This window comes from Microcoleus sp. AT8-A3, assembly GCF_036705675.1.
In the GTDB taxonomy this organism is placed as follows: domain Bacteria; phylum Cyanobacteriota; class Cyanobacteriia; order Cyanobacteriales; family Microcoleaceae; genus Microcoleus.
This window is the reverse complement of sequence record NZ_JAUBVD010000002.1, coordinates 1-115,343: the sequence shown is the minus strand read 5'-3', so window position 1 is coordinate 115,343 and position 115,343 is coordinate 1. Positions and strand designations below refer to the sequence as shown.

The window sequence follows — 115,343 nt, the reverse complement described above, 5'->3', positions numbered from 1 at the left end:
TAGCCCAAGCATAGCGCTGCGGATCTTTTTTCAGCAGATATTCCACAACTTCCCGACGCTTCCCATTTTTAGCATTTTTGACAACCCGCTTCATTTCCGCATCCTGATCTCTGGGTGAAGCACCGCGTTTAATTGCCTCATTAAACCAACGCTCACCCTCTAAAAATTGACCCCGCTCAAAACAAATAGCTCCCATCAAAGTGTAAGGATGATGACTCTGAGGCTGATACTCAATAGCTTTTAGCGCACATTTTTCGGTATCATCTAGTTTATTAATATCTCGAAAAGCACCGCCCCTAGTTGTTAGCAAAGCGGACTTGAGCTTATTTTCTTTAATTTTGTCTAAGTCCAGATTTTCTGTCAGGTTCAATGCACTTCTCGGTTGCTCTGCCTTCCGCCAATGACTGCTGGCATTAGCCAAGTTCCATTTATTTCCAGTGCCTTTGTACTGCTGTTCATAAAAAAGTGCTTCGATTTTGTGGTAACCTGTAAAAATCTTGCCAGAGAACAGTCTCTGCCCTTGATATCGGCGTTCTTCCTGCCACCCATAATAGCTATAGCTGGGTTGAGATGCTTCAATTTTATTCTCCTCAAGCCAAGCAACATCTGTTGGTTCCAGTCGCTCTCCTTTATCCAGTTTTTGCAGAATTACGTATAACGGACTAGAAGGTGTCTTATCTTTATAGTTCGAGACATCATACTTAGACTTCAGAGCAGCAAATTCCTTTTCTTGGGCAAAAGTAATTACGTCTTCATATCCATTCTGTTTTAGCCAATCAATATCAGCCTCACTTAAATGCTCTCCCGATTGGATTTTGGATTTCAGACTAGCAGCATATTTGTCTTGGGCAAAAGTAATTACATCATCACGTCCATTCTGTTTCACCCAATCAAAATCAGCCTCACTCAACGGCTCTCCAGATTGAATTTTGGACTTGAGACTAGCAGCATATTTGTCAAGCGCCAGAGTAATTGTCTCGGTCAGTTTACGCTTTTTCAGAAAGTTAATATCCTGCTCACCTAGCGGATTGTCTAAATCAATTTTCTTGAGAACTTTATACAGATGGCTAGAGAGCGATGAATCCTCATAAGTAGTAGCTTTATACTTAACTTTCAGTTCAGCAAAGTGTCGTTTCTGTTCAATCTCCAAAACAATGCTAAGCGTTTCGCTAAGTTGATGCTCTTCTAGCCAGTTAAGTTCTGACTCGCTCAACTGCCGATCTGCCTCAAGATTTTTCAGGATGGGATACAACGGACTTGATACAGATGTTTCTGGGTATTCACTAGCTTTGTACTTATCCTTGAGTTGGGCAAACTTAGCTTCCCGTACAGCTTTTTGTTGCCAAAAAATTTCTAGAGTATCAACCAGTTGGTTATTGAACAGCCAGTTAGCCTCTACATCACTTAATATTTCTCGTGCATCCAGTTGCTTGAGAATTTGATACAAGGGGCTATCAAGTGAACAATCTGGGTATTCAGTTGCTTGGTACTTAGCCTTTAGTGCAGCAAATCGCGCCATCTCTTGAACGATAGCAACTGTTTCAGTAAGCCCCTGTTGTTGCAGGTATTTAACTTCTAAGTCAGTTAGCTGATTTTCTGAGTCAAGTTTCCAAAGGATAGGATACAAAGGACTGGATAGCCGTAAATCGCGATGTCTGGCTACTTTGAACTTAGACTTGAGTTGAGAAAAATTAGCATCTAGTTTTGTTCGTTCTTCAGCCTTATGTAGTGGCTCTTGCTCGATAGCTTTTATTGTTTCCAAAAGCTCTTGGTTTAGTAACCAATCCCACTCGAAGTCGGTAATTGCACATTCTAAATCAGCTTTTCGCAGAATGAGATACAGAAGACTACAAGGAGATGAATCTTCATATTTTGTTGCTTGATACTTGGACTTAAGCGCTGCAAAATGTTGCACCTGGACTTCAAAAGGATCGTTGCTCATGATGAATCCCCCGATTTATACTTCTAGTCGCTACACAACCATCTCCCAGCATTCCGCGATCGCCCGCAGTCAAAACCCAAACTTTTTTAACTGAAAACTCATCCAGATGGTAATATTATTTTAACAGTTCGGTTTCACCAACTACAGCTACAAACCTCAGTATTTTCACTGAAATTTATAATAATTAATACTTAAAGCCTCGTTTCTTATTCCATCAAATCATCAGCCATCGGTTCACCGGGATAAAAGCGAGAAAATAGCAGTTCTCAACTCCATGAAATACAGATATGCGGTAGGGAAACAGCACGGCGCTGTGTCCTGAAATGTGCTGTCTATTGAATGTACGGCAGACTATTGAGAATCTCTACAGCAATCCTATTTTAGTTGTGAACTAATTTTTCAAAGTAAACTATCCATTAAATCCATAACGCGGATAGCTTCATCTGACAAAGATAGAGATTCTTGTTGATTGAGGTGATGCTCCAAAACTCCTTTGAGCGCAATCAATTTCAGGCTATTTTCTGCTAAAGTCTCAGAAATAGCTTGCGCTCCCGGCAAATAGCCGATCGCCCCCAAGTCCATCAAAGCCGATCGCCTCAACTGCAAATTATCCCCATTCAAAGCACTTACCAACCGCTCTCCGTACACCCGCTCACCAGTTAACTGATACATCGCCCGCGCCGCAGCGTACTGCACCCGCTCCACAGAATGTTCTAAAAAAGGTGAAATTAGCGGTATTGCTTCTGTCGCTTGCAGGGTTCCCAAAGCTTCAATTACCGAGTCGTAAGGTTGCACGAGGTGCGATTTTCCTGGCACTCGCACAGCAACAGCTACGCCCCCATCCAATAGCTTCATTAGCGGCTCAATAGAATCGCGATAGCCCAGCATTTCTAGAGCTTGAGCCGCCGCTTCCCGCACGTAATAATCAGCGCATTCCAAACAGCGAATCAGGGCCGGTAAGGCTTGTTTGTCGCCCAATTTACCCAGAGCCCGCGCCGCATTTCGCAATAGGGAATAGTCGCCAATTTTTGTTTGTTCTGACTCTTCTTCCAATGCGGCAATTAAAGCTGCAATAGCTGCCGGTTCCTTGACTCGAAATCTGCCCACCCACCAAGCAGCATAATACCGGAGACTGTAATCTTGGGAGTGCAAATTTGCGATCGCCTGTTCAACAGTTAAAGACTCGCCCTCAGCTACACCCGCCGGCGGTGAGTCGGATTCGTAATAATTCATAGTCATTAGTTATTAGTTATTAGTTATTAGTTATTCGGCTCTTGAAATGGCTGCTATCCAGAAAAAACCTGCAAGGGTTAGGGAAACTGGCCGATTAAAATCGCTACTAAGGATCGCGAATTAAATAACTTACAATTTTAATTGTTATTGTGGGATGGGCGTCCCACAAACTTGTGGAAGTTATTTAATTCTCATTCCTAAACAGACAAAACCCGCCTGGGCGGGTTACATTAACTCTTAGTCCGCTTCGAGTGGACTAAAGTTTGTCTAGGAGCGATTTTCATCGCCCCTTCTAGCTTGTGTCGGAGCGATTTTCATCGCCCCTGCAACCAAACTATTGGTGATCGTGGGATGATTCATGGGATGATTCTGCACCCGCGTTTAAAGGATGAATGCTGACAATTTTCCCGCCCATGCGAGTAATCCGCTGCATTTCTTGATTCATCCGATTGTAAGGCACAGTGATAAATGTACTCGCGCTCGATCGAATCGAATAATCCACATTATCTGTTTCATCGCTTTGGCGCAAGCCGACAACTTCATACCGAAAGCAGCGACTAGCCGAAGCTGTATTGCCACTTTTTCCAGCTACAATTTGACCCAACATAAGCTTCTTGGTAATTGGTAATTGGTCAGTAGTCCTTAGTCCTTAGTCCTTAGTCCTTAGTCCTTAGTCTCTAGTTCAGAATTTACGCAGAACCTAATTATGTAGGTTTCCGTGCACCTCGCACCTTACGCAGAAACTAATTATCTAATGACTAATGACTGATGACTAACAACTAAATTGGAGTAATGCTGGCGATTTTCGCGCCCATGCGTTGAAATTTCTGCATTTGCGAGGACAACTCCTCAACAGGTACGATGAAAGCCTTGCTGCTGCGGCGCACGCTGGGATATCCGCCCGTGCGAATGCCCGAAACTTCCACGCGCACCAGCCGCCCTTCTTTGCCGTAAGCTGCCGCACCGCCGAAAGTGCTGGCGGGAGTTACGTTTCTGGCGGAAGGCCGATATGCCCAACCTTCGTTACCGCCAGAAGGCCCAACTACAGCCGTAGCGGTGTTAGTGCCGAGTTCGACAGCTAAGCGAGAGATATTGCCTTCTAGCTGAGATGTATCGCTGTTTGCATAGCCCCGATACAACCGGAACATCCGGGTAAAACCGACGGTTTTTTGACCGCGCTGGGTGTTAAAGCCGCGGTAGTAAGGGACGATACTTTCGCCAAAGTTTTCTTGATACTCTACTGAATCGATGTAAGAATCAATATCAGCGTCGTAGCCTTTTGTTTGGTACAAATCTAAGTGCTCAATTACTTCAGATTCGTCGTAGGTAGCGCGACCGAGCAAGTGTTTGTAGTTTAGTTCGATCGTCCGAGTTTGGAAGCTGTTGTAGAAAAACTTGGTTTTGTACAGTTCTGACTTAGCTACAGCGCGTACAAATTCTCGTACACTCAAACTGCCGTCTCGCAGCAAAGACTCGGAACTTGTAAGTCGCTCGGATTTCATTAAATAGTCGTTGCCGAGCACCTGACGGTAAACGGCACGAATCACCGTTTCAACGTCGTCTTTGGTGTAGTTCGGGCGCAATTCTACCTTCGGCGCATCGCTCAATGCGGATGTGCCCAGTCTGGACGCTGCTGTTGTAATCGCCACCAGATTTTCTCCTAAATTATTAATGACAAAAGTTTTATGCTTCGTTGCACTTGAAATTTTTAGGACTAAGGATAATATGCCTCAAAGTAGGGTGTGCACTGCACACCTTACCTATACATATAAAATTGAATAATTTTTTAGCCTTAGTCCTAATTTGCTAAAGACGTTTCACAAAAACGTCAATACACAAACTTTAAGCTGTGGTAATACTTACCACTTTGCCGCCACGTTTGTTGATTTGCTGCAAGCGGCTCGAAAGTTGCTCGTAAGGCACGAGATATTCGGTAGTAGTCCGCCGCACTTGGGGCAGAAAATTACCCGCACCTTGCATTGCGGTGACTCGGTAGAGTTGGTCGCGAGAACCGCCGGATGTGCCGCCAAGGGCTTTTCCGGTGGAGGCCGTGTATATCGGCGAAGCCATATTTCTCGCTACTTCCCAAGTCAGCCGGGCTTGGGTTTGGTTTTGCGATCGATCGCTGGAAGCAAAACCCCGGTACAGTTGAAACATCCGGTTAAAACCGACGGTTTTTTGACCTCTTTGAGTCGCGAAACCGCGATAGTAAGGCACTACACTTTCGCCAAAATTTTCTTCATACTCAACGGAGTCAATGTAAGAATTAATTTCAGCTTCGTAGCCTTCTGCATTGTACAAATCAACGTGGAAAGCAATTTCCGACTCGTCGTAAGGAGCGCGGCCCAACAAATGCTTATAATTAAGCTCAATTAACCGCGTTTGCGAGTTCGGATAAAAAAACTTTTTCCGATAGGTTTCGGAATGTGCAATTGACCGCACAAAATCTTTCACTGAAATCTGCCCTTGCAGCAGCAGAGATTCAGCACTGGTAAGTCGTTCGCTCGACATTAAATACTCGTTGCCTAAAACTTGGCTGTAAGCAGCGCGAATTACTGCTTTCGCATCCTCTTGCGTCCAGTGGGGGCGCAGTTCTACCCGTCCCGCTTCTTCAAATGCTTTTATTCCCAACCGTTCTGCAGCTGCTAGTCCCGCCATCTTCGCTTCTTCCTTTTTTGCTGTAAAAATTGAAAACTGCTTAAAAAAGTATTTGCAAAACTAGGCTTGGATCGCAGATGCCCGGAATTGTAAACAACCGCTAACACTTAAGCTAACAGCAGCTTACAATCCCGGGCATCACGCAAATCTAGCTCAGAGCGTTGATTGCGTAGTCGATGTAGGAATTCGCTTCAGTTGCAGCGTCGCCACTGAGACCGTGGTTGCCTTTGATGTACTTGAGAGCTTCAACGTACCAGCTAGGAGACAATTCAAATGTCCGGTTGATTTCGTCAACACCTGCAATCAGGTACTCGTCCATCGGACCTGTGCCACCTGCAACTAAGCAGTATGTTACCATCCGCAGGTAGTAGCCGATGTCGCGAGAACACTTGGCTTTACCTGTTGGGGTAGAAGCGTAGTTCGGGCCTTGCATTTGTTGCGTGTACGGGAATTTGTTGTACACAGCTTGAGCTGCACCGTCGATCAAACGCTGAGAGTTGGCGGTCAACGCTTTGGCTGCTTCCAAACCTGCTGCTGCTTGGCGGAAACGGCCGAAGGCGACTTGCAGTTCAGTGCTGCTCAGGAAACGGCCTTGAGAATCGGCTGCGGTTACTGCTTCAGTCAAAGGGGTTTTCATTGTTCTGGTTTCTCCCTAATGTTGTGTTGTTTTTGTACAAAAATGATTGTTTGCAAAAATGCGATGCTCGCTTCTTTACAAGAAAGGTTCGCTTGGCTATTTTTAGCCGACTGCACTAGCTGCGCGGTCGAAGTAGCTGCCGATTTCAGACATTAGCGAGCTACAATCACCACGGGTAACACCGTTGGGGTCGTTAGCGATCGCAATTGCTGCTTCCTTCATTTTTTGCACACCGGCTGCAACTGAGCCACCGGGAACTCCCAGAGCTTGGTATGTTTCACGCAGACCGTTCAAGCAGCGGTCGTCCAAAACGCTGGCGTCGCCTGCAAATGTTGCATAGGTGACGTAGCGCAAGATGATTTCCATATCGCGCAAGCAAGCTGCCATGCGGCGGTTGGTGTACGCATTGCCACCAGGAGCGATCAGTTGTGGCTGTTCGGCGAACAGGGTGCGAGCTGCATTGGCTACGATGCTGGATGCGTTGCCGGTGATGCGGTTTACTGCGTCAATCCGCTTGTTAGCGTCGGAAACCATGCTGCTGAGAGCATCGAGTTGACCCTGAGCTAGAAATTCGCCCCGAGCGTCAGATTGGGAAACCACTTTTGTAAATGCGTCAAACATGAAAGAACTCTCCTACTTGAGTTAATTGAGTTTGGTTGCGGTATAAAACCGTTAAGTTAAATTTGTTCAGGCTACGAGTGCCTGCAAGGGTTGAAATTTGATGCCAGCTAATCTGCTGGTCCGATCGAGTTTTCCCTTTCCGCTACCTGCACTATTGTTACATCGTAACGGACGTTTAAGAAACCTTAGAAATTTTAACATCTTTTATGAGATGCGACAAACCTTGTCAATCAGTGTTTTTGTTAACTTTGGCCTGTCGTTTCAACCCTCTGATAATCTTTATACAACGCCCGCCCATCTTTGTTTATTACAAATTATTACAGAAAGTTATCTCTCTAAGAAGGGAAATGTCTGGGTGGAGAAGTGCAGGCTAATCTCCTTCCTGCGATAGATGCGGGGTTGCACAACCCAACGCACAGTTTGCTTCCCTCGCCCCAGCAGTCGCGGTTGAACCGCCCCGAACCCTCTCGTGGGCCGATCGCCTTTGTTAGCTTTCTGTGGAAAAGCGGGATTGTTAAGAAGTGTTAAGTAAATTAAAGTTTTGGTAATAGAAGGCTGGGGGAACAGGGAAAAAACCAAAAATTCTGCCCAATGTCAGGAGGCCTGCAAAATTCGGTGTGGGAAAAATCCCCAAGATTGTGAAGCCCCTCGCCAGAGCCTCAGCTTTTGCCGGAAATATCACCATTTGAAGAGTAAACTCAGCCGTTGGGCATTGGGTAAAAGCCGAAGAAATTGCTAATTTTTAGTAGTAAGGTGGATAGGTGCTATCAGATACATTTAACCCGGTAAATCCAGGATTGCGCCTCGATATACTGTGTATGGCAGATCGGGCATCGCTTTTAGCGATCCCTAATAGGGAGGTATCTCTCAAAGCTTTCAACAAAATATTGAAAGCGCTATTCAATGCGTTACGTTTTTGGGGGCTGAGCCGTTACGCTTACTACGAAACTTTTTCGCTTAGTCCGATGCTTCGGCGCTGGTTTTAAACGGTAGCCTATCCTATTACATACTGCCAATGTCTACCGCTATCTTCTAAGAGTTTACAAGAATTCGTTTACTATACGAAAACAGCCGTAGGTCTACAAACGGCGCGATCGAGCCACCAGACGCATTGAAGTTAAAAGCTTTTTGCTTCCCCGGCATCGAAGCGCCCAAAACGAGTAGCAAGTTAAACAGTTTTTTATTCAGAACTCAAAACTCTCTCTCTGTAATCAGCCAGATGGATCGGCTGTAGCTGTCCGGCCGCAACCACCTTTATCCCCCATGCTCGATCGTAATTTATGTCTTCAAATTCTCCCTCTTCTTGGCACACCGTAGCAATTGACCAAACTCTCCAGCAGCTAAGCAGCAACAAAGACGCTGGCTTGAGCAGCAAACAGGTGTCAGAACGCTTGCAGCAATACGGCCCCAACGAACTCGAAGAAACAGGAGGCCGCAGTCCGTGGTCGATTTTTGTCGATCAGTTCACCAACATCATGTTGTTGATGCTGATGGGTGTGGCCGTGATTTCGGGTTTTTTGGACATCAGGTCGAATACTTTTCCCAAAGATGCGATCGCCATTTTTGCGATCGTCATACTCAACGGCATTCTCGGCTATTTCCAAGAGCAAAGTGCTGAAAAAGCCCTCGCAGCCCTCAAAAACCTCGCTTCCCCCCTAGTCAGAGTCCTGCGGGACGGCAAAACTTCGGAAATAGCCGCCAAGGAACTCGTACCCGGAGACGTAATGCTGTTGGAGGCTGGGGTAAAAATAGCAGCAGACGCACGCTTGATCGAAACATCAAATCTGCAAGTCAGAGAATCTGCTTTGACAGGAGAAGCCCTAGCAGTAACCAAGCAAGCCGATCTAGAACTTCCAGAAGATGCTTCCTTGGGCGATCGACTCAACCTGATTTTTCAGGGCACAGAAGTTGTTCAGGGACGAGCAAAGGCGATCGTCACCAACACCGGAATGAAAACTGAACTGGGCAAAATTGCCACCATGCTTCAGTCAGTAGAAACCGAACCGACTCCCCTGCAACAGCGGATGAGCCAGTTAGGAAATGTTCTAGTCTCCGGTGCCCTAACCTTAGTCGCAATTGTCGTCATCGGCGGCATGATTACCTTCCAAAACGGCGGCATCGGGTTCGATACCAGCAGGTTTGAAGAGTTGTTAGAAGTTTCTCTAAGCATGGCTGTGGCTGTGGTTCCCGAAGGACTCGCAGCAGTCGTGACAGTTACTCTGGCACTCGGAACTAGGCGGATGGTGAAGCGAAACGCCCTGATTCGCAAACTCCCTGCGGTAGAAACTTTGGGTTCGGTAACTACCATTTGTTCTGACAAAACAGGTACTCTGACTCAAAATAAAATGGTAGTTCAGCTAGTGTCTACGGGCGACTGCACTGTCGCCGTCGCAGGGGATGGCTATGCCCCGATCGGAGATTTTACCGATCGCCTGACAGCGGCCAAAATTAATAATTTAGAGGAATATCCAGAACTCGAATCTTTATTAATTGCCTGTGCAGTTTGCAACGACGCAGTATTGCAACAAGAAAAACAAGAATGGCAGATTTTAGGCGACCCCACAGAAGGAGCTCTGCTTTGTGTAGCGGGAAAAGCAGGCATTTATAAGGAAAAACAGTCTCAATTGCTGCCGCGGACGGCGGAATTTCCTTTTTCTTCCGAACGCAAGCGGATGAGCGTGATTTGCGAAGTGCCCGGCCGATCAGGACATTCGGGATTTCCCGCAGAAACAGGACAGCAGTCGAATTATTTGATGCTGACCAAAGGTTCTCCAGAGTTGACTTTGGAGCGCTGCAAAGGCATTATAGTCGGCGATCGAGTACAACCTTTAACCCAGGAAATGCGCGATCGCATCCTCGTCGAAAACAACAACATGGCAAGCGGCGGTTTGCGAGTCCTCGGGTTTGCGTACAAACTCTGGGAAAGCCTGCCGCCCGAAGGTTCTGAGGAAATTAGCGAACAAGACATGATTTGGCTGGGACTCGTCAGTATGCTGGACGCCCCGCGGCCGGAAGTGCGGGAAGCTGTGGTTAAGTGCCGCAATGCTGGCATTCGGGTGGTGATGATTACAGGAGACCACCAGTTGACTGCAAAAGCCATCGCCTACGATTTAGGTATTGCAACAGAGGGCGATCGAGTTCTCACCGGTCAAGAATTAGAAAAGCTCAGCCAAGAAGAACTCAAACAGCAAGTCGAACAGGTTAGCGTTTACGCCCGCGTCTCCCCAGAACACAAATTGCGGATTGTCCAAGCTTTGCAAAGTTGGGGCAAATTTGTCGCCATGACCGGCGACGGCGTTAACGACGCCCCCGCCTTGAAACAAGCCGATATCGGCATCGCCATGGGGATTACCGGCACCGATGTCAGCAAAGAAGCTAGCGATATGGTGCTCCTCGACGACAACTTCGCAACTATTGTCGCCGCCGCTGAAGAAGGGCGAGTGGTTTATAGCAATATTCGCCGCTTTATTAAATACATTTTGGGCAGCAACATCGGCGAAGTTTTGACAATTGCGGCCGCACCTTTAATGGGTTTGGGAGGAGTGCCGCTGACGCCGCTGCAAATTTTGTGGATGAACTTAGTAACAGACGGCGTTCCCGCTTTGGCTTTGGCGGTGGAACCGGGGGAACCGAACGTGATGAAAAGGCCTCCTTTCAGTCCGCGAGAAAGTATTTTTGCGCGGGGTTTGGGTTCTTACATGATTCGGATCGGGATTATTTTTGCAATTTTGACGATCGCAATGATGTCCTGGGCTTACGGATATACTCACTCTCCCGGACACGGCAATCCAGATGCTTGGAAAACAATGGTGTTTACAACTCTTTGTTTGGCACAAATGGGTCACGCGATCGCAATTCGGTCTAACACTCAGCTAACTATCGAGTTAAATCCCTTGACTAATATTTTTGTTTGGGGAGCTGTGATTGTTACTACTGCTTTGCAATTAATGCTGATTTATGTTCCGCCACTGAGAGCATTTTTCGGCACTCACTATTTGTCGCCTTTTGAATTGCTAGTTTGCTTCGGTTTCAGCGCTCTGATGTTTGTCTGGATTGAAATGGAAAAACTGTTTGTGCGCTTTTACAACAAATCTAGGAAATAGTGTTAACGGCTGACGGATAGTGAGCTAAGTTTGATTATTAGCTAGAGCGCTCGATTGGGTACTAAGCTGTTGGGCATTTAAAAGAGGATAGTAGGGTGCGGATCGTACATAAGTATTTCCCATATCCCGCCAGTGTTCGCGGATGACGCACCCTACCTCTATCGTTATTGGTTTAAATGTGTAACAGCTTATTTTCAAGAAGATCCGCCAGGGTTGAAACCCCTGGCTCACAGCGAAAGTCATTGCTACGAAAACTAAATAGATTGTGTCACAATTAAACATTTATTAGTTCGTTATAATGTCATTACGAATGCAACGTTCGGCGAAAATCGCCATCGTAAAGGCTCACGGCTACCAACCCTTAATGTTCGCCCTACGATGACTGTATTACAATTACCAATTACCGATTACCAATTATCGATTACCAATTACTAATATTATGTATTTGAAAACGCTGCACCTACGGCAGTTTCGGAACTACTTCGATCAAAAGGTAGCGTTTGACGCTCCCAAAACAATTTTAGTAGGAAATAACGCTCAAGGAAAATCTAACTTATTAGAAGCGGTAGAGTTGCTTTCTACACTAAAAAGCCACCGGGTAGGGCGCGATCGCGATTTAATACTCGACTCAAAGCCGATCGGGCAAATTGATGCTACACTCGAACGTCAAACCGGAGCGATCGACTTAGCTTTAACTCTTCGCTCAGGGGCGCGTCGGACACTGAAGCTCAACGGTGAACCGCTGCGCCGCCATTTAGACTTTTTGAGCGTCTTAAATGTAGTGCAATTTTCTTGTTTGGATTTGGACTTAGTGCGGGGCGGGCCCGAAGGAAGGCGTAATTGGATCGATCGCCTAGTCATCCAGTTAGAACCGATTTACGCTCACATTTTGCAGCAGTACAACCAAATTTTGCGCCAGCGAAACGCTCTGTTGAAACGTTCTAAAGAAATCAGGAAAGCGGAATTTTCCGACAGTTTTGACAAGATGCGATTTATTGCACCCGAAAGTCCCGAACCAGAAAATACAGAAGACTTACCAATTCCCAATTCCCAATTCCCCATTCCCAGTTCAGAATTAGCTTTGTGGGACGCGCAGTTGGCGACAGCGGGCGCTCGCGTTATCCGCAGGCGCGATCGAATTTTGGAGCGTTTGATGCCTTTAGCTCGAAATTGGCACCGTTCAATTAGCGGTTCAGCAGAAGTTTTAGATGTGAAATACGATGCTAATATTGAAGTAAGTTCAGAATTTATCGCTAAAGACAATCTCGAAGGAGTGCGGCAAGCATTTTTAGAGAAAATTCAAAAAAGGGCGATCGCAGAACAGTTTCAAGGAACCACTTTAGTCGGCCCCCACCGCGACGACATTACATTTACCATTAACAATACCCCAGCTCGTCAATACGCATCCCAAGGTCAGCAGCGAACTCTGGTATTAGCATTAAAATTAGCCGAACTGCAGCTTATTGAAGAAGTCGTCGGCGAAGCGCCTTTACTGTTGCTCGACGACGTACTTGCAGAACTCGATCTGAGTCGCCAAAATCAACTTTTAGAAACAATTCAAGAACGATTTCAAACTCTGATTACTACAACTCACCTAGGCGCTTTTGATGCTCAGTGGCTGCGACAAACCCAAATTCTCTCCGTCGTTGCCGGACAAATCAATCGATTTTAGATTTTAGATTTTAGATTTTAGATTGACAAATTTTCTGTTTCATGGTATGAGAACAAAAAAAAGTAGAAAGTGGCATTATTACCTCAATTCGAGATAGGATAAAGGTTAATTTTGATTACCGCTTTCGCTTCCATTTTTGTAAACCTTGTCAACGACCCAGGTCTAAAGACACTGGGCTTCTAGCCTAAGACTTAAACCACAGTTGACCAGACTAAGTACCTCGCGTACTACGTTAACGGTAAGAGTTTAAAGACCTACCAAGGGATGCGAAGCTAGTTCCTTGCTCTAGAAATTTAGGATTAAACAGACTTATTGGGTTAAATCAGTGTCCTAGATATAGTACCGGCCGTTAACTTTGTCGAAGCTAACATTACCCCGAAAGGGAGGCTCATAAAAGAGCGAACATTATGCGTACAGGGTTGCGAAGTTTGAGATGGTAATTGTCCCATCGAAAGTACACTACAAAAGTACACCGAATCTAGCAATCCCAAGGCGGTAATGGAAAGATTCACGCCGGTTTCAACCGCCGAGTCGTTTCCCTCTCAGCACTCTTCGTGACTGAGTTTCCCACTTACCGAATTTTTTATGAAGCATTACATTTCCCGTCTGTTAGCCCTGGTATTAGTTGTTGTCATCGGCGTAGCGGGCTGTACCAATGTTCCCGCCACTCTGAGTGGAGATTATGGCCAAGACACATTAGCATTAGTGAACAGCTTGAGAACAGCGCTCACTTTGCCAGAGGGCACGCCGGAAAAAGCAGCCGCTCAAGCCAAGGCTCGCACGAGTATCAACGATTTTTTTGCTGAATACCGCCGCGATCCCGCTCTTACCAAGCTGGCCTCTTTCACGACAATGCGGACGGCATTAAACTCTTTGGCCGGACATTACAGTTCCTATCCAAACCGTCCCGTTCCTGAAAAATTGAAAAAGCGTCTTGAGTCAGAATTTCAGCAAGTAGAAGCTGCTCTTAACAGAGGAGCTTAATCTCAAAATTTAGGATCAAGGATAAATTTCACTAATTCATCTTTCATCCTTGATATTTGAGTGTTAACAATTTTTAGTAGAAATATCAACTGCTTTTAGCGCCCACTGTATTCAGGCGCTTTTTTATGCAGCAGTTAGGGAAAAAATACTGCAAAACCGTTTAATCGCGGAGTCTTGTCTTACCCGATCGCCCTTATTGAATTTAAATAGCCGCCAGATAGAATTTGCACTGTGCGATCGACTTGTGCCATAACTAAGTCAACAGAAAAAAGTAGAAAATTTGTAGCTGCTTGTGGAGCGCGATCGCAAAAATGCGATAGCCACCCAATTTAAACCAGAAAACCCCATTCAATTCTCCCATGAAAATTGCACCAACTCGCATCGCGAATTTTCAACACCAGCGACGCTTTTTAAGTGCGGTAACTGCTGTTTTAACCAGTAGCATCATCAGCCAGCTTGTTTGGCCGTTTATCGGAAATCAACCAGCTTTTGCCCAAACATCAGCCTATTGCCAATTATCCCCAGAACAGGTCAATCAAAAAGAAGACTTGCGCCGCGCCGCGCTGTCGGGAAAACGGGAATCTCAGCAAGCATATTTTGCTGTTTTGAACAAACACGCGCGGGAAATAGCAGAATGCCGTAAAAAAACTTGGCCCGAAACCCAAGCAGTTTGGCTGCGTTTGTATCCCTGCGATGTCAGACCCGGAGAACTCGATCGAGTATTAGACAAAGTTGTGAATAAAGGCTACAACCAAGTCTATGTCGAAGTGTTTTACGATGGTCAAGTGCTTCTCCCAGTTGCAGACAATCCTACGGCTTGGCCTTCTGTTGTGAGAAATCGCGGTTACGAGAAATACGACTTGTTAGAAAGGGCGATCGCCAAAGGCAAACAACGAGGTTTAAAAGTATACGCCTGGTTATTTACCATGAACTTTGGCTATAGCTATGCTCAGCGTCCAGACAGACAGCAAACCCTCGCTATCAACGGTAAAAATCAGACAAGTTTAATAGTAAGCGAAGACGCAGCAATTAATCAGGATTTCGGAGAAGTTCCGGGCAATCAAGCCTTTATCGATCCGTACAACCCACAAGCACGGCAAGACTATACTTTGTTAGTAAATCAAATAGTCAAGCGCAAGCCCCAAGGAATGTTATTCGACTACATTCGCTATCTAAGGGGCATCGGGCCCGCTTCAGTTGCTACCAAAGTTCAAGACTTGTGGATTTACGGCCCAGCATCGCAGCAAGTTCTTTTGCAGCGGGCTAGCAATCAGCAAGGGCGAGATTTAATTCAGCGATATTTGACTAAGGGATTTATCAATCCTAATGACGTTCAAGCAGTAGTCAAACAGTATCCAACTGAGCGAGAACCTCTTTGGCAGGGTCGAATTCCGCAGGCGATGTCAGTAGCAACTCCACCTTCTAGAAGCCAGAATGCCGCATCAAGATCGGCCTCAACAAATCCCGCCCCTAACAAGCCAAACCCTGCAACTCCCACACCAAAACCGACACCGCGGCTTCCCGATACCGGCACTCTGCAAAAAGACCTGTGGAAACTGAGTGTTGCTCACGCCGTTCAAGGGATTTTAGATTTTTTTGGACTAGCTATTCAGCCAGCTCAAAGGATGGGAATTCCTGTAGGAGCAGTGTTTTTTCCTACTGCAAATCAAGCGATAAATCAAGGGGGATATGATTCGAGATTGCAGCCTTGGGACAGCTTTCCGGCTGCCGTAGAATTCCACGCCATGTCTTACGGAAATTGCGGGGATGTAAGCTGCATTGTCCCACAAGTGCAGCGGACTGTAAGTTTAGCGCCTCCGGGAGCAAAAATCATTCCTGCCATTGCTGGAGATTGGGGAAAACCTCTCAAAAATCGACCGTCTTTGGAGATTCAAATGGCGGCAATTCGCTCGGCGACTCCGCAAATTAATGCGGTAAGTCATTTTGCTTTTGGGTGGCAAGAACCGGAGGATGAAAGGGCGCGGCAAACTTGCCGATTGTAGATATATTCCTGGACGAAAAGGGTGTCATCATCTTGTTTTATGGTTGCGGAGCCTAAAAGCGTAGATTTTGGATCAATAAACCGGGTTTTTCTATCGGAATCGGCTGCGAACCACGATTGATTTGCCTAAAAAAACCCGGTTTTTGCCTCAGTATTGATTGAGTGCGATCGACCTTTTGCAAAAAAAATAATTTACCCAACTTTTAAGCTAGCTGAACAATCAGGCATAATGAGATTGTTCAAAAATTGCTGGAAATGCAAGCGGGACAAAAACAGCGAATTGCCGATCGCAAATCCCAATGAACAGACATCTGGGCCAAATTAACTTACTCAGAATTTCATCTGCGTTCATTTGCGTTCATCTGCGGTTAAAAATCCAAATTCTGCTAAACTTATTAATAACCATAAAAGCCTTGCTTAATCATAATGCAAAAAGTACAAGCAAGAGATATCAACCTCCGCTATCTAATCGATAACTTCGGTTTACAGCGAGTTCGCAACAGCGAATTTTTCCGAGAATGGCAAGAAAACTTACCCGAAGTAACCGACTCAGAAAAACAATTGCTCGATCGCGTCCAAGACATATACTTCAACTTGGTAGACAACCCGCCTGTATTGGAAAATGCAGTCAAGCTAACAATCATCAGCCCCATTTTGTTTATTGCCGGTCTGTATGAGTCTCCTTTTCAAGTCAAAGCCGAAAAGTCGATCGCAATTCAAGAGGAAGACGAAGGCAGAATCATCGAAGGCAGAATAGATATTTTAATTATGAAAGCAAACTTGTGGGTGACAGTAATAGAATCCAAACAACTTTCGTTTTCAACAGACGAAGCACTCGCACAACTCCTGACATATATGCTCGCCGAGCCCGATCCAGAAACTCCTACTTTTGGGATGATTTCCACAGGTGCTAACTTCTCTTTTGTCAAGTTAGTCAGAGGGGAAACTCCCCAGTATGCCTTATCTCCCGAATTTGTAATCCGCAATCCCGGCAATGAATTGTACCGCGTTTTGCTGATTTTAAAACGCCTGAGTCAACTGCCAGACTAGCAATAAAAGCCATTTTGAGTTATCTTTCAAAACAGACAATCTCTAATATCTCAAATTTCAAACTAATGTGAGCATGGTAAATTACTGGATAGTCGGCGCTGTGGCAATAGCTTCTGTCTGCTGGGCAGAAATAATACGAGACTTTTATCACGTCGTGTCCCATTATTGGGCACCGCTGCAAAAGCTGCACACTTGGCATCACCGCGTTTTCCGCCCGAATTTGACCCCCGTCAGCGAGACAATTTACAAGCAAGCACACTGGCGTCACGACGTGCCCGAAGGTGCGGCGATGATGGTTTTAGGCTTGTTGCTGTGGGTTGTAGCTTATTTTGGGCTGCCGGAATATCACTGGGGTGCAGCAGCCGGTTGTATTTATACTTTAGGCTTTTTGTTGAGCGCGATCGCCCGCGGGTGCGGCATCAAAGGTGCAGACGAATTAACCGACATCACCCACCAACCGGGAGACTTCCTGACTCCCCCTGGCAAGTGGTTAGTTAATAAACCTTATCACTGGCGGCATCACTTCGACAATCAAAATGCTTACTATTGCGGTACTTTCACCTTAATAGATAAACTTATGGGTACAGCACTTTCTCTCAAAGGCAAAACTGTAGCCGTCACCGGTGCATCGGGAACTTTAGGACGTTTGCTACTCAAACACCTGCACAAAGCTGGTGCAAAAGTGATCGCCCTCTCATCGGGAAATGAGGAAATTACTTTGGATGTAGACGGCGAAAATTTACCTGTAAAAACCGTAACTTGGCAAGCTGGCCAAGAGGCAGACTTAGCCCTATTGTTAGAAAAAATCGATATTCTCGTCATTAATCACGGGATTAACGTACAGCGAGAAAGAACAGGAGAGGCGATCGCAAACTCATACGAAATTAACACTTTTTCCGCGTGGCGGCTGATGGAACTCTTTTTCTTAACAGTCCGCACTAACGAAAACATCGCTTGCAAAGAAGTCTGGATCAACACTTCCGAAGCAGAAGTAATTCCCGCTGTCAGTCCCCTGTACGAACTCAGCAAGCGCGCCCTGGGAGATTTAGTCACCCTGCGCCGGCTAGACGCACCCTGCATCGTTCGCAAACTGATTTTAGGGCCGTTTAAAAGCAACTTAAACCCGATCGGCATCATGTCTCCCGACTGGGTAGCGCAGCAAGTTGTCAAACAAGCTAAAGCTGATGCCCGCAATATCATCGTGACAATTAATCCTTTGACTTTTATCGTTTTTCCAGTCAAAGAGTTTTTTGTTTCCCTCTACTTCCAAATTTTCAGCCGGAAAGCGATTTCAGAGATTAAAGCAGTGGCGACATCGGAAAAATCTAGCGTTGAATCTAAGATTAATTGACAAAAAAGAAACCCGGTTTTTTAGATAAACCGGGTTTCTAACTTGGTTCTAACTTGGGATGTAATACCAAATTCGGCTTTAATACCCCTTTTATTCTTTAGTCGCTCTCTGCCGTGACCAAAGTTTGTGTAGGATAGCTTTTAACCGCTGAGTCTTATTTAATTACTAACCTCAGCCATTTCAATCACGCGGCCATCGTAATCCTTGACCAAAAAATTCAGCGGCTTTTCCCGGCGAATTTTATAACTAATGCCGCGAGTTTGTACCCTCATCAATAGCTGATCCAAACAATCGCGATCGAAACAAACGTGACGCGGACGATTTTTTTCCCCTGCACCGGCCCCGCTAATAATGTGCAGTTGGGTATTTTTCATCAACTGATACCACAAACCATCGGGACTCCCCATCGTTTGAGAGCTCGCTGCCCTCCCGACATTCGGCGACAAATACAGCGGATCAATACCTGTTGTGCCCAAAGTTTGCTCGTAATTGTAGTAGTAGTGCAGTGGCACTTCTGCTACGGGCAGGTTTAGCATACCTTCATAGAACTCCCTCGCTTGTCCGAGATCCGATACCATCACCGTGTGTACCTTCGGAGCACTGGTGAGAAACATCCACATCGCCCCCGCATAGGCGGCCAGCAGCATCACCATAATCCCTTGAGTCGAAAACAAGCTGTCAAGGGGCAGGAACGGCAAAAAAGAGCTCAAGTACAAAGGCCGAAGTCCAAAAGCAATAAAACTAACTGCTAGAGTCATGAATTATAAGAAAGGTAAACAACGAAATTTATCAAGATTGCAGTCGCGATCGCCCGCGAGACTTAAACTATTAGCTTAGCCATCTATGTTAGCAAAAACTAGCGGTTAGGCCCTACCCGATGAAAGTCTTTGTCTATGGCACTCTCAAACCCGGGGAGTGCAACTACCTCCGCTACTGCGAAGGAAAAGTTGTGGATGCTTGCCCCGCGATCGCCCGCGGTCAACTTTTTGCGCTGCCGATCGGCTATCCTGCGATGATGGCCGGAGATGGCACAGTCTGCGGTTTTCTCCTCTGTTTCGCAAATTCGGCTATTTTGGACGATTTAGACCGATTGGAAGACTATCATCCGCTGCGGGAACCGACACAAAACGAATATCAACGGCAGGAAATTGAAATCTTCGATCGACACCTCAAACCTTTAGGCACGGCTTGGGCTTACTTCATGTTACCCGATCGCGTCCGTTCCCTAGGAGGCATCTGGCTGCCCCACGGCAGGTGGGAAAATCGGTTTTTCACCAAATAAAGTGGTTAATGCCGATGAGCTTAGGAAATAGCCCTTGCAGTGCGATTCGGCGGCTCGAACCTGTAACCGTAACCCCGAATTGTTTTAATAAACTGCGACGCATTAGCATCAACTTGAATCATTTTCTTGCGAATCTGACCGATATGTACGCTAACAACGTTCTCTTCTCCTGTGTCGTTGCAGTTCCACCCCCAGATTTTTTCGATTAGCTGTTGGCGACTCCAAGATTGATTGGAATGACTAGCCAAAAAATACAAAATATTAAATTCCAAGGCTGTTAACTTGATAGTGCGATCGTTGAGTGTTGCTTCCCGACGCGCTGAATCGATCGCGAACTGATCGAATACAATACGTGATGAAGTGACAGGCCTCATCCGTCTCAACACAACTTCTATACGAATTGCCAACTCCGCCAAACCAAAGGGTTTGCAGATATAGTCATCAGCACCTGCAGACAGGACTTTAATTTTATCACCTTCGTCTGTGCGGCTGCTTAGCATAATCACAAAAACATTAGTACGGCGCTGCATTTCCTGGCAGAGGTGATAGCCTGTAGTATCCGGCAAATTCCAATCAAGAACGACTAGCAGTGGCTTTAATTTCTCAAACAATGTTAAAGCCGTCTCGCCATCTGCTGCCGAATCTACTTGATATTTCTGATTTAAAAAGCGATGAACTAGAGTGCGGATGGATGAGTCACTCGATTTTAGATTTTAGATTTTAGATTTTAGAATTGAAGCATTGAAGCATTGACTTGCGCGAGATAAATACGTTCGGCAAGTTTCATCGAATACAGGTTTTTTATTTCTGGACTGATGAATCCGGGGGCTTGTATCCTGGATGCTTTCGGTCATCATCCACAACGAGAATCTTGGGAGTAGTATCAGTAGTCATCACCAAAAAGTTTCTTTCTTTTGTCAATTTCAACCGGGCAATTAAAGAACAGCTTTAGTGAAGCGAAAATCCCAGGTCGTTCCAACTAATACAGACTTTTTTCTGGCAATTCTTCTTTCAACTTCGCTTGGAAGTCAAAAGGCTCTCCCCAATCCCAAATTTTTACTTCTAGGTGTTCGTTAAATACCCTTATTTCAATCTCTATCCGAGTTTCTAATGGCAGATTTTTGTGAGCGTGGCGAACAGCATTCGTAAACCCTTCAATCACAGCAAGTTTACACTGATGCAAAACGACTAGGGGAATGATTGGTAGAGGATCTAAAAAAACTGTATCAACCCACGATAAAACTTGAGCAACAGCCTTGATATCAGTATTTATGTGAAGGCTAATTTTTTTAACTTGCTGGTTAGAACTTGGCTGTGATTGCGGAAGTCGTTGCTTTTGAAACCAAAAATTAAAGCTGGTTAAAACATCTATCGCCCGCTTAAAAAAACCATCTTGAATACTGTCTTGGGATGGTACTATACCAGGCTGCTGATAATATTTTACAATGAACAGACAGTTTCTGCCGTCAGAAGTGCGGGTATAACTTAGCTCATCGGCAATTTTGCCAATAATTTTTATACCTATCCCACCTGACGGAATTTCATCTATGTTATCTATCATGGTGCTATCCTTTGTCATCATTTAATGTGTACTTTTTTACCTAAAAAAGAGAGTGGCATTCGGAACGATTAAGTTTGCATGATTTATGCCTGACTTTTCGCGTAGGCCGTGCAGTTGTTGTCCTGATCATTTTCTCTTTTTTGCTCAGGTCTTGACAAACTCAGTTTGCGATCGCTAAACTGAGGGAAAACTGATATTGACAATTAGATAAGTAAATTATATAATGACAACCCTCAAAGCCTCTGAAGAGGGATTAGTAAAAATTAAGCAAGCTAGAAGAGAAAGGGGCTCGACCATAGAAGACCCCAGATGGCTAGTAGAAGCTAGTAAAACATTAGAACCCGATCGAACTTGGACAGAGGCCGGGCCTTATGCTGATGGCCTCTCCCTGCCAACTTGGAGGCGTTTTTTAGGAGGAAGAGAACCCATTAAGGCTAATGCTTTCAAGGCTTTCTGCACGGTTTTGCAGTTGAATTGGGAAGAAATTGTCGATCGTCCTCCTTTAGCCCCCTCTTACCAAGGGAGGGTTGGGGGGGTTAAAGATTTTTGCCAACAGCATATTGATTCGGTAGTGCAAGAGATACGGCAAAAATGCCACAGCAAAATTCAACAGCTTTACAGCAAAATGCAACTGTTGGATATTGCACAGCCCGTTGATGTCAGCAACCTCTACGTTGAAGTCAACATTTTGGAGGAAATTACCAGTTGGCAGCCGGGAGAAATTAGCGATTTACTGAGAGACTTCAACCCAGATGCGGATAACTTTAACCGCTTGGGATTAGGTAAAGTATGCCAGAAACGAGTACCAGGATTGGATGCCGTGAAATCTCACTCTAAATTGATGGTACTCGGCAAACCTGGTTCCGGTAAAACTACCTTTTTGAAACACATTGCCATTCAGTGCGATCGCGCAAAATTTGAAGCCAACAAAATACCGATTTTTATCCCCCTAAAAACCTTTGCTGCAATCGCTAATCTTGACTTATTAGAATATATCAGCGACGAATTTGCCAGTTGCGGAGTTGAGGCGCGATCGCAAACTGAATCTGTACTTAGTCAAGGCAGATGTTTGATTTTATTGGACGGCTTAGATGAAGTGCCAGAATCAGATAGCGATGCAGTCGTCAGACAGATTCGTCAGTTTGTCCAAAAGTATTACAACAATCAGTTTATTATTACCTGTCGAATTGCAGCTTCTAAGTACAGATTTCACGACGCAGGATTTACCAATGTTGAGGTAGCCGATTTTAATTGCGAGCAAATCGCTGCCTTTGCGAGCAATTGGTTTGTGGCTTTTTCCCAGAATATGGAGGCAGGGAAAGCTTTAGCATCTCAATTTGTAGAGAAGCTGAAACTGCAAAAAAATCAGCAAATTAGAGAACTGGCAGTAACGCCAATTTTGCTTAATCTGACTTGTTTAGTATTCCAAGCCAAAGCCGATTTTCCATCCAACCGAGCCAAGTTGTATGAGGAAGGAATGGAAATTATGCTCAGAAAATGGGATGAAACTAGAGGCATTCTACGGGATGAAGTTTATCGCGATTTGAATTTGTGCCGCAAGAAACATTTACTTGCTTTTGTAGCAGCTATTACTTTTGAGCGGGGCGATTATTTTTTTGAAAAAAACACAGTTCAGCAATTGATTGCCGACTATCTAGCTAATTTGTCCGATGCCACAACTGACCGCGTTCAGTTAGAAATAGATAGTGAGGTTGTCCTGAAGGCGATCGAGGCACAACATGGATTATTAGTGGAGAGGGCAAGAAGGATTTATTCGTTTTCTCATCTAACATTTCAAGAGTATTTCACTGCTAGAGAAATTGTTACCAATTCCGATCCACAAGCTTTGGAAAAACTGGTCAGCCACCTGACCGAGAAGCGTTGGCGAGAAGTTTTGTTTTTAGCAGTTGGAATGTTGCAAAAAGTTGATGACTTGTTGCTGTCAATGAAACAGCAAGTTGATGGGCTGGTCGCTGAGGAGGAGCAGTTGCAGCAGTTCCTAACATGGATCAACAAAAAATCCCTTTCTGTTGATTTTCCCTACAAACCTGCGGCAGTTAGAGCATTTTACTTGACCCTTGAATATCCCCTCCTTGACTGCGGCTTTGCCCTTTCTCTTGACCCTTATCTGAAAAAAGTTGTGGGACAAGCTTTGGAACAGGTTCTTAACCTTGCACTTGAAGGTGCTCTTGACCTTGCCCTGAATACCGTCCTTAAGGATGCACTTGAGCCTACCCTTGGTTACATCAGCCTTACCCTTGAACGTACCCTTGTCCCTAACCTTGACCTTGTTCTTGACTCCGACCTTGTACCTGCCCTTAAGCCTGAACAAAGGCAAGGGATACAAGAACTTCTGGAACAACTGCCCGATCCAAAAAGTGACAAAGAGATATTTGCAAAATGGTGGCAAGATAACGGTCAGTCTTGGGATAAGCGATTAAGACAAATGATGATTTTGTATCGCGATGTGCGCCGCGTTTGGCAATTTAGCGAACAGCAGAAGTCATTGCTGAGGAAGTATTACGATGCTAATAAATTGCTGGTATATTGCCTCAATAGCGCTTCTAATGTATCTCCTGCTGTGCGGCAGGAAATTGAGGAGACATTGCTATTACCGATCGCCAATATTCAAAAAACCAGTGACAAGTGCGATCGAGTTTAATTGATCGCCATCGCCTTCCCCTTCGCCTTTACACGGAGAGAGCCACTGGAAATGATATAATGGCTAAAAGTTATTAGAAGTAAAGCGTATGAACATTACTCTAAAACCTGACCATAATAAATTCATTGAAGCCCAAGTCAAAAGTGGCAAGTATTCTTCGGTGGATGAGGTAATTGCTGCGGCCTTGGAACTACTCGCAGACAGAAGCGATCGGCAACAGAGCGATCGTTATCAAGAATGGGTCGATGAAACTCGTCCAAAAGTAGCGGCCGGACTAGCTCAGCTTGAACGCGGCGAAGGAATTGATGGGGAGATAGTTATAGCTAGATTGCGGGAAAAATTTCGCAAAATGCGGGAAAATCAACAATGAGCCGCTACATTATTTCCCCTGAAGCCAGTCGCGATCTCAATGAAATTACCGATTACTTTGCAACGAGAAATGTAGAAGCTGGTGAACAATTTATTGAAGACTTTGATAAAAAGTGTCGTAATTTAGTTAAGTTCCCCAATATAGGGCGCAATTACGAAGAACTAGCTCCTTCTGTGCGGGGAATTCCTATCAGGGGTTACATAATTCTTTATCGGGCACTGGACAACTTAATTGAAATTGTTCGGATCGTGAGGGGAGAACGGGATTTACCTTCTCTATTTTCTGATGAGGATGAGTGCAATTGCTGGTAGATTGCCTCAATAGCGGTTGTAGTGTATCTCCTACTGTGCGGCAGGAAATTGAGGATGCATTGCTGTTGCCGATCGCAAATATCAAAAAAAATCGGTGACAAGTACGCGCGTGCGAAACTATCCCGTAGGGAATCGCCCGCTCTAATTCCACTCGCTACCTACTCCCATATTAAGATGCGATCGCCCCACAATTCGTCATTCAAAGCCAGGAAAGCGTCAAAGGATATATCCACCTTGAAAAACTGGGAAAAACGGCAAAAAGCCCCCTTTTTTAGGGAGCTTAGTAACTTCCGTTATTGCTCAAAACAGAAATCCTACTGCGGCTTTGGCAATGACTTTTGAGGGGTTGCTACACCAACTTTGGGAATATCCACGATCGGTGCATTCACCCCAAGCATCAAATCGTTGGGATTAACCATCTCCACCAGAGGCTCGTTTAAAGCCATAATCAAACCGTCAGATTCAGCAGGAACAGGCGATCGAGCAAACTGAGGAGCAAACAATTGGCGGCCGCCACCGACACCAGACACCACCGCAACCAACAAAGCTGCGATCGCACCTCCACCCAAAATCCAAGTCCGTTTCGGCTTGCGTTCCACCCGTTGCAAAACCTTCGTCGCCAACTCCTCGGCAGATTGTTGTGCAGCAGGCACCGGCATTGCCTGAAAACTCTGCTGCATCATCAGCAGTCGCGAGTACAAACGCTTCGTAGTGGGGTCATTTGTCAGCCACTCCTCAACTTGCCGGCGTTCTGTCGCCGTCACTTCACCGTCGAGGTAGGCACTTAGCAATTCAAAGCGATCGCGCATCATAGTAGTTACATTGCCCTGGGCATAATTGTTGTTAACTTGATTTTGGGCGAGTGAATCCCCGACGCCTTGCTGATTTTGATTTTTATCGGATTCAAAGTTACCCTTCATATTTCACACTTGCTCTAATTGGGGAATCACGCACTCGCTATTAGAATGATTTACTGCTTATTTATATTTTAAAATAGAAGTTTTGATGTCACAGCAAACTTCATCAAATCTTCTTAACCCGCCTCTGAAATTACTCTTGCTAATTACCATCAAGATATTTTTGCAATTCCAACTGCAATCTTTGGCGAGCTCTAGCAATTCTCGACTTGACAGTTCCCAGAGAAACTCCGGTCATTTCGGCTATTTCCTCATAGGCTAAACCTTCTATTTCTCTCAAAACAATTGTTGTGCGGAATACTTCCGGCAAATCTGCGATCGCCACCCGCAACTGGTCGTAAAATTCTCTCGTCGTCAAATCTTCATCAGGCCCCGGACTGTCTGCCGGAATTTCCCAATCAACCTCGCCATCTTCCAGAGTACGAGGTACGTCCAGCGACAGAGGAGTTCGCACCCGCTTGCGCTTCCGCAACTCATCGTAAAACAAATTAGTGGCGATGCGGCTCAGCCAGCCCCGAAATTTAACAGGCTCTTGCAAGCGGTTAATATTGCGGTAGACCCGAATCCACACTTCCTGAGCCAAGTCTGCTCGGTCTTGCCAGTCAGGGGCCAAGTGATAGAGAACCCTGTCTACGTGGGACTGATACCGCTTCAACAGTTCTGAAAAGGCCGTGGTCTCAGGTCGATTTCCTTCCTGACACCGCAACACCAAGTCATAATTAGAGAGTTTTTCGGCTGGCAATTGCACTCTTTGAACGGTCGCCACAACCGCAGACCAGGACACGGAAATAAAGTCGCTCATCGGTGGAATTGGCTCATCGAACATTCCACACTTTTTGACGTTACGAGATCGTAACAAGTTCCCCTCTTCAATCTCAAATCTCAAATCGATTGACTAATGCCCGACAACCTCGCACGCTCCAATACTAACCCAACTGCTAGAACCGTCGGCCCAATGTTCCTTTTTCCAAATCGGTACATTGTGTTTGAGCGTATCTATGGCGTACTGGCAAGCTGCAAAGGCCGAGTCCCGGTGGGGACAGCCAACAGCCACCAGTACGCTGATTTCGCCTACCTGCAAGTGTCCGACGCGGTGGTGAATGGCGACCCGATTGACATCGGCCCACTGGCGGCGGATTTCAGTAGCAATTTGCTGGAATACTCTCACGGCCATCGGTTCGTAGGCTTGATATTCTAGGGAAACTACAGCTTGACCGTCAGTTTGGTTGCGGACTGTACCGCTCATCATTACCACCGCTCCGTTCGCGGGGTCATCTGCCAAAGCGTATATTTCCTCTACAGACAACGGCGCTAAGGTAATGGCGAAGCTGTCTGATTCATGGCGTTGAGGAATTGTGCCGATCGAAAGTGCAGCCAAGGAGTTCATTGCGAAAGAATTGGTGCTGGAGAAGTTAATTGATCTTGACACAAATCAAGTCGCGATGGATTTGTCTTGCATTCTTGTCGGGGACATAGGGCGACTAATCTTGAGACCCATCTTGTAGCACGGGTAAGAGCTCGACTCCATCGCCCCGAACTTCTGCACCAGTGCGATCGGCTACACTATGACTGACCAGAAGCAAATTAAGATCGTGCTTGAAGACGAGCCGGATGCTTGTTCGATCGAATTAACTGCCGATATTGCTGTAGCAATTCAATAAATCAGCACCAAAATAAGTAGTGTCATTCGCAACTCAGTACAAGCAATTTCCAACCCCAATCGATAACTTCGTTCCCTTTTGAATGAAACAGTTAAGTTTAATTGAGCCCGGAGTTCCGATCCGCGTCTGCAAAATTTTGAGCAGTCGATGTAAACTTTATTTATTTTTTTGTTCCGGAAAGCTACATCAATGACATGATATACCTGTGCAGGGTTCAGGAAAATTAGCCAATACTCGGCAAAAGCAAGACCTTAACGCCATTTTGTGGCTTTTATGAAACATAAGTTAATAATTTGGGCTGTTAATTGAGGTTTTGACCTGAGTCTGCACCAATAAAGGTTAACAACAATCACGAGGAAACTATGGAAGCACTAGCATTGAGCCACTCTTTTGTTGCTTATGAATCTCCAGAGTCCGAACTCCAAGTCAAGTCGTTAGACCAACTGGGCTTGAAAATTCCTAATTCTGCATGGATAGGCGTTGCAGGTATGGCAGTAGCCCTATCTGTTCTGAGTGTCGGTGGCGAAGCCCAGGCCGCAGGTTGCTACCGCAAACACTGTGGCCATCGCGCCCATCACGGTCATCACAACTACGCCAAAGTTGTCACCAATGGGGGCCGACTGAATATCCGCAACCGCCCCAGTAGCTGTTCTCATGTAATCGGCAAGTTATATCGTGGAGACCACGTAAAATTAACCGGTCGTTACAAAAACGGCTGGGCACAAGTCAAAGGTGGCGGCTGGGTATCTGCGTCCTGGCTTTCCTAACTCTTAACTAGAGCACTTGACATTTCTAGAAAGAGTTTTAATCGTTACCCGGCCATACTGGGTAACGATTATTGTAAAGAGGCGATCGATCCTGAAAATCATGGAATATCCGAAATTCATGACCACGAATTTCAAAGGTGGTATCAAGCCCCCGGATTTATCCGTGGAATCAATCCAAAATCGAAAATCCAAAATCCTCAAGAAAGAGCATTTATCTCGCGCAAGTCAATCGAAAATCCAAAATCCAAAATCTAAAATCGATTGACTAACAACTAACAGCCTAAACTTTACCGCCGCCGATTAGATAAAGTAATGCCATCCGCACCGCCACGCCGCTGGTAACTTGCTGAGAAATCAGGCTAAACTGGGCATCGTCCATCAAATCCGAACTAATTTCCACGCCGCGGTTAACTGGGCCTGGGTGCAACACCTTCACATCCGGCTTGCAGAGTTTCAGTCGATCGCGCGTAATCCCGTACAAAGAATGGTACTCTCGTAAACTAGGCAGCAAATGGTCGCTCATCCGTTCCTTTTGCAGCCGCAAAGTCATCACAAAATCAGCATCGGCCAAAGCAGGTTCAAGCTGCCAGTGCAAAAATAACTTGCCTTCCCTACCATCGCCACACTCAGCAAACAACAGCGGTAGCAAAGTCGGCGGCCCGGCCAAATGAACCTCTGCCCCAGAAGCCGTTAAACTCCAAATATTAGACCTAGCCACCCGCGAATGCAAGATATCGCCCACCACAGCAATTTTTTTGCCCGCTAAAAGTTCCAGCCGCGGATTTTCGTTATCTAACAGAACACAAATAGTAAATAAGTCTAGCAAACCTTGCGATGGGTGTTCGTGCTGGCCGTCTCCAGCATTGAGAACGCTGACTCTTGACCCCAAGCGATCCATTTCCGAAGCAATCGTGCTGGGAACTCCAGCTTGTTCGTGCCGGATTACCATCAAATCCGTTCCCATCGCCAGATAAGTCTTAGCCGTATCCAGAATAGTCTCCCCCTTCGTTAGAGAAGAACTTCCAGGGGTAAAATTCAGCGTATCCGCTGACAGCCGCTTCGCCGCCAACTCAAAACTATTGCGAGTCCGGGTAGAAGGTTCAAAAAACAAATTCGCGACCACTTGACCCTGCAGGGCCGGCACTTTCTTCGTGCGGCGGCCGAGCACATCCCGAAAACTGGCTGCTGTTTGCAGCACCGTATCGTATTCGTCCGAGGTAAAATCAGCCAGAGTGAGAATGTGTCGCCTTGTCCAAGTCATACAATTTTAGATTTTAGATTTTAGATTTTAGATTGAATCAATCAGGACGGACGATGGGTTTGGAACTTGCTGGTACGCCCGCTGTGCTGTCGCCTTTGAATGTTCGATCGACATTTAGGGGTGGCGATCAACAGTATCCAACAATTTTCGATCGCTTTTGCGGTCAGTAGAGTTATAATCGGTTTATGTAGTTCACATCCCACTCTCACAGCGAACCCAGCGTCGAAGGTGAAACAGGTGTGGTTTACCCGCAGGAAAGCGGAAATTACGCTGTAGCAGCGAAAGCGCAGTAGTTGCAGTTTCTCCTACGCAAACTCAGCCTTTTCCAGAACAAGCCGAGCGCAGCCCTTGCATCTACTACTATGTGGAAACAATTGAGGCGGCAAACCTTCCACTGCCGATCGACAGCATACAGTGCGACATTTCACAGATGATTAATTCTTTGAAGTCGGTCTTGACTATTCAGTCTTGCTTATAGGGCCTTGTCAAAACGAACAGTGTTGAGATACAAGTTGAATATGTAGCTTCCCGACTAAAATCTACACGTATCTTGGCTAGACTGTTCTTGGCGAAACTGCGATAAAGAGTGTGCGCTGGGAAGTGGTAATTACACAAGATTTAAACAATTCAAGAGGTATTATGAGCCAGAAGGTGATACAGCCGATGGTTAAGTTCCAGCGTCAGGTGCATTCTCTCGTCACGTCTGACATTATCAAGCCCACAGACAGTATTTGGAAAATTGCTCTGCTTTACGGCGACGAATGGCCGTACTGGAAACAGCAATTGCTAGAGTTTGATTTTTCTATGCAAGACCCCGTGAGCGAATTGATAGCTGTAGAAGCTTGGGACGAAGAATAACAGAGGAGACGGAGGACTGGGGTGTCGGAGAGAAATTTTGAGGCGATCGGGTAAATTTTCTTTCATAAATTTCCGTTGCTAAATTCTTCCCTCTTCCCTCGGACCTTTGCTCTGTTCCTAATGACTAATGACTTCTGACTTCTATTAAAGGGAAGCTGCTAAAGCTCGAGCTAATTGTTGAGCAGTTTGAAAGCGATCCCCAGGCTTAGCTGCGGTGGTTCGCAAAATGGTGTCCCGCAGCTTGGGGGCGATCGTCGGAATATTATCGAGCTTAAACCCGTAACCTCCCGGTATTTTCCCGTAAAAGTTTTGAGGGCTTTGGGCCGTTAGCAAAAAAATTAAAGTAGGCCCAATAGCATATAAATCCGACTGAGGGAGAGGCTGTCCCCGGTCTTGTTCTGGTGCGGTGTAGCCTTCAACGCCGATGCGAGTGCCCGGAGGAGTGCCGATTTCTTTAACGGCACCAAAATCCAGCACTGTAATGCAATTGTCGCGGTGGCGCACCAGCAAATTAGCAGGTTTAATATCCCGATGGACGATCGGGGGTTTTTGAGAGTGAATGTAGTCCAAAACCTCACAGGTTTGGATCATCCACTCTATTGCTTGTTGGGGAGCAACAGGGCCGCGGTTGTAGATGCGTTTTTCTAAATCCTCGCCGTGGAGCATTTCCATCACCAAGTATTTTTTACCCCCTTCCACAAAAAAGTCAAAAAACTGAGGAATTCCCCGATGGTGGAGGGCCTTGAGAGTTTTAGCTTCACGTTCAAACAGTTCTTGAGCTTTGGCGATTTGAGCCATATCAGCATTCATTTCCTTGAGGACTACCAGAGAAGCGGCGGGGGAACTTCCGGGTTGTTGAGCTTTCGCTTTCTCTCGATCCCAGGCTAAAGTCGTTGTCCCCATACCGCCTTGGCCCAAAGTTCTTAGCACTTGGTAGTGGCGCACCGTGCGATCGACTTTAATCGGTTCGCCGCAGTGGATGCAGAATAAATTCCCCTGCGGGTTTCCCGCATGGGTACATCTCGGTGCCACGAGATTGACGGTGGGGTTCGCCTTAATTTTGCCGCCGAGTTCAATAGTAATCACTTGGAAATGCAGAATTGGGCCGCCCCGCGCCAACTGGATCAGGGCACCGTCGGATATCCAACCCTGAGACATGAGAATACCGTTAACCAAAGTGCCATTTGTCCCCGAATTGACTAAGTACCACTGGCTGGATCTCCCGCTATTAACTCTTTGCAGTTCCAGATGCTGCCGCGACACTAGAGCATTGGGGATCACAACGTGATTTTCAGGAGAGCGGCCGATGCGAATAATGGATTCGCTCTGGAAACTCCACTGTTGCAGGGGGGTTTGTTTTTCTGGATCTAAAAGAGTCAGCAGCATTTTCGCTTGATGTGGTTGAACTCCCTAATGTGGCAGTGAGAGTTGGCGGGAATTTACAGATTAGGGGCGTAGGGCTTTGAAAAATTAGAAATTAAAAATTAATTATGAGCTTCACACGTTAGTTTCAGGAAAACTTTATAATATCCTGATTATGATTAAAGATTTCATAAACCATGAATTTATAAATAGTTTTTGGGGAACAATTATTCATAAAATTTGTGAGGGGTCGATCGCTCCTTAAAAAACAGTCGATCGATTTAACAATTGCCACAACAAAAACTAGGTAAACAATCGCTAAACTTTTACGTAAATTTGATGTAGCAGCAGATTGTGATGTCAGCCCCACATATATATGTAGAGAAGACACTTCCCACGTTGCCCCGATAGCGATCGAGTATAAAACAGATTTTGCATCAGCCCGCCTGCAGACTAACTTCATTTTAGTTTATTTTTTTTCATTAGACTAACTATTTTTGTAAGTGAAAGCTCTTTCAAGAATGATGAATCCACTTACTATCAAGCAACTTTATTCGGTAGATTTCCTGAACATAGTCTCAAAATTAAAGCTACTGATAAATGGTTGGTACTCCACAGCTTTTCTGCAATCTTATGGGTCTGCAATCAGTTTTTGAACACTCAAGCTGAAGCTGCTTTAACACCGGATACCTAGAAAACAGAGCGAGAAGTAAAGCTTTGCCCGGAAACGACAGAAGCTGTTTTTTTTCTATGCAACAATCGGAGGTTTAACCCAGGCAGTCACGGGGGAAAGCGCCACCTTTGGAAAAGTTGGCAGCATCCAAATTCTAAAATCGAAATGCGCCTACCTGCGCCCGAATGATAATTGCCGTGATATTGTCGTGACCGTTGCGTTTGTTGCCGAGTTCAATCAACTGGGCAACTCCCTGGTCGAGATCGGCTTGAGGATTGAACAGGGGTTCGAGAGTGTTCTGCCAGTGAGTTTCCAACAAATCATTATCTGTCAGGCCGTCGGAAGCCAAAATCAACAAAGTATCTTCGCACAAGTCTAAAAACTGCACCTCTGGCTTGAGAAAATTACTGTCTCGCGGGCCGATGGCTTGAGTTAGTTGATAGGCGTCGGGACGGGCATAAGCAGTTTCCGGGTCAACCCCGCGCTTAATTTCGCGCTGGCCTACTTCGTGGTCTGAGGTGATTTTTTCTAGGGTTTGTCCCTTTCTCAGTCGGTAGAGGCGGCTGTCGCCGACGTGGGCAACGGCGAATTGGGTGTCTTGAACTAAGACTGCGACTAGAGTTGTACCCATGCGGGCGCTGCCGGAGCGTCCGTCTTTTTGATTGATTTCAAAGATGGCTTTGTTGGCTAGCAGGACTCCCTCGCGGATGGTGTCTGCCGGAGGTAGTTGATTTTCCCAACGGGTTTGAAAGAATTCTCTGAGGGTTTCAGCCGCTAGTTGACTGGCTACTTCTCCGCTGTCGTGTCCGCCCATGCCGTCGCAGAGAATGTAAAGCCCTTTGGTTTGAAAAATGCGACCGAAGGAGCTTTCGAGTTTGTTTAGCTGAGTCCAGATGCTGAAGAAGTCTTCGTTGTGGTCGCGCGTGCGGCCAACATCGGTGAGGCCTGCGTCTTCTAAGCTATAAATCTGGAGTGGCATGGGCTGGGTTAAGACCTCGCCAACTTCGGGGGGGGACTCGTCGGGGCTGCGGTAATGCCTGCGCGTCGGGGTTGAGCTTGGTGAAGGTGCGGGTTGGAGTTCGAGGGGAACTGTTTCTAGGCGCGATCGCAATTCTTCGATTGTGTTAATCTCGCCTCTGTACATTTGTTGCAGCAGTTCGAGCAATGCGCCAAACTGAGTGCGATGATCGGACTGGCTAAATATCACCTGCCACAATTGCCCCAAATCTACCAGTTGCAGGTTGGAGCCGGCCGGTTCGGGATAGAGGTATTGCAGCCGCAAAGAAGCCAAAGAAAAGGAAGAGTCGGGGTTGACTCGCAAATTTGTCAGTTCCAACAAGCTTTGCCGACAGCGCCAGGGTTCTAGGGCAGCCCACAGTTCTGTCATTTCGTGCAGCCAGTATAAAATTTGCTGGGTGGAAGTTTCGGGTTGATTCCAGCGTTCTACCAGCGGCGGCCATTGGGAACAGTCTTCTAGCAGCAGCACTGCCTGTTCGTTGTCTGACCAGCTATCGTGAATGACTGGCAGGTTTTGAGAGAATTGCCACCGGAGTGCCAGATAAGGTTCAGCTATGCCTTGGCAAAGCTCTGCTAAGGCGGGATTGGTTGAATTTTCTCCGTCTTTGATTGCTGCGGTGTAGGGGGATGTTCGTCTGGCGACGCTGGCAGAGTTGGCTGCTAGCATGGCTTTGAGCGGTGACATTTCCAGCGGCTGACAGTCCAAGACTGTTACTGCTACTGTGTCTGAGCGTTTTCTCGGCGGCACGGTTTCTAGGAGTTGGTAGCGCTGCTGAGTGTCTAAATAAGCTCCTGCTGGCTGGGAAGGGATGACATATTCTGAATTGGGGATGGGGAATTCTGGAGATGGGGGGGAGATGTCAGCTATGTTTGGGCTGTCGGGGTTCTCGGTTGCTTCCGGGATTTGTTGAGGCTGTGGTGCGGTTGTAAAATGCTGCTCAGATGGGGTTATTTCGCGCTCTGGTGCTGTAGTAGAGCTTTTTTCGGTTGTTTGAAAGGATGCTGGTACGATCGCCCCCACGGCTACCACAGGGTCAATTTCTGTGCTGCTGAATTCGCCGTCGCTTGGCTGTGGAGAAGTTGATGCGACTGCTATTGGGGGTTCGGCTGGGGTGGTTATTTCGGTTTTAATGGCGTCTGTGATTGGTTCAGGAGAGTTTTGGCGCGATGCGATTTCTGGAACCCTCTCTGGTTTTTGGGGAAACTCGGCTGGGGGTAGGGTGGACTCGTCTGCCTCGACTGCTGGAAAATTCGATCGACCGCAGATAATCGCCCGCCACACTTGACCTGTTGCGACGCCGCAATTCTGACATAATGCGGCGCTAAAAGCGACTTGGGCACCGCATTCGTGGCAAGGTTTGTAAATTAGGGAATTTCCGCATTGTTGACAAAACTTGTTTGGATTGGGATTTTCAAATTGGCAGCGGGGACAGAGAAGCATAGGGGTTTTAAATTGGAGATGGGCGATCTAGTGAAAGCGGTGGGGAGTTTTGGGTTGTGGCCTGTGAGTTAGGAGTTATGAGTTTTGGGTCTGACTCGCAACGGATAACTCCCATTGCCCTATGCCTTATTTTATCGGGATGAATTCAGAAGTAAGATATTTCTTAGAACTGAGATGTTGCATCGGTGTCAGGAATAGGCTTCTTAAGCCACATCTACAACAACCTCTCTCGCTTCAGGGCCCCAAAAGCCAGCCCCACCGGTGGTAACAGCGTGCGGGCCCGACAATAAAAGTTATCTCATGAGTGGAACGGGCCGAAGATCCCGTTCTTAACAACGGTGCAATATGTCAGTTAGAACTCATGTGTTGCACCATTCTCAATTACTTGTTTAGGAACAGGCAAGATGCCTGTTCCACAAGAAAATTCCTTCTTTGTGGAACAGGCATCTTGCCTGTTCTTGACAATAGTCCAATATCTCAGTTAGAAGAGAATTGCTGTAGAATCTTCTTGGAAAACGGTTTCTCGGGCGATCGACACAATGGTGGAAAGGGGTACTTCACAGAAATATTTCCGCCGGAATTGTTCTTCGGATACTGCTGCTAGGAATTGCGCTGCAAAACGGGCGGCGATGGGGGAATTTGGCACTGAGGATTGGATGGATTGGCTATGTAATAACTGTTGGGGGATTTGCTTTGGCGCGTCTTCCTGCTGTGCGGTTTCGGGTTGTCTGGTGATGTGGAAAGCTCGATCGCGATAATTGATTTTAAAACCGAGATATGTTAGGGTTTTGAACCCTAGTTGCAAGGATGTGTCGCTGATGCCGAGTTTCTGGCGGAGTTGCTGTCTGGTGACGGGTTTTTTGGTGCGGCTGAGGTATTTGGCGATGCCGATTAGCTGTTGGCAGATTTGCTGTGGGGGTACGAGTGGGGGTAATGTGTAGGCGATCGCGAGTTTTTTCTGAGTTTGCTGTGCTTGGCGAAACCAGATCCGCAGTTCGTCCCAGCTTGCGGGGCATTCTTTGAGGACGATCGAGTTGTCGCGATCGACCTTTTGGGAATTGTAAACTAGATTGTCGATCGACATTGAAGATTCTAAGTTTGTGCTGGCTGCTAACAACTCTCCATCATTATTTTTATTGCGCCAATCTACGATCCAATCTATTTTAGCGGGCGAATTGATTTGGCCCTCTTCCGTGCGTTCTTGCACTGCTACGAGGCGCACTTCATACCGCGATTTGTAAGTATTAAAATCGAGTTCAACGGTGACATCGCAGCGGCCTTGGGGAACTTCATTTTGATTGTGTCCCCACCAAATGCCGGGAAATCCCGTATCGGTAGATTCATCCCTAATTGTAAATTCTGTTTTAAGATATTCTACTTTTTGCCCTTTCAAATCCTTGATTTTTTGATTCCATAGATTTTCAAACCAGCAGTTTTCAATCAGCAATTTGGGTGCGGGATTGCCCATACCGCACGGTTCGAGCAATTTTAGTTCTTGAAATAAGTCTTTGCTTAATTCGGAGACAGTAATTTTTAGGTCTGCTTGAACTGGGGCGGCTGTTAAACTATCTGTGCTGTATTGTTGCCGCAGTTGCTGATTTACCGCATCTGTAAATAGGGGGATATTTTCAACGGGGAGACTCAATCCGGCTGCGAAGGGATGACCACCAAATCTGTCCAATAAATGCGCTTGGTCTTTGACTAATTGGTAAAGGTCAATTTGATTGGCGGAACGGGCGGAACCCCTAGCTATTTTAGATTTTGGATTTTGGATTTTGGATTGGGGGAGTGTTGGTAATTCTGGGTTTAAGGAATCGATAAATTGTGTTTCCGGGGAATTTTCGTTAATTTGTTCGCTTCCTTCTGTGCTGAATAAAATCACTGGGCGGCCGTATTCTTGGGCGATTTGTCCCGCTACTAATCCTAATACTCCTACGGGCCATTGAGGGTCGCTGAGGACGATGACGCTAGTAGTTGAAAGGTCGAGTTTGGCTAATTTGTTGGCGGCATCTTTGGCAACATCTTTTTGTAAAGATTTGCGCCGGGAGTTGGCAATTTCGGTTAGATTTGCTAGTTCTTCGCAGCGTTTTTTGTCGCGGCTGGTGAGGAGTTCTACGCAGAAGCTGGCGTCACCTTGAATGCGGCTGACGGCGTTGATTCGGGGGCCGAGGCCGAAGGAAATGTCGGTTGGGCGATCGCCCGATCTTTTGCACAGTTCGAGCAATTTTGCAACTCCTGGGCGGGTGGGATTTGTGAGTTGTTTTTGCAGTTGTTCGATTCCGAGTTGTGCTAGGTAGCGGCAGTCTCCTGTGAGTTGGACTAAATCGGCAATTAAGCCGATCGCTACTAATTCTAATAAATCTGCGATCGGGCGGTGCGGAATATCCGGTAATGTGTGATATAATGCTTCAATTAATTTGTAAGCTACTCCCACTCCTGAAAGGTTAAATAGTTGGTGGTTTGGGGGAAAGTAGCGGGGATTGATAATGGCTGTAGCTGGCGGGCGATCGTCCGGTAATGTATGATGGTCGGTGACAATTGTATCGATGTTTAAGCTGGTGGCATATTCGATTTCGGCGATGTTTGTACTGCCTGTATCGCAGGTGATAATTAAGCTAATTTCCGCTTTTGCTAAGGCATCTATTCCTGGGATATTGAGTCCGTGAGATTCGGTTAAGCGGTTGGGAATGTAATAAGTTAGTTGGTCATTTTGAGTAAAAAATTCTCCCAGTCCATCCCACAAAACGGAGGTTGAGGTAATGCCGTCGGCGTCGAAGTCTCCCCAAATTGCGACTTTTTCGCCGCTGTTGCGTGCTTGCTGGATTCTTTCTATTGCCCAGTTCATTTCTAGTCCGAATTCAAAGGGACTTGCTGGTTGGTAAAGTTTTGGATTTAAAAAACCGGGTATTTGTTCTGGGTTGTGAATTCCTCTATACCAGAGAAGTGCGGCGGCATAGTTTCCGGGGAGTTCTGGTGCGTGGTTCCTGACAGCTTGGATCAGCCAAGCTGGGGGTTGGGATAGGGGTTGAGTTGGCAAATTTTGAAGTATTTCTGTCATAAGTTATTTCATTAATTCCTGTAGGGGCGGGTTCACCAACAATCTTTCATTCACATCCACAATATCTATAAACCCGCCCCCACCGGGCGACTAATAGTTGCATAGTACAAGATTTGAATTAAATAAATATTTCATCGATTATAGCAAGATTTGGTAGCCAATCTGTAGGAGTTTCTGCGAGAAGATCGGGTGAGGTAATTTTTGTGTCGGTTGTGCGGTTGCAGCGAGTGGCAAATTGACAGGAATCGCAAAGATTGGAACTAATTTCTACTTGGGGTAAGAATTCGCCGCCTTCGGTATAGCGCTGTCGCCAGTCGGTTAGCTGCTGCAAGAGGTTGGTTAAATCTTGTTTTGTGCGATCGTGTTCTGTTTGGTTGTAATAAAATGTGAGTTTTTGCGGCGGTTCTTCTCCTTGCAATTGTACAAACCAGTATGTCATGGAAACTTGTTCGGGGGAATAGTCGCTGGTTTCTACTAAGACGTATAAATAGAGCCGAGTTTGCCAACTTTCAGCTATCCATTTTGACTTTTGAGGGCGGGGATAGGTTTTCCAGTCGAGAATTTGGGCGGCGTTTGGTTCGGCTATTAGCAAGTCATAGATAACGGTGAATAGGTAGTCTTGGAAAATTAGGGTGCGGGGGTGTTCGGCTTGGCGGAAAATTCTATCGCTATTTTCTGAATTGGCGAAAAGTTCGGGTGCGGTGTTGATAAATGCTGCCACACAGCGTCCCAGTTCGGGGTCTTGTTGGATGATGAATTCAATGGGAAGTCCGAGTTCTCGCTGCTGCATTAATAGGTGAAAGTGGCTTCCCCATGTGAGTTTTTCTTTGTGTTCTGGGGATGCGGTGGTGGCTAGGAGTTCGAGGTAGCTATGTTGGAATTTGCGGGGGCATTCTTCGAGGATTTTGAGTTGGGTTTGGGAGAGTCGGAGCATTTTTATTTAAGGATATTCATATTGTTTGTTGCTGCTGCTTGTAGTTAGAATCTTCGTCGCAGTCAATAGTACCGAACAATTCCAATACTTTCAGTTGTTTTCTCATTGCAGCTTTAACAGCAGGATGAATCAATTCTTCAGGAATTCGATTGCGCTCAATATAAGTATTTATTTCTTCTTGGTTATCCAAATAAAAGCTCAGCGCGTCAAAAATTTGAGCTAATTTCAGGTGAGGTAAGTGCATGGGGATTTCTTCAGGAGTAATACCCAAACGCCACAATTCAACGATCGCCCGAACGGAAGTCCTGGTTCCTGCGATAATTGGTTCGCTTTGCAAGATTTCAGGGTGACGTGCGACATAACGCGAAACAGATTGTAGATTCATGGCAGATTAACAGGGCAGATATATTTTTATTATATGTTATGATTGAGGCTATAAGTGTGTAAAAAATTAAGGGCGATTCTCTACGGGATAGCTATGCTTCACGCATTTTTCGCTAACTTCTCTACAACTTCCCAATTTGTTGAGCAAACCACATCGCCGCCGTCCCATTTCCCTCACCCAAAAGTTTTAAAGTCTCCGAGAGTAAAGCAATTGGCAATCCCTCAAGAGCACCGGAAATTTCGCATTCTTGATATTTCCCGTTTTCCTGCAAGCGAAATGCCAAAACTCTCTCACCCTTAATATCTACTACCCAATACTCAGGAATTCCCAGCGCAGCATACAACCGCTTTTTTTCATCTAAATCGCTGGCCAAAGTAGTATCGGAAGTTTCTATAACTAAATCGGGGATTCGCGATTTATTCAGATTGACTCGGCGCGGTTCACCTTTTTGCCACTGGATGAATTCTCCGCCGACATATAAAATGCGATCGGGCGCACCTCCTCCCACCTTTGGCTTCTCAATTACACATCCACCCAAATCATCGAAAGCTTGTCCTCCTTTGCTGACAAACCAAAATCCAAACACCAGAGTCAAGAGGTTGTTAAATCTGGCGTGATTAATTCCTTCATTACCCATGTCTATCCAAAGATATCCTTCATAAAAAAATATTCTGGCTTCCTCCAAAGATGGATCTTCGCAAGCCGCTACATAATCTTCCCACGTCGCGGCTTGCCATTGGGGAATTTCACCCACTTGAGACACGATGAATTTTGGAGTTGTATAAGTCATGATTCAAAAGCAAATTGAGGATATTTTTATCCTAACTGAAGTTGATATTTATCTGCTGGATGCCCAGAAACCGGGTTTTTGCGAAAATACTCGTTACAGCCCGCAAAAACCGCAAAAAACCCGGTTTCTTTGATTTTGATGCGGTGTTTATCGAATTGCTGTGGGCGCCGCAATTGGTACTTCTAAGTCTGGTTGCAAGTCAAAGACTACGACAAGTGTTGCTTGAGGCATGAGTTGACGCAGACACAGCAAGTGCCCGTCAGCATCCGATCGACTGCGAAATCGCCCCACAATCGCCCGCTGCATACTGGGCATGAGTTTGGCAATCGCCCAAGGGTAAAGGCGTTTTTGGTACGCGATCGCACTAGGATTCGCTGCGAATCCCTGTTGATAACCGTTTTGTGGCATAATCGTGTTGTATTCGTAAGGAGTACACAAAAGGCGTTAGTAAGTTTCTTCGCGGGAATGTACTAACGCCTTTTCCATTAAAATTCAAGCACATATCACAAGAATTGTCAATTGTCAATTCTTAACGCTAAGTTTTAACGGTTATCCTATCTGAAGCTTTTATCGGCTATGGATTTGAGGGTTTTAGTAAGTGTTGAATTGTTTGCAAAAGTGATATATTTTTGATTGTTAACCGCAAATGAACGCGGATAAACGCGGATGAAGGAAAGATAAATTTAGTATGAGTTAAGGGGCGATCGCACTTAATCACACATCACAAAATCACTCTTTTGTCAATACAAAAACACTGTCTTTATTCCCCCGTCCAATCCGCAAATCTTTATCCAAATAAGTAATATCCAGCCATCCCTGCTGTTCGCGAGTATCCAGCCCGAAATCTACAGCAGCGAACTTTTTACCCGACTCAATCTCATCGATAAACTTCCCCGGATATTCATAGCCAATCAACCTGCTTAAACCTACTATAGACCGCTCAAACTTCACCTGCACTCGCCGTTCGGAAGTTGGCTCAAATCTTGCTGCTACACTGACAATTCCTTCCAAATAAGGCAAGCCGTAAAGTTCGCCAATGTTGTAAATTTTAGATTCTTTGACGCGGATAGATTGATAAATTTGACCCAATTTCACCAAGGGAAAACTGTCGAGATTCAGCAGTTCGCGGCTGGTGGTGTACAATAACCGCCAATCTCCATTTAAAAGCTCTGGGGCTTCGACAGGGCGAGGCGTGGGGTTGTAATCTTCCAATTGGGCGATCGCACTTAAAATCGCTTGCTTGTCGCTAGCCGTAGCCAGCAAACCGCGATTCTTACCAGCAATTATCTCTAAGAGTGCAGATTTTCTAAGCATGATTTTTTAAGAAGGAAGAACACGGATTTTGACACGAATACACGGATTAATTATCGAAGGTGAGGCAAAAGTCAGACCGCTCTTTTCTTCTGTCTCAAGCGAGAGGGAGGAAATTTTGTGTACTAGCGATATTAATCGCCGATTCCGCAGAGTATTAAGCTGTTGTGCATTTAAATAGAATGTCAAAAAACAATCTAATTCTTGTGGGGTGGGCGTCTCGCCCGCCCTGAATATGCAATTTAAATGCGTGACAGCTTAACAACTAATAACTAAGATATCAAATTTCACCAAATAAAGCAAAGTCCGATACAGGTCGGCTAATTCTTGCTCGTTTTTAACGTAGCGTCGGATAAGTTCCCCCACGCCGATCGCACCTTCCTGCTTAATTGTCTCCAATATCTCCATCTGAATGCTAACAGATGTTCTCCTATCCTCACCAAAACTGGTAAACCTAATTGTCTGTACCTGCTTGAAAAGTTCTGGTGTGGCGATCGCACCCAGACTCAGCATCATCTCATTGCTTAAACTTCTAGTCGCATAATTAGCCAATACCCGAAACGGATCGTCGCCTAGGGGATAAGGCGGCTTCCCAGGTTTTAAAGGTGCTGACTCCGGTGCCCCCTGGCGAATTTCTGCTAATTCCCGCCACAATTGTTCGTAAGCAGCAATTACTACTTTCCAATCATAAATTTCCCTCGCCCTTTGTCGGGCATTTTCCCCCATCCGCTTTCTCAATTCGGGGTTTTCAATTAATTCACACAACGCCAGGGTGCAAGCATCAATGTCAACTGCTGTGGCGAGGGAAGTGTGACCCATGTAAGTCGGCCAATTTAAGCTGCCGTCGAGATAATTTAGGGCTAAATCTAAACAAGATTCGGGGGGCGGGATGAGTGTGGGAATGCGGAAGCCGTCTATTTCGTGGCGTACAGATTCTTTGTATCCGTTCCAATCGGAGACTATGGCCGGGAGTCCGTTCGCCATGGCTTCTATTGGTGTCAGTCCGAAGGATTCTTGAATGTTGTCGGAAAGCGAAATGAAAATGTCGGCCGCCGACCAAATATTTATTCTAATTTCGGGCTGTCTCCCATCTAAAAAAATAGCATTCACCGAGGGACAAAATATTGGCGCGCTCTTTTTAAAGTCGGGTTCTTCTCTCGGATCTTCGATCCAACCGGCTTGAATTAAGTGGATTTTGGCTTTTGTCTGTTGTGCGGCCCGTTCTAGGGCGATGTACATGGGTACTGGATGAGCTTTTGCAGAAAAAGTCAATCTACCGACAAATAACACAACAATATCTTCGGGATAAATGCCGAGTTCTTGTCGCATTTGGTGGCGAATATTCACTGCTTCCACACCCTGCGGAAACGCGCTGCAATCGACTCCGAGGGGAATAACGGGGAATTTGACCAAAATTTCCGGTTTACCGCCGTTGCGCTGGGCTAAATATTCAGACCACTCTCTCATAACTCCTTCTACTGCTGTTTTCACGGCGGCAGATGTGCAGATCAGGGCGTCCCAAGGCTGCATGGGTGCGGTGATCAAATCGCCGATCGCCTCCATGATGTATTTTGTACCGATCGTGTGAGTAACGCCGCAAACGCTGTAGGCCCGCTGATCGACAAATCTGCGCGCCCAAACCATCTGCGACAGAACCGGATCGGGTCGGTAAATTGTGCCCGGTTGAGATAGCAAATCCGGTCGTTCCATGGGAATCCAGCGGACTTTCCGAGGTGTTTGCAGCCAAGGTTGGATGTGCGAACAAAACTCTTTAAAGGTTGTTTCGCTATCGGCGCAACAGTAGAGAGAGTCGGCGGTTCCGTGTTGGACTAAGCTTTTGAGAAACCCTTCTCCGGCTGAATGACGCCCCAGAAGTTTTTTGCCTCCGGTGTGGTAGCCCTCTTTGTTGTATAAAACCGCTGCCGTTATATCCATTCTGAGATTTATTGCTTGAGAGTTGACTGAAGAAGCCAGAGGGCATTCGGGATCAGGCTTTGATGAAAAACCAGGAGACTGTTGTGAATCAAACCCTTGCTGTTAGGGAGGCTTGCAGAACAGGATCGCCGCTTGTCCCGCGATATCTTAAAGACGATCGTCTTAGAGTACAATGCTTACGGCTAAAGAAGGATTGGCAAGAGCGGATTTTAGTGCTATCCTCATGCCCATGCTTGGGGGCGATCGCCTTTTGGGTCTCCCATCTTATCCGATCCGGAACCAAACAGTGCCTGTGGTATAATGCTTTAGCCTTGCTAAATGCCCGATTTGCAAGTGCTTGATCAAAGCAGCAGTTCGTCGGCAAAACGTTACCTCTACTCGATCGCGTCTTTGTCTTTAAAAACCGATAATCATGTACAACCCATCTCTGCGTCAAATTCCTCGCCATTTACCTGCGGATGTAATTCCATTAAAACAGCAATCTTCTCTTTTAGACTGGTTGGAATCTAACAATCGCCTGTTAGCAAGGGATGTCCAAGAACCCGACTATCTGCACGAAGAAGAAATTTCTGAACTGATGGCAGTTGACGACAGTCCTTACGATGATTTAGAAGATGAAGTAGAAGAGGATGTGAGTGTAGGCGAAGAATAACGGGTAAAAGGGTGAAGAAATCAACCGGAAACAGGGAAGAAAAACTCAGAGATTTCTCAATCTCCTGTATCGCACCCTATTCCCCCATTGTCAATTGCTTATTCTCAAATAGTGTGTGGTGAGGAGTGTTATGGATAACTTTTTGGATGAGAAAATCTCTTTTAGTCTGCCTTTCAAACTTACAGGCAAGAATTTATTCCTGCTGCTGGGTTTGGGGCTCGGCACTGTAGCGATCGGTTTAGATGTAGTAGCGGGTAGATTTTTGAATTTACCTGCATCGCTATTTATGCCGCTAGTTGTTTGTGCTGTAGTTGCGTCGGGGTTGGGCTATGCAGTGGTGCCCGTACTCCAGCAACTAAAAGCAGGACAAATAATTCGCGAAGACGGCCCCCAAGCCCATTTGAAAAAAGCGGGAACGCCGACAATGGGAGGCATCTTTTTTATACCTGCTGGGGTAGCAGTCGCTTTACTTTGGTCTAAGTTTAACTCAGATGTTGTTGCCGTATCGGCTTTAACTTTAGCTTACGGTTTCATTGGCTGGCTCGATGACTGGCAAATTCTGCGACGTAAGTCGAACAAAGGTATTTCACCTCGGATGAAATTGGCTTTGCAAATAAGTTTTGCTGCTCTATTTTGTCTGTGGCTGATGTTTCATCAACCTGCAATTTCTACGAATGTTGCTTTGCCTTTCGGTTGGGTATTGCCATTAGGTTTGCTGTTCTGGCCGCTGGCTGGTTTTGTGCTAGTTGCCGAAAGCAATGCTACTAATATTACCGATGGTGTTGACGGGTTGATGGGAGGTTTGGGGGCGATCGCACTTTTGGGATTAGGCGCATCTGTAGCCTCAACTTCGCCAGAATTAATGATATTTTGCGCTTGCATCAGCGGCAGTTGTTTCGGTTTCTTAGCACACAACCGCAATCCAGCCAAGGTGTTTATGGGCGATACAGGTGCTTTAGCTTTGGGCGGTGCGTTGGGTGCGGTAGCTTTATTAACAAATAGCCTTTGGATATTATTAATTATCAGCGGGATTTTCTTTATTGAAACGCTGTCAGTAATTGCTCAAGTAGGTTATTACAAAGCTACAAAAGGGCCTGATGGAATCGGCAAGCGTCTGTTAAGAATGGCTCCACTGCACCATCATTTAGAGTTGTGCGGCTGGTTGGAAACTCAGGTTGTTGGGATATTTTATTTAACAAACGGGGTGTTAGTGTTAATGATTTTGATGTTTACTAGCAACAGTTAACAGCGGATTTGGTAACGGATTGTGCAGGGGATGCAAGAGATATTTTCTCCTATTTCAAAGAAACAGGCTTTCCGGCCTGTTCCACAATAACTGAATGCAGTTGTGGAACGGGCCGGAAAGCCTGTTTAAGGGAAAGAAACAGGCTTTCCGGTCTGTTCCACAATAACTCAATGCAGTTGTGGAACGGGCATCTTGCCCGTTTAAAGCTAAAGCAACACGCTTTTGGGCTGTTCCACATTTCTTAGTCTCTTAGAGAGGGACTTCGTTTCTGTAGTAAGTAGCAGTTTCAACCGCCGAACAATCTATAATATCCCTAGTTAATGCAATGGAAACAAAAAAAATCAGGGGCAATATTGGAAGAATTGTTTCATCTACAAGCCTTCTATTGCTGGCTGCTAGCTTAGTTTTTTACTGGAACCTCGTTAGGCTGGGTTATGCTGTTCCAATTCCCTACATTTTAGACGTTTTCTGCTTAAATAACTGTCCGGCTGATGATTTAAATATTTGGCATACCCAATTACCGCCCGATAATTTATTAAACTATGACAAGCCGCTAAGACAAATTTTAGGCGAACCAGATAAGTTAGATAAAAATAGAATTTCCATCCTAGTTGAAAAATCCAAATACAGGCTGACTGTATACGATAGCAAAAAGCCAGTAAAATCTTATCCTGTAGTATTTGGTGGCAACCCCACAGGTGATAAATTAAAAGCAGGGGATTTGCGGACGCCGGAAGGTGTTTTTAGTATTAAAGATATGTACCCTCACGAAACTTGGTCAAAGTTTCTGTGGCTGGATTATCCAACTAAACAATCTTGGCGCAAACACGTAAAAGCCAAGCAAAACGGTACAATTGGCTGGGGCGACAGTGTAGGCAGCGAAATCGGGATTCACGGCGTTCCTCCTAATTCGGATAATATTATAAAATATCGATCGAACTGGACTTTGGGATGCGTTTCGCTGGAAAATAAGGATGTTGAGGAGTTGTATCAGTTTGTGCAGAAGGGAACGGCAGTAGAAATTAGTCCGTAGTCAGCAGTCAGTAGTCATTAGGAGGAAGTACAAACATTAATCCGTGTATCCGTGTCATAATCCGTGTTGTGCCTCCTTCCCCATGAACAACAAAATGTTTTTACCGGAAGTTTCGGTGGTAGTGCCAGTTTACAACGGCGAGGCAGATTTGCCGGATTTGATCGAGTGTTTACGATCGCAAACTTATCCGCCACACAGAGTAGAATATCTCTTAGTAGACAACAACAGTCGCGATCGCACTTCAGCAATCCTCCAAACAGCAGCCTCTAACCCCCCCTCACTCCCCCCCTTGGTAACGGGAGGAAGCAATTTCAATCACATAACCATTCGCCACCTCACCGAAAATCAGATTCAAAGTTCCTACGCCGCCCGCAATCAAGGAATTCGCGCATCCACAGGCGAAATCATTGCATTTACCGATGCAGACTGTCGCCCGGAATCTGACTGGCTGGAAAATTTAGTTAAGCCATTTGTTGACTTAGAAGTAGGAATTAGCGCTGGGGAAATACTCGCTTTGCCCGGTAAAACTATCTTAGAACAACACGCCGATCGCCAAAATACTTTATCTCAAAAACATACCCTCGCTCACCCTTTTTGTCCCTACGGTCAAACCGCCAACTTAGCTGTACGGAGGCTAGTCTTACAACAAATAGGATTATTTCGCCCGCATCTCACCAGCGGCGGCGATGCTGACTTGTGTTGGCGGATTTTGCGCGAAACATCCTATAAAATGTATTTTGCCGAAAATGCGATCGTCCGACACCGCCACCGTTATACAATAAAACAGTTGCAAAGTCAATGGTATCGGTACGGCGAATCTAATAAATATTTGCACGAACTCCACGGTGTCGATTTGATGCGAGAATTCACAACAGGGGAATATTTTTACCGGCTGGCTAGGTGGCTGTTAAAGGAATTTCCGGTTGCGGCTGCCAAAAGTGCGATGGCCCAAGCCGATATGGTAGATTTGTTTAATACGCCGATCGGTCTAGTGAATGTTAGGGCAAGGGCGATCGGACAGCGCCAAGCCAAACTTCCTTTAGCAGCTTGGCAGATTGAGCGATTTTAATATTTTAGACCATAAGCACTTCACGGGCGGGGAGGATGCCCAACTCCTACTCCCCACAAAAAAATTGAATTCTTTGTGGAACAGGCATCTTGCCTTTTCTAAATAAGCATTTCACGGGCAGGCAGGAAGCCCAACCCCTACTCCCCACAAAAAAATTGAATTCTTTGTGGAACAGGCATCTTGCCTGTTCCTCAAAATGGTGCAAGATGTGCGATCGACAAATATTCGTTTGTACACCATCCCGCCCCTATATACCTATAAGTAGAGGTTATCGGTATAGATAAGTATGCTGAATCAGAAATATGAAAATTTAACGCAATACTTAATATAAAATTAATAAGTCTATTCTTCCCGCCTAGTATCAAAACAACGAGTAACTCGAATACTGACGCCAAAATAGCCTCTAATTCTGCCTTCTGGCTTTCGCCGTGCTGTTGTTTGCCCGATCGGAATTATTCTCAGAATTTTAAATTTTTGTAACCTTTACAGGTAATGCCAATGGCTCAAATCTTACTCCAGACCGTTTGGTTTATACCTTGCTATCCACTTATCGGCGGAGTTCTGTCGATGCTGTGGTTTCCAGCAGTTACCCGTCGCACGGGGCCAAGACCATCCGGTTACGTGAACGCCATCTTAACCTTGTTCGCTTTCTTACACGGCGTCATAGCCCTGACAGCTATCTGGAACCAACCGGCGCAACACCAGTTAATTCCCTGGCTGAATGTAGCAGGTTTAGACTTAACCATTCCCGTAGAAATCTCTGCTGTCACCGTCGGGGCGACAGTTTTGATTACCGGACTGAACTTGCTGGCGCAGATTTATGCTTTCGGTTACATGGAAATGGACTGGGGCTGGGCGAGGTTCTTTTCCCTGATGGGGCTGTTTGAAGCGGGGATGTGCGGCTTGGTACTGTGCAATTCCCTCTTCTTCAGTTACATGATTTTAGAAGTTCTGACTTTGGGCACTTACCTGTTAGTCGGGCTGTGGTTCAATCAGTCTTTGGTGGTGACAGGAGCCCGCGACGCTTTCTTAACCAAGCGGGTGGGAGATTTATTCCTGCTGATGGGAGTAGTCGCAATTCTGCCGCTGGCTGGAACTTGGAATTTTGATGAGTTGGCTGTTTGGGCTCAAACTGCAAAGCTTGACCCTACTGTAGCGACACTGTTGAGCTTAGCCTTGATTGCCGGCCCGATGGGTAAGTGCGCTCAGTTTCCCTTGCACCTGTGGCTGGATGAGGCGATGGAAGGCCCGCTACCGGCGACGATTTTGCGGAACACCGTAGTTGTGGAAACTGGTGCTTGGATATTGATTAAGTTGCAGCCGGTGATTGCTTTGTCGCCGATCGGACTGAAGACAGCTATTATTGTAGGCGCCGCGACGGCGGTTGGCGCTTCATTAATTGCGATCGCCCAAATTGACATCAAGCGCACGCTTTCCTATATAGTCAGCTCTTACATGGGCTTAGTATTTATCGCCGTCGGCACCGGACAAGCCCAGACAGCCCTGACATTAATATTTGCCTACAGTTTGGCCATGGGTTTGCTGGTGATGAGCATCGGTTCGGTAGTTTGGAACAGCATCACTCAGGATGTCCGATCTCTCGGCGGTTTGTGGGAAAAGCGGCCAATATCGGCAATATCGTTTATTGTCGGTAGCGCTGGATTGGTGGGACTACCGCCCTTCGGCTGCTTCTGGGCTTTAGAAGACTTCACATCAGGACTGTCGGAAGCTCACCCTTCCTTGTTAGGAATAGTGCTGTTTGTCAACGGTGTAACTGCTTTTGGGTTGGTGCGCGTCTTCGGTTTAGTTTTTGGCGGCAAACCAAAGCAAATGACCGAACGTTCGCCGGAAGTTCACTGGCCTTTTATCTTGCCGATGACTGTTTTAATGGGCTTTACTTTGCACGTTCCGCACTTGCTGGCTGCGTGGCATTTAGTGCCGGGGGCAAGTTTGAATTATACCGCAACTGGATTGCTAGTTTTGTCAACGGCGATCGGCATCAGTGCCGGAGCATTTGTTTACCTGAACGAAAAATGGGAAAAACCGGTACGAATTGGTTCTGAAGCTTTGCAAGACTTTTTTGCTTACGACTTTTACACGGCAAAACTTTACCGGGTGACTGTGATATTTGCAGTCGGTTTAGTTGCTCAAATCATCTCGTGGTTCGATCGCAATATTGTTGACGGATTCGCGAACTTAATCGGTTTTGCAACGGTTTTCGGCGGGCAAAGCCTCAAATACAACGTTAACGGTCAAACTCAGTTTTACGCCCTAACAATTCTGTTCGGAGTAGCAGTTTTGGGACTACTCATAAGCTGGCCTTTGCTAGCTCGCTTGTCGCTGATTGTAGGCGGGTAAAGACATATAAAATTGAAGATTTTAGGTGACAGTTTTAATCTAAAATCTTAAAAACCTGAAATCTTGAACAAAGATTTCCCACTCGTTCAAATAAGGCAGCATAAATGACCTCAGACAACAGACACTTCAATCTTTCCCGACGCAATTCCCTCAAATTTGTCGCAGGAGCCATTGGTACAGGGATACTCGCAGCAGGAGCAGGCGCTGATTTGGCTGCACCCGAACCAGCAATTGCTCAAAATGACATGACTCCCGATGCAGCTTTGCAAAAGTTAATGAGCGGGAACAAGCGGTTTGTTGAAAAAAAACGCCGAGGTTTTAACCAAAACTTATCCGATCTCGCCCAAGTTGCCATATCTCAAAAACCTTTTGCTGCTATTCTCGGCTGTTCGGATTCCCGTTTCCCTTCCGAGATTATTTTCGACCAAGGATTTGGAGATTTATTTGTCTGTCGAGTCGCCGGCAATGTGGCGACTCCCGAAGAAATTGGCAGCCTGGAATTTGGCACGTTGGTGTTGGGAGCAAAAGTGCTGATGGTAATCGGGCATAAAAGGTGCGGTGCGGTAGAAGCTACCATTAAAGGTGCTCAAGTTCCCGGTCAAATTGGCAGTTTGCTCGACGCCATTAAGCCTGCTGTAGAAAGCTCAAAAAACCAAACGGGCGATCATCTAGAAAATGCTTCAAAAGCAAATGTTATCCTGCAAACTAGAAAATTAAAAGCATCTCCAGTGATCTCTCAGTTAATTCTGGAGAATAAACTGAAAGTGGTGGGTGGCTATTACGATTTAGATACGGGTCTCATCAATAGGTTGGTTGAGTCTTAAACAGTTAACAGTTAACAGTTAACAGTTAACAGTTGACAGTTGGTAGGGGCTGTGCCCCCGTGCCCGCCCCCAGAGTTAGTTGACCTGGGACAGTTGACCTGGGACAGCAAGGGGTTTTAACAGCCTACAATTGACAGTTGACAATTGACAGCGAGGGGTTTGTAACAGCGAAAAATTGAAATTTGACAATTGACGCTTGATAACTATCAACTATCAACTCTCAACTCTCAAAGATTGACTATCAACTATCAACTCTCAATAGATTCTTTACTCTTTACTCTTCACACATTATGCTTAGTGCCTTGCTCTGGTTGCCCGCGTTGGGCGCTGCGGTAGTCGGGTTCCTGCCCGGAAACATAAATGGGATGCGCCTGCGTTCAATAGCCTCAGCTTTTGCTGCTGTTGTTTTCCTGTTGAATATCTGGCTGTTAACTCAATTCGATCCAGCAAATTCGGGACTGCAATTTCAAGAATATTTGCCTTGGATTCCACAATTAGGTTTGAGCTACAATTTGGGCATTGACGGCTTGTCATTGCCGCTGCTGGTTTTAAGTGCTTTGCTGACGCTATTAGTCATTTACGGCACGGGCGAAAAGATGGAGCGCCCCCAGCTTTACTACGCTTTGATTTTGCTAATCAATGCTGGTATTGCCGGAGCTTTGATGTCTCAAAATTTGCTGCTGTTTGTACTGTTTTACGAAGTAGAATTAATTCCTTTTTACCTGTTGATTGCGATTTGGGGCGGAAAGCAGCGGGAATACGCTGCCATGAAGTTTTTGATCTACACGGCAGTTTCGGGACTTTTAGTGCTAGCAGCATTTTTGGGTGTGGCTTGGCTTAGCGGTTCTTTAAATTTCGATTACAGTGCGATTACCACTCAAGAATTGCCGAGAAATGTGCAGTTAATCCTGCTAACAATTTTGCTAATTGGGTTGGGAATTAAAATTCCCTTGGTGCCACTGCATACTTGGCTACCGGATGCTTACGTGGAAGCTTCGCCAGCAACAGCAATTTTGCTGGGAGGGATTCTGGCGAAGTTGGGAACTTACGGTTTAGTGCGGTTTGGCTTGCAGATGTTTCCCGAAACTTGGTCGATTATCGCTCCCGGTTTAGCGATTATCGGGACTGTGAGCGTGATGTACGGTGCTTTGAGCGCGATCGCCCAAAAAGACATCAAACGCATGGTAGCCTATAGTTCGATCGGGCATATGGGCTACATCCTCGTTGCCTGCGCTGCGGGTACGAAGCTGGCATTAATCGGTGCAGTCGGGCAAATGGTAAGCCACGGCTTAATTTTAGCTTTGCTATTTTATTTAGTAGGCATCATCGAAAGCAAAGTCGGCACGCGAGATTTGGACGTGCTCAACGGTTTGATGAATCCGATGCGGGGTTTACCCACGGCTAGTTCCCTGTTAGTTTTGGGCGGCATGGCAAGCGCCGGCATTCCCGGTTTGGTGGGTTTTATTGCCGAATTTTTAGTATTTCAAGGCAGTTTCTCTATCTTTCCAATTCCCACTTTAATCTGCATTTTAGCTTCGGGTTTAACAGCCGTTTACTTTGTGATTCTGCTCAACCGCACCTGTTTTGGGAAGTTGGACAATGCCACGGCTTACTACCCTCCAGTTACGTTTGCTGAAAATATGCCGGCGCTGGTTTTGGCGGGCATCATTTTCGTGTTGGGAATTCAACCTGCTTGGCTGCTCAAGTGGAGCGAATCGACTACAAATGCGATCGTTGCTACTCTGCCGGCTGACAGGAATACCCAAGTTGCTATTAGCTATCCTTGGAAAAAATCAGCGATTGAAATCGCCTTTACACAAACGAAGTCTGTCTCCGCAGACTGAGATAGTTCAGCGATTAAAATAGGGTCGGCACTTGCCTTGTGTCCGACTATGCTGCCTCACAAATATCTACTCGTTACTAGGCTCTGTATCCAATTTTAATGCAAGATTTTGGACGCAGAGCCTCCAGATAAATACCAGGAGATGAGCGCTCATGAAACCGAAAAAACTTTTCAGTTTATCCGCCGTTACAACCCTTCTTTTAGTAATGGCAACTTCTGCTTTTGCACAAGCTATAACTCGAATTCGCGATTTGCCAGCATCGAAAACAGGAATTACCATCTCTGGCCGAGTAGTCGGTTTTGGAGAAGCTGATGAAAATGAGTGGATTTTAAATGACGGCAGCGGTCAAGTTAAAGTCGATGCCGGCCCGCGCAGGTGGCGCAATATTAATCTATCAGAAGGGGAAACAATTACCGTTGTTGGCGAAATGGATGACGGCGAATTTGATGCTTTTTCGATAACTCTGTCGAACGGATCAATTATCAACATCCGCTCTCCACAAGGCCCGCCTCCTTGGGCTGGAAAAGAGGAAAAATAACTGTAAAAAGCAGCGCTATCTTTCCGAAAAGCATGAGATTTGGGAGAACCTAATTCCCGAATAGAGCAATTTATAAATAGTAAAATTCAGTCAAACAAAGGAAGAAACAATGGTACAAACCCCTAATAAACCAGCAACTAAACTACCCCCTTCAAAACACGAATTTGCCGAAATAATTCACAGACTGGAAGCGGGCGGCGCTATGATTCCAGATACGCCGGAAAATCTGATGCAAATCATCGCTATCTGGAAAGCTTACGCGGTGCCGATGGACTTCTACTGGCGGGATTTGCTTTACATCGCCGAACGAGTATTTTTACACCCGCTTCCTTTCTTTAAATACTTTTTACCGCAAGAGTATTTAGATTTACAAAATCACTATGCAGGCGACGGTGCAGATTTGCGGATTTGGCGCGGTACTGGAAGTGTCCACCCAGAACTTTTGGAGTTCATGGAGAAGGGTGAAACTGGTAAACTCCCGCGACTGTTCCATCATTTGTGGCACGATCGCATTAACATGGAATTTGCCGAAGAGTGCATGAGGTCAATGCTTTGGCACCGGGGCTTGTACGTCCCAACCAATCAATTCGATCCTTATTTGGACAGTGACGAATATAAAGCTAATGCCGATCGCGCAATTAAAGCTTACTTCAAAAAAGACCCGTTCATGCTGGCAATTCACAAAGCATTTCCCGAAATGTTTTTAGAACAGTGCCGCCAAATGTCTTATTACAGCAATCTCGGTTTATTCTGGGAAGTAATGGCACCGGTGTTTTTTGAAGTTTCCGACTTGTACGACGAAGGGAAAATTACCACAGTCCCGCAAGCGATGGATTTCCTAGTAAATGGGATATTTGCGATCGCCGGAAGACCCATTTACCACCATGTCCAAATCGACGGTGAAACCTACGAAATCATCCCCAAATCTAAAGGTTTCACTTGGCTTTACGAAGCAGCGTTACCTTACGTGGAAGCTGTATTTTATCGCACTTCGCCATTCCGAGGCACCAAATCTTACAACGCTCAAGCTAGAGAAGTTCCTGACGACCAAAAAGACTTCCACTACGGAGTTTTGTATGCAGACAAATTCCCGGTAGGTACGGCGGGGATTCCGCCGACTTTGCTAGCACAAGATATGCTGCATTTCCTGCCGCCTTATTTGATGGATTTCTACAAACAGCGCTGTCGCGGTGAAGATGATATCCTAAATCAAATTGGGGTGACATTCCAGCGATCGATGTACTGCGTAACTTCGGCGGTGATTCAAGCGTTACGGACTGCTCTTTTGTATCCTTTAGATGACCCGAATCCAAAGCATTTGAAGGCAAATCGGGCTTTCTTTGAGTCTCAGATCGATCGCTTCTGTCGCCCGGAATACGGCATGAAATATGCTGCGAAGCTCAAGAATATTCAGACTTCGGATTATAGGTAAAAGATGTTTGCGGGAGGCATATTAGCTTCCAAGTCCGCCAATCCGTTAGTCCGCCAGGGGTTTCAACCCCTGGCTCAAAGCTCAAGTCGGTTGAAACCGACTGGGAAAAATCAGAGCTTTTTAAGCCGTTTCAAAAGTCCTATAATATTAGATTAGTTGGTCTCAGAATTATTCATCTCTCTCTTCTCTTCCTCTGCGTTCTCTGCGTTCTCTACGGTTTAATCATTCCGATATAAAAAATAATCAATAACTATGGACAGCAAACAGCTAGCCAAATATATCGAAGCAACCGATGGGATTTCCAAACCTTGGCTGTTGGTGCAACTGCGGCTGAAAAAATTGCAAGAAAGGCGATCGGAGATTTCTGCTGAAGAGTATATGACAGAACTTACCGATATCCACAAAGATTTAATGAATCTGGGGGAATGGTGGCTGGGAATCGAAGATGAAGTGTTTTAAAATTTAATTGAAAGTTCAAGTAGGATTAAGTCGAGCGCACTTTAAAATTTATCCATCAAATCTTTTTCTTGGGCATAGACATCTCGTAGCTGTTGCAGCGCGGGCCCAGAAATGACCGATTTAACAGTAGCTACCAATTGGCCCCACTCTAGCAAGCTGTCAACGGAAACAGCTTTTTTGAACTTGTACGTGTAGAATTTAGTCCAAAATGCTGGTGCTTGCTTGCTTTTCCAGCGTTTGTACCATCTGCCAAAATCTTGAAGTGCGATCGGCTGTACTTGTAAAATAGGAGGAAAATCGGCGTAGCTAACAAAGCGGCTGATGCCTTTGGCGTGAACGTACACCATGTAACGACAGCATTCGATGCGGTAAATCTCGTCTGCTGTGATATTGAACAGGAGTGCAACTGTTTCTTCGGTAACGAATCTCGCCAGCGGATGCAGGATTGGCGATTTGTGAATTATTCTGGATTCTGCGATCGTCCGCGATTTTGCCGGAGTTTCTGATATCATGGCTAGTACACCTCTGGATATGGTTAGTAGACTTCTGGATATGGCAAATGCACTTTTTGATAGAAAGAAATAATCTGTCCAGATTAGGTTTTACAGACGATCGCCCTTTAGTTTTCCAGGCCGGGGGGCGATCGCTCTTTACATATAAAATTGTACGACGCAATTGCATCAACTGTCAAGCATGGGTTTAGTCAGGCTAAAAATTCGGGAACTAGCGGCGGAGAAGGGCTGGACGCTTAAGGAAGTATCCGATCGTTCCGGGGTAATTTATAGCACTGTCAGAAGCTATGCTCGTCGTCCTGAAATGGCAATGGTTGACTTTACTTGCCTGCGGAAGTTAGCTCGGACTTTTGATGTGATGATTGAGGATCTGGTTGAGGTTTTGGAGGAATAGGTCGATCGACCTTAAGTTGTCTAGACCGGGGGCGATCGCTTTTTTAGATGCAATTATCTTAAAACGCAACTGCATTATTTGTCAAGCATGGGTTTAGTCAGAGTTAAAGTGCGAGAGCTAGCGGCCGAGAGAGGCTGGACATTCAAGGAGGTGGCTGAGCGATCGGGCGTTGGTTACAGCACCATCAGAAACTACGCCCAATGTCAAGGCATGACAACCGTTAATTTTGCCTACTTGCACAGGTTGGCTCGCACGTTTGACGTAATGATTGAGGATTTGGTGGAGATTTTGGAGGAATAGGTCGATCGCCCACGATATTGACGGATTTTCTGATATCATGGTGAGCCAACCTAAGAATTGCATCCACTCTCAAGCATGGGTTTAGTAAGAATTAAAGTCAGAGAACTAGCTGCTGAGAAAGGTTGGACATTCAAGGAAGTTTCAGAACGTTCTGGGGTAATGTACAACACTGTCAAGCATTATGCTCGTTGTCCAGGGCTGACAACGGTTGACTTTACTTTGCTGCGGAAGTTAGCTCGGACTTTTGATGTGATGATTGAGGATTTGGTTGAGGTTTTGGAGGAATAGGTTGATCGGCCTTAAGTTGTCTAGACCGGGGGCGATCGCTTTTTCAGATGCAATTATCTTAAAACGCAACTGCATTATTTGTCAAGCATGGGTTTAGTCAGAGTTAAAGTGCGAGAGCTAGCGGCCGAGAGAGGCTGGACATTCAAGGAGGTGGCTGAGCGATCGGGCGTGATCTATAGCACCATAACCAGCTATGCTCGTCGTTCAGAAATATCAATGGTTGACTTTACCGCCCTGTACAAGTTAGCGCGGGCCTTTGATGTGATGATTGAGGACTTGGTGGAGATTATTGAGGAATAGGTCGATCGCCCTTAAGTTGTCTACACCGGGGGCGATCGCTTTTTTTTATTTTTTCCACTATAGCAGGATTAACTGTACTTACTCAAACATTATTGTACTTAATCGGATTGAGGATGGTAACATCAAGGAAAGTTGTTATTAATAGTTGATTATTCTTCGTGGCTAAAACTAATACTGCGATCGCGGTCAGTTCCGTGATCAAGGAAGTCATTCAAAAACAAGCGCTAGCGACCAGACTAACTCAGAAAGAAGTAGTGTATTTGGGAATGCTGGCAATTGATGCACTCGATAAGGAAAGCCGCCAAGAGTTGGCCGATAAGGTGCATCAAATGCAGGTGAATGGAGAGATTTGAAGCGGAGGAAAACCAGGTCAACAGTTTAATCTTTACGGCTAAAATGGACTCAACTTTATCCAAGGTCGATCAGCTTTCGATGTAATATCAACAATCTCGGCTTGAGAATATGGGCCGCGTATCACGTCAATTTTCTTTCTTTTGCTTTCGACGTAGAGTTGCATAGTCAAGTGGGGGCTCAAGTAAATCCACCATAGCAAAAACGGCGATATCAACTTCTGGCTTCTTCCTTGAGCAATCCGTTCCGGTGCAGCACGGCTGTTGGGATGCTGGGGCTACCTCGGTGCTTTACGCCAACCATTGGCGATCGCCTCTGACTCTGTGCAAAACCATCTCTCACCGCTAGCTGGATCGATAACTGTTGATTCGTAATCTTCCATGCCTGGAAGGTGATAAATCTTATTGCCTGTATCGATCGAGATGTTGCCTTTGATAGTACATCCTGGTTTTGCGATCGATGTAATTGGAGAAGGTGAACGACTAGGACTAAACTCGATTGTAATAACCACAATGACAGCCAGAATCCCAATACCAAAAACTGTTTTGAGTACACCGCGTTTCTGTGGTTTCTGCTTTGTTGGCTGATGTCGAGGTGCAACACCTTGAATTGATGCTCTAGTTGCACGTACTTTCCCGTCTGTTTCAGCAACTTCCTGGTACAAAATCGTATCTCCAACTTTTGGGCGACGACTTGCTTCCTTCAGCGCACTGATATGCAAGAAAACTTCTTTACTGCCATCATCCGGTTTAAGGAAGCCAAACCCCCGATCGTCTTTCCAGGTTGTCAGTTGCCCTTTATTCAGAACAGGTTTCATAAAATTGAACTTTTATTCGTGCTTAACAGACTCAGCCAACCGCTTCGCCTTCTGGCGCCGACGAACATTAATCGGACTATTGCGAATATCAACTTCTAGGGTTACTTATTGTAACTAAGAATCTGTAGTATTAACCATTAAATCCCTTTGAATCCCACCTCCATATCCATCTCTTTTGCCGGACTTACAGGAGGTTGAGGCGCGGGTTGGGTTTGCTTGCGAAAAACGCCAATTTGATTGAGAACGATCCCGATTAAAATGATGCTGCCCCCGATGTATTGAGCTCTTGTTGGCGTTTCCGATAAAATCAAATAGGCGGCTAAAATCCCCGCGATCGGACTAAACGAACTGGCGAGGGATACATCTGCAGCGCCCGTCGTTTTTAGTCCGGTAAACCAGCACAGTTGTCCGCCCACAACAATAATCCCACCGTAGAGGAGCATCCACTGCCAGAGGAAGGGCGAAAAAATATCGATACAGTGGGTGGGAGTATATAAGATTAAAACAGCCATAAAGAAAACAACTGTTCCCAGTGTTGTTCTGATAATAGAGAACAATCCTAACGGAATTTGTTTGAGCGTGACTTTACTAATAATCGTCGAAATGGCTAACGCGATCGCCCCGGATGCTGCCATGAATTCGCCTCTGCCGATCGTCAATCCGCCCATGTCCATCATATCGGTAGTCGGTGCTTGCAATACAATAGTCAGTGCAACACCCACAAACGAAACCATCGCCCCCGCAATCACCCAAAGATTGACGCGATCGCCCAAAATTAGAATGGACAGCGCTAAAATCAGAGGCGGCTCAATGCGTCCAATCAGTACCACATTATTGACAGCGGTTAAATCCAACGCCATAAAAGTTAAGGCTGGAGCCAATGCCCCAGATAGCAAAGAAATTCCCATCAACCCCCACCATGTTTTACTGGGAATCGATCGGAAATTTTGCACTGTACATTGCTGGCGATAAACCAGGAATAAAACTGCTAACGCGCAGAGATTCCCTACAAATAAAACATTACAAAGTGAAATCAAATTTCTGCCGTTTATCGGGTTCTGCGCTCCTAAATCGGTCAGTTTGCGAATGACAGAGTTAGAGGCAGCAAAAATGAGGATTGCTAGTAATAAATAGGTTCGTCCAGGGATGCGGTTGAATAATTGAGACACGATAATATCAACATGAATATATAATGCCATATCTTCTTTATACCACTGTTGCATAGGCGGTAATTGACACATATACAAAAAAATCCCCCGCCAGAAGGCAGGGGATTTGATTTAATTACCTACAAAACCAGACTTCGGAATTATCCGAATTTCCCGGCTGTCGAGGCAATTACAAAGGCCGCGTAAGTGAGGACGTTGCCCACAGTAAAGTGAACTAAGCCAACCAAACGACCTTGGACGATCGACAAAGCAACAGGCTTGTCTTTCCAGCGAACCAAGTTAGCCAAAGGAGTGCGCTCGTGAGCCCAAACCAAAGTCTCGATCAACTCTTGCCAGTAACCTCTCCAAGAGATCAGGAACATGAAACCAGTTGCCCAAACAAGGTGTCCGAATAAGAACATCCAAGCCCAGACTGACAAGTTGTTAGTACCATACGGGTTGTAACCGTTGATCAACTGAGAAGAATACAGCCAGAGGTAATCGCGGAACCAGCCCATCAGGTAGGTAGAAGACTCATTGAACTGAGCCACATTACCTTGCCAGATGCCCAAGTGCTTCCAGTGCCAGTAGAACGTTACCCAAGCTAGGGTGTTCAACATCCAGAATACAGACAGGTACATCGCGTCCCAAGCAGAGATGTCGCAAGTACCGCCACGGCCGGGGCCGTCGCAAGGGAAAGCGTAACCGAAGTCTTTTTTGTCCGGCATCAGCTTAGAACCGCGTGCATCCAGAGCGCCCTTGACCAAGATCAAGGTGGTGGTGTGCAAGCCTAGTGCGATCGCGTGGTGAACCAAGAAATCGCCAGGTCCGATCGCCAAGAACAGAGAATTAGTACCGCTGTTAATCGCATCCAACCAGCCTGGGAGCCATACGTTGCCGTAGTTGGGCCAAGCGGTAGAAGCAATGCTGTCAGGGTTAGACAACAGCACGTCCATGCCGTAGAGAGCTTTTCCGTGAGCAGCTTGGATGAACTGTGCGAACACTGGTTCAATCAAGATTTGCTTTTCAGGAGTTCCGAAAGCAACTACAACGTCATTGTGAACGTACAAGCCGAGAGTGTGGAAGCCCAAGAACAGCGACACCCAGCTCAAGTGAGAGATAATCGCTTCTTTGTGCTGCAACACGCGATCGAGCACGTTGCCTTTGTTTGCTTCAGGATCGTAGTCCCGCACCAAGAAGATAGCTCCGTGGGCGAAAGCGCCGACCATGATAAATCCAGCAATGTACTGGTGGTGAGTGTAAAGCGCAGCCTGAGTCGTGAAGTCCTTACCTATAAAAGCGTAGGGAGGCATCGCGTACATATGCTGTGCTACCAAGGAGGTAATTACACCCAAAGCAGCGAGGTGAAATGCCAGTTGGAAGTGCAGCGAGTTGTTGTAGGTTTCATACAAGCCTTGGTGAGGCAAGTTGAACTGTCCTTCACTCTTGCCGCCGACCAAACCAGCCTTAGAATCCAACATCTCTTTGATGCTGTGACCGATACCGAAGTTAGTCCGGTACATATGACCGGCAACGATAAACAGAACTGCGATCGCCAAGTGGTGGTGAGCGATGTCTGTCAGCCACAGGGATTCTGTTTGAGGGTGGAAGCCACCCAAGAAAGTCAGAATTGCGGTTCCAGCGCCTTCGGAAGTACCGAAGACATGGTTCGCTGCATCTGGATTCTCGGCGTATACGCCCCAGTTACCACTGAAGAACGGAGCCAAACCGGCCGGGTGAGGTGGGGTAGACAAGAAGTTGTCCCAACCTACGTGCTGTCCGCGAGATTCGGGGATAGCAACGTGAACCATGTGACCAGTCCAAGCCAAAGAGCTGACACCGAACAAACCAGCCAAGTGGTGGTTGAGGCGAGATTCAGCATTTTTGAACCAAGACAAGCTGGGGCGGTACTTGGGCTGGAGGTGCAACCAACCTGCGAACAGGAAGACAGCCGCCAGTAGTAGCAAGAAGATAGCTCCTTGATACAGGTCGGCGTTTGTCCGAATCCCTTGGGTGAACCACCAATGGTAGACACCAGAGTAAGAGATATCCACCGGGTTAGAAGCGCCCCCTTGAGTGAAAGCTTCTACTGCAGGAGCGCCGAATTGCGGGTCCCAAATCGCGTGAGCGATCGGGCGGACGTTTAGAGGGTCTTTAATCCACTGTTCAAAGTTACCTTGCCATGCTACGTGGAACAGGCTGCCCGATGTCCACAAGAAAATGATTGCTAGGTGGCCGAAGTGAGAAGCAAAAATCTTTTGGTAAAGATTTTCTTCGGTCATGCCATCGTGGCTTTCAAAGTCGTGTGCTGTGGCAATCCCGTACCAGATCCGCCGTGTGGTCGGGTCTTGGGCAAGGTCTTGGCTAAATTTTGGAAATTTCGTTGCCATAAGCCTTGATTAATCCTGAATCCTGAACAAAATTGAAGGGATTCGGTTCGGAGTTTGGATTCTCGATTTGAGATTCCTCCCAAATCGAGAATCCAAAACCTAGGGGTAGTTTACCCTACCGAAATGATTCGCGCTAGGAAAAATGCCCACGTAGTGACAATTCCTCCTAGGAGGTAGTGAGCTACACCCACAGCCCGACCCTGAATAATGCTCAGAGCGCGAGGCTGAATCGACGGAGCTACCTTGAGCTTGTTGTGAGCCCAAACAATCGACTCAATCAGTTCTTGCCAGTAGCCGCGGCCGCTGAACAGGAACATCAAGCTGAAGGCGAAGACGAAGTGTCCAGCTAGGAACATCAGACCGTAGGCCGACAGTGCCGAACCGTAGGACTGAATCACCTGAGAAGCTTGCGCCCAAAGGAAGTCCCGCAGCCAGCCGTTAATCGTGATTGCACTTTGTGCGAAGTTGCCACCGGTAATGTGAGAAATTGTGCCGTCTGGCGATACTGTTCCCCACACGTCCGACTGCATTTTCCAGCTAAAGTGGAAAATCACGATCGAGATGCAGTTGTACATCCAGAACAAGCCTAGGAACACGTGATCCCAACCAGAAACTTGGCAGGTGCCGCCACGGCCGGGGCCGTCGCAAGGGAACCGGAAGCCCAAGTTGCCTTTGTCAGGAACCAAGCGAGAACTGCGTGCAAACAACACGCCTTTCAAAAGAATCAGGACTGTAACGTGAATGGTGAAAGCGTGGATGTGGTGGATCATGAAATCCGCCGTACCCAACTCGATCGGCATCATCGCTACTTTGCCGGCGACTACTACTGCACCGCCGCCAAAAGCATGGCTAACGATTTCCGTAGCATTAGGCGCTGTTGTGCCCGGAGCCAAAGCGTGGATGTTTTGCACCCACTGGGCAAATATCGGACGCAACTGAATCCCGGTATCCGAGAACAAATCTTGAGGACGACCGAAAGCGCGCATCGTGTCGTTGTGAACGTACAAACCGAAGCTGTGGAAGCCCAAGAATATACAAACCCAGTTCAGGTGGGAAATGATCGCATCTCTATGACGGATCACGCGATCCAACAAGTTGTTGACATTTCCAGCGGGATCGTAATCCCGAACCATGAAGATTGCTCCGTGAGCGGCTGCTCCAACAATCAGGAATCCGCCAATCCACATGTGGTGGGTGAACAGGGATAGCTGAGTCGGGTAGTCGGTCGCGATGTACGGATACGGAGGCATCGCGTACATATGTTGGGCGACGATGATGCTCAAAGAGCCCATCAGTGCCAAGTTAATCGACAGTTGCGCGTGCCAAGAATTAGTCAGGATTTCGTAGAGACCTTTGTGACCTTCACCAGTGAAGGGGCCTTTGTGGTTCTCTAGGATTTCTTTCATGCTGTGGCCGATGCCCCAGTTCGTCCGGTACATATGACCAGCGACGATGAATAGCACTGCCAAAGCTAAGTGGTGGTGTGCTGTATCAGTCAGCCACAAACCGCCTGTGGTGGGGTTCAGACCGCCTTTGAAGGTCAGGAAGTCTGTATATGCGCCCCAGTTGAGGGTGAAGAAGGGGGTTAAACCTTTAGCGAAACTCGGGTAGATGTCAGCCATCAAGCCCGGTGTCAAAATCCACTCGTGCGGCAGGGGGATGTCGGCAACTGTTTTGATCAGCTTACCGCCGACTGTCAGCGGTGCACCTGCATCGATCGCGTCCATGCAAGCATTGATCGGCAGAGCCACGTGAATTTGTTGTCCTGCGAAGCCCAAGCACCCGCAGCCTAACAAAACTGCCAAGTGGTGGTTCATCATCGATTCCACGTTCTGGAACCATTCCAGTTTCGGAGCGCGGACGTGATAGTGGAACCAACCGGCAAACAGCATCAAAGCTGCCATTACCAGGGCGCCGATCGCAGTGCAATATAGCTGGTATGAGTTAGTGATGCCGTTGGCGCGCCACAGTTGGAATAGACCAGAGGTGATCTGAATCCCGTGAAAGCCGCCGCCTACATCTGCATTTAAAATTTCTTGACCAAAAATCGGCCAGACCACTTGAGCGCTGGGCTTGATGGCTGTAGGATTTGTCAGCCAAGCTTCGTAATTGGAAAATTTAGCGCCGTGGAAATATGCGCCGCTCAACCATACGAAGATTACTGCCAAGTGGCCGAAGTGAGCGCTAAAGATTTTGCGCGAAACGTCTTCTAAGTCACTTGTATGACTGTCAAAGTCGTGAGCGTTAGCGTGGAGGTTCCAAATCCAAGTGGTGGTTTTTGGCCCCTTAGCTAGAGTGCGATCAAAATGACCGGGTTTTGACCACTTCTCGAAAGAAGTTGGAACCGGATTTTTATCGACTACTACCCTAGCTTTTACCTCTCGCTCTGGAGGACTAATGGTCATGAAGACTCTCCTCTCGGTAAGACAAGGAACGAGAACTGAACACTGTACCGGACACTCCCCACGCTTGATTAGGCGGGGGATTCTCGAAAAAGCCGACACTTCACTGCACTTTACTCTTTGCAGAGCTAGACGCAGGTGCATCGTCTCCCCAAGCATTTTGCTTCTGTGAAGAAGCCAGTTTCCCAGTGTCGCTAACAATGTGACTGGGTACTGCCAACTCTTCTCGCTATCTGGAGCCGCCGATCGCCTCCTTGATTCAGACTTGATACGGCTGCTCCTTTTGAGGGAGTTTTATGAATTATAAGCTTGCTAGAGGAGTATTAATCGCTTGTTAACAATACTTAAAAAAGCCTCTATTCTTGATGTAATAACGCCTTTAAATCCCACAGTCGCTCTAAAAAGTCAAGGGGTACTGCCATTAACTTTACAAAACTCAAAGATAAGGTAATTTAGGAATACTCATTTGTAGATATATGTTTGGGAAAAAGGCTACAGCAATTAAAAGTAGGAGACGATGGGTTGCCCGCTGCTGCCTCAATCCGGGTTCCTACGCGGCTTGGGAATTCCAAAGCCGGCAATTCCCCAATACTAAATTCATTTTTGGGCTATAGTTCCCTATGAGAAGGCTTCTAGGAGTATGGTTGCGTGATTGGGATCAATTGGCACAGAACGGTTGCGGGCAGGCTGCTGGCATTGTTCGCAGTAGCAGTATTAATTTTGGGTTTAGCAAGTTGTGGCGCGGGCCATCCCGAATTGCCCAAACCAGGGAACAAGAGCGGCTCAGCTACCGCCCCAGTAAACAGAATCTCAGAGGTTTCTCCCCCAGAAGCCATTCAACAACTGCGTCAGGCTCTAGAAATCTACCAGCCTCAAATTAGTATTTTGAATCCAAAACCTGACGAAGTGCTTCAGGATATAAATGTATCTGTTGAGTTCCAAGTGAAGGACTTGCCCATTTTCAAAGATGCAAACTTGGGTTTGGGCCCCCATCTGCAAGTTTTATTAGACAACCAACCTTATGCAGCAGTTTACGACATCAACCAACCTTTAACGCTTTCCGACTTAGATCCGGGAACCCATACCCTGCAGGTGTTCGCCGCCCGCCCTTGGGAAGAAAGCTTTAAAAACGAAGGTGCGGTGGCTCAAACCACCTTTCACGTTTTTACCAAAACAGACGACAATAATCCCGATCGAAAATTGCCCCTATTAACGTACAACAGCCCCCAAGGCAGCTACGGGGCAGAACCCATCCTGCTCGACTTTTACTTGACAAATGCCCCCCCGCACGAAGTGGCGCAAGAAAATTTCCAAGATGAAATACTCGATTGGAAAATTCGAGCCACAGTCAACGGCCAAAGCTTTGCGATCGACCAGTGGCAACCTATATATCTTAAAGGATTCAAACCAGGGAAAAACTGGGTACAGCTAGAATTAATTGACGAACGGGGAAATATCGTCAAAAACGCCTTTAATAATACAGTCAGACTGATAAATTTCCAACCGCTCGGCCAAGAGCCTCTTTCAAAATTAGTGCGGGGCGAACTAACAGCAGCAGAAACTCGCGGTATAGTCGATCGTACCTACCAAGCCCCCGCTCCCACACCAACCCCAACCCCCGAACCGACACCGACACCTGCATTAGAAAAAACACCAGTTGTCCAACCCTCACCCACGCTTCCAGAAACCCCTGTTACCCAACCGAACTTAGAGCCCACAGTCGCTCCCGAAGTTGCTCCCATTCAAGCAATAGAACCGACACCAACAGCAACTCCACAGTTAGAAGCGCCGAAAATTGTAGAACCAATTCCAGTAATAGAACCGACACCGACAGCAACTCCACAGTTAGAAACCCCTAAAATTTTAGAACCAGTTCAAATAATAGAACCGACCCCAACAGAATCTCCCCAAACAAAAAAACAGGAATATAAAGGATACTACAATCGGTTCCGCAACTTCCTGCATCAAGAACCCCAACCTGCTAATCATTCAGAGCCACCAGCCCTGCCAGAAATAACAGAAAAAGCTCCAGTACCAAAAGTAGTCGCTCCCGCGATACCAGAACAGTCTCCCAATCTTGTACCGCCAACGCCACCAGTTGCCGCTGAAACTGCTAGCCAGCCAACCAGCGAATTAGCCCCTCCCGAACCAACAGTTTCCGAACCCAAAAATCAGCCAAAATCCGAACAAAAAGTCGAATTTGCCACCTAACAAAAACTTTCTGGGCTTCGTGGCATGGGCGTCCCGCCCGCGATCCAGTCGAATTTGCCACCTAACAAAAACTTTCTGGGCTTCGTGGCATGGGCGTCCCGCCCGCGATCAATCTGCGGTCAAAAATCAAAAATTAGGACACTAAAAAATGACCTACCTCGAAACTGCAGCCAAATTCTACAGCGATGTTGCCGAAACACCCCAAATCGGACTTTGCTGCGTCCAAAGCAGCCCCTTGCAATTGCCAGGATTAAAAATTCCCCAACAAATGCAAGAAATGAATTACGGCTGCGGCACAACCGTTCACGCCGCCGAACTCGTCGGCAATCCCTTCGTGCTTTATGTAGGTGTAGGCGGCGGCTTGGAAGCACTACAATTTGCATATTTTTCTAGACACAAAGGAGCGGTTATTGCTGTCGATCCGGTTCCAGCAATGCGAGAGGCGGCTGCACGAAACTTGCAAATAGCCGCCCACGAAAATGATTGGTTTGATCCGAGTTTTGTAGAAATTTGTGAAGGCGATGCTTTTGCGTTGCCGGTGCCGGATGCTTCTGTAGATGTTGTTGCCCAAAACTGCTTGTTTAATATTTTTGAACCGGCGGATTTAGCTAAGGCATTAAAAGAAACCTATCGGGTGTTAAAACCGGGCGGCAGATTGTTGATGAGCGATCCGATCGCAACTCGGCCCATTCCGCAGCATTTGAAGGAAGACCAACGCTTGCGGGCCTTGTGTTTGTCCGGCGCTTTGACATACGCAGAATACGTTCAACACCTTGTAGACGTTGGTTTTGGGCAAGTCGAAGTGCGGGCGCGCCGTCCTTACCGATTGCTGGATAAACACAATTATCAATTGGATGCAGATTTGCTGTTAGAAAGCCTAGATTCGGTGTCTTTCAAAGTGGATGTACCGGATGACGGAGCTTGCATTTTCACTGGCAAGACGGCGATTTATACGGGGTCTGAAGAGCTGTTTGATGACGGGGCGGGTCACGTTTTGCAGCGGGGAGTTCCGGCGGCTGTCTGCGATAAAACTGCTGGAAAGTTGGGGGGATTAATGCCGGATAAGGTGTTGATTACTGATTCGACTTGGCATTATAACGGCGGCGGTTGTTGTTAGATTTATTTCGCAATAATGTGGCTGTAATCTTTGGGGAATAGAGCGTTTCTCAAAGAAGTGAGGTGTGGGCGCTTCCTATGCCCTCTTTGCACCTCATGTTAGTGAGCAATGGTATAAGCTGTCGCGCATTTGAATTGTATATTCAGGGCGGGCGGGACGCCCAACCATACTCCCCACAAGACTTTGATTTTTTTTGACATACAATTTAAAGGCCGCAACAGCTTAGAGGTCTCTAATTTTAGACTTCGCCTCAAATTTTCATCAAATTTTTATTTCCCCCTGACATCCTAGCGGGAGAAGGTTCACAACTCTGAAGTAAGGAATAGATTGCTCTTGAGAGGAGTGGCTGTCTTCATCACCCCCGTTCGCTAAATGTGAGGAGGAAATTTCCATGCTATCGAAATCTTTAAATTCAAGTTCATTATCGATCGTCCGTTACGGGTCTAGTTTTGTTTTGGGATTAGTTTTGTGCACGGCTTCGGCCCCGGTGCTGGCGCACGTTGGGCATGACAACGAGTTTGCAGGTGGCGATGCGGCGAAGATTATGCAGCCGATCGAAGTTGATGCCAGTAAAGCAACCGCATTGGGAATTAAGACAGAGGCAATTGCCCCTACAACCGATGGAGGTATTGTCAAAGTTCCCAGCACCAGCTTAGTTGATGCCAATGGGCAAAAGCTCGTCTACATCCAGGAAGGAACAACCTACAAACCAATCTCAGTTCAGATTGGTAGCGACTCTGGAGATGTGGTGGAAATTAAAGAAGGCAATTTAGTTCCGGGAAATCAGATTGTGATGCAGGGAGCAACACTCTTGTACTCCGAGGCATTGCGAGGTAAACCGCAGGCAGAAACGCAAGCATCACCCGCTACATCGCCAGCAGAAACGCAGGCATCACCCGCTACATCGCCAGCAGAAACGCAAGCATCGGCCGCTACATTGCCAGCAGAAACGCAGCCTGCTCAAGGATCGTCACCCTTGATGTGGGTAGCAGGCGCAGGAGTTTTACTGGTGGGTGGATTCGCCGTCTTTGGGTTAAAAGGCAAGGACTAATAGACATTCAAAAACCAAGATTTTTGGTAACAGTCGATCGCGACGGAGTAAATCTCTTTACTCCGTCTCCTAAAAGCTTGCCTAATGCTATCCAAATTTCATTTTTATGTTAAACGTCATCCCCAAATGGTCTATTGCTCAACGATGGTTAGTGGTGTTGGGGGCGGTCGCCCTAACCATCTGGAGTACACATACTGTAAGTCGAATGCCCCTCGATGTCTTGCCCAACTTTGCGCCCCCTCAAGTAGAAGTACAGACCGAAGCCCCCGGTCTTGCGCCAGAAGCGGTGGAATCGTTGGTGACGTTACCGCTAGAAAGTGCAGTCAACGGGACACCTGGAGTTGAAGTCGTCCGCACCTCCTCAGCCGTAGGAATTTCGGTATTGCGCGTGGTGTTTAAGTGGGGAACTGACCCCTATCAAGCTCGTCAACTCGTCGCAGAGCGATTGCAGGACGCACAAGACAGACTACCGGAAGGGGTTGGTACACCGCAGATATCGCCCTTAGCTCCCCCCATCGGGACGGTGATTCAATATGCGTTCACGTCTGACACTACATCGATCATGGAAGTGCGACGTTTGGTGGATGGCAAAGTCAACAATCGCTTGTTGGCAGTTCCAGGCGTATCGCAAGTGCTGGTTTACGGCGGAGATTTGCAGCAGTTTCAGGTGATTGCGAATCCTGAAAAACTCCAAGCGTTGAAGGTTTCCCTTCAGGAAGTCGTCAAGGCGGCAAACGAGGCAAATGCCAAAACCGCCGGTGGATTGTTGATTGACCCCGATCGCGAATTGGTGATTCGGGGACAGGGACAAATCCAGACGATCGAAGATTTGCAAAAAGCTGTGGTCAAGGTGCAGGAGGGAAAACCCATTCTACTGCGGGATGTGGCAGAGGTGAAGATTGGGGCTGCACGACCGCGAGGCGATGCCAGTTGGAATACTAAACGGGCTGTGGTGGTGATGGTCAACAAGCAACCTTTGGTGGATAGTCCCACCGTCACGCAAGCCATCATCGAGGCGATGGAGGAAATTAAACCAGGTTTACCCAAGGATGTGAAGGCAAACGTCACTTTCCGGCAAGATGCCTACATTGATGCCTCAGTTGGTAATGTGCGATCGGCTTTGATCGAAGGCAGTTTGATTGTCGCAGCCATTCTGATTCCCTTTCTGATGAACTGGCGCACCCTTACCATATGTTTGCTGGATTTCTTTCTCACGCTACTGTTCTCGCTGTTAGTGTGTTCCTGGATCGGGCTGGAACTCAACACCATGACTCTCGGCGGATTGGTAGTGGCGATCGGGACAGCAGTGGATGATGCGATCGTCTACTGCGAAAATACCGATCGCCGCTTACGGGAAAATCGCCTCTCGCCCAATCCCCAGCCACCACTGGAGATTATTTTTGAGGGTTCTCAGGAAGTGCGCGAGTCGCTGATTGGGGCGACGTTAATTGGCATTATTGTCTTTTCACCGATTTTCACACTCTCTGGGGTAGAGGGGCGGATCTTCACCCCAATGGGCATTGCCTATCTGGTGGTGGTAATCATCTCCAGCCTGGAATCCCTAGTAATCTCCCCTGCATTGTGTGCCATTCTGCTGCCCCACAGCCGGATGCAGACGACAGAACCCTTCCTAGCCCGGTGGTCTAAACAACTATACGATCCGTTGCTGCGAATGGCGATGCGTCGCTCTAGCTTAATTTTAGGAATGGCAACAGCCTCAATGGTAGCGGCCATGCTGATTGTGCCGACGTTAGGACGGGATTTTCTGCCAACATTCCAGGAACGATCGCTGATGAATGCGATCGCCCTTTATCCGGGTTCCTCACTCGAAGCAACCAATCGCGTTGGCTTAGCGATTCAAAATGCCCTTAAGGATGACCCCCGATTTGAATCAGTACAACTGCGATCGGGGCGTGCTCCGGGCGACCCGGATGCGGCATCGGTGAACTTGGCACACTTAGACGTGGAACTGAGTGAAGCTGCGATGCAAAACCGTCCTGCCTCGATTGAAGCCTTGCGGGAGGCATTGGGTCAGTTTCCGGGAGTTGCCACCAATGTCGGTGGATTTATCAGTCACAGAATGGATGAAGTGTTGTCGGGGGTCAGGAGTGCGATCGCCATTAAAGTATTCGGCAACGATTTACAAGAACTACGCCGCATAGGAGAACAAATCGAAACGACAATGAAAGACGTGAAGGGATTGGTAGACCTTCAGCTTGAGCCCCAAATACCGATCCGTCAAGTACAAATTCAATTTAACCGAGATGCAGCCGCTCGCTACGGATTGACGATCGCCCAATTGTCCGATTTCACGGAAACAGCCCTGAATGGTCGCGTGGTTGCTCAAGTGCCCGATGGTCAACAGTTGGTCGATGTGTTGGTTTGGGTCAACGAATCAGCCCGTCGCAATCTCAACACGATTCGCAACCTTCAAATTAATGCCCCAACAGGTCAAATTATCCCGCTTTCGCAAGTGGCAAAGGTTGAGTTTGGCAATGGGCCCAATACGATTAACCGGGAAAACGTCTCGCGTTTAATTGTAGTGTCAGCCAACGTACAGGGACGCGATGTTGCGTCGGTCGTCGGTGACATTCGTGCCAAGGTAAAGCAATCAGTGCAACTGCCCCAAGGCTACTATATTCAGTACGGCGGACAGTATGAGTCAGAACAACGCGCTGCTCAAAACTTCCTAATTTTCGGAATATTAGCAGTGCTAGCGATCGCCGTATTGATGTACTTCACGGTGAAATCCGTTCCTGCCATGCTGATGGTGATGATCAACTTACCATTGGCACTGGTAGGGGGTGTTATATCAGTCCTGCTGACGGGCGGCGTTATCTCAGTTCCGTCAATGGTGGGCTTTGTGACGCTGTTTGGCGTAGCGACGCGCAATGGATTGCTGCTCGTAGACAACTACAACACCAAACTGGCACAAGGAATGCCGCTTCCCAAAGTCATTGTCGAAGGCTCGATGGAACGGTTGCTGGCGATTCTGATGACAGCACTCACCTCGGCATTGGGGATGATTCCCCTGGTTTTAAGCGGTGGGGCTGGTAAGGAATTGTTGCAGCCTTTGGCGATCGTTGTCCTAGGCGGACTCTTTACCTCAACTGCTCTCACCCTACTGGTTCTACCTGCATTGTATGCTCGATTTGGGAAGTATCTGATGCCGAAACGGGTGATGAAAGTGCCCGATCTGAGAAACTATGGCATTGAGCAGACAGCAACGAAAGAAGTAGGCTAATAACAATTAACAATTAACAGTTAACAGTTAACTGTTAACTGTTAACTGTTTAAACAATACCGATGCAACCGGAAACAATATGATATCAAATCCGGTAACATCGTCCTGTATTCATCTCTCTATTCTCTCTGTGTTCTCTGCGCTCTCTGCGGTTAAATCATTCCGATCCAAAATGTTGGATAAATTTCGAGAATTCGTATATGTTTGTTAGTAAAAAAGTATCGGACTAGGTAGCGATAAAATGAGAATTCTGCTGGCGGAAGACGAACCCGATTTGGGTGCGATCGTGCAACGCACCTTGAGCCGAGAAAAGTACCTGGTGGATTGGGTGCAAGATGGCACAACTGCTTGGAACTATCTGGAAGACCAATGGATCGAGTACACAGTTGCCATTTTTGACTGGTTGCTACCGGAAATCTCTGGCGTCGAACTATGCCAACGCTTGCGCCAGCAGAATAATCCTTTACCCGTTTTGATGTTGACGGCAAAAGATCGAACAGAGGATATGGTGGCAGGGCTAGATGCGGGTGCTGATGACTATCTGATGAAACCGTTCATTAAAGCAGAATTGTTAGCCCGGTTGCGAGCTCTCCAGCGACGGGGACGGAGTTTGTCGCCAGAACAGTCGCCATATTTCAATCCTGCCCAGCTTGAGGTGGGGCGATTGCTGCTTGACTATACTAAATCAATTATCTGCACTACGAATGACAGAGGACAGCAAACGGTGATTCCTCTGACGGCTAATGAGTTTCGGTTACTGGAATATTTCATGCAGCATCCGAATCAAATCCTCTCGCGCGATCGACTTTTGACTCGGCTGTGGGATGTGGATACTGACCCGATGAGCAATGTAGTTGCTGCTAGAATTCGTCTGTTGCGCCGCAAGCTGGCAGATTATGACTGTGACGGAATGATTGAAACGGTTCATGGATTCGGGTATCGCTTGAACAAGTAATATGCACTCCAACAAACTATTTAACCGCACCCGCTGGCAACTTGCAGGTTGGTACGCGATCGTCATTGGGTTGTTGTTAGGTATCTGCGGTGTTGCAGTCTATCAGGTTGTGTTTCACACGCAGCGATACATTCTCCAGCAAAAACTACAGTCCTTAGCCGGAACGCTGCATGACACTATCGAACCACAATTACAACAACCGGGACAGCTTTCATCCAGCTTGAAAACTATTTTGCCTGGTTTATGTCTGTGGAATGAAAACTGTTACTCTTCAGGCAATAACGGGGCGCGACATACTGCTAGGGTGTTTCAGCAGGAGGGATATTATCTCCGCTTTTTAGACCAATCTGGGGAAATATTAGCAAAGGTTGGAGAGCAGCCGGATGTATTAGAAAACTTTGCACCAAAAGAGTTTTGGCAAATTCTGCATCTTTCTAATGGCGATCGATTTTATCAAATTTCTGTATTGCTGCGAACAAACGACGGTTTGTTTTGGGGTTATTTGCAAATTGGCCGATCGCTCAAAGAATGGGATGCTTATCTGAGCACTTTGCGATTGTTGCTCTTTTTAGGCTTACCCTTGGTCATGCTGCTCGTGGGAGGAGCTAGTTGGTGGTTATCTGGATTAGCGATGCGACCAATTTATCAGTCCTATCTCCAGATGCAACAATTCACCTCCGATGCCGCTCATGAATTGCGAACGCCTCTGGCTGTCATTCAGGCTACTGTTGAGGATACTCGTCTGGCTGAAGATTTACCGGAGGTTAGTCAAAACCTCGATATTATCGAACGACAAAACATCCGCCTTTCTAGGTTAGTGAAAGATTTATTGTTTATTTGTAGACTTGAGCAACAACAGATTCCGACTCAATTGCAGCATTGCTGTTTCAATTATCTGATTGGCGATTTAGTAGAAGAACTTGCAGGTTTAGCCATGGTGGCTGAGGTGGAATTGAAGTTAGAAATTCGTGCTTCGCGAGCCGTTGTAATTCTTGGGGATGAAGCCCAACTTTACGGGATGGTGACAAACTTAATTACCAATGCGATTAACTACACTCCCCCAGGAGGGCTAATCCTTGCCATCCTCGATTGCACCGACAAGGAAGCCATAATTCAAGTTCAAGATACAGGTGTTGGTATCAACCCAGCCGAGCAAACGCGGATTTTCGATCGTTTCTACCGAGTGCAGAGCGATCGTTCTAGAGCCACGGGTGGTGCTGGATTAGGCCTATCGATTGCAAGTGCGATCGCAGTGGCTCATCAAGGCAGCATTCAAGTCCAGAGTGAGTTAGGAAAAGGCAGTACATTTACAATCCGTCTACCACTCAAATGAGAACAATATTACTGCGATCGCGTCAAGATTGCCTTTGCAAGGGGAACTGCCGAATATCAAGCTGTGGGTTAACTCGATCGCAAGTGCGATCGAGCAGAATAAAATTAACGGTGTATTGGTGATGCTGGAAAATAACAGCCGGGAAAACCAAGGAGAAAATTGGGGTTCAGCCAGAGGGGATAATTTCTGAAGCGGTTAATTCTCTGGTTCGTCAGAGAGAATTTACAAGGGTAGCGACCTCTGCCCGTTCTTTGATTGGAGATACTGGTATACTACGATCGACAGTTAGTTATTTAATAATTTGTAGTCATGGTAAATATGTCAAGCATCTCCAACATCGCCTCTGAAGTGGAAAGTGACTTTCTGGGAGAGATTGATAACCTTGACAGGCAATTACACGATCGCTTTCAAGACAAGTTTGTAGTCCAGCCCTCGCTTACCCGACTTTTGGTTAGTTTTCAGGCTAACAAAACTAGACCCATTTATAGGTGGTACAAGTATAAGGAAGCTTTCTCCGCTTCTTTGGTAGAGTTCTTATTCCAACAATATCAAGTCATTCAAGGCAAGATTTTAGATCCTTTTACAGGTAGTGGAACTGCTTTATTTGCTGCTAGCGACTTGGGAATAGATGGTGAGGGCATTGAATTATTACCTATTGGTCAACATATAATTAATACCAAAATTATTTTAGACACTGCCTTCACTATTGATGATTTTCAGCGGCTAAAGACATGGTTTAATTTGCAAACATGGAAAAAATTTGAAACCCCTGTCACTCTGCCAGAATTGAGAATTACTAAAGGGGCTTACTCCGAAGAAACTAAAATAGAAATTGAGCAATATCTTGGAGCTTGTTATCAAGAAAATACCAAGGTTCAATCAGTTTTAGTCTTGACTTTACTGTGTGTTTTAGAATCCGTAAGCTATACACGCAAAGATGGACAGTATCTTCGTTGGGATTACCGTTCGGGTCATGGCACGTCAAAGAAGTCCTTCAATAAAGGTGAGGTTCTGGAGTTCAGTCAAGCTATTACCAAAAAATTTAATGAACTTGTTAACGACTTAGAACCTCCTACACAACAACTTGAACTTTTTCAAACTCAGAATAATCAACAAGGCAAAATTAATTTGCATCAAGGTTCTTGTCTGAAGATAATGCCCGATTTGCCGGACTCTACCTACGATGCAATCATCACATCTCCACCCTACTGCAATCGATATGACTATACTCGCACCTATGCACTAGAGCTGGCTTTACTAGGAATTTCTGAAAAGGAATTAATTAATCTGCGTCAGGAAATGCTAAGTTGTACGGTTGAGAATCACCCCAAAGATTTATTGGCTATCAATCCGGCTTGGGAAGTAGCTTTAAGTATTGCTAATTCGCAAACTCTCTTGCAGGCTATCTTAAGATATTTGGACAGCCAAAAGTCACAGGGTATATTGAACAACAATGGTATACCAAGAATGGTAAGAGGATATTTCTATGAAATGGCTTGCGTAATACAAGAAAGCTTTCGTATCCTTAAACCAGGGGCATTTTTGTTTATGGTTAATGACAATGTGCGCTACGCAGGTATAAGTATTTCAGTGGACCTGATTCTTTCTGATTTCGCTGAAAAACTCGGCTTTATTACGGAAAATATTCTCGTTTTACCAGGTGATAAGGGGAATAGTAGTCAACAGATGGGAAACTATGGACGCGCTCCTTTGAGGAAGTGCGTTTATGTATGGAAAAAACAATAACTGGATACCTATGTGTGCTTATCGTAACCACCTTCAATCCAGTGACGATCTTGTCACAACCTATGAAGACACTCGTGCTGGTTTTGTGGCACTGGCCCTTGAAAAAAATCGACGCGCTACCCCTTATGTCGCCCAAGCAAGAGCACTTCAAGAAGCTGCGGGTCAAGCTGAGAGTCCTGCTGATTTGTTAAATGTTAAGGGCATTGAAATGGGATTGTTGACTGCCGCAGGATTATCTGACAAGTCTCTTGCTCATTTGATGCCAAAGGATAAAAGTGAAGCTATCAATGGTCTAATCAGGAATTTTCTTGAGCCAGCAGGCACAAATTTTGTGGAGGAATTGGTGTTTAGATTTCTACTGACTCGTGGTGACACGCTTGGTGGCTCAATGCGTAATGTTGGCGGAGTATTGGCACAAAGAAAACTAACTCGTGCTATCCTCTCGACTCTCACAATTGCTAGTAAGAGATATTATTGGCAAGACTCAAAGACAAAAAAGTGGATAGCCATGACAAATGATGACACAGAAATTGAGTTGTCTTTACGTGGGATAAGTTGGGAGAGCGAGTTAGGTAATCGCACATTGATTTATAACCTAACTGTTCCACTCGTCAAGAGCAATGTGGATTTGTGTTTATTTAATCTTGCCCCGACGGAGTTGGTAGCTAATAAATCCAGCGCAATTGAGCCATCTATCGTGGCACCCTATGTTATTGCATTGGGCGAACTTAAAGGTGGAATCGATCCTGCCGGTGCAGATGAGCATTGGAAAACGGCACAAGCGGCCCTAAATCGCATACGCGAAGCATTTTCCACAGTTGGACACTCACCTCTGACTTTCTTTGTGGGCTCGGCAGTTGCAAGAAGGATGGCGGGTGAAATCTGGCATCAACTGGAAAACGGGACTCTCAGTAATGCTGCAAATCTGAATCAGGAGAATCAACTTGCATCTATTTCTCGTTGGTTATGTAATTTATAAAAGCAACAACCGTTTTGACTGCGTGTCGGTTTTACCATCCTCCCTCGCCCCCCTCTGGTGGCACAGCCATCTTGGCTGTCTCCAAAAGCCCTCGTTTAATCAGCTTTCTTCCCATCCTGCCAAACTTCCCGCTAAATTAAAGAAGTAAAAAAATCATTCACATCCTACCCAGGAGATGCCATGCCCCGCGTCAGAGCACCAGAATTCCCCGGAAACTACCCCTGGCTGAACACCGAAAAACCTTTATCCATTGAATCCTTAAAAGGGCGCGTCGTCCTCCTTGACTTCTGGACGTACTGCTGCATCAACTGCTTGCACGTCCTCCCCGACTTAAAATACCTCGAACAAAAATATAAAGATTCCCTCACGGTTATCGGCGTTCACTCGGCTAAATTTGAAAACGAAAAAGAAGTAGAAAACATCCGCCAAGCTATCCTCCGCTACGATATCGAACATCCCGTAATCGTTGACAGCGGCATGAAAGTTTGGCAAAGCTACGCGGTTCGCGCTTGGCCGACTTTAATGGTGATCGATCCTGAAAGTTATGTCGTTGGCTTTGTTTCCGGCGAAGGCAATAGAGAAGCACTTGACGAGTTAGTTAGCAAGTTAATTGCTGAATACAAAGATAAAAATGCACTCAAGTTTAAACAACTCAGTTTTACCTTAGAAAAACAGCGCAAACCTGTCTCAACACCGCTGGCTTTTCCGGGTAAAGTGCTGGCATTTGCGATCGCTGCAACGGAGGCAAAACAGCTTCACCAACAGGGCGCGCTTTTGGGCGAAATGAGTCAGGAAAATGAATCTGTAGATGAAACTGTATTGCCGGGGCCGGCTAATTCAGTCATACAAAACTTAGTGGGTTCTTGCTTATTTATTGCCGATTCCGGCCACAATAGGATTGTTGTCAGCACCCTCGAAGGTGAGGTGCTGCACGTTATCGGTAGCGGTAAACCGGGTTTAACTGATGGGGAGTTTGAAGAGGCTGAGTTTTTTGCACCTCAAGGTATGGCTTTTGATGCAGAAAGTCAGATTCTATATGTTGCTGATACGGAAAATCATGCTGTCAGAAAGATTGATTTTACGACTCAACGGGTGGAAACTGTTGCTGGTACGGGCGAACAAAGTCACGAAATTTCACCCCGCAGCGGCAAGGGTTTAGAAACGCAATTGAATTCGCCTTGGGATTTAGAAAGAGTTGGAAATAGACTTTTTATTGCAATGGCGGGTTCCCACCAAATTTGGGAAATGCAGTTAGATACTGGCACGATCGCCACTTATGCGGGTATTGGCCGAGAATCCTGTGTAGACGGGAATCTTGCAGAATCTGCTTTTTCTCAGCCCAGTGGCCTGTCTACGGATCGATCGGAGTTGTTTGTTGCTGACAGCGAAATTAGTTCGATTCGCGCTGTGGGTATTGATGAAGACCCGAAGGTGCGTACAGTCTGCGGTAGCGGTGAATTGTTTGGTTTTGGGGATAAAGATGGTCGCGCTGAGGAGGTAAGGTTGCAGCACTGTTTGGGTGTTGAATACGCTCAAAATTACCTCTGGGTGGCTGATACTTACAATCACAAAATTAAGCGGATCGACCACCGGGGCGGTACGTGCAGAACAATGATTGGAGATGGTAAAGCAGGTTTGGTTGATGCTAAAGGTCTCAAGGCTCGATTTTTTGAACCTTCAGGGTTGAGTGCGATCGGGCCTCATTTGTTTGTTGCTGATACGAACAATCATGTAATTCGGAGAGTTGAGTTGGATACGCTGGAAGTCACAACTTTGGATTTCCCCAGTTTGTGCGCCCCGGATGTTTGTCTTCCTGATTAAGTCGATCGACCTTTTTTACTTCAGGCAGGGTTCTCAATTCTCGTGATTGCCAGATTGATTGTGTTAAAGTAGGGTGCTATTCGGCGCACCTTACCACAATTTTCAAGCCAAGTAAGTTAACCTAGCACGCAGAAACCGGTTTTTTTACCGAATCTGCGGCCTACAACAGGTCTTTTCGTAAAAAAACCCGGTTTCTAAACAATCGTGCATAAGTCTTATGTGGTTAATTCAATGGTGAGTTAACCCGCGATCGCCCGTATTAAATAATCGCAAAAATCCTCGCCCCAATCTAAAATTCCGAATAGCTCAGCAGCCGCACTATTTTTTCATTATCGTTCAATTCGCCGACAATCCGTCGCACGGGTTTCGGCCAGATTTTAATCAAAGTAGGAGTTGCTGAAATCTGATCTGCCTCAGCTTGGTCTGGATGTTTCAAAACATCAATTACTTTTAAAGTGTAGGGACGATCGAGGCATTTCTCTAAGAACTGGTGTAAAGTTTCGAGAGTGCGTTCGGTGCTGGGGTTGCTGCCGGAAACAAACAGACGCAAAACGTACCCTTGAGTTTGTGGCGGTGGGGTGAGTGCTGTTGGTTTGGGAAGCCGAGTCTGCTGCGATTGCGGAAAGCCCAAGGGAGTTACTATGGAATTGCTCCAGTCCGATCGAGCTTCGGGGCTGGCATACTGTACAACTAAGTCGTGATTTTCCCAAAGTTCGGGGAATTGTTCGTGATAAGTAGCGATTGCCATCGGTTCGCACATTTCTTCGCTGCGGGGATGCCACACTAAGTCGCCAGTCCCAAAAATGGCGTTCAGCAGCGTTTGATGTCGCAGCACGGGGGGGTAAGCCTCGGCAGCAACCCGCACCTGCCGATCGCCTGGATCGAGCCAGCAGTCAATGGTTGCCGTGTAGCAAGGTATCAGAAAATGCGGCGGTTCCGACAAACCGAGGATCTCCTGTAGAGCTACGCACAACTGCAAATGCCACCGAGTTTGCTTGTGGGGGTCTATGCAATAGATTAAGTCTCCCCCTGGTGTAAACAGCGCAATGCCTTTGAAAAATTCTGGCAAAATAGGGCGATCGACTTTCAATTCAGTACACCAATAAAAGTTAACAGTTAACAGTTAACTGTTAACTGTTAACTGTTAACTGTTAACACTCGACCTTTAGACTCGACCTCGCAGCATCTGAGCCATTTCGTTCGGGAACGGCGAGTTCTCTACACAAAGTTCTTCAGTAATCCGACCTTCTTGATAAAGACCGTAGAGCGACTTATTCATCGTCGTCATGCCTTCATAAGTATCTTTGATCATGATTTGATTGATTTCCTCATTCTGCCCCTTCATAATGTATTCCTTAACCACGTCGGTATTGATCATCACGTCGTGGAAAGCAGCCCGCTTGCCGTCTGTGGTTTTGCACAGCAGTTGAGCAATAATCGCCACTAGGGATTCGGAAATTGAAACCCGTATGGCATCCTGTTCTTCCGCCCCGAACATATCAAGAATCCGGTTCAGGGTTTTAACCGCACTGTTGGTGTGCAGGGTTCCTGCAACTAAGTGACCGGTTTGAGAGGCTTTGAGGGCGATTTCCACCGTCTCTCTGTCCCGAATTTCTCCTACTAGCAGCATATCGGGGTCTTGTCGCAGAGCGCCTTTGAGAGCGCTCATAAACTTGAGGGTGTGCCTGCCGACTTCCCGGTGCTTAATCAATGATTTTTTGCTTTCGTGTACGAATTCTACCGGGTCTTCGATCGTGATGATGTTGTAGGCTTTATTCTTATTGATGTAGTCGATCATCGCGGCCAAGGTGGTAGACTTACCCGAACCTGTCGGCCCTGTCACCAAAATCAGCCCTTTGTGGTAGCCACATATTTTCCTAAATACCTCCGGCAGTTTCAATTCCTCCATTGTCAAGATTTTGGCAGGAATTAGCCGCAGCACCATTGCCGGGCCGGCCAAGGAGTCCATGCAACTGATCCGAATGCGGACGAACCCGAAGTCGAAAGCGCCGTCAAAGTCTAGGGTTTTTTGGAAAATTTCAATTTCTTCATCGCTCATGCACTCCCGCAACCAGCCAAAAAACGTATCTAAATCCGTCGGTGGATAGCCGATGTCGGCAATCTCGCCCCGCGTGCGGAAGCGGGGAACTTCGTTTACTCCGAGGTGAAGGTCGGATACTCCTTCTTCTTTGGCTCGCATGACTAGCTCTTTCAAAGTCGGAGATCCGCCGCTGCTAGAACTCTGGCTTTTAGGTGTGGCGAAGGATTGCGAGGCTGGTGCTGGTGCCGGTGGCGCTGCTGGTGCTGGTGCCGGTGGCGGTGCTGGTGGCATTCCTGCTGCTCTGGGGGGCATTCCGGGAGCAGGAGGGCGGGGCATTCCGGGTGGTGGGGGGGCTCCGGGTACGGGCGGGCGAGGAGCGGGCGGATGCTGTTGTGTCATATGCGCTACCTTAAGTTGGTGAGAAGGCTGACTCGAACAGATGATTTGTGGGAGTTGAACAATGCCGATCGCCATTGTGCGCGTCTTGCACAAAAGCTTAACTGTTGTTCTCAGTCTATCCCAAGAGGGGGTCGTAGTGCTGCACTACTAAGGAACTATTGTGCCAATTGGAGGATGTCATCACTCTCGATATATGATCAAATATGGATTTTTGACTTTTTTGGATAAATTTCTTAATCAAAAGACTTTGCCACAATTTAAAAGTATTAAATTATACTTTGCCCAACTATTAAGGACTTAAACGGATGAATTCTGTCGATCGGGCTTTTACTCCAGCTTTGGAGTTGGCGGAGTCGATCCGCACGCTGGAAGTGTCGCCTTTAGAAATTGTCAATCTGTACTTGGAACGCATTGAGCGATTAAACCCTGAGCTGGGCAGTTATTTTACTGTAACGGCCGATCGGGCGATCGCCCTAGCTAAATCTCAAACCGAACAACTAGCTGGGTTAAACAAGCCACAGGAATTGCCACCTTTTTTCGGAGTGCCGATCGCCATTAAAGACTTGACACCCGTTACCGGCGTTCCGTGTACCTACGGCACTCAGGCTTTGCAGGGTAACATCTCTGCCTACGACGAGTCAGTAGTATGGCGGATCAAAGCAGCGGGATTTAACATTCTGGGCAAAACAGCCACCTCTCAAATTGGCTCATTACCTTACACCGAACCAGAAGGTTTCCCGCCCGCGCGCAATCCCTGGAATTTAGACTATACGCCCGGAGGTTCCAGCGGAGGCTCAGCGGCGGCTGTAGCAGCGGGTTTGTGCGCGATCGCCCAAGGTTCAGACGGCGGCGGTTCGATTCGAGGTCCAGCTTCCTGCTGCGGTTTAGTAGGCATTAAACCGTCGCGGGGGCGAGTTTCCTGGGCACCTGTCGGAGATTACCTCAGCGGCATTTCTGCCAACGGCCCACTGGCGCGCACTGTAGCTGACGCCGCCGCACTTTTGGATGTGATGTCAGGCTACACAACAGGCGATCCGTACTGGCTACCCGATTCAAATCCGACTTTTCTAGAGGCTTCCCGTCAAAAGTCGGGCAAACTGCGAATTGCGTTTTCTACCAGTATTTCCCCTGTGGGCGAGGCTGCGCCTATCTGTCAGCAAGCGGTACTCGAAACAGTAAAATTATTGACAGATTTGGGTCATGATGTCGAACCTGGATGCCCGGATTTTACGGGTTTAATCGAACCGTTTATCGCAATTTGGCAGTCTGGGGCGGCGGCAAGTGGCATTCCAGGCCCTGCTTTGGAACCGATGAATCGCTGGCTGTTAGAAAGAACTATTTCCGCTGGGGAATATTTGCGGGCGGTGAATCAAATGCAGGTGATTTCACGGCGGATTGTGGGATTCTTTGAAAAATTTGATGTGTTAGTTTTGCCAACTTATATGCACTCGCCAATCCGGGTTGGGGAGTGGGCGGATTTGAGTTTTGAAGAAACTTTGCAGCACATTATTAATTGGGTAGCTCCTTGTCCGCCGTTTAATGCTAGCGGTTTGCCTGCGATCGCACTTCCTGCCCTTTTAGATAACAACGGTTTGCCCGTGGGAATTCAAATTATCGGGCGGCCGGCGGCGGAAGCAACTTTAATTGCTTTAGCGGCGCAGATGGAAGCGGCGAAACCTTTCCCCGTTTTAGATTTTAAATAGGGAATAGTAAGGGATAAAATCACATTTCCCTTTTTTAGGGGTTAGAAGCTGTTCGCTAATTTCTGGACAGAACTACCCATTGCTTTCCGTTTGTCCATCTATTAACCGATCGACATATTCTCGCTTGCCGTTCCTGCCAGTTGGGGACTGCTTTCAATTTGTCTTTGATTCCTGGTTTCACCTTGAAACACACAGGATCTTTATCTAGTGGCTCATCACTGGTAAAACCAAATTTATTGTCTTTATGGAATGGCATTGTTGTTTTTTGCCGTAGTTGATATACTGACACGTAACATACATTGAGAGGTCGAATCAATGCCTTCCCTAACTTACATCAAAGGTCTTCCAACGCCAGCAAACGAACTAAATGCTTTAGGATTCACGGATTTTGAGATGTTCCTAGAGGCATTTGCGCCCATCTTTCGAGATGCCGCAATTGAAACAGTCAACCACCTAAAGAACGGCACTGAATTCAACAAATCAATGTGGAACACCCATTTGCAGAAGACCTATCAAATTAGCAAGCGTCATGCAAATGGTGTCATTGCCTATGCAAAAGGTAAAGTAGACGGCTCAAAAGAACATCAAGCTTTGCATATTAAAACATTGTTCGGGAAGGCGAAATCAATCAAAGCTTGGATTAAGAAGGCAGAGCGCAAGCTGAAACTTGCTCGAAAGTTCTACGCAAAAAAGAATTGGGAGAATTCAAAAACAGGTTGCAATTTCCCTCTGTCCTGTTCGTTGAACCATAAAGATACGAATTGGCAAAATTTGAAGTTTCAACTTCATGGAAAAAAACGCAAACTGTACCTGATTCAAGCCAAGATCGAATTCTTGAAACATAAACCCATTAAGGTGTCCGTCCCGCACGGTCAAGTTTTTATTGTTGGGGCCGCAGACGAAAGTTTTGGGAATCAGGTCGCACAGTGGGACGGTAAAACTATTAAATTCCGTGTCCCTGCCTGTCTAGAAACTCGGTTTGGGAAGTCCGTAGTTTCTGAAGTTGGCAACTTCGATCGCAACATTAACCGTTTACCTGAAACAGGCTCTAAGACCTGGCATCTCTTCAAAAAAGATGGCAAGTGGAATATTGCGGTACAGTTTACAGCTTCTGAGGTGAAGCGCCAATCCAAAGATCGTGCCTATGGCTGTATTGGAATTGACATGAATCCCGGTTCGATTGGTTGGAGCTATGTTGACACTGAAGGCAACCTGAAAGCTCATGGTAAAATTCCCCTAGAAATCGGACTCCCATCCGGTAAGCAGCAGGCTCAAATCGTTGATGCCTGTCTGTCTCTGGCTAACCTTGCAATTTGCTTTTCTTGCCCGGTCGTGTGCGAAGAACTTGATTTTGCGCACAAGAAAGAGTGCTTAGGTGAGCAAAGCAAGAAATACGCCAGAATGATGTCTTCATGGGCTTACAGCGAGTTTTTCAAACAACTGAACGCAATCTTATCAAACCGTGGCATTGAGCTAATTACGGTCAATCCTGCATACAGTTCAATTATTGGTTTAGTGAAGTACATGAAAATGTACGGACTAGCCAGTGATGAAGCGGCTGCATTGGTTATTGCCAGACGCGGAATGCGGCTGAGTGAAAGACTGCCATCAACCATAACCGCCTATGTTGAGGTGAACTCAGCAAAGCACGTATGGTCGATGTGGAACCAACTGAATAAACAGATCGAGCGTTCCGGTAAGGTTAATCGCAGACACGATTACTTTACCGTTTCTAACTGGAGTTTCCTAGCCAACCTCGAAAATGAGGAAGATTTATCACTAGGAAAGAACGCTTTCACTTACACCGTGGAGTGAGGTGCGGACAAATTATCTAGCATTGGGTAGTTTTGTCCACACATTTAGAAGCGGTATGCCAAATCAGGATTTGTGTGCGGGGAACTAGAAATCCGGTTTTTCGCATAAATTTCTATTGACTGTTGACCCCCTCGCATCCAGGATACCCGCCACGTGATTCATCCGTCCAGAAATAAAAAACCTCTATCCGATAAAGGAGCCCCCGAATTGATCCGTGGGGTCAATTCTAAAATCTAAAATCTAAAATCTAAAATCTAAAATCTAAAATCGATTGACTGTTTGACATTTGAACAATACCGATGCCACGGGAAACGAGAGGATTGAGAAAGGGGACAAATTTCAGGTTTAATTATGGCAAGGAAATATAAAATACTTCTTAAGATACTTGACATATTTGGAAAAAAGGCTATAATTTCTTCAAATTAATTCCCGATGGCGGGTGTATCTAAAAAAATAGCTTATGTTTAACACAGCAGGACGGTTTCCAGAAAATCCGATTCGGGGAAATGTTGCGGGTGTTTCAGCGGAAATACTAGACTTATTCAGTAAGTTCGATCGCTTAAATCAGATCGGGACAATTGCCGTAGGCGATACCAATATTTTATTTGATACCAGCTACGATTTGACTGAAAAACGCGATGGGGCGGCGGCTGCGACTGGTAGTGCGATCCTCTACGAGGGCTTCGCTAACGGCCTTTTTGGGCCATCCACCGACTTCGGTCTCCCATCGTCAGGAAGCGACAATCTTAAATTTGATAGTAGTCTAAAATCCCCGACCGCTACCTCCACTCAAGGTGAGATAGACGAACTGACAGGGATGGCTTTACCTGTTGGTGAACTCTCCCTATCCCAAACTTCTTCCCTATTTCCTGATGAAAACTGGGCTTTCAATTTTAAAAATTACACCATCGATCACCAAGGTTTAAACACCCTCAACCTTAAAGTTGGTTACGGGTTAAAACCGGGAATTACCCCAAACGAATATCCAGATTTTGTGCCCATTTACCAAAGCATTGATAATTTCCTAGTTAACTACCCGAACGAAACAGATTTCTGGGAAATTCTCAACAAAAATTTGACGGAAAAGGTGCTTACTGAAAATCCGGTACTGACAGATGTTACGATTCAACTGGAAGTTTTGCCAACGGAGGTATTGCCCTACGATCGCGCCAGTACAGTTTTCCGCAGTCAATCGGGCAAAATCACAGAAGATTGGAATTTTTCACTCAAAGACTACGCAATCAATCACCAAGGATTGAACAAGCTCAATCTCGATATAGATTACCAGTACAAACCGGAAATCGCTCCCAATGAATATCCCGATTTTGTGCCAATCTACAATAGCATTGATAACTTTTTAACCACATATCCGAACGAAACAGATTTTTGGGAAGTTGTCAATAAAAACTTGACTCAAAATATCCTCAACGAAAATCCTGCATTGGCGGCAATTAAGATAGACTTCAACGTTCTGCCAAGCCAAAGCTTGCCCTACAACCGCACCAGCAAAGTTACTCGCACTCAACCCAGCAATCCTCAAGGAACTTTCCTAGTTGGCAATAGCCGGGGAAATAATGTACTTCGGTTTGACGGCAATACCGGCAATTTTCTAGGCGAATTTATTCCACCGGGAAGCGGCGGTTTGTCCAATCCAGATACGATCGTTTTTGGGCCCGATGGCAATGGCGATGATCAGTCGGACATTTACGTTACTAGCGGCGACAAGCCCGGAAATTCGGGAGAACCGACAGCATCGGCGGTATTGCGGTATGACGGAATTACTGGCGCATTTATTGACAAGTTTGTCGCCGATAATCCGAACACGGCGGCCGATGAAACTGGCGGATTGTTTCGCCCTTACGGTTTAGCTTTTGGCCCTGACGGTAATTTTTATGTCAGCAGTTTTTTGAGTGACCAAATTCTGCGATATAACGGCCAAACAGGACAGTTTATTGATGTATTTGCTTCGGGAAATCAGCAAGCGGGAGGATTGAATGGCCCGAACGGTTTACTGTTTGCTCCTGACGGCAATTTGTACGTGACAACGCAGGGGAGTGTGGCGACCAACGGTCAACCAGATTTTAGCGCAGGTTTCCCCAGTCAGGTGCTGCGTTACAACCCGCAAACCGGGCAGTCAAGTATCTTTGCTTCGCCCGATCCTTCGCCTCGGAGTCAGGGATTTGCAAGTCTTTTGGGACTGGCAATCGGGCCCGCTGACGGCGACCTTTATGTCAGCGATTTTGCTAACGATATCAGGCGCTACAATTTAAGAAGTGGGGAATTGGTCAAGGTTTTATCTACGAATTATACTGATACTTCGCCCAGTAGCAATTATGTAGGTAGTTTGGCTTTTTCGCCGATCGGCAATTTGTTTGCAGTTGGCTTTGACAACCGCGCTAATGCTAACGGTGCCGGCGCTGTTTTGCGGTATAATGGCAAGACTGACGAACCGCTGCCAATATCGGGAAATCCTGGATCGAGTAACAGTTCTATTTTTGTCCCTCCCGACAGCAAGCTACAGCGTCCAATAGGAATTTCTTTCTTTCCGTCCGATGCTCAACTGACGGAGAAATGGAATTTTACATTGGCAAATTACCCCATTAATCATCAAGGGTTAAACAACCTGAATATTGATGTAAATTATAAGTACAAAGACGGGATTCAAAATTCTGAGTATCCTGATTTTGTGCCGATTTACAAGAGCATTGACAACCTTTTAGTTAACTACCCGAACGAAACAGATTTTTGGGAAATTGTCAACAAGAATCTGACCGAAAAAGTGCTTGCTGACAATCCGGCACTTTCGTCGGTGACGGTTAATTTGGATGTTTTACCGACGAACCGATTGCCTTACGAGCGCAGCAGTACCGTTACTCGCACTCAAGATGGTAAATTAGGCGAAGCATGGGATTTCAAAATTCCTAATTACTCGATCGATCACCAGGGTTTGAATAACCTCAATATGGATGTCAAATATCAGTACAAACCAGGAATTACGCAGGATGAGTATCCAGACTTTGTGCCGATTTACCAAAGCATCGACACTTTCTTGACTAATTATCCCAATGAAACGGATTTCTGGGAAATTCTTAATAAGAGTTTGACGCAAAAGCTGCTAGCCGAAAATCCGGCTTTGGATGCGTTGCAAATTAATCTGGAGGTTTTGCCGACTAACAGATTGCCTTACGAGCGAGCTAGCATTGTGTCGATCGCTTAGCCTATCATTGGAAATTAGATGGAAAAATCTTGACAAGAAATACATACTTAGCTACCGTAAGGGTAAGGTTAAGTACGTTGCGTAGAAACCAGGTTGTTTCGCGTCCAAGACAAACCCATTTAAATTGTCTGTTGTGCTGTGGTGAAAAACCCGGTTTTTAAAAGAAACCGGGTTTCTGAATTAGACCGAGTTTACCAAATTCCATTTTGGGATATATGTCTGTGTCCCGCTGCATTTGATACCTAAATAGTGGTGGACGCAAATAGGATAAAAAACCAGGTTTTGGCGTTAAAGTCGATCGCTGACAACCTGTTATTTTGACTCTTAACCTGGTTCTTGTGCTTCCAGGACTGAAAAATATAGTTTTTTTTATCGGAGTTCGTGCTGCGCCCAATTTCTAGTCATCCAACCCATATTTTACCAATAAACCCAGTTGCTCCCGCCCAGTCCTACTTATTACCAATTACGCTGTAAAATATTGAGAATACCTCTTTAGATTGATAGACATTTTGATTATTTCCTTTTAAATATGGTAGCAGTTCGCTGCCAATATGTAGGGTAAAAAATTTATGTTAACTTCCGGGCCAATTACCGCCCCCGTTCCCGTTTTCCTGGTTCTTTTAGCAATCATGCTACTCGCGCCGCTGGTATTTGAGCGCTTGCGACTACCGGGAATAGTGGGTTTAATTATTGCTGGCGTAATTGTCGGGCCCAACGGTCTCAATTTGCTGCAACGAGACGCTACTATTGTTTTGCTAGGTACTGTAGGATTGCTGTTTTTGATGTTCCTAGCGGGACTGGAAACTAGCCTTGACGATCTCAAACTGAATGCGGACAAAGCTGTCATATTTGGGCTAGCTACTTTTGCGCTACCGATGATATTGGGGACAGGGGCGATGCTGCTGTTGGGATATAGCTGGCTGGCTGCAATTTTAGTCGCTTCTTGTTTTGCTACGCACACACTTTTAGCGCTGCCAATTCTCACCAAATTGGGATTGATGCGAACTCAGACTATTACTACGACTTTGGGCGGGACTTTAATTACCAATGTGTTGGGACTGTTGGTGCTGGCTATTGTTGTTAAAGCTTACAAAGGAAATCTCACTCTCGAATTTTGGCTGTTTCTCATTCCATCTCTTGCTATCTACACTTTTGCTACTTTGTGGGGCGTTCCCAAAATCGGTCGCTGGTTTTTCAAGAAATTCGGACACGACGAAAATGCCGAATTTATATTTGTATTAGCAACCCTATTTCTAGTTTCTTACGCAGCAGAACTAATTGAAATTGAGGCAATTATTGGTGCATTTTTATCGGGGATTGCCATTACTCAAATTATTCCCAAAATGAGTCCCCTGATGAATCGGATTGAGTTTATTGGCAATACGCTGTTTGTGCCGTTTTTTCTGATTTCTGTGGGGATGTTAATTGACCCGCTAATTTTGGTAAAGCAGCCGCAGTCTTTGTTGGTGGCGGCGGTGATGATTTTAGCAGAGGTGGTGAGCAAGTTTTTGGCAGCTTGGCTACCGGGGAAATTATTTGGCTTTGAGTTTCCGAACATTATGGTAATGTTCGGCCTTTCTGTTGCTCAAGCTGCTTCTACTTTGGCGGCGATTACGGTTGCTTTTGAGATTAAATTGGTCGATCGCGTAACGGTGAACGGCATCATTGCCATGATTTTAGTAACTTGTGTCGCTTCTCCTTGGATTGTATCTCGGTGGGGTCAAGAAATGCAGCCGCCGGGGTCGAGTTTGCCGGTTCCTACTGCGGGAAAGCATTCATGGGGAGAGCGAGTTTTAGTGCCTGTTGCTAATCCGAATACGGAAGATAATTTGCTGCGTTTGGCTTTGATTTTAGCAAAAACATCTCAGGGAACTTTGTTGCCGCTGCATATTTTGTCCGATCGCGGGGAAGCAATTTCGCCCGCAGAGAAAATGCAGCAAACTCAACTTTTGACTGCTGCGGAAACTGTCGCCCATGCGGCTGCTTGTGCGGTTGAACCGATCGCGAGGATAGATGATGCGATCGATCGCGGAATTCTGCGGAGTGCAACCGAACGCGAGGCTAGTTTAATAGTTTGCGGTTGGAAGGGATTTTCCACGACTCGCGACAATTTTTTTGGCAGCATCATTGATACTGTGATCGGGCGATCGCCCGTACCCGTACTGATTGCTCGATTTCCCGATCCTCTCCAGAATACAGCCAGAGTTCTTTTGGCGGTAACTGACAGCGAGTTGACTCGGTTTGGATTTCAGGAAACCGTGGATATTGCTAAGAGTTTGGCCGAGGAACTCAAGGCGAGTTTGCAAGTGTTGTTGGTGGCGACAAAACGGGAACAAAGCAACAAAAGTGGGGCGGAGGTGGAAATTCTTTCTGAGATACCAGTAAATCGGGTGCGGGGAAATTTTATCAGGCTAGTTTCGCAGAATTTGTTAGAACACGATTTGCTGATTTTAACCACAATTTCTCACCAGAATTTGTGGGAAAAACCGGGCACTCTCAAAGAACCGGAAGCGATCGCCCGGGTTCACGCAGATATCTCGATGCTTGTTGTTTATTTTCCTGTATCTTGAGGAATATTTTGGGAGCATCTCAATGAAAGCAGGCAAGCTAGAAATTGGAGTTAGGAGTCAGGAGTAAGGAGTCAGGAGAAAAGAGTCAGAAGGAAGAAGTCAGGAGCCAGAAGAAGTGTTTTTACAAATATGAGATGCTCCCAATATTTTAACCGCAGATGATGTTATGAATCTGCATTGATCTGCTGTTAAGATTTAATCCTACTCCATCCGATGCAACCGTCCATGAGATAACTAACTTCCGAAGTTTGTACTTTTCGGGCTGCAGGTTAATATCAAATCCGTGGGTACCGACACTATTCCTATCTCTCTTCTCTTCCTCTGCGCCCTCTGCGCCCTCTGCGGTTTAATCATTCAAAAAGAACCCGCCTAAAGCCCGGACGATCGCACTTTTCCAAACTAATTTCGATCGCACTCCGATGGAGACAATTTCTCGGCATCTAGGACAATTTCTCGGTATCTGGGAGAATTTTGAGAATATGGTGATATATCTCCTCTAGTTCAATAACGTAAAAATGAGCATCAGACCAAATTTCAGATGGTTTTCTTCAGTGGCGAGTGTTTTGGGTTCGATTTCGATCGGCACTTTCAGCGACGCGACATCCTCTGTAAAAGCGGCAGAAACGGTTGTTATCCGCAAAGGTATTTTAGAAACGTCAATATCGGTTGCGGATTTGCGCGAACTCGCAGAAACAGGAAAAGTCCCCGCCAAACTGCAAGCTTATGCCAATCTCTTGTCTGACGAACAGCGGAGTAAAATTTTTCGGGCGCTGCAAGCGAAAATTCCCCTCAATGTAGTCGGCCTGAGCAACTTGCTAAATACGGGCATTGGCACTGGCATCCTGACGGATTTGACTACTGTCATACCCAGGCGCGACGGTGGGGGTGTGGAAGCGCTGCGAGCCGCTCTGGTGCAGGGAGCAAAAGCGCCGGAAGGCTTATCTATATTGAGTTTCATTGAATCTTATCCGAGCTCGCGGGTCGTGGTGGATCTAGATCGAGCTTTCGCTGTTTTGGGAAATATGAACGTAAGTTTTTGGCAAACTCAGCGCTTTATGGCGGCGATCGCACCTCAGTTAGCACCAGTTAAACCCGCGTTTAAGCTGCCTTTCGATCCAACCCAGCCGGGCCCTAATGTCGTGCAGGTACGGGCGCTAGATTTGAACGATAGCGCCCGCAATCGGCGTATTCCAGTTGATGTGTACTGGTCAAGAGCTGCGACAGCCGACAAACCGACGATCGTCTTTTCTCACGGTTTGGGTTCCGTCCGCACGGATTTGCGCTACTTAGCCGAGCATTTGGCGTCTCACGGCTATGTGGTAGCAGCTTTAGAACATCCCGGCAGTAACGAGACGAATACCAATGCTGCGATGGCGGGGAAGTGTCCGTTGCTAGCTCCTCAAGAGTTTTTAGACCGTCCCAAAGACATCAGTTTTGTACTCGACGAACTGACAAAATTGAACCAAACTGATGATAACTTGCAGGGGAAAATTGCGATCGACCCAGCGGTGATCGTTGGCTATTCCTTCGGCGGCGCTACAGCCTTGTCCGTGGCCGGCGCCGAACTGCAATTGAGCGGACTCAAACAAAGGTGTCAGGGGGATTTGATTGGGTTCAGCTTAGGCGAAGGCATTCAGTGCGCGGCGGCCGGATTGCCCGAAGAACGGTATCAATTGCGGGATGGGAGGATTAAAAGGGCGATCGCCATGAATCCGATCGCATCATTATTATTTGGAGAAACGGGCTTAAGTAAAATTAAGATTCCCACATTAATAGTAGCATCTTCTGCCGACAAAACCACTCCTGCCTTAGCCGAACAAATTGCTGGCTTTCCGAAAATTCCATCTCCTAAATGGCTAGTTGGTTTTGTAGGAGGAACGCACTTAAGCGTCAAAGATCCGAGTACAACTTTAAACCAAGTTCGCAGGCCGAGCACAGTAATTACTGGGGATGAAGTTGTCGGCGACCAAGCTGTTAGCATACGCAATTATATTAAAGCTGTAAGTTTGGCTACCGCCGCGCAACTAACTGCTGAAGCTGATAAATATGCAGTCTTTCTAACACCAGAATACGCGCAATTTGCCTCCACATCGGCAATCCCGGTGCGGCTAGTAACAGAAATTTCCCCGGAAATTAATACCGTCGTGCAAACTTTTATTCAAAGGAATAAGTAGTTATTAGTCATTAGTCATTAGTCATATCATGTCCGGTCAATTAACCATGATTCCTGTAGGGGCGGGTTCGCCAAGATATTGAATAGAAACGGGAAAATCTGTAAACCCGACCCGACCTTTAATCGCCGTAAATCGATGGGACATAATATCATTAGTCATTAATCATTAGTCATTAGTCATCAGCTAATAACTAATGATAAAAACTTGTAGTAATATCAAATAAGGTGACATCGAAATTATACTTGAGTGCGAGCGGGACGATCGCTCCTGAGAGCGCGGAGCCACACGGGAAACTCCCACTGCACTGGGAAAATTATGATTCCGATGTCAGCGGAAACGAGATTACGACTAGCAGCCTTTCCTTTTGTATGCGCGGTAGCTTAGCCCCCAGGGTGGATTTTCTTCTTAAGCTGTTTCTGATATTTTTTGTCCGTGCAAGGGCAAAATATAAGCAACCGCTTTCACAAACTCTACTCCCCAACTGCGATGCCTAAAAAAAATCTTATCCCGCTATTGCTTCTGTTGGCAGCCCTGTTTACCCTTTACGGTGACACTTTAACTTTTCTCCCCAAACCTGTAAGAGATACTAGCGTGGCCAGTCGAAAGTTCTTCGTCGGGTTGTGGCCAGATTGGTTGAGGCCGAGAGATTTCAACGAGAAAAGGCAACAGGATATTGAGAAATTGCAAAAAACTCCTAGCCCGAGTCGATAGTTTTGAGCTACCAGCGAGAAACCCTGTTTCTTTAACAATACCTAGCCATTTTCTTGTAGGTTGGGTTAAGCGAAGCACAACCAAACAGTACGATTTTAGATTTTGGATTTTAGATTTTAGATTTTTTATCCCATCTCTAATCTGTAATCGATTAAACTTGAGATTTGAGATTTTCCCAGCAGTAAGGTGTGCAATGCACACCCTACAGATAGAGGTTATGCGTCCAGGACTATTTTAGATCGATCCTCCCATCTAAAATCTAAAATCTAAAATCTAAAATTGATTAAGCGTGCTTTTTCAACCAGCTAAACATAGCTCGCAAATCTTTACCAACTTCTTCAATAGGATGTTCTGCTTCCTGACGGCGCATGGAGGTAAAACCTGGCTTGCCGGCTTGGTTTTCCAGAACGAATTCGCGGGCAAATTGGCCGGATTGAATTTCGCTGAGAATCTTACGCATTTCGGCGCGGGTTTGATCCGTGACGATGCGGGGGCCGCGAGTTAAATCGCCGTATTCTGCGGTATTGGAGATGCTGTCGCGCATTTTGGCGAGGCCTCCTTCTACTACTAAGTCAACGATAAGTTTAACTTCGTGCAAACATTCAAAATAAGCTAATTCCGGTTGGTATCCGGCGTCAACTAAAGTTTCAAATCCAGCTTTAATTAAGGCGCTCAAACCGCCGCACAAAACTACTTGTTCGCCAAAAAGATCCGTTTCTGTTTCTTCGCGGAAAGTGGTTTCCAGGATGCCGGCTCTGGTGCCGCCGATACCTTTAGCATAGGCCATTGCCCGATCGCGCGCTTGACCGGAAGCATCTTGATATACTGCAAACAAACTCGGAACACCTTCCCCTTGTTCGTAAGTCCGTCGCACCAAGTGTCCGGGGCCTTTGGGGGCAACCATTACTACGTCTACATTGGCAGGGGGAACAACTTGGCCGAAGTGAATGTTAAAACCGTGAGCAAATGCTAAAACATTTCCTTCAGAAAGGTTGGGTTCGATTTGTTCTTTGTAAATAGTTTTTTGAACTTCATCGGGCAATAAAATCATGATGAAGTCAGCAGCGGCTGCTGCTTTGTCTACCGGGTGAACTGTTAAACCCGCGTCGGTTGCTTTGGCGGCAGATTTGCTACCGGGATACAAACCGACAACGACATTCATGCCACTGTCTTTGAGGTTAAGCGCGTGGGCGTGTCCTTGGGAACCGTAGCCGATGATAGCAATCGTTTTGTTGGCTAAGAGGTCTAGGTTCGCGTCGGTGTCGTAATACATACGGGCCATAATCCTTGTCTCCTGAGATGCAAATTGGGTGATTGACTGCAAAACTCTCATTTTATCAAAGTAGGGTACTTTTTTTACATAATTTTTTTAATTAAGATTTGAGCGGGGGAAATTTTAGCGAGATCGCGCTGAATTTAGCAGGGTTTGTCGCCGAGTCAAATATAATTGTCAATAGCGTGCTGTGCATTTGAAAAAACCTCACATCTTGCACCATTCTCAAGAACAGGCTTTCCGGCCTGTTCCACAAAGAGTGAATTTTGTTGTGGAACAGGCCGGAAAGCCTGTTCATAAAAAGCTTATTTAACATGGTGCAATATCTCAGAAAAACGCAACTAACTAACTTTTTTAAGATGAAAATAAAAGCAATACATCATGTGGCGATTATTTGCTCGGATTACGAAGCATCGAAAAAATTTTATGTAGAAGTATTGGGATGTTCCATTATCAAAGAAACTTTCCGAACCGAGAGGAATTCTTACAAACTAGATTTGCGAGTCGGAAACGGGGACACCATCGAGCTTTTCTCATTTACCAATCCTCCTGAAAGAGTTAACAATCCTGAAGCTTGCGGTTTGAGACATTTAGCTTTTGCCGTAGAGGACATAGAAGCATCCGTTGCTTACTTAAAATCCCAAGAAGTAGAAGTAGAAAACATTCGCCTTGACGAAATTACCGAAAAACGGTTTACATTTTTCCGAGATCCCGACAACTTACCCTTAGAAATTTATGAAATTTAAGGAGGTTACCGAGTTTGTAAAGTCGCTCTTAAGTCAATAAGCTGTCACGCATTTAAATTGCATATTCAGGGCGGGATCTTAGGCCCAACCCCTACTCCCCACAAGACGGCGAATTGTTTGTTGACATTCTATTTAAATGCACAACAGCTTAGGTGGGGTGTGCATTGCCCTAAAAACTGCATGATTCATTCTAAATCTAAAATCTAAAATTTAAAATCTAAAATTGTATAATGGACTATCTCATCAGAAACACCACGCTCGGATTGCCTGCTTTCATGCTATTTATAGCCATAGTAGCTACAGGTAAAACAGGTAATGTGGTCGCCATTCTACAAAAATATGGTAAAAACCGCAAAACTGCGAAATGCGCGATCGGGCTTTGGCATTTTACCGACTTGGCCGACTTTTATGCCGCTGGCTTATATTCCGATCGATCACTTTCTAGTGAGCAAAGAAATTGGTGTTTCAAAGATTCGTACTGGCCGAAATGTCGGTTCGGATCATTTGCCGTTAATTACAGATTTGGTCATTTGAAGGAAGTTAAAGCAGTGACTGATTAGAAATTGGATCTTTCATTATTTTTAGGAACGGGCAAGATGCCCGTTCCACAATAAAACTGAATTTTTGTGGAACAGGCATCTTGCCTGTTCTTCCCACAATAAAACTGAATTTGTGTGGCACAGGCATCTTGCCTGTTCTTCCGACAATAAAACTGAATTGTTGTGGAACAGGCATCTTGCCTGTTCTTCCCACAATAAAACTGAATTGTTGTGGAACAGGCATCTTGCCTGTTCTTCCCACAATAAAACTGAATTGTTGTGGAACAGGCATCTTGCCTGTTCTTGAGGATTTGACAGAGCCATCAAAGTAATATAAAATCTCAAATCATATAACTTTTATTCTCTCCAATTGTGCTTCTAAGTTCTCGATTAAATTATTTACTAACTGTAACTGGTACTGTTGAACATTCATATTTAATGGCTCTTTGCTGTCTTGAAAACAGATAACTTTTCCGGCGATTTCCTTGTAGTGTTGCAGCATGGAAAAAGTATCGGTACTGAAGCGAGCGAGATAGTTTTTAGCAGCCTCGCTGCAAATTTCCGTTACTTGATTTAGATAAGCTTCTGGCGATTCAGGCGGCTTTTCATACCCAGTTCTTTTATTCAAAATATAGCTAGCACCGCCGACTACTGCGGCTCCCACGGGCCCGCCCAATAGCCAACCTAAGCCTGTGGCGATCGCCACAGGAGTCACTTCACTGTCGATCGACTTTTGAGCTGGAGGTGGTGGCGGTTCCGGTAAGCTAACTTGCGGGGATGGAGGAAAGGAAATCAAAAGTGCGATCGGCTGTTCTTTATCAAAGAACTCGCAAGCTTTATTTACCCATTCTGCGATGGTTTGCTGCTGCTTCAACACCTCTCGCTCAAATTTTAGCTTCCAGGCATCAAAACTCCCTTCCTGGAGCGACAGCGCCATTTCCGATTGATACCGCTGCAAAAGTGTGGGCTGGTAAAGCCAAATCTCGAAATCGGAAACGCTGGCTTGAAAGCCTTTTGATATCAGTTTTTCAGCTTTTTGTTTAATTTCAATTTTGTCTTTGTGCTTCTTTTGAGCAGCGGCTATTTCTGCGGTGACAGTTTCAGCTTTGGCTCGAAGAGATTGGCAAATTTTAGTAGCTATAGCTTCAATTCTGGGCAACTTAACTGCTAGTTGTTCCTGTCGATCTGCCACAATACTCTGCAAAGCCGATTCAAAGCTGGCAATTCCTGTAGTTTGGGCGGCCGCCACATCTCCTTTCAGCCTCGCCCTCAAAGCCGGCAAAGCATCGACGCGGTAGATATTGCTGATATTGTTCGGCAAGTTCGAGCGAAAACTTTCGGCAACAAACAACAAGCGATTGTAAACTTGTTTTTGGTCGTCTGGTTCGAGTAGATTGAGAAAATTGGCAACAAAGACGACTGTGTTGATGTTGCGATCGCTCAACCAATCTCTCAAGTTCTCCCGTTCGCCTAAAGTCATCAATTTGCGAGCATCTAAAACCTGCACAACCAAATCAGCCGTTAGCAATTTATCCCGAACCAAATTATCCTGTTCTTCGCGATCGTTGGTTCCCGGCAAATCCAGCAATTCCACACCGGTTTGCAGGAATGGATGGGGACAGTAAACATTCACGGCTGCCACATCATCCCGCATTTGTCTCGCGTCGTCAAGGATGGCGTAGCGTTTCAAAACATCAGTCCCCGGTTCGCTAATTTCCGTGCCGTCTTTGAGGGTAATTTTTGCGCGCAATTCCTCGCCGTAGTTGACATAAATGGCAGCACCTGTAGTGGGCACAAGGTCGATCGGCAAAGCACGATTTCCAAGCATTGCATTGAGCAAAGTTGACTTGCCGTAGTTAAACGGGCCAAAGACAGCTATTTGAAAAGTTGGTTTGGCGAGATACTCGCAGATTGAGGTTGTATCTAGATAAAGTTGGGAGTTTTTGTCGAGTTCGAGAATACCGAGTGCTGATTTGAGATTGTCGGTGAGGTATTGATAAATTTCGGGTTGTTGCATATTGTTGTTTTATTTCAAGCGGATGCTAGGAAAGCTTGATATAGCGATTCGATACTCTGCGACTGGGCAGAAACATCAGCCTCCAATTTTTTCAACCGCTGTGATTCAGCCTGACAATTAATCTCGCGAGATTCCTTTTGTTCCAGCAAATTATCTAACTCTGATTTCCGAGAATTGATATCACCATTCATGCGATCGCCCACTTCCCGCCCGTAAACATCAAAACACTCTTTTACAGCATCGTGAATCGGCTGCCACTGCTCTTGAGCCACCTGCGGCAGATATTTCACTAGCTCTTTTTTCGCCGCTTTCACCAACTGTTTATGAGCTCCGTCTGCTTGCAAAACCCCAACACCCATCCCCAATAAAGCCAAGTACAGCGGCCCCAAAACAATCCCCGTCAAACTAGCAAGAATCGTACTGACGCTCAACACAGTAATTAAGTTGAGCAGGATATTTTTCCAATCAAAACCTGCTCCTGCCATTGCTACGCCTGCCAGATTCCCGGTCGTTAACGAGAACAATCCCATCGCCCATTTTGCCCAACTGGGCGAGTTATCTTCGTTCGAGTTGCTGACTGCTGCTGGTATTTTTTGTCCCGTTAGTTTTTCGGTGATTTTTTCAGTCACTTTCGTGTAAGATGCTCCGTAATTTGCGGCACTTTTCGAGAGTTGCGAAAATGCTGAATTCATCTCTTGTTCAGCAGTTAGAGTCCAAGCTGCTAGTTTGTCATTGATGTACTGCTCGAATGCTCGTTTGAGCGATGCTTCAAAGGCTTCTCGCTTGCCTTGGCTGAAGAAATCCAGAAATCTCAGTTCAGGTTGATACCGTAAGAAATCTGTTTCAAAGGTATTTTCTAAGTTGAGAACGTAGGTGCGGAAAGAATCTGCGATCGCCCGCGATTTACTATCTCTAACTTCGATAATTTCTTGTTGAAACTCATCGCGAATGTGAGTCAGCTTTTTAAACTCCGGCTCAACTGAATTAATCTTTTCCTTCAATTCATTGACATCGCGATCGAGTAATGGTAATCTGCGCCCAACAGTTTCGCGGACACGAGCAGAAATTTGACGCGCCAAAGTCCTCGCCGGACGCAATTCCGAAATCGCTCTTTCCTGGGTCAAAAACGTATTTAGTGCCGCCATGAACTCGGGAAAACCAGTACCTGCCAAATCCGCATCCGGGTTTTTCATCCGCAATCTGAGCGCCTTAATTGAGGTAATTGCAAACACTCGCTCGTCGTAAATGTCGTGGCCTTCTGTTAAACAATATTCAGCCAAATTAGCTTGAAAAACCCGCCGCAGTTTCCCTTCTGCTTCTGCCAATTCTTCAGGATCATCCGGGTCAATCAAACTTTCCCGCACCTGATCCCAAGCATTTATCAGGAAGAAAATGCTCAATCCGCGATTTTTGATGTAATTTTCTAGATAGCGTCTTTCGCCCATTGTGCAAGGCTGAGTGGCTCTAAGTACAAATAAAATAGCGTGGCAGTTGTTGATGTAACCGAGAGATAATTCATTCCGGGCTTCTGTATCGTTCAGTCCGGGACTGTCTACTATTTCTATGCCTTTTTCCAGCAAAGGTAAGGGATATTCTACTACGGCGCAATCGATATCTGGAAATGCTGGTTTCTTTTCTTCTTCTAAGCGTTTTGCCTCAGCGGGGTCAATTGTGTAGTTCTGTTTAAAACTTTTAAAATCTAGCTGTTTTGGGCTTTTGCCGTCATTGAAATAAACGGTGACTTTTTTTTCTGAACCGTAGCGCAAAATCGTCAGCAAAGCTGTACAGGGGTTTACGTCGCTGGGCAGTAAGTTTTCGCCGATTAACGCATTGAGAAAAGTGCTTTTACCGCGTTTCATGTCGCCTAGCACTAGCAGCCGAAAGACTCCTTGGCGCAAGTTTTTACTGGCGATATCAATGTCGGCGTTGTCTGTTTCTAAACCGAGTTTTCCCGATGCTTCTCCTCCTGCTAATTCTGATTGGTTGATGGCTGTGGCGATGTTGCTGAGGCGAGTGGCAATTTCTCGGCGGACGGCGGCTACTCGCTCTAAATCGTTGAGAAAGTTGCTAGTTTCTACTTTAAGGTTCATGGGTATTTCCTGATAGTTTCCTGCTTGACATTCTCAAATTTTGTCTTCTTCAATAAACATTTTGTAAGCTATGAAAGCAATGCCTCCCACTATCAGCGCGGCTGCCAGCCAAGATGCTATGCGAACTGCAACGATAACAGCAATGACAATGCCTGTAAATTGAGCGGCTGCTATAATTTTTCTGCGCCACTGTTTGAGTTTGCCGTTAACTTGGCTGTCGGGTTCTTGGTACTTGCTTGTTAGATGTTCGGGCACTGAACGGTCAATTTCGGCTTCTAGTTCGCGGAGCCTAATTTCTTGTTCGCGCTTCCGCAGTTCTTGTTCTTTGCGCCGGAGTTCTCTGGATTTGTTGTCTGGAGAATTCATAAATTTTAGCCTGTTTTTCGCTGAAAAAATGTGTTATTTATTGTCAATGTTGCGGAGCGATAAGTTCTCTACGACTGTAACTCACCTTTTCCGGCGTGTCGAGAAATGTTAAGAAATTTTAAAAAGGGCGATTCCCTACGGGATAGCTACGCTGTCGCGCATTTAAATTGTATATTCAGGGCGGGCTTTTAGGCCCACCCCACCCCACAAGACGGGGAATTGTTTTTTAACAGACAATTTAAATGTAGAACAGCTTACGCTTCACGACTAATTAAGCCGATCGCCCTACGCCCTAGATTAGCCGCTGCCAATCATCAATAGCCTTCGGGGCCGATAGTCGTGCGATCGCACTCGGCTTCCGACAAATCAACCAAGCGCGATCGAAATAAGTTGCATCCCGCTAATTGAGCTTTGGTTAACTTTGCTTTCTCCAAATTAGCACGGCTCAAATCCGCATATCTCAAATCGGCATTCGTCAAATCTGCATTGTACAAATCCGCACCTTGCAAATTGGCTTTCTGCAAATTAGCACCTTGCAAATTGGCGTGACGCAAATTTGCTCTTGATAAGTTTGCTCTTGATAAAGTTGCTTCCGACAAGTTAGCTTGATAAAGTTGAATATCGCCCAATTCAGCATCTTGCAAATCAGTTTTATAAAGATTGGCTTGAGTCAAATTTCCGTAGGGCAAATAAGCTCGCCTCAGAACGCTACCAGAAAGATTTATTTCTGTCAAATCTGCTTGAAACAAGTTATCTTCACTTAAGTCAACTGCGTTAAAGTTTCGCTGGCCCTCAGCATACTGAGCGAGCAATTCCTCAGCGCTTAGCTTTTGCATTTTCACCCCTCATGACGACAGCTACTGCAGCCAATCCATAACAGTAATTAATGGTTATTATTCTGCGTATTTATACTTAGGCATATTCTTATGTTAAGCTTGTGTAACAACAGTCGCATTTTTTCTAAGATTTTTTTTATATTTGTAAATTTCTGCCTTGCTTAACCAGTAAGCGGTTAGTAATGTCAAGATCGATCGAGAAACCAAAGCCAATCCTCTACTGAAATATGCCAGAACTTCCTCTCTCCATTGCTCAGCACTACCACGAACGGACAAAATACGACCCTGAAACCATTGCCGCTAAAAGCAAACAGCTAGATTGGACAGAGCAACCTGTGCCTTTCAAAGAATATAAAATTGGAGCGTATTTTGACCTCAAGCCTTATCTCAAAGACCCCTCGGAGGATGCCGATGCCGATCCCGATGCCGCTTGGTGGCATCGGTTATCTAGCTTGTTGCTGTGCAGCTACGGGTTGACGGCGAAAGTGCAGACGGTAGACGACAGCTACCTGTATTTGCGATCCGCACCGTCGGCGGGTGGACTCTACCCAGCAGAGGTTTATTTAATTTCCCGTGGCACTGCCCAGTTGCCGGCCGGACTCTACAACTATCAGTGCAGAACTCATTCACTTGTTCATTTTTGGGACAGTCAAGTTTGGCCGACATTGCAAGCAGCTTGTTTCCAGTCGCCCGCGCTAGAAAATACCCAATTGGCGATCGCCATTACCACTGTTTTTTTCCGTTCTTCTTGGCGTTACGAAGACCGAGCTTATCGGCGAATTTTTCTAGACACCGGTCATTTATTGAGCAATATCGAGTTAGCTTGCGCCGTCAACGATTACCGACCTCACCTGATTGGAGGATTCGCCGACGAAGCTGTCAATGAATTACTGTACATCGACTCGGATCAAGAAGGAGCAATTTGTGTAGTTGCTTTAGCCGACTTGCTAGATATTGACCAAAACTTGCCTAAATTTAAAACAGCTTTGCCCGGAAACACCACCACTGATTACCCGAAAATTTCCGAAGGTCAACTGTTAAAATACCTCCACAAAGCGACGCATTTAGAATCAGACCCTACCGGATCTGACGGCTGGAAAGTTGATGAAAATGAAGGGGAATTAGAAGATAAATACAACTTTCCCTTTTGTACTAAAGTTTCGACTGTCACTCCTTCGATTCCTTGGGGAGTGAACCTGGAAACTTTAGAAAACACTATGCTCAAAAGGCGTTCGACCCGTGCTTATACAGGTGCTTCTTTGAGCTTGGGCGAACTGCTAGCTATGCTGGATTTTACTTACCAGCCGCAGCACTATATCGACCAAGGATTAGACGGTAATCCAGACTATTTCGATCTAAGTTTGATCGAGACTTTTATTGCTGTTTCGGGAGTGCATGGGTTAGAAGAAGGCTGTTACTATTACGCTCCGAAAGCTCAAGAATTGCGGCAAATTCGGTTTAAGAATTTCCGCAGGGAATTGCATTTTTTGTGTTTGGGGCAAGACTTGGGCAGAGATGCGGGGGCGCTGTTATTTCACACGGCGGATTTGAACAGGGCTGTAGCAAAATATGGCGATCGAGTTTACCGCTATTTGCACATGGACGCGGGTCATTTGGGCCAGCGGTTGAATTTAGCAGCTATGCAACTGCGTTTGGGTGTCAGCGGTATCGCGGGCTTTTTTGACGATCGCGTCAATGACGTTCTCGGTATTCCTGCGGGAGAGGCTGTGCTTTATATTACCAGTCTGGGAAGACCTCGATCGTAAGAATGAGCGAATCGATTTTAGATTTTAGATTTTAGATTTTAGATTGAAGGATTGGCCGGGCTGATTTACGGTAGGAACCACTCAATCTGCCAAAAATCAACCAAGCGAGTCAGTCAATCTTCTGAATTTTCAAGTGATAGCAGTAAAGTGAGGATTGCAAACCTGTAATAGAGAGGTTTTACGTAAGTCCTGCTATTACTATTTGCCAATGCAAAACCTGCTAAATATTCTGTCCAGCACTGATTCTGTCACTTCTTCGCCCGTAACTTCCCCCAATGCTTGAATTGCACCGCGCAAATCTATTGTCCAGAAATCTAAAGGCAATTTGTTGTTCATAGTCTCTGTGCATTGTTCCAGAGAAATTTTAGCTTTAGTTAAGGCCGCTGCTTGTCGCTGGTTGATTGCTAAGTCGGAGTTGGCTGCTTGCAAATTTCCCCCGCTGACAGCATCTAAAATTGCTGTTTCTAAGTCTTCTATGCCTCGGTCGATGGCGGCGGCTGTGGTAACTATTGGGTGAATTTCTGAGGAAAAAGGTAGTTCGGGGAGGGTTTTTACTAAGTCGATTTTGTTGATAATTATAATTAGCTGGCGGTGCTTTACTTGTTCGTAAATTTCCGAATCGCCCTCTGTCCAACCAGATGTCGCGTCAATTGTCAACAACACTAAATCGGCTTGTTTTGCTGCTGCGCGCGATCGCTCAACGCCAATTTTTTCTACCTTGTCTTCGGTTTCTCGAATGCCCGCAGTATCGAGCACCTGCACCGGAATGCCGCCCACAACTAGCTGCGATTCTACCACATCCCGCGTCGTACCGGGCAAATCCGTGACGATCGCCCGATCGCTCTTACTCCACGCATTCAACAAACTCGATTTTCCCACATTCGGCCGCCCAACAATCGCTACTTTCAAACCGGTTCTCAACAATTCTCCGCGATCTGCCGTCGCCAAAATTGTTGACAATTCCTCCAAAACATGATTTATTTCCAAAGATGTTTTAGCTTCATCTAAAGGCGGCAAATCTTCCTCAAAATCAATTCTCGCCTCAATTTCTGCCAACACGTCCAAACAAGTTGTTCTCAATTTGCGAATGGGCTGCGCTAATTTTCCCTGCAAACTGGCCAAAGCACTTTGTGCAGCAGCGGGCGATTTTGCTCCCACCAAATCTGAGATACTTTCAGCTTGAGTTAAATCCAGCCTCCCGTTCAAAAAAGCCCGCAGCGAAAACTCTCCTGGCGCGGCTAATCTCGCCCCATGTTCCAAACACAACTGCAAGACTTGCTGCACAGCCATAATGCCACCGTGACAGTGAAATTCCACCACATCTTCGCGAGTAAAAGAACGCGGCGCTTTCATGATTAGCAGCAAAGCTTCATCGACTACTTCTTGAGTTTTGGGGCGGCGGATGTGGCCGTAAAGAATGCGGTGAGACTCCCAAATTTGCCGTCCTGGGGCGCGAAACAGAGTTTCGGCAATTTTTAAGGCTGCGGAACCGGAAACTCGCACAATGCCGACGCTGCCTTGTTGGGGAACTATGGCGGTGGCGATCGCTGCGATCGTTCCTCCTTTTGTTAGTGATTCAGACATTTTTATTGTTCACACATTTAAAAGTTCTCTCAATCTCCTGTTTTTGAGTATCAGGCAATTGCTTCTCGGTATTTGAGAGTATAAATCTCTAGTTCGTCATTCAAAAAATTAAAATAGTCGCCCTTTAGGGCAAAATGCACCAGTTTCCGGGTCGAAGCGTAGGAGATATTTGGTAATCTTTTCCCTAGAATCGCTAATTGCTCGTCGGCTGCGAGAGACCAGATAACTTGAATTAGGGATTCAACCACTTGTACGTTCATTTGACTGACCTCCGGCTTGGTTGTTAAATTATACATATCTCATTGACAGGATAAACAATTTCAGCATTTTTTTTCTAAAATATTAGAAGAGCGTGGCAACAGCGATGGACTTGGCTAGCCAATCCGATCGCCCGTTTGTCCAGTCAGTCGATTTTAGATTTTAGATTGACTCCACAAATGAATCGGGTAGCTTGAACAGGGGTCTAAAATTTTGGGAGGCTAACGACTCCTGTCGGAAAGCAACTATCGGTTTTTGGGTAGGAGTCACGGATCGATCGAACTTAAATTACTCAGCCAAATATTTTGGCTATTCTGATTTCATGCGATAATGGAAAATTGACAATCAAGCATCCAGGATACAAGCCCCCGGATTCATCCGTGGAGAAAGAAAAAACCTGTATCCGATGAAACTTGCCCCCCGAATTTATCTGTGGGGTCAATGCTTCAATCTAAAATCTAAAATCTAAAATCTAAAATCGATTGACAGGGTAGAGGGCAAAGTATGATTGGTCAACTTCTAGACAGACGTTACCGCATCATTAAAGTCACAGACTCAAGTGAGGTGGGAAAAACTTATCTAGCAGCAGATACTCACCGTCCCGGGTATCCGCAATGCACGGTTAGAGAAATGCGGCTACCCGGCACAAGTTCGCAAACTCCAGAATTAGTCAAAGTTTTATTTCAAAGAAACGCCGAAATAATTGAAAAATTGGGAAAACACGACAAAATCCCGGAATTATTGGCGTATTTTGAGGAAAATCAAAGTTTATACTTAATTGAAGAATTTATTGCCGGATTACCTTTAAGTCAAGAACTAATACCCGGTCAACCTTGGGATGAAGACCAAGTAATTAATCTGCTATCAGAAATATTAGAAATTTTGGTGTTCATCCACGAGAAGGGTTTTATTCACCGCAGAATTCAACCAGACAGAGCGATCCGGCGCGAGTCTGACGGCAAATTTGTATTGGTAGACTTTAGCTTAGACAAAGAAATTAACCCGGAACTTGCTAACTGTCATTTGTTGTCGCAAACTTCCCCGAACTCTGTTAAACGGCCTGTGGCAAAAAAACAGGATTTGGCGGCTCAGGAATTATACGTGCCGATCGAGCAATCGAGCGGCAACCCCCGTTACAATAGCGACATCTACGCTCTAGGTACGATCGCCCAGATTGCCGTCACGGGACTCTCACCCAACGAACTGAGTGCCTTAAAAAACAACAAAAACGAAATTCCCTGGCGAAACCGGGCAACTTGTTCGGTCGCCCTAGCAGATATTATCGATCGAATGGTGCGCCCCGACTGCGAGGAACGTTATCAGGAGGCCGCCGAAGTTTTAGCAGACCTCAAACAAATCGCCGTAAAATTGGAGGTTGAGCCGCCGCCAGCCACAATCATCACGGACGCTATGAGTCAACCGCGAAGACAAAGCCAAACCAAACTGCTGCTGTTGGCTGCAACAGCGGCAGCTTTAATCTTGACTGCACTGATGATTTACTTTTGGCAGAGTCAAAGTCCGGCGAGGTCAAAAGAATTGTTGGCCCGCGGCGTTACCAAGGCGCAGCAAGGGGACACAACAGGCGCGATCGCCGATTATACTCAAGCGATCGCCCTGAATGCCAGCGATGCGGAAACTTACTACAAGCGGGCAAACGCTCGCTACGACACGGGCGCCACCGAGGAAGCAATACAGGATTACACGCAAGCAATTAAAGTCAATCCCAGCCACACCAAAGCTCTCTACAATCGAGGTATGGCCCGCCTCGACATCGGGGACAAGCGGGGGGCCGTGGAAGATTTCACCCAAGTAGTGCGACTCAATCCCAGCGACGGTGAGGCCTACTCTCAGCGGGGTTTGGCCTACTACGATTTGGGCGACTACCGCACAGCAATTGAAGACTACACTCAGGCAATTCGGCTCAGTCCCAACGATGCTACAGCTTACAGCAATCGGGGTTTAGCTCGATCGGCAGCAGGCGACAAAACAGGAGCAATGGCAGATTTTACTCAAGCCCTTCAAATTAGCCCCAAACAAGCTGGCGTATACTACAGTCGTGGTCGAGCGAGATTTAATCTGGCAGATTATCAAGGAGCGATGGAAGATTATACTAAGGCGATCGAATTACAACCAGATCTCGCCGATGCTTATACCAATCGGTGCAGCGCTTACTTGAATTTGGCCACCTACGACAAAGCGATTGCAGATTGCACCGAAGGAATTCGCCTCGATCCAAAAGATGAAGCAGCTTACAACAACCGCTGCATTGCTTATCTGAATTTAAAGCAATTTCAAAAGGCTAGCGAAGATTGCAGTTTGACGATCGGACTCAACGGCAACAATCCCAAAGCATACAGCAATCGAGGATTAGCTCGATCGGCTTCAGGAGACAAGCAGGGAGCTTTAGAAGATTTTACTCAAGCAATTCGGCTCAATCCCAGCGATGCAGTAGCTTACAGCAATCGCGGTACTATTTACTCAGAACTAAAAAATTACCCTTTAGCAGTTGAGGATTTCGCTCACTCGCTGCGGCTCAACCCCAACAATGCTAGCGCTTTTTATAGCCGGGGCCTCGTCCGCCGCCAACTCAAAGACCGTGCTGGGGCGATCGAGGATTTTCAGAAAGCTGCAACCCTCTTTCTAGAACAAGGAAGAGCCGATGGTTTCCAAAACGCACAATCACAAATCAACGACCCTAAATAAACTATTAGTCACCATTCAGATGTTAAAAAAAGCAGAAAAAAGTCAGAAGGGAGAAGAAAAAAGGAAGAAACAAGAAAGCAAAATTACCAATTACAAATTACCAATTACAAATTACCAATTCCCCGTTACCAATTCTAAATTATAGATATGAACATGGTTGGTCAACTTTTAGACAGGCGTTATCGCGTAGTGCAAATTCTCAGTTCAGGAGCTTTTGGACAGACTTATTTAGCTGTCGATACTCGCCGACCGGGCCATCCTCAATGTGTAGTCAAACAACTGCGCCCTCCCAGCAACACTTCCACAGTTCTCAAAACAGCTTATCGCTTATTTAAACAAGAAGCAGAAATATTAGAAAAGCTGGGAAAACACGATCAAATTCCATTTTTACTAGCTTATTTTGAAGAAGCGAATCAATTCTACCTCGTTGAAGAGTTTGTCCCCGGACACGCCCTAAATAGGGAAATTGTGGCCGGTCAACCTTGGCGAGAAGAACGAGTGCTGGATCTGTTGCAAGAAGTGTTACAAGTTCTCGCCTTCGTACACTCTCAGGGAGTGATTCACCGCGATGTTAATCCCTCCAACTTAATCCGCCGCAAACCAGACGGCAAATTAGTTTTAATTGACTTTGGTTCGGTTAAAGAAGTTGCAAGTCACGTCAGTGACTACGATACCGAATTTCCGCGCACCATTGCTACTGGTACTCCGGCTTATATGCCGATCGAACAATTTCAAGGCAACCCGCAATTTAGCAGTGACCTCTATGCAGTCGGGATGATGGCAGTCCAAGCTATCACTGGTTTACCCGGTACGGATTTGCCAAAATTGCAAGATCCGAGTCCTTCTCATACCGGGGAAATTGTTTGGCGAAACCGAGCTCAATGTTCTGTGGGATTAGCCAATATAATTGACAAAATGGTCTGTCACCAATTTGCCAAGCGCTATCAATCTGCGGATGAAGTTTTGCTAGCTCTGAGCAAGTTGAGACACCGCCAAGAACCGATGAATCCGGCTCACAAGAAAAGTATGGCTCCCACCTTAGTTTCTTCTGATAGTTTTTCGTCACGTTTGGGAAGTCGATTTTGGTTGCTGATTTTGGCAGGCGTCGGGGCGGCAATAGTTCTGATATTTCTGTTTAGTTACTGGCGCCGCCCGAATCCGATTAAAGCTCAGGAATATTACGAACAGGGAGTGGAAAAGTCTCGCAATAAAGATGCGGATGCAGCTTTGCAGGCTTTTAATAAGTCAATTCAATTGAATCCTAAAAATGCTGAGAGTTTTTACCAGCGCGGTAATGCTAATTATGATTTACAAAAATATCAAGAAGCAATTGCAGATTATTCTCAGGCGATCGCTCTCAATCCTAAATATGTTCAGGCTTATTTTAACCGCGGCCTAGCCCGTCACGATTTTAACGACACGCGCGGGGCGATAGAGGATTACACTCAAGCTCTGAATCTCCAGCCCAAGGATGCTGATACATATTATGAAAGAGGAGTTGCTTATTTAGAACTGCAAGATTACAAGATGGCTATTCAGGATTTTAATGAAGTAATTCGGTTGCAGCCGAACCTGGTTAAAGCTTATCATTCGCGGGGGTTGGCTCGTGCTGGGAGTGGCGATTTGCAGGGGGCGATTGGAGATTATACTGAAGCAATTAAACTTGATGCTAAGAATGTTGATGCTTTCTACAGTCGGGGGAGAGCTCGCTTTCACCTAGGAGATTATCAGGGAGCTTTGGCGGATTATTCTCAGGTAATTGCGATCGATCCCAAGAGTGGAGATGCTTACGCTAATCGTTGTAGCACCCAGTTGAATTTAGGAGCGCATCAAGCGGCAATTGACGATTGTACTCAGGCAATTTCGCTGAGCGAGGAGGATGGGGTTCCTTACAACAATCGCTGCATTGCTTATTTAAATTTGAAGGATTATCCCAAAGCAATTGCCGATTGCACTCAAGCGCTGACAGTGAATCCGAATGATTTTAATGCTTTTAACAATCGCGGTTTAGCTCGCAGCGCCGGGGGTGACGCCCAGGGGGCGATCGCAGATTTTACAGCAGCAATCGGGTTCAATCCCAACAATGCTGAAGCTTACGCCAATCGGGCTAAGATTTATCACGAGTTAAAGAATTACAATAGTGCGATCGCAGATTACGTGCAAGCTATTCGGATCAGTCCTAATTATGCTGCTGCTTACTACGGTAGAGGCATGGTTCGTAGCTCCTTGGGAGACAAAGCAGGAGCAATTAGCGATTTAGAAAAAGCTGGCAAAATGTTTCTCGATCAAGGACTTACTGGCGGTTACAAAGATGCACAATTTGAGATTGAAAAACTCAAGTAGTCAATCGATTTTAGATTTTAGATTTTAGATTTTAGATTTTAGATTTTAGATTTTAGATTTTAGATTTTAGATTTTAGATTTTAGAATTGAATCATTGACTTGCGCGAGATAAATACGTTCGGCAAGTTTCATCGGATACAGGTTTTTTACAGCATATTCCATGTATATTTAGTACACACAATCTTGTAGTAAGTAAGGTGCGTCGCCACCAGTCAATCTGCAAGTTCTATTTAAAAGGTCGCAGATCCGCACCCTACATATTAAAATCACACAACATAAATATAGCAGCTACTGTACTTCATCAACCACCGAATATGCTGTATTTCTCCGTCCTGATTCTGCTTTCGGAATGAATCCGGGGGCTTGTATCCTGGATGCTTTCGGTCATTAGTCATTAGTCATTATTTCTCGGTGTTATATTTCTTATGTGGCAGATTTTTATAATCTCAGATTGCTCCGGGGCTGGTTCACGCTAATCTTTAATACCAACAGAAAATGCAGGTGAACCAGCCATTACGCGCTATTAATTCAAGCTATTATCAATCAATTTTCTGGGTCTTGCAGTCTCTTCACCAACTCATAAAACGGTTCCCAATTATCATCAATAGCTATCGGTTCCCAAACAGCCTCAATCGTCGGTCTCAACAGCGATTGTTCGGGATTGTGCCGCAGCAACCTGTCCGCCATTTTGTCCATATCATCCGCCGACAAACTTTGCAAAACGTGATAATAAAACTGTCGCCAAGGTGCTATCAAGTCCGCCGGTTCCGCCTCAGTAAAAATTAGACTAGCATCATCTCGCCAAGTGCCAGAAAACTGTCTTCGCAGTTCAAAAAAGAAATCGTGATAGCCTACTTGAGACTCCGCCAGCATTTTAATTGTCACCTTCAACAACTCATCTCCATCAGCTTCTGGCAAATCCTCAAATCCCAATCTATTTAGCATCAACCGCCGATAAGCTGCATTATAATAATCGCCAAACTTTGCCAAACCCGCATCCATATCAGCTTGAGGAATCGCCGCTGCTAGCGGTTCCTGAAGCTTCTCTAAATTGTCCCTACAAATCAACGGTTGATTGCCGTAACAATAAAGACCCGAATAGTCAAAATAAGCTGCTGTAAATTGCGGCTTGTAAGTTGGGATAAAAGCGAAAGGCCCGTAATCGAAACTTTCTCCTGTAATTGACATATTATCAGTATTCAGCACGGCGTGGCAAAATCCTGCCGCCATCCACTGAGCGACTAATTCAGCTACTCGCTTGACTAAATCTGCATAAAATAGGGCATATTTTTCGGCAGGCGAAACCCCGGCATTACTTGCTTCTAAATGCAGTTCAGGGTAGTAATATTCAATAACAAAATCTAAAAGTTTTTTAGTTAAATCCGGGCGGCGGATATAGTGCAATCTTTCAAAAGTTCCAAACCGGATGTGAGAATGACTGAAACGCACCATTACGGACGATCGCGTCGGAGATGGTTCGTCCCCCCGCCACAAAGCATCTCCAGTTTCAACTAAACTAAAACAGCGAGATGTTCTAACTCCCAACCGGTGCAAAGCTTCGGCAGCTAAAACTTCGCGAATTCCCCCTTTGAGAGTGAGTCTACCATCACCGCCCCGCGAGTAGGGAGTGCGGCCGGAACCTTTAGTGCCGAAGTCGTAAAGTCTGCCGTCAGTACCGCGAACTTGGCCGTATAAGAAGCCTCTACCATCACCTAAATTGGGGTTATATTGGTTGAATTGATAGCCGTGGTAACGGAGTGCGAGAAAGGGGCGGACGCAGTGAAATTCCCCGAACGCTTCGATAAAATGTTGGTCGGTTACTTGTGCTGGGTCTAAACCCAATATCGGCAATAATTTGTCGTTGCGGAAGCGGAGAATATGCTGCGGAAAATCGGCCGCAGGGACTTCATCAAAATAGTCGCCACCGAGGGATTCGAGGGCGGGTTCGTAGTTGAGGGAAAGCAAAGGATTTGACATTTTTCTATTTTATCTTGAAATTGGCGATCGCTCCAAATTATATACGGGTAAGGTGCGGACTGCATTGGTGTCAACAATCGCCTCAAACCCTTTTTCTCTCTAGTTTATAGCCGAGTTCGATCTCCCTCGCATCCCAGCAGGGCTGTTTCATTTTAAAATTTTAGCATAGCTAAAGTTTGAGCAGGAAACATTAGCGTCTCCCTGGAAGGCTAAAAATTTTAACGGTCAATTTTAGCGATAGTTAAATTAACCGTTTTTCTTGCTAAAAATGGAGTTGATCTCATATCGGATTGACCATAATATCCCGGCCGGGCGGGTTTTTGAGATTGTCAATTATTGGCCGATGTTATTGGTGAACCCGCCCCTACCTGATGAAGGGTAATCGACGGGACATGATATGAAGTCTTAAATTTTTTAAAGTTAAGTGGGATTCACCACCTAATATAGTAATCTAAATCATTTGTGAATTTCTTACTCCCTCCCCACGGGTTCGGGGAGGGTTGGGGTGGGGTCAAAAAAATTACAACTCCTACAAGGATTGCTATCTACCTTTTCCCCTATTTAAAATTAGTCAACACTCCGTAAATCGCCCAAATTGCCATCGCCCGCAAATAGTGACTCGCCCGAAAAGTTCCCCCCGCCGTAATCGCTTCCGGCGTCCGAAACTGCAACCCATTTTCATAAATCTGCTTCACCACCGCATCCGTCAATTTAAACGCTTTCTCCTCCATCCCCATCTGTACCAAAAAAGCCGCCAACCCAAAATTAATACCCGTCCAAACTTCCAAAGGATGAGTCGCATTAGGATTTTCCGGCGAACCGTTCAGCATCACCCCATTTGCCGCACCGAACTCGCCATCGTTGAACTTCAAAAAGCAAGATTCGTACACAGTTTCTAGAGCACTGGCTGCACATTCCGGCGGCACAATATCCGGTAATCCTAACAGTTTCGCGTAAAATTGACCGCACAGTTGGTCGGCCATCACCACTTCGGAATTACTCTCGCTGTCCAAACGGTAATATTGACCGTTCCACAGTTTTTCTTGATAGCTCGGTCTTGCTTGTAGCAGCCAACTGTGATATAATGCTATCTTTGCTTGAGGGTTAGGAATTATCTGCGGTGCTGCATCTTCCAAGATTTCGCCGATCGCGATCGCAGCCTCCAGCGCCGCCAACCACAAACCCCCGCAATAGGCACTTATCCCCCGCATTTGCCAATCATCAAACGTCTGATCCGGTGCTCCAGAATTCTCAGGAATTCCGTCCCCATCCTCATCAAAAGTTTTCAGATAAGCCAAAGCCTCAACAATTGCCGGCCAACACTCTTGCAGAAACTCACAATCTGTGGCGCCAGTCAACAGGAAATCCCGATAAACCTGCAACACAAAATCGCAAGGCAAATCCTTCCACAAATTGCAATCTTGATAGCTAGTATAATTCGTTTTCTCCCAAGGATGTTCGTTAGGAGCACCCAAATCGTGCGGCGTCGCGCCGACAGCTTTTCTAATAGCCGAAGCTTGATTCCAGCCAATAATTCTCGGCGTATCGTCTCCGGCAGAAATTGCCCTAGCAAACGCTAAAACCACCGACTTTTCCAAATCCGGCCACAGCATTAACAAAGCAAAAGAACCGTAAAGCCGCACGTCCAAACTTTCGTACCAGCGGTAATCAATGCACTCCAAAACCGCAAATTGACCCTTGGGATCGCGTTCGTCAGCCGCACTCCAAAGAGTACCGCCGTCTGTGAGGGCGTATAACTCGTTAAACAAAGCCATTTTAAAACTGTCTGACAAATCTTTCCGTTCTAAAATCGGTTTTTGCCAAGCTTCAATATTTTCGCGCCAAGTATCGGAATGCTTCATTGCAGTGCGAATAATCGGCCAAGCATTTTTGCCGTTGCGGCCGAAGAAGTCCGTATAGCGGCGGTAGTACCAAACTCCCGATGCAAACTCAGTAACGGGCAAATCCCAAGCTATAATAAAGGGGATTTTGCGAGTTTTTCCCGGTCGAATAGTAAAGCGAACTGCGATCGCACAAGCCAACTGTTCTCCTGCTGCTGCTGCTGTCTCGTCTTTGTCATCCAACAAGAAACCTTCTGCAGAAAAGTTGCGCCAAACATCCTCGCCATTCCCCGCCGGGTTCCAACGAGTTTGATAGAATACTTCTACCGCCGGATTAGTAATAGTTGCGATCGCCCATTGTCCATCCCCCTCTTGCGGTTCCTCCTCAGCAGTCAACCGCGTCATCACGCAACCGATTCGGTGAAAATCTTCCACCAACAAATTCATATTTCCGCCGCTTTCTCCCCACCGGGATTGATAGTCATAAAATGGACTACCATCATCTCGCACCATCACTTTCGGCGACTTGTTGGCATTAGTAAACCAACCAACAATATTCTCCCAAGTCAGCATGATGCTGAGAGTGATCGGCGCATCTGTAGGATTGTGCGCCACCCATTCAAACATGGCTACTGGGTAACTGCTTTCCTGATAATTGTTCGGCAAAATTGGCGAAAATTGCTCGCAGCTTAATTGAGCATGAAACACATTTTCGTAAACAAACCAACTGCGCGGATACAAAGCATGATAAGTACCAGAATTAGACTCTTCTCTTGTTCCTTCTTTTGGATACCATTTCCAACTCGATAAACTGCCATCGGTAGGCGGTTCAGTGGACAGTGCAAAAGCTTGTTTCTTGCCTTGAGTTTCTTCAAAAACGCTGAACTGACAAGCGGGCAAACTGCGAAAAATGTGCTCGCCGCCGTCAATGTGCCAGAGGTTGAAGTCGCCGCGGGACGATCGCCCGATGCAGCCGGCACCGAACCCGCCCAGAGGCATTCCGTGCCAGGGCCCGTCGTCGAGATTGCTTGCGTAGCGGACTGTATAGGGATTCTCCCAACCGAGGCCGATGGGACGTTTCCAGGTGTGCGGGGGGATGTTTGGAGTAGATGTGCGATCGTTATTCATGTGATTAATCTTAGCGCTCGATCGAGCTTTACAATTTTTTTTATTTTATTTTAAACTTTTATCTATCGAACAAATTCCGAGATTTCCGACGGTTGTTGACTGTAGATTGTTGACTTAAAGTAATTGGGTTCTGGACTCCCGGATTCATCAATTCTCCCATCTCAAATCTCAAATCTCAAATCGCTCGACTGTTGATTGTTGGCCAAAAGCAATTGGGTTCAGGGCTGCCAGATTAATCAATTCTCCAATCTAACATCTAAAATCTAAAATTTGTTGTCGATCGCCTAACGCGGTAGAACATCATCTAACCGCAGTTGCAAGCTGGTTAACAAAGGAGAAATAATCCGATCGCCGAGGCGAAATTGTTGCTGCGTGTAATCTTGGTCAATCAGTTGGCAAACGGTGATAGTAGGTTGTTTTGGTTTACCGATAAAAGCCACGCCTCCCAATCCGCGATAATCAACTATCCAATACTCTGGAATCCCTAAAATAGCATATTCTTCAACTTTTCGGGCATAATCTGTTTCCCAGTTAGTGCTGACGACTTCTACCACCAATTTAATAGATCGTCCCAGCGTAATCACTGGTTCTCTTTCCCAAAGAGGTTCGCTGACAATAGCAGTTTCATCTAATACGACAATATCGGGACGGCGGGCAGTAGCTGCATCTGAAAATGGACGGATCAAACAAGTGCGCGGAATGAACCAAGGTAGTTTTTCGGCTGCGATGGCGATGCCGATTTGAGTTGCTAGTTTACCGCTGACGGTTTCGTGGGGGCCTGTGGGTTCCATGTCAACTAATTCTCCGTCAGCGAGCTCGTAGCGGAAGTTGTCACAATATCGATCGAGGAATGTTTCAAAAGTTAGGATTTTTTGCGCGGTGTAAGCCATTGGAAACAAATAGTTTTTTGCTGAAAATCTTATTCTATCAACTAACCAAATCCCAAATCAGAACCTTTCCCCGCGTGAACCAAAGCCAACTTTTCGTAACGCTTAGCGTGTTCCACCAACTCGGCTGCTTCTTCCTCAGAGACATCCCGCAGGGGTTTGGCAGGCACTCCCGCAACTAGCGTGTGAGGGGGAACGTCTTTGGTGACAACCGCCCCTGCACCGACGATCGAGCCTGTGCCCACCCTCACTCCATCCAGGACGATCGCCCCAATCCCGATCAGGCAGCCCCGTTCAATGTAAGCTGAGTGAATCACGGCTCGGTGTCCCACTGTCACGAAATCTTCCAAAACAGTCGGTTTCCCTGGATCACCGTGCAGAATTGCTCCATCTTGGATATTGGTACTTGAGCCGATCACAATTCGCTCTATATCCGCCCGCACCACCGCCCCATACCAGATACTAGCGCCCGCAGCCACCTCTACCCTGCCGATGACAATAGCGCCTTCAGCGACAAAAGCCGCTGGGGATAGATCGGGCAAGGGCCAATAGGAAGGAAGTGCAGACAGAGATTCGTTGAGATTGCTCATTAGTTGGTCGATCGTTATACTTCTAGCAGATTAGCTGGTTGTTGATACGGGATATAATAAAAGTATTTGGGAGTGCGACTCGTTTAATCCAAATGGATAAAGAATATCCAAGGACGATTAGCCTAACCCTCTGGTTAGTGTAACTG

General features: G+C 46.1%; 94 protein-coding genes (1 of these 94 running past the window's edge). 51 read left to right on the top strand and 43 right to left on the bottom strand.

What is annotated here, in order from left to right; translation table 11 throughout:
* The 7 genes from QUB51_RS02010 to QUB51_RS01980 form a co-directional block, all read right to left on the bottom strand.
* Positions 1-1,942, bottom strand: the 5' portion of a protein-coding gene (locus tag QUB51_RS02010; RefSeq protein WP_333259989.1) for a hypothetical protein. Its footprint begins 53 nt before the window's first position; the window shows 1,942 of its 1,995 coding nt (coding positions 1-1,942); the start codon lies at positions 1,940-1,942; its stop codon lies off the left edge, out of view.
* Between the two features lie 399 nt (positions 1,943-2,341).
* Complete coding sequence (locus tag QUB51_RS02005; RefSeq protein ID WP_333259986.1) at positions 2,342-3,181, bottom strand: HEAT repeat domain-containing protein; 840 nt, start codon at positions 3,179-3,181, stop codon at positions 2,342-2,344.
* Positions 3,182-3,509: 328 nt separating this feature from the next.
* Entirely contained in the window at positions 3,510-3,782 is a 273-nt protein-coding gene (locus QUB51_RS02000; RefSeq protein WP_333055307.1) for a phycobilisome linker polypeptide, read from the bottom strand.
* A gap of 172 nt (positions 3,783-3,954) precedes the next feature.
* A complete protein-coding gene (locus tag QUB51_RS01995) occupies positions 3,955-4,824 on the bottom strand; it encodes a phycobilisome linker polypeptide (RefSeq protein WP_333209621.1) in 870 nt (289 codons plus the stop codon).
* A gap of 193 nt (positions 4,825-5,017) precedes the next feature.
* Positions 5,018-5,833, bottom strand: a complete 816-nt coding sequence (locus tag QUB51_RS01990; protein ID WP_333209623.1) for a phycobilisome linker polypeptide — start codon at positions 5,831-5,833, stop codon at positions 5,018-5,020.
* Positions 5,834-5,981: 148 nt separating this feature from the next.
* Positions 5,982-6,470: a phycocyanin subunit alpha gene (gene cpcA / locus QUB51_RS01985; protein ID WP_006631256.1), complete on the bottom strand. Its 489-nt coding sequence runs from the start codon at positions 6,468-6,470 to the stop codon at positions 5,982-5,984.
* A 102-nt stretch (positions 6,471-6,572) separates the two neighbouring features.
* Positions 6,573-7,091: a phycocyanin subunit beta gene (locus tag QUB51_RS01980; RefSeq protein WP_332948147.1), complete on the bottom strand. Its 519-nt coding sequence runs from the start codon at positions 7,089-7,091 to the stop codon at positions 6,573-6,575.
* A gap of 1,280 nt (positions 7,092-8,371) precedes the next feature.
* Between QUB51_RS01980 and QUB51_RS01975 the strand changes: the two genes are divergently transcribed.
* The 6 genes from QUB51_RS01975 to QUB51_RS01950 all read left to right on the top strand — a co-directional run bounded on the left by QUB51_RS01975 (position 8,372) and on the right by QUB51_RS01950 (position 18,253).
* A complete protein-coding gene (locus QUB51_RS01975) occupies positions 8,372-11,194 on the top strand; it encodes a cation-transporting P-type ATPase (RefSeq protein ID WP_333055312.1) in 2,823 nt (940 codons plus the stop codon).
* A 439-nt stretch (positions 11,195-11,633) separates the two neighbouring features.
* On the top strand, positions 11,634-12,866 hold the full coding sequence (locus QUB51_RS01970; protein WP_333055313.1) for an AAA family ATPase: 1,233 nt from the start codon (positions 11,634-11,636) through the stop codon (positions 12,864-12,866).
* 585 nt (positions 12,867-13,451) lie between these two features.
* On the top strand, positions 13,452-13,850 hold the full coding sequence (gene psb27, locus QUB51_RS01965) for a photosystem II protein Psb27 (protein WP_333055314.1): 399 nt from the start codon (positions 13,452-13,454) through the stop codon (positions 13,848-13,850).
* A 359-nt stretch (positions 13,851-14,209) separates the two neighbouring features.
* The gene (locus tag QUB51_RS01960) at positions 14,210-15,853 is read left to right on the top strand and encodes a family 10 glycosylhydrolase (RefSeq protein ID WP_333055315.1); all 1,644 of its coding nucleotides are present in this window, start codon (positions 14,210-14,212) and stop codon (positions 15,851-15,853) included.
* Positions 15,854-16,278: 425 nt separating this feature from the next.
* Positions 16,279-16,902, top strand: a complete 624-nt coding sequence (locus QUB51_RS01955; protein ID WP_333259981.1) for a restriction endonuclease subunit R — start codon at positions 16,279-16,281, stop codon at positions 16,900-16,902.
* A gap of 73 nt (positions 16,903-16,975) precedes the next feature.
* Positions 16,976-18,253 (top strand): bifunctional sterol desaturase/short chain dehydrogenase, encoded by a 1,278-nt coding sequence (locus QUB51_RS01950; protein WP_333259978.1) that lies wholly within the window; start codon positions 16,976-16,978, stop codon positions 18,251-18,253.
* Between the two features lie 158 nt (positions 18,254-18,411).
* Here QUB51_RS01950 and QUB51_RS01945 read toward each other — a convergent pair whose 3' ends face one another.
* Positions 18,412-19,011, bottom strand: coding sequence for a glyoxalase-like domain protein (locus QUB51_RS01945; RefSeq protein ID WP_333209630.1), 600 nt, complete (start codon positions 19,009-19,011; stop codon positions 18,412-18,414).
* A gap of 119 nt (positions 19,012-19,130) precedes the next feature.
* On the opposite strand from QUB51_RS01945, the gene QUB51_RS01940 reads away from it, so the two are divergent.
* The gene (locus QUB51_RS01940; protein WP_333209632.1) at positions 19,131-19,535 is read left to right on the top strand and encodes a gamma-glutamylcyclotransferase; all 405 of its coding nucleotides are present in this window, start codon (positions 19,131-19,133) and stop codon (positions 19,533-19,535) included.
* Between the two features lie 20 nt (positions 19,536-19,555).
* On the opposite strand, the gene QUB51_RS01935 is transcribed toward QUB51_RS01940, so the two are convergent.
* Both QUB51_RS01935 and QUB51_RS01930 read right to left on the bottom strand, forming a co-directional pair.
* Complete coding sequence (locus QUB51_RS01935) at positions 19,556-20,224, bottom strand: response regulator transcription factor (protein WP_333055369.1); 669 nt, start codon at positions 20,222-20,224, stop codon at positions 19,556-19,558.
* A gap of 290 nt (positions 20,225-20,514) precedes the next feature.
* Positions 20,515-21,117, bottom strand: a complete 603-nt coding sequence (locus tag QUB51_RS01930; protein ID WP_333209634.1) for an ATP-binding protein — start codon at positions 21,115-21,117, stop codon at positions 20,515-20,517.
* Positions 21,118-21,319: 202 nt separating this feature from the next.
* On the opposite strand from QUB51_RS01930, the gene QUB51_RS01925 reads away from it, so the two are divergent.
* The 4 genes from QUB51_RS01925 to QUB51_RS30330 all read left to right on the top strand — a co-directional run bounded on the left by QUB51_RS01925 (position 21,320) and on the right by QUB51_RS30330 (position 24,537).
* Positions 21,320-23,758, top strand: a complete 2,439-nt coding sequence (locus QUB51_RS01925; RefSeq protein WP_333259975.1) for an NACHT domain-containing NTPase — start codon at positions 21,320-21,322, stop codon at positions 23,756-23,758.
* A gap of 88 nt (positions 23,759-23,846) precedes the next feature.
* Entirely contained in the window at positions 23,847-24,128 is a 282-nt protein-coding gene (locus QUB51_RS01920; protein WP_333055324.1) for a type II toxin-antitoxin system ParD family antitoxin, read from the top strand.
* Entirely contained in the window at positions 24,125-24,439 is a 315-nt protein-coding gene (locus QUB51_RS01915; RefSeq protein ID WP_333055325.1) for a type II toxin-antitoxin system RelE/ParE family toxin, read from the top strand. Before QUB51_RS01920 ends, QUB51_RS01915 begins: the two co-directional genes overlap by 4 nt.
* A complete protein-coding gene (locus QUB51_RS30330; RefSeq protein ID WP_445243033.1) occupies positions 24,424-24,537 on the top strand; it encodes an NACHT C-terminal helical domain 2-containing protein in 114 nt (37 codons plus the stop codon). Before QUB51_RS01915 ends, QUB51_RS30330 begins: the two co-directional genes overlap by 16 nt.
* A gap of 216 nt (positions 24,538-24,753) precedes the next feature.
* On the opposite strand, the gene QUB51_RS01910 is transcribed toward QUB51_RS30330, so the two are convergent.
* The 3 genes from QUB51_RS01910 to QUB51_RS01900 form a co-directional block, all read right to left on the bottom strand.
* On the bottom strand, positions 24,754-25,359 hold the full coding sequence (locus tag QUB51_RS01910) for a zf-HC2 domain-containing protein (RefSeq protein WP_333259972.1): 606 nt from the start codon (positions 25,357-25,359) through the stop codon (positions 24,754-24,756).
* 139 nt (positions 25,360-25,498) lie between these two features.
* Positions 25,499-26,158 (bottom strand): sigma-70 family RNA polymerase sigma factor, encoded by a 660-nt coding sequence (locus QUB51_RS01905; protein WP_041622468.1) that lies wholly within the window; start codon positions 26,156-26,158, stop codon positions 25,499-25,501.
* A gap of 93 nt (positions 26,159-26,251) precedes the next feature.
* Positions 26,252-26,743, bottom strand: coding sequence for a molybdenum cofactor biosynthesis protein MoaE (locus tag QUB51_RS01900; protein WP_333055327.1), 492 nt, complete (start codon positions 26,741-26,743; stop codon positions 26,252-26,254).
* Between the two features lie 636 nt (positions 26,744-27,379).
* Here QUB51_RS01900 and QUB51_RS01895 point away from each other — a divergent pair.
* Positions 27,380-27,784, top strand: coding sequence for an SH3 domain-containing protein (locus QUB51_RS01895; protein WP_333055329.1), 405 nt, complete (start codon positions 27,380-27,382; stop codon positions 27,782-27,784).
* Positions 27,785-28,064: 280 nt separating this feature from the next.
* Here QUB51_RS01895 and QUB51_RS01890 read toward each other — a convergent pair whose 3' ends face one another.
* The gene (locus QUB51_RS01890; protein WP_333055331.1) at positions 28,065-29,045 is read right to left on the bottom strand and encodes an aspartate carbamoyltransferase catalytic subunit; all 981 of its coding nucleotides are present in this window, start codon (positions 29,043-29,045) and stop codon (positions 28,065-28,067) included.
* A 32-nt stretch (positions 29,046-29,077) separates the two neighbouring features.
* Here QUB51_RS01890 and QUB51_RS01885 point away from each other — a divergent pair, with 32 nt between their 5' ends.
* Both QUB51_RS01885 and QUB51_RS01880 read left to right on the top strand, forming a co-directional pair.
* Positions 29,078-29,215 (top strand): hypothetical protein, encoded by a 138-nt coding sequence (locus QUB51_RS01885; RefSeq protein ID WP_333055332.1) that lies wholly within the window; start codon positions 29,078-29,080, stop codon positions 29,213-29,215.
* Between the two features lie 469 nt (positions 29,216-29,684).
* A complete protein-coding gene (locus tag QUB51_RS01880; protein WP_193973492.1) occupies positions 29,685-29,903 on the top strand; it encodes a DUF4327 family protein in 219 nt (72 codons plus the stop codon).
* 144 nt (positions 29,904-30,047) lie between these two features.
* Here QUB51_RS01880 and QUB51_RS01875 read toward each other — a convergent pair whose 3' ends face one another.
* The 6 genes from QUB51_RS01875 to QUB51_RS01850 form a co-directional block, all read right to left on the bottom strand.
* Entirely contained in the window at positions 30,048-31,289 is a 1,242-nt protein-coding gene (locus QUB51_RS01875; protein ID WP_333055333.1) for a protein kinase domain-containing protein, read from the bottom strand.
* Positions 31,290-32,092: 803 nt separating this feature from the next.
* Positions 32,093-34,396, bottom strand: a complete 2,304-nt coding sequence (locus tag QUB51_RS01870) for a serine/threonine phosphatase (RefSeq protein ID WP_333259968.1) — start codon at positions 34,394-34,396, stop codon at positions 32,093-32,095.
* A 481-nt stretch (positions 34,397-34,877) separates the two neighbouring features.
* On the bottom strand, positions 34,878-37,454 hold the full coding sequence (locus QUB51_RS01865; RefSeq protein WP_333259965.1) for a DHH family phosphoesterase: 2,577 nt from the start codon (positions 37,452-37,454) through the stop codon (positions 34,878-34,880).
* 118 nt (positions 37,455-37,572) lie between these two features.
* Positions 37,573-38,388, bottom strand: coding sequence for a PD-(D/E)XK nuclease family protein (locus QUB51_RS01860; protein ID WP_333055337.1), 816 nt, complete (start codon positions 38,386-38,388; stop codon positions 37,573-37,575).
* Between the two features lie 16 nt (positions 38,389-38,404).
* Entirely contained in the window at positions 38,405-38,773 is a 369-nt protein-coding gene (locus tag QUB51_RS01855; RefSeq protein ID WP_445243032.1) for a DUF433 domain-containing protein, read from the bottom strand.
* Positions 38,774-38,894: 121 nt separating this feature from the next.
* On the bottom strand, positions 38,895-39,563 hold the full coding sequence (locus tag QUB51_RS01850; RefSeq protein ID WP_333055339.1) for a Uma2 family endonuclease: 669 nt from the start codon (positions 39,561-39,563) through the stop codon (positions 38,895-38,897).
* Between QUB51_RS01850 and QUB51_RS01845 the strand changes: the two genes are divergently transcribed.
* Complete coding sequence (locus tag QUB51_RS01845) at positions 39,562-39,696, top strand: hypothetical protein (RefSeq protein WP_333055341.1); 135 nt, start codon at positions 39,562-39,564, stop codon at positions 39,694-39,696. The two genes, QUB51_RS01850 and QUB51_RS01845, sit on opposite strands and share 2 nt — an antisense overlap.
* Positions 39,697-39,710: 14 nt before the next feature.
* On the opposite strand, the gene QUB51_RS01840 is transcribed toward QUB51_RS01845, so the two are convergent.
* From QUB51_RS01840 to QUB51_RS01830, 3 genes are all read right to left on the bottom strand, one after another.
* Entirely contained in the window at positions 39,711-39,971 is a 261-nt protein-coding gene (locus QUB51_RS01840; protein WP_333055342.1) for a hypothetical protein, read from the bottom strand.
* 321 nt (positions 39,972-40,292) lie between these two features.
* Positions 40,293-40,877, bottom strand: a complete 585-nt coding sequence (locus tag QUB51_RS01835; RefSeq protein ID WP_333259962.1) for a PAP/fibrillin family protein — start codon at positions 40,875-40,877, stop codon at positions 40,293-40,295.
* 255 nt (positions 40,878-41,132) lie between these two features.
* Entirely contained in the window at positions 41,133-42,809 is a 1,677-nt protein-coding gene (locus QUB51_RS01830; RefSeq protein WP_333055344.1) for a glycosyltransferase family 4 protein, read from the bottom strand.
* Between the two features lie 412 nt (positions 42,810-43,221).
* Between QUB51_RS01830 and QUB51_RS01825 the strand changes: the two genes are divergently transcribed.
* From QUB51_RS01825 to QUB51_RS01780, 10 genes are all read left to right on the top strand, one after another.
* Positions 43,222-43,461 carry a DUF3134 domain-containing protein gene (locus tag QUB51_RS01825; protein WP_190659900.1) on the top strand — a complete coding sequence of 80 codons (240 nt, stop codon included), beginning with the start codon at positions 43,222-43,224 and terminating at the stop codon, positions 43,459-43,461.
* 130 nt (positions 43,462-43,591) lie between these two features.
* Positions 43,592-44,707, top strand: a complete 1,116-nt coding sequence (gene mraY, locus QUB51_RS01820; RefSeq protein ID WP_333209646.1) for a phospho-N-acetylmuramoyl-pentapeptide-transferase — start codon at positions 43,592-43,594, stop codon at positions 44,705-44,707.
* A gap of 325 nt (positions 44,708-45,032) precedes the next feature.
* A complete protein-coding gene (locus QUB51_RS01815; RefSeq protein WP_333209648.1) occupies positions 45,033-45,740 on the top strand; it encodes a L,D-transpeptidase in 708 nt (235 codons plus the stop codon).
* Positions 45,741-45,834: 94 nt separating this feature from the next.
* Positions 45,835-46,809, top strand: coding sequence for a glycosyltransferase (locus tag QUB51_RS01810; RefSeq protein ID WP_445299443.1), 975 nt, complete (start codon positions 45,835-45,837; stop codon positions 46,807-46,809).
* Positions 46,810-47,307: 498 nt separating this feature from the next.
* Positions 47,308-49,167, top strand: a complete 1,860-nt coding sequence (locus tag QUB51_RS01805; RefSeq protein ID WP_333055347.1) for an NAD(P)H-quinone oxidoreductase subunit F — start codon at positions 47,308-47,310, stop codon at positions 49,165-49,167.
* Between the two features lie 104 nt (positions 49,168-49,271).
* Positions 49,272-49,991: a carbonic anhydrase gene (locus QUB51_RS01800; protein ID WP_333055348.1), complete on the top strand. Its 720-nt coding sequence runs from the start codon at positions 49,272-49,274 to the stop codon at positions 49,989-49,991.
* A 290-nt stretch (positions 49,992-50,281) separates the two neighbouring features.
* The gene (locus tag QUB51_RS01795) at positions 50,282-51,835 is read left to right on the top strand and encodes an NADH-quinone oxidoreductase subunit M (protein ID WP_333209652.1); all 1,554 of its coding nucleotides are present in this window, start codon (positions 50,282-50,284) and stop codon (positions 51,833-51,835) included.
* Between the two features lie 151 nt (positions 51,836-51,986).
* Positions 51,987-52,373 (top strand): NirD/YgiW/YdeI family stress tolerance protein, encoded by a 387-nt coding sequence (locus QUB51_RS01790; RefSeq protein ID WP_333209654.1) that lies wholly within the window; start codon positions 51,987-51,989, stop codon positions 52,371-52,373.
* A 109-nt stretch (positions 52,374-52,482) separates the two neighbouring features.
* The gene (locus QUB51_RS01785; RefSeq protein WP_333209656.1) at positions 52,483-53,805 is read left to right on the top strand and encodes a CO2 hydration protein; all 1,323 of its coding nucleotides are present in this window, start codon (positions 52,483-52,485) and stop codon (positions 53,803-53,805) included.
* Positions 53,806-54,057: 252 nt separating this feature from the next.
* Positions 54,058-54,264, top strand: a complete 207-nt coding sequence (locus QUB51_RS01780; RefSeq protein ID WP_333055353.1) for a hypothetical protein — start codon at positions 54,058-54,060, stop codon at positions 54,262-54,264.
* Positions 54,265-54,305: 41 nt separating this feature from the next.
* On the opposite strand, the gene QUB51_RS01775 is transcribed toward QUB51_RS01780, so the two are convergent.
* Entirely contained in the window at positions 54,306-54,776 is a 471-nt protein-coding gene (locus QUB51_RS01775; RefSeq protein ID WP_333055354.1) for a hypothetical protein, read from the bottom strand.
* A 181-nt stretch (positions 54,777-54,957) separates the two neighbouring features.
* Here QUB51_RS01775 and QUB51_RS01770 point away from each other — a divergent pair, with 181 nt between their 5' ends.
* The 5 genes from QUB51_RS01770 (at position 54,958) to QUB51_RS01750 (ending at position 56,411) form a co-directional block, all read left to right on the top strand.
* Entirely contained in the window at positions 54,958-55,170 is a 213-nt protein-coding gene (locus QUB51_RS01770) for a helix-turn-helix domain-containing protein (RefSeq protein ID WP_006631307.1), read from the top strand.
* Between the two features lie 87 nt (positions 55,171-55,257).
* Positions 55,258-55,470, top strand: coding sequence for a helix-turn-helix transcriptional regulator (locus QUB51_RS01765; RefSeq protein ID WP_333209659.1), 213 nt, complete (start codon positions 55,258-55,260; stop codon positions 55,468-55,470).
* Positions 55,471-55,545: 75 nt separating this feature from the next.
* Positions 55,546-55,758 (top strand): helix-turn-helix domain-containing protein, encoded by a 213-nt coding sequence (locus QUB51_RS01760; RefSeq protein WP_242717445.1) that lies wholly within the window; start codon positions 55,546-55,548, stop codon positions 55,756-55,758.
* An 87-nt stretch (positions 55,759-55,845) separates the two neighbouring features.
* Entirely contained in the window at positions 55,846-56,058 is a 213-nt protein-coding gene (locus tag QUB51_RS01755; protein WP_006631308.1) for a helix-turn-helix domain-containing protein, read from the top strand.
* Between the two features lie 158 nt (positions 56,059-56,216).
* Complete coding sequence (locus tag QUB51_RS01750; RefSeq protein ID WP_333055357.1) at positions 56,217-56,411, top strand: hypothetical protein; 195 nt, start codon at positions 56,217-56,219, stop codon at positions 56,409-56,411.
* Positions 56,412-56,449: 38 nt separating this feature from the next.
* Here QUB51_RS01750 and QUB51_RS30325 read toward each other — a convergent pair whose 3' ends face one another.
* The 5 genes from QUB51_RS30325 to psaA form a co-directional block, all read right to left on the bottom strand.
* Positions 56,450-56,575, bottom strand: a complete 126-nt coding sequence (locus tag QUB51_RS30325) for a DUF6939 family protein (protein ID WP_445243099.1) — start codon at positions 56,573-56,575, stop codon at positions 56,450-56,452.
* 111 nt (positions 56,576-56,686) lie between these two features.
* A complete protein-coding gene (locus QUB51_RS01745; protein ID WP_333259958.1) occupies positions 56,687-57,226 on the bottom strand; it encodes a cold shock domain-containing protein in 540 nt (179 codons plus the stop codon).
* 137 nt (positions 57,227-57,363) lie between these two features.
* Positions 57,364-58,449, bottom strand: coding sequence for a DMT family transporter (locus tag QUB51_RS01740; RefSeq protein WP_333211114.1), 1,086 nt, complete (start codon positions 58,447-58,449; stop codon positions 57,364-57,366).
* Positions 58,450-58,535: 86 nt separating this feature from the next.
* A complete protein-coding gene (psaB, locus tag QUB51_RS01735) occupies positions 58,536-60,764 on the bottom strand; it encodes a photosystem I core protein PsaB (RefSeq protein WP_333057331.1) in 2,229 nt (742 codons plus the stop codon).
* A gap of 110 nt (positions 60,765-60,874) precedes the next feature.
* Positions 60,875-63,169: a photosystem I core protein PsaA gene (psaA, locus tag QUB51_RS01730; RefSeq protein ID WP_333057330.1), complete on the bottom strand. Its 2,295-nt coding sequence runs from the start codon at positions 63,167-63,169 to the stop codon at positions 60,875-60,877.
* Between the two features lie 645 nt (positions 63,170-63,814).
* Here psaA and QUB51_RS01725 point away from each other — a divergent pair.
* From QUB51_RS01725 to QUB51_RS01680, 10 genes are all read left to right on the top strand, one after another.
* Positions 63,815-65,377 carry a hypothetical protein gene (locus tag QUB51_RS01725; RefSeq protein WP_333259955.1) on the top strand — a complete coding sequence of 521 codons (1,563 nt, stop codon included), beginning with the start codon at positions 63,815-63,817 and terminating at the stop codon, positions 65,375-65,377.
* A gap of 148 nt (positions 65,378-65,525) precedes the next feature.
* On the top strand, positions 65,526-66,494 hold the full coding sequence (arsM, locus tag QUB51_RS01720; RefSeq protein WP_333199441.1) for an arsenosugar biosynthesis arsenite methyltransferase ArsM: 969 nt from the start codon (positions 65,526-65,528) through the stop codon (positions 66,492-66,494).
* Positions 66,495-66,885: 391 nt separating this feature from the next.
* The gene (locus QUB51_RS01715) at positions 66,886-67,545 is read left to right on the top strand and encodes a hypothetical protein (RefSeq protein WP_333211111.1); all 660 of its coding nucleotides are present in this window, start codon (positions 66,886-66,888) and stop codon (positions 67,543-67,545) included.
* Positions 67,546-67,651: 106 nt separating this feature from the next.
* Positions 67,652-70,789, top strand: coding sequence for an efflux RND transporter permease subunit (locus tag QUB51_RS01710; RefSeq protein WP_333259952.1), 3,138 nt, complete (start codon positions 67,652-67,654; stop codon positions 70,787-70,789).
* A 241-nt stretch (positions 70,790-71,030) separates the two neighbouring features.
* Positions 71,031-71,744, top strand: a complete 714-nt coding sequence (rppA, locus tag QUB51_RS01705) for a two-component system response regulator RppA (protein ID WP_333259949.1) — start codon at positions 71,031-71,033, stop codon at positions 71,742-71,744.
* Position 71,745: 1 nt separating this feature from the next.
* The gene (gene rppB, locus QUB51_RS01700) at positions 71,746-73,077 is read left to right on the top strand and encodes a two-component system sensor histidine kinase RppB (protein ID WP_333259946.1); all 1,332 of its coding nucleotides are present in this window, start codon (positions 71,746-71,748) and stop codon (positions 73,075-73,077) included.
* A 34-nt stretch (positions 73,078-73,111) separates the two neighbouring features.
* Entirely contained in the window at positions 73,112-73,267 is a 156-nt protein-coding gene (locus tag QUB51_RS01695) for a hypothetical protein (protein WP_333057321.1), read from the top strand.
* 128 nt (positions 73,268-73,395) lie between these two features.
* A complete protein-coding gene (locus QUB51_RS01690; RefSeq protein ID WP_333240758.1) occupies positions 73,396-74,823 on the top strand; it encodes a site-specific DNA-methyltransferase in 1,428 nt (475 codons plus the stop codon).
* Positions 74,804-75,802, top strand: a complete 999-nt coding sequence (locus QUB51_RS01685; protein WP_333057319.1) for a type II restriction endonuclease — start codon at positions 74,804-74,806, stop codon at positions 75,800-75,802. Before QUB51_RS01690 ends, QUB51_RS01685 begins: the two co-directional genes overlap by 20 nt.
* A gap of 180 nt (positions 75,803-75,982) precedes the next feature.
* Positions 75,983-77,623: a thioredoxin-like domain-containing protein gene (locus tag QUB51_RS01680; protein WP_333057318.1), complete on the top strand. Its 1,641-nt coding sequence runs from the start codon at positions 75,983-75,985 to the stop codon at positions 77,621-77,623.
* Between the two features lie 289 nt (positions 77,624-77,912).
* Here the strand turns inward: QUB51_RS01680 and QUB51_RS01675 are convergent, their stop codons facing one another.
* Positions 77,913-78,713, bottom strand: coding sequence for a circadian clock KaiB family protein (locus tag QUB51_RS01675; RefSeq protein WP_333057317.1), 801 nt, complete (start codon positions 78,711-78,713; stop codon positions 77,913-77,915).
* A 75-nt stretch (positions 78,714-78,788) separates the two neighbouring features.
* Entirely contained in the window at positions 78,789-79,823 is a 1,035-nt protein-coding gene (locus tag QUB51_RS01670; protein WP_333057316.1) for a type IV pilus twitching motility protein PilT, read from the bottom strand.
* Here QUB51_RS01670 and QUB51_RS01665 point away from each other — a divergent pair.
* From QUB51_RS01665 to QUB51_RS01640, 6 genes are all read left to right on the top strand, one after another.
* The gene (locus QUB51_RS01665; protein ID WP_333057315.1) at positions 79,822-80,085 is read left to right on the top strand and encodes a hypothetical protein; all 264 of its coding nucleotides are present in this window, start codon (positions 79,822-79,824) and stop codon (positions 80,083-80,085) included. The genes QUB51_RS01670 and QUB51_RS01665 overlap by 2 nt on opposite strands.
* 283 nt (positions 80,086-80,368) lie before the next feature.
* Complete coding sequence (locus QUB51_RS01660; RefSeq protein WP_333057314.1) at positions 80,369-81,766, top strand: amidase; 1,398 nt, start codon at positions 80,369-80,371, stop codon at positions 81,764-81,766.
* A 315-nt stretch (positions 81,767-82,081) separates the two neighbouring features.
* On the top strand, positions 82,082-83,581 hold the full coding sequence (locus tag QUB51_RS01655) for a hypothetical protein (protein WP_333057313.1): 1,500 nt from the start codon (positions 82,082-82,084) through the stop codon (positions 83,579-83,581).
* Between the two features lie 460 nt (positions 83,582-84,041).
* Positions 84,042-86,798 (top strand): NHL repeat-containing protein, encoded by a 2,757-nt coding sequence (locus QUB51_RS01650; RefSeq protein WP_333057312.1) that lies wholly within the window; start codon positions 84,042-84,044, stop codon positions 86,796-86,798.
* A 569-nt stretch (positions 86,799-87,367) separates the two neighbouring features.
* A complete protein-coding gene (locus QUB51_RS01645) occupies positions 87,368-89,368 on the top strand; it encodes a cation:proton antiporter domain-containing protein (protein WP_333057311.1) in 2,001 nt (666 codons plus the stop codon).
* 515 nt (positions 89,369-89,883) lie between these two features.
* Entirely contained in the window at positions 89,884-91,542 is a 1,659-nt protein-coding gene (locus QUB51_RS01640; RefSeq protein ID WP_333057310.1) for an alpha/beta hydrolase, read from the top strand.
* 994 nt (positions 91,543-92,536) lie between these two features.
* Here QUB51_RS01640 and ilvC read toward each other — a convergent pair.
* The gene (gene ilvC, locus QUB51_RS01635; protein WP_333057309.1) at positions 92,537-93,586 is read right to left on the bottom strand and encodes a ketol-acid reductoisomerase; all 1,050 of its coding nucleotides are present in this window, start codon (positions 93,584-93,586) and stop codon (positions 92,537-92,539) included.
* A gap of 299 nt (positions 93,587-93,885) precedes the next feature.
* On the opposite strand from ilvC, the gene gloA2 reads away from it, so the two are divergent.
* Both gloA2 and QUB51_RS01625 read left to right on the top strand, forming a co-directional pair.
* Positions 93,886-94,272, top strand: a complete 387-nt coding sequence (gene gloA2, locus QUB51_RS01630) for an SMU1112c/YaeR family gloxylase I-like metalloprotein (protein ID WP_333057308.1) — start codon at positions 93,886-93,888, stop codon at positions 94,270-94,272.
* 315 nt (positions 94,273-94,587) lie between these two features.
* Positions 94,588-94,806 carry a hypothetical protein gene (locus QUB51_RS01625; RefSeq protein WP_333057306.1) on the top strand — a complete coding sequence of 73 codons (219 nt, stop codon included), beginning with the start codon at positions 94,588-94,590 and terminating at the stop codon, positions 94,804-94,806.
* Positions 94,807-94,812: 6 nt separating this feature from the next.
* Here the strand turns inward: QUB51_RS01625 and QUB51_RS01620 are convergent, their stop codons facing one another.
* The 5 genes from QUB51_RS01620 to QUB51_RS01600 all read right to left on the bottom strand — a co-directional run bounded on the left by QUB51_RS01620 (position 94,813) and on the right by QUB51_RS01600 (position 100,120).
* Positions 94,813-95,103, bottom strand: coding sequence for a hypothetical protein (locus QUB51_RS01620; protein WP_333259943.1), 291 nt, complete (start codon positions 95,101-95,103; stop codon positions 94,813-94,815).
* Between the two features lie 54 nt (positions 95,104-95,157).
* Positions 95,158-96,828, bottom strand: a complete 1,671-nt coding sequence (locus QUB51_RS01615) for a dynamin family protein (protein WP_333057303.1) — start codon at positions 96,826-96,828, stop codon at positions 95,158-95,160.
* Positions 96,829-96,842: 14 nt separating this feature from the next.
* Positions 96,843-98,918 carry a dynamin family protein gene (locus tag QUB51_RS01610; RefSeq protein WP_333259939.1) on the bottom strand — a complete coding sequence of 692 codons (2,076 nt, stop codon included), beginning with the start codon at positions 98,916-98,918 and terminating at the stop codon, positions 96,843-96,845.
* Positions 98,919-98,951: 33 nt separating this feature from the next.
* Entirely contained in the window at positions 98,952-99,284 is a 333-nt protein-coding gene (locus QUB51_RS01605; RefSeq protein WP_333057300.1) for a hypothetical protein, read from the bottom strand.
* 314 nt (positions 99,285-99,598) lie between these two features.
* Positions 99,599-100,120: a pentapeptide repeat-containing protein gene (locus tag QUB51_RS01600; protein ID WP_333057299.1), complete on the bottom strand. Its 522-nt coding sequence runs from the start codon at positions 100,118-100,120 to the stop codon at positions 99,599-99,601.
* 227 nt (positions 100,121-100,347) lie between these two features.
* Between QUB51_RS01600 and QUB51_RS01595 the strand changes: the two genes are divergently transcribed.
* Positions 100,348-101,886: a SagB/ThcOx family dehydrogenase gene (locus tag QUB51_RS01595; RefSeq protein ID WP_333057298.1), complete on the top strand. Its 1,539-nt coding sequence runs from the start codon at positions 100,348-100,350 to the stop codon at positions 101,884-101,886.
* Positions 101,887-102,084: 198 nt separating this feature from the next.
* On the opposite strand, the gene mnmE is transcribed toward QUB51_RS01595, so the two are convergent.
* Positions 102,085-103,470, bottom strand: coding sequence for a tRNA uridine-5-carboxymethylaminomethyl(34) synthesis GTPase MnmE (gene mnmE / locus QUB51_RS01590; protein WP_333211085.1), 1,386 nt, complete (start codon positions 103,468-103,470; stop codon positions 102,085-102,087).
* A gap of 50 nt (positions 103,471-103,520) precedes the next feature.
* Positions 103,521-103,730 (bottom strand): hypothetical protein, encoded by a 210-nt coding sequence (locus tag QUB51_RS01585; RefSeq protein WP_333057296.1) that lies wholly within the window; start codon positions 103,728-103,730, stop codon positions 103,521-103,523.
* Between the two features lie 502 nt (positions 103,731-104,232).
* Between QUB51_RS01585 and QUB51_RS01580 the strand changes: the two genes are divergently transcribed.
* Together QUB51_RS01580 and QUB51_RS01575 are read left to right on the top strand one after the other, a co-directional pair.
* On the top strand, positions 104,233-106,431 hold the full coding sequence (locus QUB51_RS01580) for a tetratricopeptide repeat protein (protein ID WP_333259936.1): 2,199 nt from the start codon (positions 104,233-104,235) through the stop codon (positions 106,429-106,431).
* 153 nt (positions 106,432-106,584) lie between these two features.
* Positions 106,585-108,774: a tetratricopeptide repeat protein gene (locus QUB51_RS01575; RefSeq protein ID WP_333057293.1), complete on the top strand. Its 2,190-nt coding sequence runs from the start codon at positions 106,585-106,587 to the stop codon at positions 108,772-108,774.
* A gap of 543 nt (positions 108,775-109,317) precedes the next feature.
* Here QUB51_RS01575 and QUB51_RS01570 read toward each other — a convergent pair.
* From QUB51_RS01570 to QUB51_RS01555, 4 genes are all read right to left on the bottom strand, one after another.
* A complete protein-coding gene (locus QUB51_RS01570) occupies positions 109,318-110,751 on the bottom strand; it encodes a protein adenylyltransferase SelO family protein (protein ID WP_333259932.1) in 1,434 nt (477 codons plus the stop codon).
* A gap of 557 nt (positions 110,752-111,308) precedes the next feature.
* A complete protein-coding gene (locus QUB51_RS01565; protein WP_333259929.1) occupies positions 111,309-113,720 on the bottom strand; it encodes a GH116 family glycosyl hydrolase in 2,412 nt (803 codons plus the stop codon).
* Between the two features lie 284 nt (positions 113,721-114,004).
* Positions 114,005-114,610 (bottom strand): Uma2 family endonuclease, encoded by a 606-nt coding sequence (locus tag QUB51_RS01560; RefSeq protein WP_333058342.1) that lies wholly within the window; start codon positions 114,608-114,610, stop codon positions 114,005-114,007.
* Positions 114,611-114,651: 41 nt separating this feature from the next.
* Positions 114,652-115,197: a gamma carbonic anhydrase family protein gene (locus QUB51_RS01555; protein WP_333058341.1), complete on the bottom strand. Its 546-nt coding sequence runs from the start codon at positions 115,195-115,197 to the stop codon at positions 114,652-114,654.
* Between the last annotated feature and the right edge of the window lie 146 nt (positions 115,198-115,343).

What these genes read in the sequence shown, in the direction of transcription:
- QUB51_RS02005 (WP_333259986.1), bottom strand. Translation starts at nt 3,181, where the DNA reads ATGACTATGAATTATTACGAATCCGACTCACCGCCGGCGGGTGTAGCT.
- QUB51_RS02000 (WP_333055307.1), bottom strand. Translation starts at nt 3,782, where the DNA reads ATGTTGGGTCAAATTGTAGCTGGAAAAAGTGGCAATACAGCTTCGGCT.
- QUB51_RS01990 (WP_333209623.1), bottom strand. Translation starts at nt 5,833, where the DNA reads ATGGCGGGACTAGCAGCTGCAGAACGGTTGGGAATAAAAGCATTTGAA.
- cpcA (WP_006631256.1), bottom strand. Translation starts at nt 6,470, where the DNA reads ATGAAAACCCCTTTGACTGAAGCAGTAACCGCAGCCGATTCTCAAGGC.
- QUB51_RS01980 (WP_332948147.1), bottom strand. Translation starts at nt 7,091, where the DNA reads ATGTTTGACGCATTTACAAAAGTGGTTTCCCAATCTGACGCTCGGGGC.
- QUB51_RS01975 (WP_333055312.1), top strand. Translation starts at nt 8,372, where the DNA reads ATGTCTTCAAATTCTCCCTCTTCTTGGCACACCGTAGCAATTGACCAA.
- QUB51_RS01970 (WP_333055313.1), top strand. Translation starts at nt 11,634, where the DNA reads ATGTATTTGAAAACGCTGCACCTACGGCAGTTTCGGAACTACTTCGAT.
- psb27 (WP_333055314.1), top strand. Translation starts at nt 13,452, where the DNA reads ATGAAGCATTACATTTCCCGTCTGTTAGCCCTGGTATTAGTTGTTGTC.
- QUB51_RS01960 (WP_333055315.1), top strand. Translation starts at nt 14,210, where the DNA reads ATGAAAATTGCACCAACTCGCATCGCGAATTTTCAACACCAGCGACGC.
- QUB51_RS01955 (WP_333259981.1), top strand. Translation starts at nt 16,279, where the DNA reads ATGCAAAAAGTACAAGCAAGAGATATCAACCTCCGCTATCTAATCGAT.
- QUB51_RS01950 (WP_333259978.1), top strand. Translation starts at nt 16,976, where the DNA reads ATGGTAAATTACTGGATAGTCGGCGCTGTGGCAATAGCTTCTGTCTGC.
- QUB51_RS01945 (WP_333209630.1), bottom strand. Translation starts at nt 19,011, where the DNA reads ATGACTCTAGCAGTTAGTTTTATTGCTTTTGGACTTCGGCCTTTGTAC.
- QUB51_RS01940 (WP_333209632.1), top strand. Translation starts at nt 19,131, where the DNA reads ATGAAAGTCTTTGTCTATGGCACTCTCAAACCCGGGGAGTGCAACTAC.
- QUB51_RS01930 (WP_333209634.1), bottom strand. Translation starts at nt 21,117, where the DNA reads ATGATGACAAAGGATAGCACCATGATAGATAACATAGATGAAATTCCG.
- QUB51_RS01925 (WP_333259975.1), top strand. Translation starts at nt 21,320, where the DNA reads ATGACAACCCTCAAAGCCTCTGAAGAGGGATTAGTAAAAATTAAGCAA.
- QUB51_RS01920 (WP_333055324.1), top strand. Translation starts at nt 23,847, where the DNA reads ATGAACATTACTCTAAAACCTGACCATAATAAATTCATTGAAGCCCAA.
- QUB51_RS01915 (WP_333055325.1), top strand. Translation starts at nt 24,125, where the DNA reads ATGAGCCGCTACATTATTTCCCCTGAAGCCAGTCGCGATCTCAATGAA.
- QUB51_RS01910 (WP_333259972.1), bottom strand. Translation starts at nt 25,359, where the DNA reads ATGAAGGGTAACTTTGAATCCGATAAAAATCAAAATCAGCAAGGCGTC.
- QUB51_RS01905 (WP_041622468.1), bottom strand. Translation starts at nt 26,158, where the DNA reads ATGAGCGACTTTATTTCCGTGTCCTGGTCTGCGGTTGTGGCGACCGTT.
- QUB51_RS01900 (WP_333055327.1), bottom strand. Translation starts at nt 26,743, where the DNA reads ATGAACTCCTTGGCTGCACTTTCGATCGGCACAATTCCTCAACGCCAT.
- QUB51_RS01895 (WP_333055329.1), top strand. Translation starts at nt 27,380, where the DNA reads ATGGAAGCACTAGCATTGAGCCACTCTTTTGTTGCTTATGAATCTCCA.
- QUB51_RS01890 (WP_333055331.1), bottom strand. Translation starts at nt 29,045, where the DNA reads ATGACTTGGACAAGGCGACACATTCTCACTCTGGCTGATTTTACCTCG.
- QUB51_RS01880 (WP_193973492.1), top strand. Translation starts at nt 29,685, where the DNA reads ATGAGCCAGAAGGTGATACAGCCGATGGTTAAGTTCCAGCGTCAGGTG.
- QUB51_RS01875 (WP_333055333.1), bottom strand. Translation starts at nt 31,289, where the DNA reads ATGCTGCTGACTCTTTTAGATCCAGAAAAACAAACCCCCCTGCAACAG.
- QUB51_RS01870 (WP_333259968.1), bottom strand. Translation starts at nt 34,396, where the DNA reads ATGCTTCTCTGTCCCCGCTGCCAATTTGAAAATCCCAATCCAAACAAG.
- QUB51_RS01865 (WP_333259965.1), bottom strand. Translation starts at nt 37,454, where the DNA reads ATGACAGAAATACTTCAAAATTTGCCAACTCAACCCCTATCCCAACCC.
- QUB51_RS01860 (WP_333055337.1), bottom strand. Translation starts at nt 38,388, where the DNA reads ATGCTCCGACTCTCCCAAACCCAACTCAAAATCCTCGAAGAATGCCCC.
- QUB51_RS01855 (WP_445243032.1), bottom strand. Translation starts at nt 38,773, where the DNA reads ATGAATCTACAATCTGTTTCGCGTTATGTCGCACGTCACCCTGAAATC.
- QUB51_RS01845 (WP_333055341.1), top strand. Translation starts at nt 39,562, where the DNA reads ATGATTCAAAAGCAAATTGAGGATATTTTTATCCTAACTGAAGTTGAT.
- QUB51_RS01850 (WP_333055339.1), bottom strand. Translation starts at nt 39,563, where the DNA reads ATGACTTATACAACTCCAAAATTCATCGTGTCTCAAGTGGGTGAAATT.
- QUB51_RS01840 (WP_333055342.1), bottom strand. Translation starts at nt 39,971, where the DNA reads ATGCCACAAAACGGTTATCAACAGGGATTCGCAGCGAATCCTAGTGCG.
- QUB51_RS01835 (WP_333259962.1), bottom strand. Translation starts at nt 40,877, where the DNA reads ATGCTTAGAAAATCTGCACTCTTAGAGATAATTGCTGGTAAGAATCGC.
- QUB51_RS01830 (WP_333055344.1), bottom strand. Translation starts at nt 42,809, where the DNA reads ATGGATATAACGGCAGCGGTTTTATACAACAAAGAGGGCTACCACACC.
- QUB51_RS01825 (WP_190659900.1), top strand. Translation starts at nt 43,222, where the DNA reads ATGTACAACCCATCTCTGCGTCAAATTCCTCGCCATTTACCTGCGGAT.
- mraY (WP_333209646.1), top strand. Translation starts at nt 43,592, where the DNA reads ATGGATAACTTTTTGGATGAGAAAATCTCTTTTAGTCTGCCTTTCAAA.
- QUB51_RS01815 (WP_333209648.1), top strand. Translation starts at nt 45,033, where the DNA reads ATGGAAACAAAAAAAATCAGGGGCAATATTGGAAGAATTGTTTCATCT.
- QUB51_RS01810 (WP_445299443.1), top strand. Translation starts at nt 45,835, where the DNA reads ATGTTTTTACCGGAAGTTTCGGTGGTAGTGCCAGTTTACAACGGCGAG.
- QUB51_RS01805 (WP_333055347.1), top strand. Translation starts at nt 47,308, where the DNA reads ATGGCTCAAATCTTACTCCAGACCGTTTGGTTTATACCTTGCTATCCA.
- QUB51_RS01800 (WP_333055348.1), top strand. Translation starts at nt 49,272, where the DNA reads ATGACCTCAGACAACAGACACTTCAATCTTTCCCGACGCAATTCCCTC.
- QUB51_RS01795 (WP_333209652.1), top strand. Translation starts at nt 50,282, where the DNA reads ATGCTTAGTGCCTTGCTCTGGTTGCCCGCGTTGGGCGCTGCGGTAGTC.
- QUB51_RS01790 (WP_333209654.1), top strand. Translation starts at nt 51,987, where the DNA reads ATGAAACCGAAAAAACTTTTCAGTTTATCCGCCGTTACAACCCTTCTT.
- QUB51_RS01785 (WP_333209656.1), top strand. Translation starts at nt 52,483, where the DNA reads ATGGTACAAACCCCTAATAAACCAGCAACTAAACTACCCCCTTCAAAA.
- QUB51_RS01780 (WP_333055353.1), top strand. Translation starts at nt 54,058, where the DNA reads ATGGACAGCAAACAGCTAGCCAAATATATCGAAGCAACCGATGGGATT.
- QUB51_RS01775 (WP_333055354.1), bottom strand. Translation starts at nt 54,776, where the DNA reads ATGATATCAGAAACTCCGGCAAAATCGCGGACGATCGCAGAATCCAGA.
- QUB51_RS01770 (WP_006631307.1), top strand. Translation starts at nt 54,958, where the DNA reads ATGGGTTTAGTCAGGCTAAAAATTCGGGAACTAGCGGCGGAGAAGGGC.
- QUB51_RS01765 (WP_333209659.1), top strand. Translation starts at nt 55,258, where the DNA reads ATGGGTTTAGTCAGAGTTAAAGTGCGAGAGCTAGCGGCCGAGAGAGGC.
- QUB51_RS01760 (WP_242717445.1), top strand. Translation starts at nt 55,546, where the DNA reads ATGGGTTTAGTAAGAATTAAAGTCAGAGAACTAGCTGCTGAGAAAGGT.
- QUB51_RS01755 (WP_006631308.1), top strand. Translation starts at nt 55,846, where the DNA reads ATGGGTTTAGTCAGAGTTAAAGTGCGAGAGCTAGCGGCCGAGAGAGGC.
- QUB51_RS30325 (WP_445243099.1), bottom strand. Translation starts at nt 56,575, where the DNA reads ATGCAACTCTACGTCGAAAGCAAAAGAAAGAAAATTGACGTGATACGC.
- QUB51_RS01745 (WP_333259958.1), bottom strand. Translation starts at nt 57,226, where the DNA reads ATGAAACCTGTTCTGAATAAAGGGCAACTGACAACCTGGAAAGACGAT.
- QUB51_RS01740 (WP_333211114.1), bottom strand. Translation starts at nt 58,449, where the DNA reads ATGCAACAGTGGTATAAAGAAGATATGGCATTATATATTCATGTTGAT.
- psaB (WP_333057331.1), bottom strand. Translation starts at nt 60,764, where the DNA reads ATGGCAACGAAATTTCCAAAATTTAGCCAAGACCTTGCCCAAGACCCG.
- psaA (WP_333057330.1), bottom strand. Translation starts at nt 63,169, where the DNA reads ATGACCATTAGTCCTCCAGAGCGAGAGGTAAAAGCTAGGGTAGTAGTC.
- arsM (WP_333199441.1), top strand. Translation starts at nt 65,526, where the DNA reads ATGACCTACCTCGAAACTGCAGCCAAATTCTACAGCGATGTTGCCGAA.
- QUB51_RS01715 (WP_333211111.1), top strand. Translation starts at nt 66,886, where the DNA reads ATGCTATCGAAATCTTTAAATTCAAGTTCATTATCGATCGTCCGTTAC.
- QUB51_RS01710 (WP_333259952.1), top strand. Translation starts at nt 67,652, where the DNA reads ATGTTAAACGTCATCCCCAAATGGTCTATTGCTCAACGATGGTTAGTG.
- rppA (WP_333259949.1), top strand. Translation starts at nt 71,031, where the DNA reads ATGAGAATTCTGCTGGCGGAAGACGAACCCGATTTGGGTGCGATCGTG.
- rppB (WP_333259946.1), top strand. Translation starts at nt 71,746, where the DNA reads ATGCACTCCAACAAACTATTTAACCGCACCCGCTGGCAACTTGCAGGT.
- QUB51_RS01690 (WP_333240758.1), top strand. Translation starts at nt 73,396, where the DNA reads ATGTCAAGCATCTCCAACATCGCCTCTGAAGTGGAAAGTGACTTTCTG.
- QUB51_RS01685 (WP_333057319.1), top strand. Translation starts at nt 74,804, where the DNA reads ATGTATGGAAAAAACAATAACTGGATACCTATGTGTGCTTATCGTAAC.
- QUB51_RS01680 (WP_333057318.1), top strand. Translation starts at nt 75,983, where the DNA reads ATGCCCCGCGTCAGAGCACCAGAATTCCCCGGAAACTACCCCTGGCTG.
- QUB51_RS01665 (WP_333057315.1), top strand. Translation starts at nt 79,822, where the DNA reads ATGACTAGCTCTTTCAAAGTCGGAGATCCGCCGCTGCTAGAACTCTGG.
- QUB51_RS01670 (WP_333057316.1), bottom strand. Translation starts at nt 79,823, where the DNA reads ATGCGAGCCAAAGAAGAAGGAGTATCCGACCTTCACCTCGGAGTAAAC.
- QUB51_RS01660 (WP_333057314.1), top strand. Translation starts at nt 80,369, where the DNA reads ATGAATTCTGTCGATCGGGCTTTTACTCCAGCTTTGGAGTTGGCGGAG.
- QUB51_RS01655 (WP_333057313.1), top strand. Translation starts at nt 82,082, where the DNA reads ATGCCTTCCCTAACTTACATCAAAGGTCTTCCAACGCCAGCAAACGAA.
- QUB51_RS01650 (WP_333057312.1), top strand. Translation starts at nt 84,042, where the DNA reads ATGTTTAACACAGCAGGACGGTTTCCAGAAAATCCGATTCGGGGAAAT.
- QUB51_RS01645 (WP_333057311.1), top strand. Translation starts at nt 87,368, where the DNA reads ATGTTAACTTCCGGGCCAATTACCGCCCCCGTTCCCGTTTTCCTGGTT.
- QUB51_RS01640 (WP_333057310.1), top strand. Translation starts at nt 89,884, where the DNA reads ATGAGCATCAGACCAAATTTCAGATGGTTTTCTTCAGTGGCGAGTGTT.
- ilvC (WP_333057309.1), bottom strand. Translation starts at nt 93,586, where the DNA reads ATGAGAGTTTTGCAGTCAATCACCCAATTTGCATCTCAGGAGACAAGG.
- gloA2 (WP_333057308.1), top strand. Translation starts at nt 93,886, where the DNA reads ATGAAAATAAAAGCAATACATCATGTGGCGATTATTTGCTCGGATTAC.
- QUB51_RS01625 (WP_333057306.1), top strand. Translation starts at nt 94,588, where the DNA reads ATGTGGTCGCCATTCTACAAAAATATGGTAAAAACCGCAAAACTGCGA.
- QUB51_RS01620 (WP_333259943.1), bottom strand. Translation starts at nt 95,103, where the DNA reads ATGCCTGTTCCACAACAATTCAGTTTTATTGTGGGAAGAACAGGCAAG.
- QUB51_RS01615 (WP_333057303.1), bottom strand. Translation starts at nt 96,828, where the DNA reads ATGCAACAACCCGAAATTTATCAATACCTCACCGACAATCTCAAATCA.
- QUB51_RS01610 (WP_333259939.1), bottom strand. Translation starts at nt 98,918, where the DNA reads ATGAACCTTAAAGTAGAAACTAGCAACTTTCTCAACGATTTAGAGCGA.
- QUB51_RS01605 (WP_333057300.1), bottom strand. Translation starts at nt 99,284, where the DNA reads ATGAATTCTCCAGACAACAAATCCAGAGAACTCCGGCGCAAAGAACAA.
- QUB51_RS01600 (WP_333057299.1), bottom strand. Translation starts at nt 100,120, where the DNA reads ATGCAAAAGCTAAGCGCTGAGGAATTGCTCGCTCAGTATGCTGAGGGC.
- QUB51_RS01595 (WP_333057298.1), top strand. Translation starts at nt 100,348, where the DNA reads ATGCCAGAACTTCCTCTCTCCATTGCTCAGCACTACCACGAACGGACA.
- mnmE (WP_333211085.1), bottom strand. Translation starts at nt 103,470, where the DNA reads ATGTCTGAATCACTAACAAAAGGAGGAACGATCGCAGCGATCGCCACC.
- QUB51_RS01585 (WP_333057296.1), bottom strand. Translation starts at nt 103,730, where the DNA reads ATGAACGTACAAGTGGTTGAATCCCTAATTCAAGTTATCTGGTCTCTC.
- QUB51_RS01580 (WP_333259936.1), top strand. Translation starts at nt 104,233, where the DNA reads ATGATTGGTCAACTTCTAGACAGACGTTACCGCATCATTAAAGTCACA.
- QUB51_RS01575 (WP_333057293.1), top strand. Translation starts at nt 106,585, where the DNA reads ATGGTTGGTCAACTTTTAGACAGGCGTTATCGCGTAGTGCAAATTCTC.
- QUB51_RS01570 (WP_333259932.1), bottom strand. Translation starts at nt 110,751, where the DNA reads ATGTCAAATCCTTTGCTTTCCCTCAACTACGAACCCGCCCTCGAATCC.
- QUB51_RS01565 (WP_333259929.1), bottom strand. Translation starts at nt 113,720, where the DNA reads ATGAATAACGATCGCACATCTACTCCAAACATCCCCCCGCACACCTGG.
- QUB51_RS01560 (WP_333058342.1), bottom strand. Translation starts at nt 114,610, where the DNA reads ATGGCTTACACCGCGCAAAAAATCCTAACTTTTGAAACATTCCTCGAT.
- QUB51_RS01555 (WP_333058341.1), bottom strand. Translation starts at nt 115,197, where the DNA reads ATGAGCAATCTCAACGAATCTCTGTCTGCACTTCCTTCCTATTGGCCC.